We start from the raw sequence: 111,798 nt of genomic DNA on the forward strand, positions 1-111,798 counted from the left end.
ACTGGGAGCCGGCCAAGTACGTGGCGCGCGTGCGCGACCTCAACACCGGCTCGCTGCCGGTGCTGTTCCGCACCAACATGGACGCCGGCCACGGCGGCAAGTCCGGCCGTTTCCGTCGCTACAAGGAAATTTCCGAGTACTACGCCTTCGTCATCGACGAACTGGGCGTGTCCAAGGATCAGGTGCAGTAAGCACGCCAACGCCGAGTCGCAGAAAGAGCCGGGCCATGCCCGGCTCTTTTTTTTGCCTGCCGCCCGGCTGCACAGATGGACGCGCATGCGGTACAACGTCGTGGTGAATCCAACGCCATCCCCGCCACCGCCACGCACGCGCTTTCGCTGGGCCTGGTGGTTGCTGGCCTATGCCAGTCTGGGCCTGGGCATCATCGGCATCTTCGTGCCGGGCCTGCCGACCACGGTGTTCATCCTGATCGCGGCCTACGCCGCATCGCGCGGTTCGGATCGCCTGCACGCCTGGCTGCTGGCGCATGCGCGCTTCGGCCCGATGATCCGCGACTGGCAGGCGCATCGCGCGGTTTCGCGGCGGGCCAAATGGGCTGCGACCTGGACCATGCTGGGCTGCGCCGTGATCCTGCTGGCGATCATGCTGCTCAGTGGCGGCCACCGTGCCTGGATGGTGGCGCTGCCCATTGCCTGCATGGCGATCGTGGCCACCTGGCTGTGGCTGCGGCCCGAGCCCCCGGCATGATCCGCATGATCCGGCGGCGCTGATCGCCGACCAATTCATCCGGCGCTGGCTATACTCGCCGCCATGAACCGATCGCTTCGTCTCGTTGCCGCCAGCCTTGCCGTGATCCTGCTTGCCGCCTGCGGCGCCAAGGGCCCGCTGTTCCTGCCGCCGCAGGAGCCGCCAGTGGAACCCGTGGAGCCGGCCAGCGACGCGCCGGTGGAGGGCGAGACCGATACCGGTGCCGAAACCGGCGTCGAGGCCGATGCGGAGGCCAGCGACGCCGCCAGCGACGCCGCCACGCCGACTGAAGACAAGACCCCGCCGGCCGACAGCAGCACGCCGCCGGTCACGCCGCCTGCTGACACGTCCACCGGCCACCCATGAGCGCACGTGTGTCGGCGAGCGAGCAGCGCCTGCCTTTCAGCAAGATGCATGGCGCGGGCAATGACTTCGTGGTGCTGGACCTGCGCGACGGCACGCCGCCGCCCGCGCCCCGCCTGGCCGCGCGCCTGGCCGATCGCCATACCGGCGTGGGCTGTGATCAAATCCTGACCATCGAGCCGCCGCGCAGCGCCGGCGCCGTGGCGTCCTACCGCATCTGGAATTCCGACGGCTCCAGCTCGCAGCAATGCGGCAATGGCGCGCGCTGTGTCGCCGACTGGCTGGTGCGCGCCGGCGTGGCCAGCGGCGATCGCTTCCGCGTCGACAGCCCGCTGACCACGCATGAGGTGCAGGCCTTGGGCGACCGCCGCTATGCCATTGCGATGGGCGTGCCGGAGTTCCAGCCGGCGCGGATTCCGCTGGCCGGCTTCGCACAGGCGCAGCTGGAATACGACGTGACTCTGAATGAAGATCTGCGCCTGCGTTTTGGCGCGGTGTCGATGGGCAATCCGCATGCGGTCATCGAGGTGCCCGCGGCCGCCAGCGCGCCGGTGCTGCATTACGGTCCGGCCCTGCAGCAATCGGCGAGCTTTCCCGAGTCGGTGAATGTCGGATTTGCCGAGGTCATCGCCCGCGATCACATCCGCCTGCGCGTGTTCGAACGCGGCGTCGGCGAAACCCTCGCCTGCGGCAGCGGCGCCTGCGCCGCGGCGGTGGTGCTGATCAAGCGCGGCCGCATCGATCGCGACGTCACCGTCTCGTTGCCGGGCGGCGATCTGCGTATCCAGTGGCCGGCCGACGATGCGCAGGTGATCATGTCCGGGCCAACGGCATTGGTATTCGAAGGGGAATGGAAGGCATGAACGATCACGAGAAGTTGGGCGCACACGAAGTCGCGGCCTGGTTGCGCCGGCATCCGGCGTTCCTCAAGCAGTTTCCGGACCTGGCGCTGAGCCTGGTGGTGCCACGCGACGACGGCCCGGCCGCGTCGTTGGCCAGCTACCAGCTGGAAGTGCTGCGCGACAAGAACCGCGAACTGTCCAAGCGCCTGAACGATCTGTTCGCCAACGCGCAGGAGAACGAGCGCCTGGCCGTGCGCACCCATCAGCTCACGCTGGCCTTGCTCAAGCAGGACAATGCCGCCGATACGTTGCGCGCCATGGCGGCGTCGCTGGCGGAAGATTTCAATGGCGACCGCGTCAGCATCGTCCTGCTGCGGCCGGTGGCCGGACTGGAAGATGCCGAGTGGCTGCAGGTGATCGACGAGTCCAATGCGCACCTGGTGCCGTTCCGCGATTGCCTGAAGGATGGCGAGCCGATCTGCGGTCGCCTGCAGCCGGAAAAGAACGTGGTGCTGTACGCAGGCCGCGCGGAAGAAGTGCAGTCCTCGGCCTTGCTGCCGCTTCCCGGCGTAGGCCTGGTGGCGGTCGGCAGCCTGGATCCCAACCGCTTCTATCCGGGCATGGGCACGCTGTTCCTGCGCATGATGGGCGAATCCTTGAACACCGCCCTGAAGCGCTTCGAGGCCTGAGCCCGACGACCACACTCGGGCGTGGACACGATGCGAGGCCAGGCGTGAGCGACAGCCAACCCAGTGCGGCGGCCCGCGCCTGTATCGATGGATTCCTGGCCCATCTGCAGGTGGAGCGCCGCATGTCCGCGCACACCCTGGATGCCTACCGGCGCGACCTGATCGCACTGGCCGAGTGGGCGGCCCGGCAGGCGCTGGACGACCTCACCGCCGTACCGGCCGATGCCTTGCGCAGCTTTGTCGCCGCCGAGCATCGGCGCGGCCTGTCACCCAAGAGCCTGCAGCGGCGCTTGTCGGCCTGCCGCAGTTTCTATCAGTGGCTGCTCAAGCACGGACGCGTGATCGCCAACCCGGCCGCGGGCCTCAAGGCACCCAAGGCTGCGCGCAAGTTGCCGCAGGTGCTGGACGCCGACGAAGCCGTGCGGCTGGTGGAAGTGCCCACCGATGTGCCGTTGGGCCTGCGCGATCGCGCCCTGCTGGAACTGTTCTATTCCTCCGGCCTGCGCCTGAGCGAATTGTGCGGCCTGCGCTGGGGCGATCTGGATCTGCTCGATGGCTATGTCACCGTGCTGGGCAAGGGCAGCAAGCAGCGCAAGGTGCCGGTGGGATCGCATGCGCGCAATGCGCTGGCGGCATGGCGGGCGGAGCAGGGCGGCGACAACGCGGCGCAGGTGTTTCCCGGCCGTGGCGGCGCGCCGATTTCGCAGCGCGCCGTGCAGATCCGGCTCAAGCAACTGGCGCAGCGACAAGGCCTGTTCAAGCATGTGCATCCGCATATGCTGCGCCACAGCTTCGCCAGTCACATCCTCGAATCCTCCGGCGATCTGCGCGGCGTGCAGGAGTTGCTCGGCCACGCCGACATCGCCACCACCCAGATCTACACGCATCTGGATTTCCAGCACCTGGCCAAGGTGTACGACGCCGCGCATCCGCGCGCCAAACGCAAACCCCCCAAAAGTCCTGCTTGATCCCCCCGGGGCCGTCCCCACCTCAGGGAGAACACCCCGGAGGCCCCATGGACCCCAGCCAGAATCCCAACGTTTTCCACGCCACCACCATCATTTCGGTGCGCCGCAACGGTCATGTCGCGGTCGCCGGCGATGGCCAGGTGACGCTGGGCCACACCGTCATGAAAGGCAACGCGCGCAAGGTGCGCCGGCTCGGCCGCGATGGCCAGGTGCTGGCCGGTTTTGCCGGCGCCGCCGCCGATGCGTTCACCTTGTTCGAACTGTTTGAAGCCAAGCTGGAAAAGCACGGCCAGTTGCAGCGCGCCGCCGTTGAACTGGCCAAGGATTGGCGCACCGAACGCCGCCTGGGCAAGCTCGAGGCGCTGTTGGCCGTGGCCGACAAGGAGACCTCGCTGATCATCAGCGGTACCGGTGACGTGATCGAACCGGAAGACGGCATCATCGCCATCGGCTCCGGCGGTTCCTACGCATTGAGCGCCGCCCGCGCGCTGCTCGCGCATACCGAACTGGACGCAAAGTCCATCGCGGTGGAAGCGTTGAACATCGCCGGCGACATCTGCATCTACACCAACCGCAACGTCGTGGTCGAAGAGCTGTAAGCCGTCCCGGCTCGCCTTCGTCCTGCCCCCGCATTCACTACCTCCCCCTTGCCCCCATGAATGACACGAACTCTTCCCTGATGACTCCGCGCGAAATCGTGCAGGAGCTGGATCGCCACATCGTCGGCCAGCACAGCGCCAAGCGCGCCGTCGCCATCGCCCTGCGCAATCGCTGGCGGCGTATGCAGTTGCCCGAGTCGCTGCGCAATGAAGTGATGCCCAAGAACATCCTGCTGATCGGCCCCACCGGTGTCGGCAAGACCGAGATCGCACGTCGCCTGGCGACCCTGGCCAACGCGCCGTTCGTGAAGGTCGAGGCGACCCGCTTCACCGAAGTGGGCTACGTCGGCAAGGACGTGGAGCAGATCGTCCGCGATCTGGCCGACACCGCGGTCAAGATGTACCGCGAACAGGCCAAGGTGCGCGTGCGCACGCAGGCCGAGGAGCGCGCCGAGGATCGCCTGCTCGACGCCCTGCTGCCGCGTCGCAGCGCCGGCATCGGCTTTGATCCGGAAGCCGCCCGCCACGAACCTTCGGCGCAGGACAACGAGACCCGGCTCAAATTCCGCAAGATGCTGCGCAACGGCGAACTCGATGATCGCGAAATCGAAGTGGAGTTGTCGGCCAACGTGGGCGTGGACATCATGACCCCGCCCGGCATGGAAGAGATGGGCCAGCAGTTGCGCCAGATGTTCTCCAACCTCGGCGGCGGCAAGACCCACAAGCGCATGGTCACGATCAAGTCGGCGCGTCCGCAGCTGATCGAAGAAGAAGCCGCCAAGCTGGTCAACGAGGACGATATCCGCTCGGCCGCCATCGAAGCCTGTGAGCAGAACGGCATCGTCTTCATCGATGAAATCGACAAGGTGGCCAAGCGCGGCGACAACATCGGCGGCGGCGACGTCAGCCGCGAAGGCGTGCAGCGCGACTTGCTGCCGCTGGTGGAAGGTTCCAACGTCAGCACCAAGTACGGTACGGTCAAGACCGACCACATCCTGTTCATTGCCTCGGGTGCGTTCCACCTGGCCAAGCCCAGCGATCTGATTCCGGAACTGCAGGGCCGCTTTCCGATCCGGGTGGAGTTGTCGGCACTGTCCAAGGACGATTTCATCCGCATCCTGACCGAACCCAAGGCCGCGCTGAGCAAGCAGTACGTGGAGTTGATGAAGACCGAAGGCGTGAGCCTGAGCTTCAGCGATGACGCCATCGATCGCCTCGCCGAGATTGCCGCGCAGGTCAACGAGCGGCAGGAGAACATCGGCGCCCGCCGTTTGCACACGGTGCTGGAGCGCTTGCTGGATTCGTTGAGCTACGAGGCGCCGGATCGTGATGGCCAGACGGTGGCCATCGATCGCGCCTACGTCGATTCGCACCTGGGTGAACTGGTCCAGGATCCGGATCTGAGCCGCTACATCCTGTAAGTGCGCCCATGAATCCCTTCTCCCGCCGGGAGAAGGGCTTATCACCTGCACCCTCCCGAACCGACCAACGGTCGCCTTTGGCTATTGCCATACTGTGCGACACAAAGTAATGTGCGCCAAACGTTACGGGGTGGCACATGGTTGAGCTCAAGGAAAACCCGGGGGCCAAGCTGGAACTGGAGCTGCGTCGCGGCGTGCTGGTGCTGGCGGTGCTGTCCCAGCTGCGCGACTTCCAGTACGGCTACTCGCTGCGCCAGGCGCTGGCCCTGCGCGGCATGCCGATCGAAGAGGGCACGCTCTACCCGTTGCTGCGCCGGCTCGAAAGCCAGGGCCTGCTGGCCTCGGAGTGGCGCATCGAGGAAGGCCCGCCGCGCCGTTATTACCGTCTCAACGACGCCGGTGAGGCGTTGCTCATCGAACTGACTGCGTTCTGGAACGCCCAGGTGGCGACCATGAGCGGTCTTCTTGCGGAGAAAGGTGCATGAACACGAATGCCGTGATCGAATCCTACGTGGCCGATGTGGTGCGACGCCTGCCGGCGCGCGACCGCGCGGAGATCAGCCTGGAGTTGCGCGGTCTGCTGGGTGAAATGCTGGAAGGACGCGCCAGCGAGGCCGGCCGTGCGGCCGATGACGCGATGGTGTTGCAGCTGTTGCGCGAGTTCGGCGCACCTACCGACGTGGCCGCACGCTATCGCGCGCCGGGTACGGTGATCATTCCGGCCGAGCAGACGCGCTCGTTCGTGCTCGTCGCGGTGATCGGCGTGGCGCTGCAATGGGCGCTGACCTTGTCGGACGTCTTCAACGGCGGCTCCTTCGCCGCGTGGTACCTGACCAACGGCCTGGGCGCGTTGTGGTGGCCGGGCTTCATGCTGATCATCGCGATGATCGGCGCGGGCCTGCGCCGCCTCGGCTGGTTCCAGCGATCCTGGCAGCCGCGCATCGTCGATCCCGATCGCGTCAATCGCGGCCTGCTCGGCTTCGGCCTGTTCTGGTACGCCTTTGGCGTGAGCATGATGGTGGCGCTGCCCTGGATCGTCGATCAGCTGCCCGGCCCGGTGGCGCGTGCGCTGGCCATTGATCCGCAGTTCCTGCGCCATCGCGCTTGGCCGGTGCTGGTGCTGTGGCTGGGCGGCTTCGTGGTGTCGCTGCAGGTACTGCGCGCGGGCCGCTGGTCGGTGAACCTGCGACGGCTGGAAATGGCGTTCACCGCCGGCTTCATCGCGTTGATGGGTTGGTGGATCGCCGATGGCCCGATCATGCAGTCCGCCGCCGCGGACAAGACCGCCAAGGCCTGCCTGGCGCTGGTGATCGTGTTGCTGCTGGTGGACATCGCCGCCAAGCTGCATCGCCAGCGCGCGCATCTGAAGGCGCCGCGCATCGTCGGCTGATCACGCCGCGCCAGCATGCTCGTGTACATCGTCGGCACTACGCCTCACCAGCATGTCCAATTCCATCGTCGAGGCTACGCCTCGCCGATGTCCTCATCCCACACCGCGGGATTGGCGCGGATGTAGTCGCCCAGCAGCTGGATGCATTCGCCGTCGTGCAGGTCAATCACCTGCACGCCGGCCTCGCGCAGCCAGTCGATGCCGCCCTGGAAGTTCACCGACTCGCCGACCACCACGGTGCCGATGTTGAACTGCCGTACCAGCCCGCTGCAGTACCAGCATGGCGCCAGCGTGGTCACCATGATCGTGTCCTGGTAGCGGCGTTGCCGGCCGGCCTTGCGGAACGCGTCGGTCTCGCCATGCACCGAGGGATCGTTTTCCTGCACGCGGCGATTGTGGCCGCAGCCGAGCAGGCGACCGTCCTGGTGATACAACGCCGCGCCAATCGGGATGCCGCCTTCGGCCAGGCCCTGGCGCGCCTCGGCCACGGCGGTGGCCAGCAGGGCGCGGTAATCGATGCTCATGAAATTCTCCGCCACAGGGCGCATCATCCTGCCACGGCCGGACGGGGACGCACGGGGCGGGCCACCCATGAACTGGGTGGCGGGTCACGGCGGGCACCGCCCGGATCGGCCAAGATCGCGCCACGAGACGGGGATGTCAGATGCAGAACAGGAGCAAGCGCGCCGGCGGCGTGTTGCGCTGGGCGTACTGCGCGCTGCTGGTCGCGCTGGCCAGCGGGTCAGCGCAGGCGCAATCCAGCCCGGACATTGAACAGGGTCGGCTGTCCCTGCACTGGGGTGATCCGGCGCCCGTGGCGCGTGGCCGGGCGCAAATGGCGCCACGCCTGCGTGCCCAGTTGACCACCGACGATGGTCGTCGCATTCCGATGGAAGCCGGGCTGGCCCGGCGCGCCGCCGCGGATCTGCCGGCGCTGGCCAATCGCCGGGTGGCGGTGTCGTTCAAACGCCTGCCGGTGGCCGGACAACGCCGCCTGCAGCGCGTGCCCGAGGTCATCGTGCCGATCGATGCGGCCACCCTCACCACCCCGCGCAGTGGTTCCGCCGGCCAGGTGATGGCGGCGGCGTCCGTGCTGGGCACGACGCGCTGGGTCACGCTGATGTGTCGGTTCTCCGACATCGCCAGCGAGCAGAAGGACAAGACGTTCTTCAACAACCAGTACGGTGCGGCGGTGGGCCAGCTCGGCCACTACTGGAGCGAGGTGTCGTACGGCAAGATCAACCTCACCGGCAGTTCCGCCGAAGGCTGGTTCGCGCTGCCGAATCCCCGCGCCACCTATGTCACCACCGGCACCGATGGCGAGGACGACGCGGACCTGGATCGCCTGTTCCAGGATTGCGTGGCCGCGGCCGACCCCACCGTCAACTTCAACGGCGTGCAGGGCATCAACATGATGTTCAACGGCGAGCTGGATGGTTTCGCCTGGGGTGGTGGATCCTGCGCCACCTTCGAGGGCGCGCGCCGCTGCACCAGCGTTACCTGGAATCCGCCGTGGTCTTTCAGCAACCTCGCTCCGCTGGCCCATGAGATGGGCCATGGCTACGGCCTGCCGCATTCGGACAACTCCGACGGCGACGACGACACCTATGACAATCCGTGGGACGTGATGAGCGACGGTTGGTACAACGCCACCACCAGCGCCACCTACGGCACGCTGCCCAAGCATATTGCGATGATCCAGCGGGATCGATTGGGCTGGGTGGCTGCCGCGCGCAAGCTGGAACTCAGCTACGGCGCAGGCGGCAGCCGGCAGGTCGAACTGCAGTTCGCCTCGCTGGCCGGCGCCACCGGCGTGCAGATGATCGTGCTGCCGCTGCAGGCCCAGCCGGATCCCGCGCAGACCGTGCGTTACACGCTGGAAGCGCGTCGCCCCATCGGCACTTACGAAGGCAATCTGGCCGGCACCGCGGTGATCATCCACCGCCTGTTCGACGGCACCGCCTACAGCCAGGACACCAGCGTGCCGCCCGGTGATCGCGCCAACAACGAAGGCTCGATGTTCAAGGTCGGCGAAAGCTGGAGTGCGCCTGGCGGCGCCTACCTGCTGCGGGTGGACGCGGCCACCGCCAACGGTTTCCTGCTCACGCTGACCTCGGCGCAGCTGGGCCAGGTGACCGGCGGCAACCTGCCGGCGCGCCGGCTTTCGGCAACGGCGACCCGCGCGGCGTCCGCGCCAGCCTCAACCAGCGACTATCGACGCGCTCCGGCCACACGGCGCCCGCCGATCCGCGCACGCCTGCGCTGATGCGTGTACGCGTTCAGCGCGCGACGTCGGTATCCACGCTGACCACCACCGACATGCCCGGCCGCAAGCGCGCGGCCGCGGCCTGCCCGGGATCGATGGAAATCTTGACCGGGATACGCTGGGCAATCTTCACGTAATTGCCGGTGGCATTGTCCGGCGGCAACACGCTGAACTCCGATCCGGTGGCCGGTGAGATTTCCAGCACGCGGCCATGCAGGCGTTCGCCACCCAGCGCATCCACGCTGAAGCGCACCGGCTGGCCGATGCGTACCGCCGGCATCTGGGTTTCCTTGAAATTGGCCATCACCCACAAGACATCCGGCACCAGCGCCATCAGCTGGGTGCCGTTGGTGACGTAGGCGCCCTGGCGCACGCTGACCTGGCCGAGCTGGCCATCGCGCGGCGCCAGGATGCGCGTGTTGTCGAAATTGATCTGCGCCAGCCGCACCGCGGCCTGCGCTTCGGCCACCGATGCTTCCAGCACGGCATGGTTGACGCCAACGCTGCGCACGCTCTGCTGCGCCAGTTGCAGGCTTGCCCGTGCCTGCTGCAGATCGGCTTCGGCCTGCGCATTGGCGGCGAAGGCGGTATCGCGATCCTGATCCGAAATCAGGTGCTCGCGCGCCAACTGATCCGCACGGCGCAAGGCCGAACCGGTGCGTTGCTTCTGCGCGCCGCTGCTGGCGATGGACGCCTGGCTCTGCACGATCCCCAGCTTGGCGCTGTTCTGCTGTTGCGCCCAGTTGTCCAGGTTGGCCTGCGCGCTCTGCAGTTGCGCCTGCGCCTGATCCAGCTGCTGGCGATAGATGCGGTCATCGATGCTGGCCAGCAGCTGCCCGCGTTTGACGTGCTGGAAATCCTGCACCGGCACCGCCGTGACATAGCCGCTGACCTGCGGACTGATCAGCGTGACCTGGCCACGCACCGTCGCGTTCTCGGTGGTCTGGATGGCGCTGGTGAACGGTGGCAGCTGCCAGGCGTACAGCACGATGCCCACGCCCAGCAACGCCAGCGCCACGAGGCCGAGCAGCCCGAGCCAGCGCCGTTGCCGGCGGCTGCGCTCGCGGGCGCGTTCTTCAGCGTGTGCGGCGGAGAGGTTGGCATTCATTCGGTACTGGCCTGGGCGACGACGGGAGAAGGAGAAGGCGGTGCGGCCGGTGAGCTGAAGCGACGCCAGAGTACGTCGGCGTAGATCCAGACCAGGGTGAAGATGGCCAGCCAGCCGACCATCCAGAAGACATCGTTGTAGGCCAGCACGTTGGCTTCACGGGTCACCGCATTGCCGATCGCGCGCAGTCCCTGGGTATTGCGCAAGGCCGCATCGCCCACGGTGTGTGCATAGGCGCCGCTGCCGGCCTGCATGCGCGCCAGCACCTGCGGATCGAGCAGGCTGACGTTTTCCGCCAACTGGCTGGCGTGGAATTTCTCGCGCACGATCTGGAAACTGCCCAGCAGCGCCGAGCCGAACAGGCCGCCCATGTTCTGCGCCATGCCGAACAGCACCACGAAGCTGATCAGGTTGCCCGGCTGCGACAGGATCGAGCCGATGCCGGTGACCATCGCCGGGCCGATGAAAAACGTGCTGCCGAACGAGAGCAGGAACTGGCTCAGGTACATCTGCTCGGGCCGGGTCAGGTTGTTCGAATGCGCATCCATGAACGCGCCGGTGGCGATGAAGGCCACCGCGATCATCAGGTGCTGGCCGGTGTGTTGCGGGCGGATGGTCAGCGCGCTCACCGCGACGCCGCAGAAACTGCCCAGCAACACCCACAGATACAGGCCGTGCAGCTCGTCATTGTTCAAGCCCAGGTTCTGGAAGAACGCCACCGCGCCCACGCTCTGCTCGGACAGCACGATCCGGATCAGCAGCACCGACAGGCCCAATCGCACCATCAAACCGCTGGCCAACCAGCGGGTATTGATCAGCGGGTTGCGACGATAATGTTCGATCGCCACCGCGCTGATCAGCAGCACGATCGAGCAGGCCAGGGTCACGCCCAGCCACGGCGATTGCGTCCACCACAGATAGCGACCCAACGACAGCACCGCGGCCAGCCCGGCCGAACCCGAGGCGAACAAGGTGAAAGTGACGAAGTCGAGTTTCTCGAAGACCTTGTAGCGATCGCTGGGCGGCAGCTTCAGCACCAGCACGCAGGCCAGCGCCAGGATCGCCAGGCCCAGTTCGAACAGATACAGGCCGCGCCACTCGCCGAACTGCAGCAGTTCGGTGGAGAAGATCCGCGCCAGCGGCAGCGCCAACTGGCTTACCCCCAGGCCGATCACCACCGCCCGCAACCGGTGCTGGGTGGGGAAGGCCTGGATCATGTAGTACAGACCGAGCGTGCTCAGCGCCGCACCGACCAGGCCATGCGCGGCGCGCACGGCAATGGCGGAGCCCAGATCGTTGACGAACAGATGCGCGAACGCGATCAACGCGTACAGCACCAGGAAGATTTCGGTGAACGAGCGCAGCCCGAACTGCTGGCGGAAGCGCACCAGCAGCAGGTTGGCCGAGACATTGGTCATCACGTAGGCCGCAGGCAGCCAGGCCATTTCCCAGGCGTAGGCGCCCAGCGTGCCCTGCAGGTTGAGCAGGTTGGCGGTGACCAGCGCATTGCTCAGGCCGCCGGTGATCGCCACCACCACGCCGACGATGGCGAACTGGATGCGACGACCGGTGGGATGCAGTGGCGTGGATGGCGACCCCGGGAAGGTGGGGCGCTCGTGCGGCAGCCAGTCACGGGGGGCGTAGCGGCTGCTCACGGGCGGGTCGGCATCCTCTGGAAGACGAATGGCGTTGGCACGGGCCATTGTCCCACGCGACCCCGGAGCGCGGCGTCGACGTCAGTGCGATAATCCATCCCATGAGCGAATCCCCCTACGACCGCGGCACCACCCACTTCGGCTTCCGTGACGTTGCCGCCAAGGACAAGCAGAAGCTGGTCGGCGAAGTCTTCACTTCGGTGGCCGGCAGCTATGACCTGATGAACGACCTGATGAGCCTGGGCATCCATCGGGTCTGGAAGCGCTATTTCGTCGGCACCTGCCAGGTCAAGCGCGGCGACCGCGTGCTGGATCTGGCCGGCGGCACCGGCGACATCGCCGCCCTGCTCAAGGAGCGGGTGGGCGAGGCCGGCAGCATCGTGCTGGGCGACATCAATGCCGGCATGCTTTCGGTGGGCCGGGATCGCATGACCAACCGCGGCCTGGTCAACGGGCTGGAGTACGTGCAGTGCAATGCCGAGGCGCTGCCGTTCCCGGATGCCAGCTTCGACCTGGTCACCATTGCCTTTGGCCTGCGCAACGTCACCGACAAGGACGCCGCCCTGCGCGAGATGTACCGCGTGCTCAAGGTCGGCGGGCAGGCGCGCGTGCTGGAATTCTCGGAAGTGCAGCCGGACTGGTTCAAGCCGATCTACGACTTCCACTCCTTCAAGGTGCTGCCGCGCCTGGGCCAGCTGTTCGCCCGCGACGCCGCCAGCTACCAGTACCTGGCCGAGAGCATCCGCAAGCATCCGCCGCAGGCGCAGCTGCGCTCGATGATGGATGAAGCGGGGTTTGCCCGGACCAGCTTCAAGAATCTCAGCGCCGGCATCGTCGCCGTCCACACCGGCTACAAGGTCTAGGCCCCCGGTCACTGCATCCTGCCGGCCACTGCCGGTAAACTGCGCGCATCCCTGTATTCCGGAAGATTCGCCGATGCGTGCCGTACTCCTGACCCTGGCCTGCGCCACCGCCCTCACGGCCGGCTGCTCGCGCGAAAGCGCCCCGGCCCCCGCCGCGCCTGCCGCCCATCCCGCCGCCGCTGCGGCCAAGCCCAGCCGCAGCCACGATGAGAGCTCGTACGCCGAGCCGGACAAGGTGGTCATCAAGGACCTGGCGCTGGACCTGGCGGTGGACTTCGATCAGAAGATCCTCAGCGGCACGGCCACCTACGCGCTGGAGTGGAAAGACAAGGCCGCCAAGCAGCTGCTGCTGGACACCCGCGATCTGGCGGTGGAGAAAGTCGAAGGCCAGGCCGCCTCGGGCGCTTGGGCGCCGCTGAAGTTCGAACTGGCCAGCGCCGACAAGGTCTTTGGCAGCAAGTTGAGCATTGAGGCGCCGGAGCAGAACAAGCTCGTTCGCATCACCTACAAGACCTCGCCCAATGCTTCCGGCCTGCAATGGCTGGATCCGGCGATGACCGAGGGCAAGCAACTGCCCTTCATGTTCAGCCAGTCGCAGGCGATCCACGCGCGCAGCTGGGTGCCGCTGCAGGACACGCCGAGCGTGCGCTTCACCTACAGCGCGCACGTGACCTCGCGCCCGGACGTGATGGTGCTGATGAGCGCCGACAATGATCCGGCCGCACCGCGCGATGGCGACTACAGCTTCAAGATGCCGCAGCCGATTCCGTCCTACCTGCTGGCCATTGCCGCCGGTGATCTGAACTTCAAGTCGATCGGCGATCGCAGCGGCGTGTGGGCCGAGCCGGCCATGGTCGATCGCGCGGCCAAGGAATTCGAAGACACCGAAAAGATGATCGACGTGGCCGAAGCGCTGTACGGCCCGTATCGCTGGGGCCGTTACGACATGCTGGTGCTGCCGCCGTCGTTCCCGTTCGGCGGCATGGAGAATCCGCGCCTGACCTTCGCCACCCCCACCGTGATCACCGGCGACAAGTCGCTGGTTTCGCTGATCGCGCATGAGCTGGCGCACAGCTGGTCGGGCAACCTGGTGACCAACGCCAGCTGGAAGGACATCTGGTTGAACGAAGGCTTCACCACCTACGTGCAGGACCGCATCACCGAGTCCCTGTACGGCAAGGAGATGGCGGAAATGGAGCGCCAGATCGACCAGACCGAACTGCTGGCCGAAGTGAAGGACATGGCGCCGGCCGACCAGGCGCTGGCGCTGCCGCCGCTCAACAACCGCGACCCGGACGAATCCTTGAGCCAGGTGGCCTACGTCAAGGGCGCGTGGTTCCTGAAGTTCCTGGAAGAGCGCTTCGGCCGCGAGACCTTCGATCCCTTCCTGCGCAGCTGGTTCGATGATCACGCCTTCCAGAGCGCGACCACCGATCAGTTTGTCGCCTACATGAAGAAGAACCTGCTGCCCAAGGCGCCCAACGCGGTGACCGAGGCCGAGCTCGATGCCTGGCTCAACGAACCGGGCATTCCCAAGTTCGCCATGAAGGCGCAGTCGCGTGGCTTCTCCAACACCGACACCGCCCGCATCGCCTGGCTGGGCAGCGGCCAGTTGCCGAACGCGCAGGTGACCAATGAGTGGGTGACCCAGCAGTGGGTCAACTTCATCGGCGGCATGGGCGAGAAGCTCAGCGTCGAGCAGCTGGCGCAGTTGGACAAGGCCTATCACTTCACCGGCACCCCCAATGGCGAAATCGCCATGCGCTGGTATCCGCTGACCGTGCGTAGCGGCTATCTCGAAGCACGCCCGGAGATTGCCAAGTTCATCGAGCGCGTCGGCCGTCGCAAGTTGATCATGCCGATCTACGCCGAGCTGGTGAAAACCCCGGATGGCCTGGCCTTCGCCGAAGAAAGCTTCGCCCGCGCCAAGCCGGGTTACCACCCGATCACCACGGCGTCGGTGGAAGCCCTGCTGGCCCGCGCCAAGGCCGGGCAGACCCCGTAAGCCATGGCGGTTCGCCTGACGGGTGTGAAGACGGTCGCCGTGTTGGCGGCCGTTTTCGTTTGCGCGCTGGGGCTGTGGCTGTGGCGCGATCCGATGGGCCTGATCAACGCCGAGTTCGCGCGCCAGCGCTGGATGGCCGGGCTGGAAGCGCACGACATCACCGTGGCCGGGCATCGCATCGCCTATGTGGAGCGGCAGGCGCGGGAGCCGGGCGCCGCCACCGTGGTGATGGTGCATGGCTTCACCGGCAGCAAGGAAAACTGGTATCCGGTGGCCGCGCGCCTGATCGGCCACTACCGGGTAATTGCGCTGGATCTGCCGGGCTGGGGCCAGAGCCAGCGCCTGCCGGGGCAGGATTACGGCTTTGACGCACAGAACCGGCGGCTGCAGGCGTTTCTGCAGGCGATCCGGCAGCCGGGCAGTCCCATCGTGCTGGTGGGTCATTCGATGGGCGGCGGCATTGTCGCCCTGACGTCGGCGGACCAGCCGGCGCTGGTGGCGCGCGTGGGCCTGATCGATGCAGCCGGCGTGCGCTTCCACGACAACGTCTTTGGCGAGGCGGTGTTGGCAGGCAAGAACCCGTTCGCGGTCAGCGACCCCGCGTCCTTGCAGCGCTATCTGGACACGGTGTTTTTCGATCGCGGCAAGCAGCCGTGGATCCCGTGGCCGGCCAGGAACGCGCTGATCGATTTCCGTCGCCGGCAGGCGCCGTTCGAGCAGGCGGTGCTGGATCGCATCGGCCGCAGCCAGGAACGCTTCCTGCCGGGTGAAGCCGCCGCCCATATCGACCAGCCGGCTTTGCTGCTCTGGTGCGACCAGGATCGGGTGATCGATCCCAGCGCGCTGGACCTTTACGGCGCGCGCATGCCGCAAGCGCTTAAAGTGCGTCTTTCCCGATGCGGCCACATGTCGATCATGGAACGACCCGACGACGTGGCGGCCGCCATCGATACCCTGATTCGCCGTGGAGTGGCCCGATGATCCGTTCTTCCCTGTTTGCGCGCCCGCTGATCCTGTCCGTCCTGCTGGCCGGCGTGGTGTCCCTGACCGCCTGTGGCGACCGTGAAGCCGAGCAGCGCGCGGCCGCGCAGGCGCAGGCCGCCGCCAACGAAACCGCCGCCGATGCGCTGGCCAGCAAGTACGACGCGGCCAAGGCCGGCAATGACTGGGACATGGCGCGCATCCACGGCGTGGCCCTGCTGGATCAGTACCCGGAGACCCGCGCGGCCGTGCGCATCAAGCCGGAGCTGGAGGACATCAAGGCCAAGGCCGAAGGCGCGCGCGATCTGCGCCGGCTGCAGGCCCTGTGGGATTACGCGCAGGTCGCCGCCGATGGCGGCACCCAGCGCAGCGCCGCGATCATGGCCAAGGCGCCCGTCGACGTGGACGGCAGCGGTGCCAAGCCGGTGCAGCTGGTGTTCCGCGATCACCCCAAGTGGAAGCGCAGTGGCTACCTGGTGCTGCAGGCCGGTGACTTCCGCTGCGCCGGCGGCTGCAAGGTGCAGGTCAGCGCCGATGGCGGCGCGGCCAGGGCGATGGACGCCTGGCGCCCGGATACGGACGAGGCGATCGCCATGTTCATCACCGATCAGAAGGCGCTGTGGAAACTGGCCGGCGCCAGCAAGACGATCGAGATCGAATTCCCGGTCAAGGCCGGCGGCACCCGCAAAGCGCTGTTCGAGACCGCGGGCCTGGACAGCAAGCAAATGCCGGGTTGGTGACGCTGACGGGAGCGCCCAGCCGCCGCTCCCGCCTGTGGCTTACAGCGAGTAGCCGAACTGCTGCTTGAACTGTTCGTTGAACTCGTCGAAGTCAAAGCGCTGGTTCTGCGTGCCCGGATGCTCGACCTTCAGCGCGCCCATCAGGTTGCCCATGCGGCCGATGGTGATCCAGTCGTAGCCCTTCTCGATGCCGAAGATCAGGCCGGCGCGGAAAGCGTCGCCGCAGCCGGTGGGGTCGGTCACGCGGCGCTCGTGCGCCGGCGGGATTTCCAGGGTCTTGTCCGGGGTGTGGATGTGCGAACCATGCGGGCCGCGGGTGGTGATGTAAGCCTTGACCCGCTTGACGATGTCGTTCTCGCTCCAGCCAGTGCGTTCCTGCAGCAGGTTGGACTCGTAGTCGTTGACCGTCACGTAGTCGGCCAGCTCGATGAAGTGGCGCAGCTCTTCGCCGTTGAACAGCGGCATGGCCTGGCCCGGGTCGAAAATGAACGGGATGCCGAGCTCGGCGAACTCCGCCGCGTTCTGGATCATGCCTTCGCGGCCATCCGGGCTGACGATGCCGAAGCTCGCGCCCGGCACGTCCTTCACATGGTTCTCGTAGCTGCGCATCATCGCGCCGGGGTGGAAGGCGGTGATCTGGTTGTTGTCGTGATCGGTGGTGATGAAGGCCTGCGGGGTGAACAGCTCGTCGATCACCTTGACCTGGCTCAGGTTGATCGCCTGCTCCTGGAACCACTCGCGGTACGGGCCGAAGTCCTGGCCCACCGTGGCCATCGGGATCGGGTCGCCGCCCAGCAGCTTGAGGTTGTAGGCGATGTTGCCGGCGCAGCCGCCGAACTCGCGGCGCATGCGCGGCACCAGGAACGACACGTTCAGGATGTGCACCTTGTCCGGCAGGATGTGGTTCTTGAACTGGTCCGGAAACACCATGATGGTGTCGTAGGCGAGGGAACCACAAATCAGTGCGGACATCGGCAGGCTCGAAATAGGGGCTGGGGCCCCGGTTGGGACCGTCTGGTGACACTGTCTGACTACGTGCTGTGCGCCCGGCTCCGGACGCGCCGCTGCGAAGGTTACCGGCTGCGGCGCGGCCGGGCCAGTCCGGCGCACTCGCCACGGCCTGCCGGTGGTGTGCGCAAATGCGCAGAATTCCCGCATTTCACGAGATTTTTCCTTGCCGGCCACCGGGTGGATTGTTAGGCTAGCCGACTTGTTTTTTTGCCCAAAAAATCGCCAGCCCCGCGCGATTTTCCGCCTCCAGCAGGACACACCCCTCCGATGTTCAAAAAGCTCCGCGGCATGTTCTCCAATGACCTGTCCATCGATCTGGGCACGGCCAACACCCTCATCTACGTACGCGGGCAGGGCATCGTGCTGAACGAACCTTCGGTGGTGGCGGTCCGCCAGGACCGGGCCATTGGCGGCTCGCGCTCGGTCGCCGCGGTCGGCGCGGAGGCCAAGCAGATGCTCGGCCGCACCCCCGGCCACATCACCACCATCCGGCCGATGAAGGACGGCGTGATCGCCGACTTCACCTACACCGAGGCGATGCTCAAGTACTTCATCAAGAAGGTGCACAAGTCGCGCGTGCTGCGTCCGAGCCCGCGCGTGCTGGTCTGCGTGCCGGCCGGCTCCACCCAGGTGGAGCGCCGCGCGATCAAGGAATCGGCCGAGGAAGCCGGCGCCCGCGACGTCTACCTGATCGAAGAACCCATGGCCGCGGCCATCGGCGCCGGCATGCCGGTGACCGAGGCACGTGGCTCGATGGTCATCGACATCGGCGGCGGCACCACCGAAGTGGCGGTGATCTCGCTCAACGGCATCGTCTACTCGCAGTCGGTGCGCATCGGCGGCGACCGCTTCGACGAGTCCATCACCAACTACGTGCGCCGCAACCACGGCATGCTGATTGGCGAAGCCACCGCCGAGCGCATCAAGCTGGAAATCGGCTGCGCCTACCCGCAGCCGGAAGTGCAGGAGATGGAAATCTCCGGCCGCAACCTGGCCGAGGGCGTGCCCAAGGTCATCAAGATCAACTCCAACGAAGTGCTCGAAGCCCTGCACGAGCCGCTCTCGGGCATCGTCAGCGCGGTCAAGCTGGCGCTGGAACAGACCCCGCCGGAACTGTGCGCCGACGTCGCCGAACGCGGCATCGTGCTCACCGGTGGCGGCGCGCTGCTGCGCGATCTGGATCGCCTGATCTCCGAGGAAACCGGCCTGCATGTGCAGGTGGCCGATGACCCGCTCACCTGCGTGGCGCGGGGCGGTGGCCGTGCGCTGGAGCTGGTGGACATGCACGGCAACGAGTTCTTCGCGCCGGAGTGAGGCACGCAACGGGGGACAGCGAACGGGGAATGACGCATTCTGGCGTCGCAAGTCGGCTGTCCTCCGCGTTGTTTGGTTGTAACGTTCCGCATCGGGCCGCGTTTGCCGGCCCGCCTCTTCGTCCCCGCCACTGACCAAGATCCGCCGTGCCTTCCTACGCCGGTCCTCCCGTTGCTACCCGTCCCGGCGAAGTCGTCAGCACCCTGCGACTGCTGGGCTACCTGGCGCTGGCGATCGCCTTGATCGTGCTCGATCACCGCGGCGGCTGGCTGGCCCAGGCGCGCGCGCAGGCCGACGTGGTGACCCAACCGATCTGGTGGCTGGCCGGTTTGCCCGGACGCCTGGGTACACGGGTGAAGGACGATGCGGTTTCGCGCACGCGGCTGATGGACGAAAACCGCCAGCTGCGCAACGAACTGCTGGTGGCCAACGCACGCCTGACCCGCCTGAGCACCGCCGCCGCCGACAACGTGCAGCTGCGCGCCCTGCTGGGCGTGGCCGAGACGCGTGGCCTGGACGTGCAGCTGGCGCCCATCCTGGACATCGATCTGGACCCCAGCCGGCAACGCCTGGTGCTGGACGCCGGCAGTGGCGACGGCGTGCGCATGGGCCAGCCGGTGATCGATGCCGGTGGCCTGATGGGCCAGATCATCCGCGTCACCCCGACCCATTCCACCGTGTTGTTGCTGACCGATCCCGATCACGCCGTGCCGGTGGTGATCGCGCGCAGCGGGGTGCGGCTGATTGCCTATGGCCGCGGTCGCAGCGATCAGCTGGAGCTGGCCGACATCCCGCTCAACAGCGAGGTCAAGGTGGGCGATGTGCTGGTCACCTCCGGTCTGGGCGGGCGTTTCCCCGCCGGCTTTCCGGTCGGCACGGTCACCGCGCTGCGGCCGGATGACAGCCACGCCTTCCTGATTGGCAACCTGCGCCCCGCTGCGCAGCTGGATCGCGGCCGCGATGTGCTGCTGCTTAAGTCGGCACCGCCGTTGCGCATGCCGGTTATCTTGCCGGGAAGCGAAGGCGCGCAGGCAGCAGGCGCTGGCACCGTAACGCCGGCTGTGCAGCCGGCCGCCAGTGCCTCAAGCAACCAGCCGGTTACCCAGCCAAGTACGCAGCCAAGTAGGCAGCCAACGACGCAGCCAAGTAGGCAGCCAACGACGCAGCCTGATGCAGCGTCGCAGCCGCCTGCGTCGCATCCTCCCGCGCAGGAGCCGAGCCGATGAGCCGGATGCGTACGGGCTGGATTTTGCCGGTCAGTTTGTTGCTTGCGTTGCTGCTGGGGCTGATGCCGTTGCCGGAATTCCTGCAGCCGCTGCGGCCGTTCTGGCTGGCGCTGGTGATGGCCTATTGGGTGATCGAAACGCCGGAGCACGCCGGCCTGGGCTTCGCAATGATCATCGGCGTGCTGGCCGATCTGATGTTTGGCAGCGTGCTCGGCGAGCACGCGCTGCGGCTGGTGATCATGGCCTTCATCCTGCAGCGCTTCCGTCTGCGCCTGCGCTTTTTTCCGGTCTCGCAACAGGCACTGGCCATCGGTGGCCTGCTGCTCAACGACTTGATCGTCGACAGCGCGATCCGCTGGATGCTGGGCATGCATGGTTTGCCGCTGGCCACCTGGTGGTCGCCGCTGCTGGGCATGCTGCTGTGGCCGTTGCTGTACGTGCTGATGGACATGCTGCGGCAGTCGCGGCGTGGTTGAGCAGGCATGATCCAGCGCCGCGCCAGCAAGAATCCGCACGCCGAGGCCGAGCAGTTCCGACGCCGCGCCCTGCTGGGGTTTGTGGTGGTGGCGCTGTGCCTGATCGGATTGGGCGGCTGGTACTTCAAGCTGCAGGTGATCGATCACGCCGAGTACGCCACGCGTTCGGAAGCCAACCGCATCAAGCCGCGCCCGGTGGTGCCGGGTCGCGGCGCCATCTATGACCGAAAGGGCCGGCTGCTGGCCGAGAACGTGCCGGCCTTCCGCCTGGACGTGACGCCCGACAAGGCCGGTGAACCGCAGCAGTTGCTGGCGCAGCTGGGCCAGGTGATCGCGCTGGACCCGGAAGACGTGGAGCGCTTCGAGGCCACCCGCAAGGCCACCCGTGGTTTTCGTCCGATCACGCTCAAGCTGCGGGTGAGCGAAGAGGAGATGGCGCGCTTTGCCGTGGATCGCTGGCGCTTTCCCGGCGTGGAGCTGGTGCCATACCTGACCCGTCGTTACCCGTACGGCGATCTGTTCGCGCACACCATCGGCTACGTCGGCCGCATCGACGAGAAGGATCTGGAAACCCTGGGCGAGGGCAACGCCGCGCTCACCCATATCGGCAAGACCGGCCTGGAGCGCTATTACGACGAAGCGCTGCGCGGCAAGGTCGGCTACGAGAAAGTGGAGACGAATGTCGAAGGCCGCGCGCTGCGCGTGGTCGGTCGCGTGCCCGCGCAGGCCGGTACCGATCTGCAGTTGAGCATCGACCTGGATCTGCAGAAAGCCATGGTGGCGGCGTTCGGCGAGAACGAAGGCTCGGCGATCGCGGTGGATCCGCGCACCGGCGAAATCCTGGCCATGGTCAGCCTGCCCAGCTATGACCCCAATCTGTTCGTCAACGGCATCTCCAGCAAGGACTTCAAGGCGCTCAACGAAAATCCGTCGCGGCCGCAGTTCAACCGGCTGGTGCTGGGCGGCGTGGCGCCGGGCTCGACGCTCAAGCCGCTGATTGCCCTGGCGGGGCTGGACAGTGGCCTGCGCCGGCCGGAAGACAAGGTGCTGTCCACCGGCATGTTCTACCTGCCCGGCACGCGGCGCGGCTGGGGCGATTCGCATCGCGGCGGCCATGGCTGGACGGACCTGCGCAAGTCGATCGCGCAGTCGGTCAACACCTACTACTACCGGCTGGCGCTGGACATGGGCATCGAACGCTTCGATGACTACATGACCCGCTACGGCTACGGCCAGCCGACCGGCATCGATCTGACCGGCGAGATCGTCGGCATCCTGCCGTCGCCTGCGTTCAAGATGAAGCAGCGCAAGGAGCGCTGGTATCCGGGCGACACGGTCAACATCAGCATCGGCCAGGGCGACTGGAAGGTCACCCCGCTGCAGCTGGTGCGCGGCATCGCCGGCATCGCCGATGGCCAGCTGCGCCAGCCGCACCTGGTGCGGCAGACCCGCGTGGGTTTCCAGGATGCATGGGCGCCGGTGGTGCCCAAGCCGGCCACGCCGATCAGCCCCAACCCGGCCCATGTGCAAGTGGTCCGCGAAGGCATGATGGGCACCATGCAACCAGGCGGCACCGGCTTTGCGATGGCCCGCGGCGCGCCCTATCTGATGGCCGGCAAGACCGGCACCGCACAGGTGGCCAGTCGCCGCGGCACCGCGGCGGTCAATCCCAAGAGCCTGCCCATGCACTTGCGCCACCGCGCGCTGTTCGTCGGCTTTGCGCCGGCGGAGGCGCCGACGATTGCGGTGGCGGTGGCGGTGGAAGGTGGCGGTTACGGCGGCAGCACGGCCGCGCCGATCGCACGCAAGATCCTGGATGCCTACCTGCTCGGCACCATGCCCGAGGCCGAACCGCTGGAAGGCGCGGGCGGGGTGATCGAGGACGTCGATGGCGGTGGCGCCGTGGCGCCGACCCCGGGTGCGACGGGCGCGCCGAGTGCGGCGCCGGCGACCATGCCAGCGGCAACGTCGGCCGCGCCTGCCGCGCCGACCGCGACCCCGCCAGCCAGGGAACGCACGCCATGAGCGAAATCCTGCGCTGGCTGTTCGACCTGGTCCGCCATGTGCTGCGCACGCTGGACTGGCCGCTGCTGGGTGCCTTGTCGGCGCTGATGGCGATCGGCCTGGCGGTGTTGTACAGCGCCGGCGGCGAAGCCCAGGGCACGCGCCTGGTACTGGCCCAAGGCGCGCGCTTCGCGGTGGGCCTGGCCGCCATGTGGGGACTGTCGCGGATGTCGCCGGTGCGCCTGCGCGGCTGGACGCCCGGCGTGTTCGTGCTCTCGCTGCTGCCCTTGTTGCTGGTGTTGTTCATCGGCACGGGCAAGCACGGCCGGCACTGGATTGATCTGAAGCTGTTCTACCTGCAGCCCTCGGAGCTGCTCAAGATCACCCTGCCGATGATGATGGCCTGGTACCTGCATCGCGAGCCGTTGCCGCCGCGCATCAAGACCGTGGTGATTTCCTGCGTGCTGATCGCCGTGCCCACCGGCCTGATCCTGCTGCAGCCGGATTTCGGCACCGGCATGCTGGTGGCGGCCAGCGGCGTGTTCGCCCTGTTGCTGGCCGGCCTGCCGTGGTGGTGGGTGGGCGTGGGTGTGGGCAGCGTGGCCGCGGCCGCGCCGGTGGCATGGTTCTGGTTCCTGCGGCCGTACCAGAAGGATCGCATCCTCACCTTCCTCAATCCCGAGAACGATCCGCTGGGCACCGGCTGGAACATCATCCAGTCCAAGATCGCCATTGGCGGCGGCGGCATGGCCGGCAAAGGCTGGGGCCAGGGCTCGCAGTCGCACCTGGATTTCCTGCCCGAGCACACCACCGACTTCATCTTCGCGGTGCTGTCCGAGGAGTTCGGCTGGATCGGCGTGGCGGTGGTGCTGTCGTTGTATCTGTTCGTCATCGCGCGCTGCCTGTGGATCGCCATCGAGGCGCGCGATACCTACTCCCGGCTGTTGGCGGGCTCGTTGGGCCTGGCCTTCTTCGTCTACGTGATCGTCAACGGCGGGATGATCTCCGGCCTGTTGCCGGTGGTGGGCGTGCCGATGCCGCTGCTCAGTTATGGCGGCACCTCGGCGGTGTCGCTGCTCGCCGGCCTGGGACTGGTGATGGCGGTGCGTGCGCATCGACCGGTGCATGGCTACTGACACGCTGAATAGCGTTCACCGTTGACGACATGCCACGTGCTACCCTCGCGCCGATGATTCGACGCGTACTTGTCTGCTTGCTCACCCTCGGGTTGGTCGCCTGCGCGACGCCGCCCCAGCCCTCGACTCCCGCGGCTCCCGCCGCCAGCAGCAAACCGAAATCGCCCGCCGGCCAAACGCCGGCCGAAGGCTCGGTGGAGCGCGTGGCGGATCTGCCCGCAGGCGTGCCGCCGCAGGAGGACTTCGCCACCGCGCGCGCCGCCTTCATCCGCGACACCGCCGCGCGATTTTCCATCGACCCGATGTACATCGATGCGGTGCTGGCGCAGGCGCAATTCCGCGACGACGTGATCGCGCTGATGTCGCGCCCGGCCGAGCGGGTCAAGCCGTGGAGCGAGTACCGCCCCAACTTCATCACCACGACCCGCATCGATGGTGGCCGCGCCTTCCTGGCCAGGCATCGCGAGGCGTTGACCCGCGAAGAACAGACCCAGGGCGTGCCGGCCGAGATCATCGTGGCGATCATCGGCGTGGAAACCAGCTACGGCGGCTACATCGGCAAGCACCGCGTGCTGGACGCGCTGTACACGCTGGCCTTCCGCTATCCGCGCAGCGGCAAGCCCGAGCGCGCCGCCTACGAGTACCGCCGCGAGCAGTTCTTCCGCGACGAACTGGCGCAGCTGTTCGCACTGGGTCGCGAAGAGAAGCTCGACATCACCACGCTGATTGGCAGCTACGCCGGCGCCATGGGCATGGGCCAGTTCATGCCGTCCAGCTATCGCGAGTTCGCGGTGGACGGCGATGGCGATGGTCGTCGCGATCTGTACAACAGCGTCGATGACGTTTTCGCCTCGGTGGCCAACTATTTCCGCAAGAAGGGCGGCGAACGGGGCGGCTGGGTGCCCGGTGCGCCGGTGGTGGCGCGCGCCGAACTGCAGCCGGGTTTCGCCGAGTTCAATCCCGACACCTGGACCCCGGACTACACGCTGGCGCAGCTGGCCGAACGCGGCTATCGCCCGCTGGAACCGGTCGCCGCCGACGCCACTGCCACCCTGGTGTCGCTGGAAGGCAGCGCCGGCAAGCAGTACTGGCTGGGTTTCCAGAACTACTACGCGATCACCCGCTACAACAACTCCAAGATGTATGCGATGGCGGTCTATCAGCTGTCCCAGGCCATTGCCGGCCGCGAGATTCCCCCCGCATGAAGTGGCTGCTGCCCGCGCTGCTCACCCTGGTCCTGGCAGCCTGCGGCACGGCGCCGAAGAAATCCGCTCCTCCCGCTGCCGGCGGCGGCCACCACAAGCCCGCTGCCGGTAGCACGGTGGTGCGCGGCGGCGGCAGCCAAAGTACCCGCGACTGCTCGTTCTACGCGCCCGCGCAGGAAGACCCGGGCAAGCGCGGCAACTACACCGCCGGTGGCCTGTATGCGCCGGGCGTCTCCGACACCACGCCCGATCACGTGCCGGATCTGGACTGCATCGCCGAACCGCTGGTGACCAGCGAAGCGCGCTCGCCCGTCGGCAACCGCTCGCCGTACAAAGTGCTCGGCAAGCAGTACAAGGTGATGGACGACGTGCATGGCTATGTCGAGAAAGGCACGGCGTCGTACTACGGCAACAAGTTCCATGGCCGGCTGACCTCCAACCGCGAGGTCTACGACATGTACGCCTACTCGGCCGCGCACAAGACCCTGCCACTGCCCAGCTTCGCGCTGGTGACCAACCTGGACAACGGCGAGTCGGTGATCGTGCGGGTCAATGACCGCGGGCCGTTCCATGACGGCCGGGTGATCGATCTGAGTTATGCCGCCGCCATCCGCCTGGGCATCACCCAGCGCGGCACCGGCCGGGTGGAGGTGCGCGCGCTGACGCCCGAGGACATGCGCAGCGGCGAGCTGGCCAAGCGCCAGGCAGCGGCGCGTACCGGCACCCCGCGCGTGGCCGCGGCGGTGCCTGCGGCAGCGACCACCGTCGCCGCCGCCAACAGCGCGATGGATCGGATGGTCGAGCAGCTGCCCGCCCGCAGCGCCGCGGTGCCGGCCAGCGTGGCCGCGCGTGCGGCGTCGCCACGCTTCCATGTCGATGCGCAGGCCGGCGACACGCCCAGCGCCGATGACTTCGACGCCTGGCTCAAGGCCAACCACGTCAACGTGGCGACCGGCAAACCCGGCGCACCGGATGCGCGTGTGGCCACGGCCAGCGGAGCGGCGACTGCGGTCGCCGCGCCGGCGGTGGTGGCGTCCACGTCGCCGCCGTCCACCCGCACCGCAGCTGCGCCTGCTCCGAACCGCGCGGCAGTGGGCGCCATGCAGCTGCAGGTCGCCAGCTTCGCCAGCCGCGAGAACGCCGACCGCGCGCTGGCGCGGCTGCTGGCCGCCGGCATCGATGACGCCAGCTTGAGCGATGTGCAGAGCAATGGTCGCGTGCTGTGGCGCCTGCGCGTCGGTGCGGCCGATGCGGCGCGCGCCGATGAACTGGCCGGCCGGATCGCCAGCCTCGGTTTTGCCCGTCCGCAACTGGTGCGCGAGTAAGCGTAGATGCGCGGGATTTTTTCCTGCGGATTGCAGTCAAAGCGCCGCTGTCTCCCTAAAATGTCACCCTTTCAATCACCTTCCAGGAACGGGCCGCGCGCCTCGTCAGGAGTACGCAACAGATGAAGTTCCGCCTTGCCTTGGCCGCCCTGGCCACCACCGCGATTGGTGTGGCCATCGCGCAGACCCCGGCGCCGGTTCCCGCGCCGGCCCCTGCGGCTCCGGCCGAGTCGGTCGCCATCCCGCCCGCGCCCAAGCCGGCAGGCACCGCCTACGTGCTGATCGACTACACCACCGGCCAGGTGCTGGCAGGCGAGAACTACCAGCAGCGCGTGGAGCCGGCCAGCATCACCAAGGTGATGACCTCGTACGTGCTCGCCGCTGAGCAGAAGAACGGCAAGATCCGCCCCACCGACCAGGTGATGATGAGCGAACGCGCCTGGCGCGAAGGCGGCGCCGGCACCGATGGCAGCTACAGCGGCTTTGCAGTCAACCAGACCGCGCCGTTGCTGGACATGGAAAAGGGCATGGCCGTGCAGTCGGGCAACGACGCCGCCATCGCCCTGGCCGAGCACGCCGCCGGCAGCCAGGAGGCCTTCGCCTCGCTGATGAACAACTACGCCGCCAAGATCGGCATGAAGGGCTCGCACTTCGTCAACGCCCACGGCCTGTCGGCGCCGGAACACTACTCCACCGCCTACGATCTGGCCCTGCTGGGTCGCGCGCTGATCCACGACTATCCCGAAACCTACGCCTTCAACAAGATCAAGGAATTCACGGTCGGCACGATCACCCAGCCCAACCGCAACCTGTTGTTGTGGCGCGACGCCAGCGTCGACGGCATCAAGACCGGCCACCACTCCGGCGCCGGCTACTGCCTGATGAGTTCGGCCAAGCGCGGCGATCAGCGCCTGGTGGCGGTGGTGATGGGTTCCACCTCGGAAAAACAGCGCGCCGAAGACAGCCTGGCGCTGCTGAACTGGGGTTTCCGCTTCTACGAAACCCATCGTCTGTATGAGCCGGGCAAGGTCATCGCCAGCCAGAAGGTGTGGAAGGGCAAGGCCGACAAGATCCAGCTCGGCGTCGGCGAGCCGATGCTGGTCAGTGTGCCGCGTGGCCGCTATGCCGATCTCAAGCCGAGCATGAATGTGCCCAAGACGCTGGTGGCGCCGATCACCCAGGGCCAGGCTATTGGCGAGGTCAAGGTGACGCTCGATGGCAAGGTCGTCGCGCAGGCGCCGCTGGTGGCGGTCTCCGCAGTGGAAGAAGCCGGCTTCTTCAAGCGTCTGTGGGACGCGTTCTGGATGTGGTGGGAGTCGGACTGATCGCCACGCGATCCTCCTTCAGGATTCATCGGTCCCCCGCGAAAGCGGGGGATTTTTTTTGCCTGGCCGCCACAAAGTTGATGCGAATTCCGTCGCCAGAACGCCTTGATCGGTATTTTTACGGACGTCGCCAAGCAGGATCGGCAGAATCAAGCGGCCACATCTTCACAATCCATCGACGTATCCCAACGTCATCATGTCTGGGCAAAAAGGGCCGCTTCATTTTCGAAATTGCAGACATAAGGAGGGTTGGAATGTTCCTGACCAAGAACAATCAGGCAATGGCACGCACGCTTTGCGTGGCTATCGTCGCCGCAGTGGGCCTGGGTGGCTGCGCCACCTACAAAGACGAGTTCGCGACGATCAATTCACGCCTGGATTCGCTCGACCAGAAGGTCCAGGGCGCAGCCCAGAGCGCTGAATCCGCCAATCAGTCGGCGCAGCAGGCCAACCAACGGCTGGATGCATTGGAAGGCCGCGTCCAGGCGATCGAAGCAGCACCGGCCCGCAAGCCGCGCGGTTGATCGCTCTGCGTAATGGGTGTCGAATGGCGTGAACCCGAGAACCGGTGACCTTGGTTGGCCACCGGTCTCTTTTCCTCACCCCGTCTCAGTTCCAGGGAATCGTCTCATCAAAACTTGCCTATACCCCGCGATCCGGGCCGCATCCGGCGCACTTGCGTTGGCGCTTGCATTAGCCAGCTTCGACGCTACCAGCGCCGAGAGTGACGTTGCGCCACAGCCTTTCAACGTCGACCAGCTTCCGCCCGGGCAAGGTGTGTCCGATACCGTGATCGAGTTGGCGGGCTGGGTTGTCGCCACCAAGGACAACCAGGGCTATCCGTTCGCGATCATGGACAAGGATGCCGCCCAGATCCTGGTGTTCGGCAGCGATGGCCGCCTGCGCGGCGCAACGCCCGGACTGTTTGGTTCGGCGGTCGGTGATCATTCCGCTCCCGGCGTCGCGGGACTCGCACTGCGCGAGATTCCAGGGCGCGATCGCACCACGCCTGCGGGTCGCTTCGTGGGCGGTTACGGCCCATCGACCGACGCCGGCCGCGTGCTGTGGGTCGACTACGATTCCGCGGTGTCCATGCACCCGACCGCTACCGGCGTCCCTGCCGAGCGGCGCGTCGAACGTCTCGCATCGCCTGAGCCGGACGACAACCGTGTCACCCACGGTTGCATCAATGTCCCGCCCGAATTCTACGAGCAGGTCATCCGGCAGACGTTTGAACGCGGCGGCGTGTTCTACATCCTGCCCGACACGGACTCGCTGGCCGAGACCTTTCCGGAGTTCGCGCAAAGTCGCGCGACGGCGCAACACCACGAGGGCGGAAAAGCAGAACGCTCCCCCAAGTGAGGGCGCTGCTCAACCGCGCCGATTCGCGCCTTGCCCCTGCAACACCGCATGGACCTTGGTCGCCAGCTGTTCGATGGTGAAAGGCTTGGGCAGGAACGCCACGCCCGCATCCAGGATGCCGTTGTGCACCACTGCGTTGCGGGTATAGCCGGTGGTGAACAGCACCTTCAGATCCGGACGCATCGCCAGTGCGCGATCGGCCAGTTCGCGGCCGTTGATGTCGGGCATCACGATGTCGGTGAACAACAGATCCACCCGCGGCTGCACCGTCAGTTGCTCCAACGCCTGGTTGGCGTCGGCGGCCTGGATCACCGTGTAACCCAGTTCGCGCAGCGCATCGACTGACATGTGTCGGACGGCGGCTTCGTCCTCCACCACCAGGATGATCTGCTCCAGGCTGCCGGTTGGCGTCGCCTGGAATACGCGTTGGCTGGCTTCGCTCTGCGACTGGGCGTGATGGCGCGGCAGGTACACCTTGACCGTGGTGCCCTGGCCAATCTCCGAATAAATCTTGACGTGGCCACCGGACTGTTTGACGAAGCCATAGACCTGGCTCAAACCCAGGCCCGTGCCCTTGCCCACGCCCTTGGTGGTGTAGAAGGGATCGAAGGCGCGTTCGATGACATCGGCCGACATCCCGATGCCGGTATCGCTGACGCAGATCAGCACGTACTGGCCTTCTTCCACTTCGTCATGCGACTGCGCGTAGCGATCATCCAGATCCGCGTTGGCGGTTTCGATGGTCAGCTTGCCGCCGCTGGGCATGGCGTCGCGTGCGTTCACCGCCAGATTGACCAGCGCATGCTCCAGCTGCGCGGCATCGGCGAAGGCTTGCCACAAGCCGCCGGCCAGCACGGTTTCCACGCGCACCTGCTCGCCGATGGTCCGGCGCAGCATTTCGGACATGCCGCTGACCAGTTTGTTGGCGTCCACCGCCAACGGCACCAGCGGCTGCTGGCGTGAGAAAGCGAGCAGGCGCGCGGTCAGCACCGAGGCGCGCTGCGCACCTTGCACGGCGTTCTCCAGATTGCTGGCCAGCTTGGGATGCTCGTTGCCGGTCAGGCGCCGCTTGGCCATGTCGAGCGAGCCGATGATGATCGCCAGCATGTTGTTGAAGTCGTGGGCGATGCCGCCGGTCAGCTGGCCCAGTGATTCCATCTTCTGCAACTGGCGCACTTGCCCCTGCGCTTCACTGCGTCGCCGTCCTTCGCTCTCCAGCGCCAGCGTGCGTTCGGCGACGCGCTGTTCCAGCGCCTCGTTGAGTTCGCGCAACTTGGCATCGCTGTGCAGCTGGCCTTCGTAGGCGGTGAACATGCCATGCACCAGCGCGATGATCAGCGCCGCCGTGGACCAGTAGAATGCCATTGCGATCCAACCGTCCGGCCAGTTCAGGCGCAAGGCATCCGACGGCGGTATGAAGAAGTACTGGCACAGCAGACCCGACAGCAGCGCGGCCAGCAAACCCGGCCCCAGACCACCCAGAAACACGGTGATCAGTACGGCTGCCAGCGAGACCAGGAAAGGCGAACCTTCCAGCGCGTCGCCGACGTGGAAACGCGCCCATACCGCCAGCACCGTCAGACTCAGCGCAAGCAGATAGCCACGCCAACGCTTGGAGCGGAACGCCATTGCCGCATTCAGTATGCGCATCCTGTTCCCCTGGCCGACGCTCGTCGCGCCGCCTTTGTAATGCGGATTCCAACCTTGATCGCGCCCTGCGTCAAACCCTGCATGAAAGGGCGACTGGCTTCACATCCTGCAAACATCCGCCGCGCTTACTGTAGCGGGCAGGGGTAACGCTAACGTACGCCGGCGCCCACATCCACATTGGAGGGGGACATGGAAACGCTGCTCGCTGGAAAACGCGTCCTGGTGGTCGAGGATGAAAGCCTGGTGGCCGAGTTGGTGGCGGATATCGCCGATGACATGTCGGCCGAACGCGTCGGCATCGTCGCCACGGTCGGCCAGGCGCTGAAGAGCATCGCGACCGAGCCCTGGGATCTGGCGATACTGGATTTCAACCTGCAAGGCACGCCTTCATGGCCGGTGGCCGAAGCGCTGCGCGATCGCGGCATTCCCTATTTGATGGTCAGCGGCTACGGCCAGGATCTGATTGTCGATCCCGGCACGCCCCTGCTGGCCAAGCCGTACAGCGTGGCGGACTTCGTGGCGGCGATCCGTCTGGTCTGCCACGCCACCCCGTCCAGCCACAACGTGGCGGGCGCCACGGGTAGTGGCACCCTTGCCGGCTCGGGCGCCCCACCCGTTACGCCACGGCTGCGCTGAACTAGTCGGCGGCCAGCCGTGTGCCGCGCTCGCCGCGTTGCAGCGGGTCGATGCGCAGACTCTGCAAGCGACACACGTCGACATCCTTGTAGACGACGGCGCGGCCATTGCGGAATTGCATCTGGAGATCGAACCGGCAACCGGGCTCGCGCACGGCCAGGGTGAAGCTGTCGCCGCCGCCCTGCACGGGCGAGGCCAATGGCCAATCGCGGAAATCCTGATCGACCTGAGTGGGCTTGACCGCAATGGCGGTCAGGCTGTCATGGGCGCGGTTGACGACTTGCAGGTAGCGGGTCTTGTCGGCTTCGCCGGCCGAGGTGGTCGCCGTCACAGCGAGCAGGGTGCAGGTCAGCAGCACAGGGGAAAGGCGCATGGTCTTGCTCCAGGAGTGAGGTGGGTGACGGCGGAAAGCACACCGTCGGCCCGCATCTCGCGCCCCTGGCCCAGGGCCGGCAACGCATTCGGGACGAATCGTCGCCATGGCGGGGTGAATCGTAATAGCCGCACGCGGCGCTTTGCCCGGGCCCGGCCGACGCATACGATGCCTGCGACTCCCACCGGCAGGACCCCATGAAGATTCGCTTGGGCCAACATCAGATCGGGCTGTGGCCGTACCTGGGCTTGTGGTCCATCGTGGTGATCGTCTTCGCCATCCAGAGTCTGATGGACGACGCCGTCAGTGATCGCACGGTCTGGCGGGTCACCGATTACCTGCGCTGGTCGATGATCCAGTGGTACACCTGGGCCGCGCTGGCGCCGCTGGTGTTCCGCCTGGCCGAACGTGATCCGCTGCAGGCACCGTTCCGCTGGTCCGCGCTGTTGCGGCAGGCGCGCAACAGCCTGGGCGTGACCTTGTTGGCGGTGATGATTGGCGCGTTCGTTTCCACCTTCCTGCAGAGTGACTCCTTCTTCAACCAACTGGGCCAGTTCATCGGCAAGCACTTTGCCATTGGCCTGCTGACGTACTGGGCGCTGCTGGCCATCCACCACTTCCTGCACCATCAGGCCGAGAGAACCCGCCGCGAACTGGAGGCCAGCCGGCTGGCCAGCGAACTGGCGCAATCCCGGCTGCAGGTGTTGAAGACCCAGCTGCAACCGCACTTCCTGTTCAACACGCTGCATGCGGTCATCACCCTGCTCGATGAGGACACGCTGTCGGCCGAAGACATGCTGCTGCGCCTGAGCGAGTTGCTGCGTGCGTTCCTGGAAGACTACGACGGCCAGGAGATCAGCCTGCGTCGCGAGCTGGAACTGCTCGATCTGTACCTCGGCATCCAGCGCAGGCGCTTCACCGATCGGCTGAGCACGCACATCTACGTGGCGCCCGACACGCTGGAGTGCGCCGTGCCCAGCCTGTTGCTGCAACCGCTGGTGGAGAACGCGATCCGCCATGGCATCGGCGCGCATGCCGGCAGTGATCGGGTGGAGGTTGAAAGTCGCCGCGATGGCGATCACCTGTTGCTGGAAGTGCGCAACTACAACAGCACGCTGGCGTCCTCCGGCAATGGCGGCCATGGCATCGGCCTGTCCAACAGCCGCCTGCGCCTGCGTGAGCTGTATGGCGAACAGGCCGAGTTGCGGTTGGACCTGATCTATCCGCAGGGCGTGGCCTGCCGGGTGCGCCTGCCGCTGCGCATCGTGGAAGCCACGCACGCGGACGCCGACAGCGGCGACATCGGCGATGCACCGGAGCATGTGCCCGCATGAGCCTGTCGGTGCTGGTGGTCGACGACGAACCGATTGCGCGCCGCGCGGTGGTGCGGCTGCTGCGCGACGATGTCGACATCGGCGACATCGAGGAGCGGGGCGATGGCGCCGCTGCGGTGATGGCGATTCGCGAGCAATCCCCGGATCTGGTGTTCCTGGATATCCAGATGCCGGTGATGACCGGCCTGGACGTATTGGCCAGCATCGGCGCCAGGCAGATGCCGGCGACCATCTTCGTCACCGCCTACGAGCAGTACGCCGTGCGCGCGTTCGAGGCCAATGCGGTCGACTACCTGGTCAAGCCTTTCAGTCGTGAACGCTTCGCCGACACGCTGGATCGGGCCAAGGCGCGTCTACGCCTGGCGCGCGGCGGCGGCAGCGTCTCCGCCGAACAGCTGCTGCAGACCCTGGAAAGCCTGCGCCAGCGCGACAACTGGCTCGAACGCATCCCGGTGCGCAGTGATGAAGCCGTGCTGCTGATCGATGTCGACGACATCGTCTGGATTCGCGCCAATGGCAACACGGTGCAGATCCACCTCAACGGCGCCACCCACGAATTGCGCGAGACCCTGGCCAGCCTGGCCGTACGTTTGAACCCGCGCCACTTCGTGCGCATCCATCGTTCGGCGGTGATTAACCTGCGCCGGGTCAAGACCATCCATCCCTGGTTCAACGGCCACCACGTGGTCACCCTCGATACCGGCCAGCAGCTGCGCATGAGCCGCTATCAGCACGAAGCCTTCCTGAAGCTGGTCGGCAACCGCAAGGAAGATTAGCCCAGGCTGGCGGCGATGGTGGCCACCGCCACGATGGCGAGCACGAGGCCCACGATGTTGATCCGCGCCAGCTTTTCGCGGAAGGCGACTACGCCCACCAGCGTTCCCAACACCACCACGCCAAGATTCATCGTCGCGAAGACCACGGCGGGATTGTCCGGCAAGGCGCGATGGGCCTTGATGTAGAACAGGATGTTGGCGAAGTTGCTGGCGCCCACCAGCAAGCCAAACAGTAGTGCGCCGCGATCCAGCCGCAACGTGCCGCGCACGCGCGTGACGATCAGCACGCCCAGCATGATCACCAGCGCACCGCTGAAGGCCACGAACAACGACGCCGCGAACGGCGTGCCAGCGGCCGCGATGTGCTTGAGCAGGATGTCCACGCCCGCATAGCCGAACAGCACGGCCAGCGGCAAGCCCCAGGCGCGGCGTTGCTCGCCTGCGGATTCGCCGCGCGAACGACTGACGATCGCCGGAATCGCCAGCACGCCCAGTCCCAGTCCGAACAGTTTCATCGCGTCGGCGGATTCGCCGAACCAGGCGAACGCAGCCAGCAGTGACACCACCAGCGACAAGCGCTGCGCGACATCGGTGCGGACGATGCCCGCGGCTTTCACCGACGCCGCCATCGCCAGGAAGATGGTGGGCAGCAGCACCGCCAGCAGCAGCAGCGCGGGCCACGGCGTGCCGGCTTCATGCAGTCGCTGCAGCGGTGGATCCAGCCACCACGCGCACAGCAGCACCGCGATCACATAGTTCCAGAACAGGATCGCCGGCATCGCCAGCCCGCGCCGTTGGGCGAGTTTGAGCAGCACCGACACCAGCACGCTGCACAGCACACTCAGGATCAGGAAGGGCATGTCGAAAGTCATGGAAAGGCCACGCCATTATCGCCGCATGCCTGTCATCTGGCGGGGTGATCCTCGCAGCCGACGCGGATTCTGGCCGGATCCTGCGACGACCCGCGTTCGATCCGATGCCCTTTTCACACCCGCGCGCCCCTCGTGGGGACGGGGTTTCCGTCAAGAACCAAGGATAGATTGCATGTTCAAGCGCTCGACCTCGCACTCCCTCTTGCTGGCTCCCGTCGCCCTGTTGCTGTGCGCCGCCAGCGCCTCGGCGATCGCCGCCAATGCGCAGGAAACCCGCCAGCAGCAAGCCGCGGCCATTCCCAAGTGCGCCAAGCCACTGGGCACCATCGCGGTGCTGGAGCCGGAAGACGGCGTCAACTGGTGGAGCGGCCAGCAGTTGCCGGCGCCGTCGAAGTTGATCAAGGTGTTCGTCAACAAATCGCGCTGCTTCACCCTCGTTGATCGTGGCGCTGGCCTGAGCGCCGCGCAGGGCGAACGTGATCTGGCCGCCAGCGGCGAGCTGCGCAATCGCTCCAATCTCGGCAAGGGCCAGATGAAGGCAGCCGACTACGTGTTGGTACCGGACCTGATTTCGTCCAACAACAACGCCGGCGGCAATGCCGTGAGCGGTCTGCTCGGTGGTTTGATCGGCGGCAACGCCGGCCAGATCGTGGGCGGCCTGAACTTCAAGAAGAAGACCGCCGACGTGGTGCTCACCGTGACCGACGTGCGCTCGTCCGAGCAGGTGGCGATGGCCGAAGGCAGCGCCAAGAAGACCGACGTGGGCTGGGGCGCGAGCGCGGGCCTGTTCACCGGCAATGACTACGGCGCCGGTGGCGCATCGGGTTATGCCAATACGGAAATCGGCCAGGTGATCACCCTGGCTTACCTGCAGGCCTATACGGATCTGGTCGGCCAACTCGGCGGCCTGTCCGGCAATGCCGCTGCCAGCAATGCCGAGCAGGCCGTGGAGATGACCAAGCCTGGTCGGTTGTTCGCCAATGCCAAGGGCACCGGCAGCGCCGTGCGCGATCTGGACTCGGGCATGCTGCTGTATCCCACCGGCAACAAGGAAGGAATGATGTGGGAAGTGGAAGACGAGCTGGGCAACAAGGGTTGGGTGTCGTCCAGCCTGGTCAAGCTCGCGCGCTGAACCAAGCGTACTGGTGTTATCGAAGGCCGCGGACAAACCGCGGCCTTTCTTGTTTGTGCCTTTGCCGGTGCAGCGTCGGAGCCCACCGTGCTGCGCGGCTCATCTGGTTCCTCTGCGGAATTTCTAGGAGACTTCCGATTCCTCTCTGGCCTTTCATTCCGGATCAATAGGGTGTCGATGAGATGTATACGCAGTAGATTTATATCTATCAGCCAGGTACTGCGACACATCTAAGAAAGGACCGAGCTCTTCGCCCGGTCATGGCTGGCATGCACTCAATCGGCTTCCCGTGGACCCCCTAGGAGAGACCATGCAAAGCCAGTCACAGATGCGCCGCTCAGCCACCACCACCCACAGCACCCGCGTGAATCCGGGTTGGCTCCGATGGCAGCGCACAATGGTCGCGCAGGGTTTGCTTGTCCTTTTCGCATTCTGGGTGATGGGATCGGCGCATGCGGCCTACAGATGCAATACGCGGACGCCAGCCGACATCGACCTGCCGTTCGCGAAAACGATTTCTGTCCCACCCGGCTTGAAGGCCGGCAGCGCCATCACTGCCTGGACCGCGGTCGACAGCATCGAGAAGGCTTATGTTTGCGCGACCCGTGAGCGTGATCGCATCGGCGTCTACAACGTCGGCATCAACCTGTCCCCATCAGGCTACACCTATGGAACCAACCCGCAGTACACCGTGTGGAAGACCAATCTGACCGGTGTAGGCGTCGCCGTGCGGACCTGGACCTACCTGCGCTGGATCGTCGGCGTGCAGGGAGGGTGCAGCGACGGTTGGCGTGGCCCCACCAATCTGACCACCACGGCCATTGTCACCGGCTCGGGCGTAGGCAGCGCCAGCGGCGCCTCTGCGAGCTGTGGCGGCACCCTGATCCAGTCGGCGGGCTGGGGCGGCAAGTCCGAGGCCATACTGGTGAAAATCGGCGATGTCAGTCCAGGCAGCTTCAAGCGGACACAAATCTATGCAATGCGTATTGGCGGCAGTGGTGACAGCTGGTACGGAGCCGGCACCTACGACCGCAAGTACTATCTGGGCAGCACCAGCTTCACGCGGCCGACATGCAGTACGCCGGACGTCACGGTCGACATGGGCAAGCATTCCAATGGTTCGTTTGCCGGCGTGGGTTCGACATTGGCGCCGGTGAAATTCACCGTCAGCATCAACAGCTGTCCCACTGGTTACAGCAAAGTCAGCTATCTTTTCAGTTCCCTGCAAGCCGTTGACAATGACATGGGCCTGCTGAAGATGACGTCCACATCCTCGGCCAAAGGCATCGGACTGAAGCTGATGCGAAGTGACGGTTCGGCTCTGAAAATGCAAGCCTGGAACAAGCTTGACGACTATCAGTCAAGCAAAGGGGGCGACTCGAAGATCACCCTGCGGGCAGCTTTGTACCGCACAGGCGAGGTAAGTCCAGGAAACTTCAGTTCAGAAGTGCTGCTGACCATGGGCTACGAATAGCCGCAGGTACGGCGGCAGCGCCGATGCCGAGTTGACCATCGCGATGAGCTATCAATAGTTCGATGCCGGACTTTTCCTACAGTCGGGTGCGGGAAAATCCGAGTGCAGGCCCAGTCGAGCTGCTCCAACCTATGTGCGACCCGCGTTGGGGTCGAGCCCGCAAAACCCGGGCAGCACGAGGATGGAAGATGGCGAAACGCTGGACGACCTGGATGGCAATCTTGCCGATGACTGTGCTCGTGCCGACGGCACGGGCCGACTGCACGGGCGACGCCGTCATCACGACCATCGCGCTGCCGGAGTCACTGGCGATCTCCCGCGACAACGGCTGGTCCCGGGGCACGGTGCTTTGGCAAAGTGGCTGGGTCGGGACGGGAGCCGCCACCATCACGCAATGCAATAGCGCCAGCGAGCAACGCAGCTGGGGTTACGCAAGCAGCATCACGCGCGCGCCACTGGCTTCGACGTATGCGACCTCCCCGGCCGGCGTGGGCGTGCAGGTGGCCTGGCTCGATTCGACGCAGGCATCGCCCACTTTCGGCGCGCCGCCATCGCGCGTCCTTGCCTGGCCGAGGGTCACGCAGAAGCTGCCGACAGGAAGTAGTCATACCGTCCCTGCGCGCTATGCGATCCGCCTGGTGAAGACCGGCGAGATAGCTACTGGTGAATTCTCGTTTGCTGCACCCTTGGCGACGATCGACTACGGCGGCATCAAGGCGACCGAACTGCACGTCACCGGCACCACTCAGCTCAAGCTGCGATCGTGCAGCACGCCAGACGTCACTGTTGCGTTGGGATCCCATGCTGCGTCCGCGCTGAGCAACACCGGTGACACGACCAAGGCGGTAGGTTTTGACTTGCGCCTGCTCGACTGCCCCGCCGGCCTGAGCGGCATCAGTTACCAGTTCTCCTCATGGGAAGCGCAAGCCGAAACGGGTGTGGTGGCCGCGCAAGCGCTGCAATCGACGGCCACCGGGGTTGGCGTTCTGATCAGCTGGCGCGATGGCACGCCGCTGCAATTGCTGAAGACGTTCAACAGCGTCCATGACGCGGCTGGCGCGCCTGTGGCCGATGTCAAAGCCGGCGGCGAGTTTGTCGTGCCGCTGCAAGCCTCGCTGTATCGCATGCCCGGCCAGTCGCTGCGTGCAGGAGACGTGGTGGCCGAAATGGAGTTCCGGATCTGGTACGAATAGGGTGCGGCGCGCCTTTCACGCCGCACCCTGCTTTTGGGTGCGCCTACAGCACGCCCGGGATACGGGTCTGCAAGGCTTCCCTTTCCAGCGCGCAGGCGGCGGCATCGGGCGGTGCGGCCGTGCGTTGCGCCGCAATCTCCGCCGCCGCTGCCTTCATGTCGGCCTGGAACACCGGATCGGCATGCAGCTTGGCGACTGCGCCGGCCGCCACGGCGCGTCCTTCCAGGATGTCACTCTGCCAGTGCGCATTGCAGATCAACCGGCTCTCGCCGAACGAGCGTCCACGCGCGAGCAGGGCATCGCTGGCCTCCGGCGCCAGTTCGGTCAGCAACAGCGCCCAGGTCCAGCCGATGGCGGTGTGCCCGGACGGGTAAGAGCCGTCCTTGCGCAGCGACGCCTCGTCCTTGGGGAAGCAGGTGGATTCGTTGTAGTGCACGAACGGGCGGATGCGCTGGTAGTGATTTTTCGCCGCATAGGTCGCCAGCCCACCGTCGATCATCGAACGCTGCAGCAGCAGATACAGGCGCGGGGTGCTCTGCTGGCTGATGCTGACGCCGAGCGCGCAGGAGAAAACGCCGCTGGTATGCGGAAACGACAAATCCGCATCGGATACCGCCAATGCATAGCGCGGCGTTCCTTTCAGTTTCTGCGAGGCGCGGCTGACCGCCTGGTCGTTGGCAAACGCAGGCGTGCCCTCTGCGGGCGGCGCGGGCAGCAGCACCAGGCTGTCGGGAAGATTCCGCCCCAGATAGCCGGCCGGAATGCCCGGGCGCAGTTCCGGCACCGGTGCCGGCGCCGTGATTGTGGTGGCAGGCGCACTGTCGGCGGAACGAGCCGCGGGTGGCGATGCGCAGGCACCCAAGGCGATGGTCACCGCCACGGACAAACAGGGCAGCGCGGACAGTGGCAAGGGGCGAGGCGAACGTGATGTTGACATGGCGGATCCTCCGTCCCATCAGTATTGCGCATGCACGCGCCTTCGCCTTCGGTAGAACTACTGACGAAGGCGCGATGTCGATAACGGCATTCGGACGTTTCCTATGTTGGCGCGCGTCGCTGCGCTGACAGGATGCCGCTCGGGCGGCATCGCCGCCGTGTCTTTCCACTCCGATCCCAAGGAAACGCATGTCGATGCGCGCCACCGTCGTGTTGCCGATAGTCCTGAGTCTGTGCCTGGCCAGTTGCGCACCCGAGCGCGGCCCCACGCCGGGCACCGAACCTCCGATGCCGGAGCGGATGCCGGTGGAAGTGGCACCGCCCACCGAGAGCTCGCGCGCCATGCTCGAAAAGTTCTACACCCAGCACCTGCGCAATCGCGACTCCGGCGTACCGGACGAGTATCTGCTGGATGGCTATCGCCCCTACATCTCGCAACGGCTGACAGCGCAGCTGGAGCGTGCCCGCCAGGTACGTGACCAGGCCATCGTGGCCCATCCGGACGAAAAACCGCCGTTTGTCGAGGGCGACTTTTTCAGCAGCCTGTTCGAAGGACCGACCGGTTTCGAGATCGGCATGCCCGTCCGCCTGAATGACGAGAACCAGCGAGTGCCGATAGTGTTTTCCAACGTCATCCCTGGCCAGCAGCCGGTGCGCTGGACCGACTACGCCGTCATGGTCCACGAAGAAAGCGGCTGGAAGCTGGATGACGTCGAATACGGTGGCCAGTGGGAATTCGCCACCCGCGGGCGCCTCAGCGAGATGCTGAAGCCCTAGCTGTCGCTCACCGCCACTGCACGATCCACGCTCTTCTGCCTGCTGGCTTTGGCCGTGGCCAGGGGCACGCGTATCGTGCAGTGCAGGCGATGCGGGCCCAGTTCGTAAGTTGTCTGCCCACCCAGATTGTGCGGAATGCCGCGCTCGATCAGCTGGCGTCCATAGCCACCACCGAGCTGGCTCGCGTCGGACGTGTCGATGTCTTCTTCCAGCCAGTCGATGCTCAGCATCGGTTCGTCCGCATCGCCTTCGATGCGCCATTGCACGTTGAGCCGGCCACGCCCTTCCGACAGGGCGCCATACTTGCGCGAATTGGTGGTCAGCTCGTGAATGGCCAGCGCCAGGATCTGGATGGCGGAACGCCGCAGCGGCACATCCGGCCCTTCCAGGGTGATGCGCTCCGGATTGGCGTGCCCGGCCACCGCACCCAGTTCCATCGCCAGGAGGTTGCCCAGGGTGATGGCTTCCGCCTCCGGCTGTGACAGCAGGCCCTGCGCGCGCGAAAGCGCCGCCAGGCGATCTTCGAGCACGCCGCTGAAGGCCTGCAGATCATCGGTCTCCTTGGCGGTCTGACGTGCGATGGATTGCACGACCGCCAGCAGATTGCGGGTGCGATGTTGCAGCTCGGCGACCATCAGCTGCTGCTCGCCTTGCAGGCGCCGCAGGTCATGCACTTCCGTGGACGTGCCCAGCCACTCGATGATGACGCCGGTGTCATCCACCACCGGCATGGCTTTGGTGTTGAACCAGCGATAGGCGCCTTCGCCGGAATTGAAGATCCGGTGCTCGATATGGAACGCGCTCTTGTCTTCCGCCTGCTGCCAGGCGAGCAGCGTGGCCTCGCGATCATCCGGATGCAGGGCGGTGAGCCAGTTCTGGCCCAGCGTGTTGACCTCGCTCAGCCCCGTGTACGCGGCCCACTGCGGGCTGGACCAGGTCCAATGACCATCATCCACCGCACGCCACACCAGTTGCGGAATGCCTTCCATCAAACTGCGCAGACGGCTATCGCTCTCGCGCAGGGCGCGCTCGGCACGGGTGAGCGGGGTGACGTCCATGAAGGTGACCACGGCGCCGCCAATGAAATTGTCCACGCTCCGGTACGGCAGCACACGCACGATGTAACGCATGCCGGTGGTCGGATTCTCGATTTCCCGGTCGATGGTCGACAGCGTGCGGATGACCTTGCGCACATCGTCCTGCAGTTCGTCGTAGTTAACCCGCGATTTGATGTGCCCCAGCGGGCGATGGATGTCCGATTCCACCAGCGGGAAGATATCCGCCACCGCCGGGGTGAAATTGGTGATGCGCAGCTCGTTGTCGAGGAAGATGGTCGCAATCTGCGTGCTTTCCAGCAGGTTCTTCAGATCGCTGTTGGCATGGGCCAGCTCCTGCACCCGATGGGCGAGCTCGCCATTGACCGTGGTGACTTCCTCGTTGACGGACTGCAGCTCTTCCTTGGAGGTTTCCAGTTCCTCGTTGGCGCTCTGCAGCTCCTCGTTGAGGGACTGGTATTCCTCGTTGGAGGACTTGAGCTCCTCGTTGGCGCTTTCCAGCTCCTCGATCATGGCCTGCAGGCGTTCGCGGGTGACGCGAAGTTCGGCATCCAGTGAGCGTACGTGATCGTCGTGCGCGGCCGAGGCGCCGAGGGCCATCGTGCCGGAGGCCGGAATCTTGGGCCCGTCCTTGAACAGCACCACGAACCCGCGTGGGGCGCTGCCACTGTCGATGGCAGGCTCGATGATCAGGTCGATCGTGTTCTGCTGCGCGGGATCGCTGATGGTCAGTCCTTCCACGTGGACCTGGCGATTCTCGGTCGCCGCGCGATTGAGCGCGCCCCGCAGATCCAGCCGCAGATCGCGGTGGACCAGATTGAGCAGGTTCAGGCTGGGCGTGCCGCCGCCTGGATGGATGTAGCGGCCGGCCTGCGCGGAGAAGTGCAGCACATCAAACTGATCGTCGACGATGGCGTAGGCGGGCGCATAGCGCTCGGCAATGCCCTCACCCTGGCGGACCAGGTTCTGGTTGGCACTCTGCGGACGTGGCACGGTCGGGATGGTGGGGCTGTGGCTGACCACATGCGCAAAGGTGAAGCCGGCATGCAGACGGGTATCCACGTCCAGCTTCTGGAAGATGCGGAAGGTGCGCTCCACCGGTGCGAACAGCTTGGCGTGCCGCGACACGTTCTCGGAATTACCCAGGAACAGGTAACCGTGCGGACGCAGGGCGAAGTGAAACAGCGGGATGATCCGGTTCTGCAGGTCCGCATCCAGATAGATCAGCAGATTGCGGCAGGACACCATGTCCAGGCGCGAGAAGGGCGGATCCTTGACGATGCTGTGCTGGGAAAACACGCACATCTCGCGCAGTTCCTTGGAGACGCTGTAGGTTTCGCCCTCCTTGACGAACCAGCGCGCCAGCCGATCCTGCGGCACTTCCTCGGCGATGCTCTGCGGATAGCGGCCGACACGCGCCACGGCCAATGCGCGACCATCGATGTCACTGGCAAACAGCTGGATGTGCGGTGGCGCGTCCATCGTATTGGCGTATTCCCGCAGCAACATGGCCAGCGAGTAGGCCTCTTCACCCGTGGAGCAGCCCAGCACCCAGACCCGCAGGTGATCACTGCGACCCTTGCCCTGGAACAGCTTGGGGATGACGTGCGATTCGAGGAAGTCGAACTCGCGGCGGTCGCGGAAGAACTGGGTGACCCCAATCAGCAGATCATTGAACAGTTGTTGTGCCTCATCCGGGCTGGAACGCAGCACGTCGATGTAGGCCGTCATGCTGGCCACCTGCACGACCTGCATGCGTCGCTGCACGCGGCGCATGAAGGTGGCTCGCTTGTAGCCGTGGAAATCGTGACCGGTGTTGTTGCGCAGCAGATCCGCGATCTGGCTCAGTTTGTCCAGGCTGGCCTTGGCGGCGGCCTCGCTGGCCAGCGCTTCGCCCATCCGGTTGTAGTGGACGATGTGCTGTTCGATGCGACTGCTGATCTCCGTGAGCGGCAGGAGGTAGTCCGCGACCGCGGCCGGAATATTGGCGTTCTTCAGCTCGCTGGAACTGAGGTCAGCGCGTCCGCTGGCCAGGGTCAGGCCACCGGATTCCTTGATGGCGGTCAAGCCCAGCACGCCGTCGCCATCGGTCTCGCCCAGGATCAGGCCGATGGTGTTGCCATCCTGGTCCTGCGCCATGGACAGCATGAAGGTATCGATGACGCCACGCTCGCTGTGCTCGTCCAGCTTGCGCATGCGCAACTGGCCTTCTTCCAGGGTAAACAGCATGCCCGCCGTCGGCAGATAGACCGTCGCGGGTTCCAGCCGCTGGCCATCGACCGGTACCACCAGTTTGTGTGCGTCCCTGCCCAGCGCGTCGCGGAGTTGCTGCTCATCCAGGGCGTCGCGGTCGCGCAGCGCCAACACCACGCACAGCTCGCGCAGTGGCGCCAGTATGGTCAGTGCCTTTGCAATGCCAGCGGTGTCGCCGCCGGAAGCGCCCAGCCCCACGACGAAGAACGGCACTGCAGTGTCGGCCACGGCATCGTTGTCGGCAGCAGCAGGAGTCTGTTCGTCTTCGGTCATGGTATCGGTGGCGGGAGGAGTGGCTCCCGCGGTCGTGGTCGTCAAGCCGGCATCATAATGAATATTCCGCGGGCGGAAGGGCTGCCGGATCCGGCGACGTGCCGGCCTCGGGCAAGTGCACCATGGAGGCCATCACCGCTTCCCGCAGCACGTCGGTGTAGCGGCGATACTCCCTGGCGCGGATATCGTAGGCATCGGCAATGGCGACCCGGCCGGCATCGCGGTTCTCGACCGCCAGCCGCGCGACCAGCTCGGCGCGTTCGCCCATCAGCCGGAATGCCACGCGCATCGCTTCGTCCACCGCGCCCTCCTGTTGCTGGGCCAGCACATCGGCGTTCATCGCATGGCCGACCTGACAGCGGAAGCGCAGCGGCCGGCTCTCGCGGATGGCCGACATCACGCCGCCGCAACTCGGGCAACTCAGCGGCACCGGATCAGCGATCGAGCGCATCACCTGGCTGTCTGCACGTTCGCCCGCGGCAATGGCCACTTCCAGGCGGATGTCGGCGGGCGCGGGTCGCGGCCAACCGGCCGGCTCGCGGGTGAGATCGGACAACACATCGCCCAGCCGGGCAGCGGGCGCAGTGACGTCGACGTTGGTGGCACGCAGCGCATTGGTGGGCATCTCGTCGGCAATGGCGTCGCTGGGGTCCTGCACCACCGCGACGCCGCCGCAACGCTTGATCGCCTCCATGCCGGCGGCGCCATCACTGAGCATGCCGGACAGGATCACGCCAATCACGCGCGGTCCATAGGCGACCGCGGCGGACCGGAACAAGGCGTCGATGGCCGGGCGCGCCAGGTTTTCGCGCGGACCGTTGCCCAGGCGGATGCGCCCTTCCTCGACGATCAGATGGCGATCCGGCACGGCCAGATAGACGTTGCCCGGTTCGATCGGCATGCCGTCTTCCGCCTGCTGCACCGGCAGCTGGCTGACCGAAGCCGCCACCATCGACAGGATGCCGGTGCCGCGCGCAGGTACGTGCATGGCGATGAACACCGCGGCGGGAAATCCGGCCGGCAGATGGCCCAGCAGCACCTTCAGCGGCGCCGTGGCGCCGGAAGAGCCGCCGATGACGACGATGTCGCGATTGGTCGTTCCCTCGAACATGACCTGCCCCCGCGGCAGATTCGCCCGTGGCTGATACTTCACGCCTTGTCGCGTAGCGCTGCCGTGAAGGAGGCGTGTGTCTGTTGTTGGGTTCGTTGGCGCCGCCCTACAATGAACGCCTCGCCTTTTTGGCGCAGCCCTGTCCAAGCTTGTCGCTGCATGCGCAAGATCATCCACATCGACATGGACGCGTTCTACGCGTCGGTCGAACAACGCGACGATCCCGCCTTGCGTGGCAAGCCGGTGGTGGTGGCCTGGCGTGGCGCCCGATCGGTGGTATGCGCCGCTTCCTACGAAGCACGCACCTTCGGCGTGCGATCGGCGATGCCGGCCATCCGCGCCGAGCGCCTGTGTCCGCAGGCGATCTTCGTGCCGCCCGATTTCGTCCGTTACAAGGCCGTGTCGCGGCAGGTGCGCGAGATTTTCCTGCGCCAGACCGACCTGGTGGAGCCGTTGTCGCTGGACGAGGCGTATCTGGACGTCACCCAGCCCAAGACCGGCCTGCCATCGGCCACCGCCATTGCCGAGCAGATCCGAGCGCAGATTCGCGCTGAAACCTCACTCACCGCCTCGGCCGGGATCGCACCCAACAAGTTCCTCGCCAAGATTGCCTCGGACTGGAACAAGCCCGACGGCCAATTCGTCATCCGGCCAGCGCAGGTGGAAGCCTTCCTGACCTCCTTGCCGGTGGAGCGCATTCCGGGCGTGGGCAAGGTCATGCAGGGAAAACTGCTGGCGCTCGACATCCGCACGGTCGGCGAACTGCGTCTGTGGTCGCAAGCCGAACTCGAAGCGCGGTTCGGCAGTTTCGGTGGCAGTCTCTACCGTCGCGCCCGCGGCATCGACGAGCGTCCGGTGGAGCCGGATCAACCGGTGCAGTCGATTTCGGCGGAAGACACCTTTGCCACCGACCTGCCGCTGTCCGGGCTGGACGAGGCGATTCGCCGACTGGCCGACAAGACCTGGACCGCCACGCGCAAGACCGATCGCGTGGGCCGCACCGTGGTGCTCAAATTGAAAACGGCACAGTTCCGGCTGCTCACGCGTAGTTTCACCCCGGAAGCGCCACCGTCTTCGCTGGAGGAACTGACGGCCATCGCGCTGGCGTTGAAAGATCGCGTCGACCTGCCCGCCGACACGCTGTATCGCCTGGTGGGCGTGGGCCTGGGCGGATTCCGTGAGCGCGGCGATGGCGTCAGCCAGCCAGGCTTGTTCGATGAGCCGTTGTCGACCGGGCTTGCCGAGGACGGCGCCGAAATCGCAGACGATTGATCGGGGCGGCGTGTGTTGCGCAATGGCGTGGCGAGTTAACAGAAGAAGAAAGGCCCGGCATAGCCGGGCATTTCCTGTTGCGGTGAACGATCAGCGCTTGGGCTGGTAACGCACGCTGAGGCCGTATTCGCGGCCGGGCTGGTTGTACCAGGCGACCGTTTCGTAGTGGCGATCAAAGACGTTGTCGGCCTTGGCCTGCAAGGTCCAGGAATCATTGATCGCGTATTCCAGGCGCAGATCGGTGGTGGCAAAACCGCTCAGGCGAACCGTGTTGGCCAGGTTGTCATAGCGGTAGCCGGCGCCATTGACCGACAAGCCGACCCGTACGTCGCCAAAGGCGCGATCGATATCGAAGCGGCCGGTGTTCTGCGCACGGCGCGGCAGCAGCTTGTCTTCGTTCGCGTCGTTGGAGCGATTGCGCGGATCGGTGTGGCTGAGCTGCGCGGACAGATCCCAGCCGGCCAGGGTGACGTCGACCGTGAACTCGGCGCCGCGGATGCGCGCTTCGTCCACCTGCACCATCTTGAACGTCTCGCCGCTGTAGGTGATCAGATCTTCGATGCGCGTGTCATAAGCATCGAAGGACCAGCGCCAATCGCGGCCGTACTGGGCGATGCCCAGGTTGAGGCTGCGCGACTTTTCCGGCTCCAGCGTGTCAGTGCCACTCCACGGGTCGTACAGATCGCTGAACGTGGGCGCCTTGAAGCCAGTGCCGTACGTGGCGCTGAGTTTGAGGCCGTGCGAAAGGTCCATGCCCCAGCCGACGCTGCCGGTGGTGTGGTTGCCGAACTGCTCGTTGTCGTCGTTGCGTGCGCTGGCCTGCAGACGATGCGCGCCAAAGCTGCCCTGGTACTCGACGAAACCGGCCACGTTGCGGCGGCTGTCCACGTCATATCCGGACGTGCTGTCCATATGGTCGATGTACCAGTCGGCGCCCACGCTCAGCAGCTGGCCGGCGCCAAGGCCGATGTCGGCCTGCGCCGACGCAGTATCGCGGTGGGTCTTGTTGCTGCCGAAGACTTCCATGCCGAACGAGGGCGGTCCGACGTTGTCGGCTTCATTGTCGCTACGGCCGGCGTTGAACGTCAGCGCAAACGTCTCCGACGGCGCATAGCGCAGCTTGGTGCTCAACACCTGCTGCACGCTGTCGGTGTGGTTGTAGTAGCCGTCGTAGTTGGTCGCGCCTTCGGCACGCAGCGCACTGGCCTCCCAGCTCAGCGTGTCGGTCAGCTTGTAGCCGCCGCGCAGGCTGAGCGACGCGTTGCGGTAGCCATCCCGATCCGGCTCGTCGGCGTAGCAACCCTGGAACAGCGTGGCCGAGCCGCGGCAGGCATTGATGCCATCCGTGCGCTGGTACGCCGCATCGACACCAAACCAGCCACGCTCACCACCACCGCCAAAGCCGGCGCTGCTCTGGCGCAGGCCGTTGCTGCCGCCACCGACCTGGAAGTACGGCGTGTAGGCGCCCTCGTTGCGGCGGGTGAAGATCTGGATCACGCCGCCAATGGCTTCCGAGCCGTACAGGCTGGAGTTGGGGCCGCGCATGATTTCGATGCGATCAACCTGCGCCAGCGGCAGATCCGGGATGGCCGCGGCGGCGAAGTCGGCCGAGTTCACGCGCACGCCATCGATCAGGATCAACGTGTGACTGGAGTTGGTGCCGCGCAAGAACAGCGAGGTCTGCTTGCCCAGTCCACCGCTGTTGGTCAGGTTGACGCCAGCGCGGCCGCGCAGCAGATCCTGCAGCGAATTGGCCTGGCTGCGATCGATGTCGGCGCGATCGATCACCTGCACCGGCACCAGGCTGTTTTCCAGCGAGACGGCGGTGCGGGTGCCGGTGACGACGACGTCATCCAGTTCGGTGGTGTTGTCCTGCGCAAAGGCCAGGACGGGCAAGGCCAGGGTGATGGCCAGGCTGATGAGGCGAAGTTGTGGCATTGAGGCGGTGCTCCGTGCGCCGCGCGCTCCCGCGCGACTGTGGTCGGGGAGGTTGCGCAACGGCGGGAACAACAGCGGACGGGCCAGGCGGAGAATGCAGAATGCGCGCGGCGGGCCGCCGCAACGCCCACCGCGTCGCAACCAGTCATCTTCCAGGCCGGTCTCCGGACTCGCGAGCGCGAAGGGTCTCTTCGCCGCCCAGACGCCTTCCCGTGCATGCACAGTGGCTGCTTGTCTGGACTTGTCTCGCTTACCGTTGCGGGGGCAGCGCCGGAATGGCTCGGCATATCGAGTGATACGCGATGCTTCACCGGCTTCCCGTTTCAACGCAGGGACAAAACGTCCGTGCGTCACCCGAAAGCCGGCGCAGTCTAGCAGAACCGCGCGCCTGCCCGGGCCGTGGGCTGGCTAGAATGCCTTCCCCCTTGCCGCAGGAACCACCGTGTCTTTCGATTGGATCGCCGACAGCCCGCCCTTGCCCTCCGCCGAACACCGCGAGCGCGCTGTCGCGCGGCAGGCGCGCCTGACCAAGCCGGCCGGATCCCTGGGCCGGATGGAAAGCGTGGCCATCGAGTTGGCGGCGCTGCAACGCCGCGACCGGCCTGGCGCACGGCAGGTGCCCGTGCTGATATTCGCCGGCGATCATGGCGTGGCCGCACAAGCCATCTCGGCTTACCCGCAGGAAGTGACCGTGCAGATGCTGCATAACTTCGCCAGTGGTGGCGCCGCGATTGCGGTGTTGGCGCGCGAGCTGGAGTTGTCGCTGCAGGTGATTGATGCCGGCTCGGTGGCCACGCACGCGATTGCTGGCGTGATCACCGACAAGCCTTGCCTGGGCACGCGCGATATCAGTCGCGAGGCGGCAATGAGCGAGGGCGAACTGGCCCATGCGCTGTCGGCGGGACGACGCGCGCTGGCCACTTGCGTAGAGCCCGATCTGGTGGTGCTGGGCGAGATGGGCATCGGCAATACCACGGCCGCCAGCGCCCTGGCGTGTGCCCTGACCGGCTTGTCGCCTGCGCAGCTGGTGGGCGCCGGCACCGGTCTGGACGCAGCCCGCATTGCCCACAAGCGCAGCGTGGTGGAGCAGGCGCTGGCCTTGCATGGTCCGGCACTGGCTGATCCGCAGGCGCCGGCGTGGGAAGCCCTGCGCCGCCTTGGCGGGCTGGAAATCGCAGCGATGGCGGGCGCGATGATCGCGGCCGCTCAGCGCGGCGTGCCGGTGCTGGTCGATGGCTTCATCGTTTCCGTGGCGGCCTTGGCCGCGATCACACTGCAACCGCAGCTGCGACCGTGGTTGTTGTTCTCGCATCAATCGGCCGAACTCGGCCACGCCCATGTGCTGGCAGCACTGCAGGCGCAGGCGCTGCTGCAGCTGGATCTGCGCCTGGGCGAGGGCAGTGGTGCGGCATTGGCGGTGCCGCTGCTGCGGCTGGCTTGCGCGCTCCACAACGACATGGCGACCTTTGAAGATGCGGCCGTATACAATCGCGGTGATGCCGGGTGATTGTCGATCTGGTCCGCCATGGCGACACCGGCAGGCGCGGCCATTTTGATGGTCGCCATGATCCGCCGCTGTTGGCCGATGCCTGCGCTGCGTGGCCTGCTGCGCCGCAGGTGGCATGGAGCCAAATCGTCAGTTCGCCGCTGCAACGCGCGCGCCAGACGGCGCAGGCCTGGCTAGGCGCTGCCGCACCACCTCTGCTGATTTCGCAAGACTGGAGCGAATGGCATTTCGGCGAGTGGGAGGGCCTGTCGCAGGAACAAATCGCGGCAAGCGAAGCGGGGCGCGCGGCGCTGGCCGCGTTCCAGCGCGACCCGGTCAGGTTTCCACCACCAAACGCCGAGCCCTGGCCGCTGTTCCAGGCGCGGGTGGAACGCGCGCTGCGGGCGCTGGCGACGCGGGATGATGCGGCACGGGTGCTGGTGGTCAGTCATGCCGGGCCGATTCGGCTGGCGATTTCGCTGGCCTGCGGCTTGCCCCTTTCAGCGCTCTGGGCCATGCGCATCGAGTACGGCACGCGCGTGCGCCTGCGCATCGGCCTGGACGGCAGCGACCGGTTGTGGGGCGAACTGATTGAACTGAGGCAAACATGCGACTGAGAGGATTGATCCTGGCGGTGCAATTCCTGACCCGTCTGCCGACGCCGCAGCTGCGCGATTTCCGCGCGGAGGAACTCAGCCGCACCGCCGTCTGGTTTCCCCTGGTCGGCATCATCATCGGCGCCTTGTTGCTGCTGCCGATGGCGCTGCTCGATGCGCGCCCGTGGTTGGCTGCGCTGCTGTGTCTGCTGCTGTGGGTATGGGTGACCGGCGCTCTGCATCTGGACGGCCTGGGAGATGTGGCCGATGCGCTGGGTGCGGCGCATCGTCGACCCGAACGTTTTCTGGAAGTGCTCAAAGACCCGCACATGGGAGTGTTCGGCACGGTCGCGGTGGTGCTGCAACTGATCACCAAGCTGGTTCTGCTGGCCGAGCTGGCCAGGTCACCCTGGTGGCTGGGTCTGTTGTTGCTGCCTGCGTGGGCGCGTTGGGCCACGACCCTGCTGTGGAGCCGCTTCCTGCCACCATTGCATCCGGGCATGGCCGAACAGTTTGGCTGGCACCGCAGTCGCGGCGCGATCTGGGACTTGATGTGGGGCGTGCTGCTGATCGGCGTCAGCGCCTGGCTGGCGCCGCCTCTGTTGATCACGCTGCTGCTGGCGCCGCTGGTGGCCTGGTTCTGGAAGCGCAAGCTCGGTGGCATCTCAGGCGATTGCCTGGGCGCGAGCACCGAAGTGATTGAAAGTCTGTTGTTGCTGGCGCTGGTGCTGGCCCCTGCCAGCGCACGGCTGTTCTGAGCTACGGCTCAGTCGTCGTGATCGCCGCCGGTGTAATCGAACAGGTTCATCGACGGCACCATGTGCTCATCTTCCTGCACCTGGGTGGTCGTCACCGGGGCGGCCACGGGCCGGTCGCGCGGCGCCGGCAACAGCGCAGCGGCCGCGTCGTAGGCCACCAGCAATTCGCCACGGCGGGCTTCGGGCAATTGCTGCCAATGGCAGTCGAGCAACGCGCCTTCCAGCGCATACAGCAGGTTCAAACTGGGGCGGAAGCCCGCGCGCTTGACCCGCACAAACGCTTCCACCGAACCAACCGCCACCAGATCTTCCTGCGTGCGCAGACCCACCTGACGCAACCACGCGGCCGACTTGGGGCCGATATTCCGCAACTTGCTGGTACTCACGTCAACGACTCCACAAAGACGGCGGCGATGGATTCAAGGCCGCGCTGGTCTTCTTCATCGAAGCGCGCCAGTTTGGGACTGTCCAGGTCCAATACACCGACCAGTTGTCCGTTCGTGCTCAGCGGGACGACGAGTTCCGAACGCGAGGCGCTGTCGCAGGCGATATGACCGGGAAACGCGTCGACATCCTCCACCCGCTGCGTCTGCAGCGTGCGGGCGGCAGCGCCGCACACGCCCTTGTCCAGCGGAATGCGCACGCAGGCCGGCAGACCCTGGAACGGACCCACCACCAGTTCGGTACCGTCGAAAAAGTAGAAGCCGGCCCAGTTCAGATCCGGCAGCGAGTGGTACACCAGCGCTGCCAGGTTGGCGGCATTGGCGATGCGATCCGGTTCGCCGGCCAGCAGCGCGCGGGCCTGGGCGGTCAACTGGGCGTATTGTTCCGGCTTGCTGCCGGTGAGCATCTGGCTGGTAAAGGACATAGCGGGATTCTAATCCGTGGTCCGTAAGGCCACGGTTTTCGCGTATTCGTTGGGGATTCGGGGAGATAACGGCATGACCGGGCAAAACAGGACGGAAGTGGTCTGGCGCGGCAGTGACAGCACCCGCCTGGAAGCGTTCGTGGACGCGGCATTTGCCTTTGCCGTGACGCTGCTGGTCATCTCGGGCGACCACCTGCCCGAAAGCCTGGATGACCTGCTGCGTGCGCTGAAAAACCTGCCGGCGTTCGCCGCCAGCTTCGCCATGGTGGCCATGTTCTGGTCCGCGCATGTCCGTTGGGCCAGGCAATACCGGATGGAGGGATTTCCGGCCACCCTGCTCAGTCTGCTGCTGGTGTTCCTGGTGCTGGTGTACGTGTATCCGTTGCGGCTGTTGTTCGGCACCTTCTTCAGCTGGGTGACCGGCGGTTGGGTGCCCATGCCACTGAGCGACGTACGCGGCGCGGGCGACATCCTGTTGATGTTCCTCGCCTATGGCGTGGCGTTTGCCTCCATGTCCGCCTGCATCGGTGGTCTCTACCTGTTGGCGTGGCGCGCCCGCCATCGGATGGGTTGGGACATCGAATCCGCCGCGGCCGCTGCGGGGCAGGTGGCCAGCCACGTCTACTTCGTGCTGGTGGCACTGCTGTCGATCCTGATTGTCGCGTTGCTGCCGAAGACGGCAGCTCCTTGGCAGGTTGCCTTGCCGGGTTGCGTGTACTTCCTGCTGTCCTTTACCGGCTGGATCTATACGATCGGTCATCGGCGCGCCGGTCGCGTCCTGCAATCGGAATCGCATGCGTAGCTTCTTTGTTACTGGTACGGATACCGGTGTGGGCAAGACCCGGGTCAGTTGTGTCCTGTTGCATGCCCTGCGTCAGCGCGGCTTGCGCGCGGTGGGAATGAAGCCATTGGCCAGTGGCAGCGAGCCCTCGGCGGATGACTGGCGCAACGACGATGCCCTGCAATTGCTCGCTGCCAGCGAACCCAAGCCCGCCTATGCGGACTTGAACCCCTACGCCCTGCCAGCCCCGTTGGCGCCGGAAATCGCGGCCCGCGAGGCAGGCGTCATCATCGAGACGGCGCGCATGCGTCAGGCCTTCGAGCGCCTGCAGGCGATGGCCGATACGGTGGTGGTGGAAGGTGTCGGTGGCTGGGCGGCGCCCCTGGCGCCCGACCTGGACCAGTTGGATCTGGTGCGTGAGTTCCGCCTGCCCGTGGTACTCGTCGTCGGGATGCGCCTGGGTTGTCTGAATCACGCGCGCCTGACGGCTCGAGCGATAGCGGCCGATGGCATTGAACTCATGGGCTGGATTGCCAACGAAGTCGACCCCGAGATGCAAAGGCGGGACGAAAACTTCGAATTGCTATGCGGCCGGATGGAGGCCCCGTGCTGGGGTCGGCTGCCATATCAGAGGGAGGGCAATCCTGCCGAATCGGCTAGCAGGATCAGATTGGACTGAGCGGCCTCAGGCTGCTTGCGACAAGCCCAGAATCGGCAAGCGGAATTCGTGCTCACGCAGGCGCGATTCGAGCAGGCTGCCGGCGAGATCCAAGCAACTGCCGCAGCTGGCCCCACATCCCGTACGCATCGTCAGCTCGGCCACGGTGCGGACACCAGAGGCGGCGGCTTCATGAATCTGGCGGTCAGTGACCCCGTTGCAGATGCAGACGTACACGGCGGGTGGGTGGGTGTGTCGGGCTGGATTGGCCCGGACCCATTTCACCCCGGATGAGAATGATTGTCAATTGTCGATCACTTGTTTGCATTGGTCCCGTTTAGCGGCGCCCGGCTACGCCGGGGACGCCCATGGTTGGGCTCGCCACGGTCCAGGCGTTTGGGCGCCACGGCCAGCGTATCGACGACGCTCCGGGCATAGGACGACAAATGACCCAGCGCACGGGCATATACACCGCGCTTGAACATCACCACATGCTCCAGCGGATACCAGAAATCGACCCACCGCCAATGGTCGAACTCGGGCGTGTCCGTCAGATCCAGGCGCAGGTGGTCCTCCGCACCGACCAGGCGCAGCAGGAACCAGACCTGTTTCTGGCCAATACAGACCTGACGTTCGTGGTGGCGGATGGCGCGGGCCGGCAACCGGTAGCGCAGCCAGCCAGGTGTTGCGCCCAAAACTTCCACATGTTCGGGCAACAGGCCGGTTTCTTCGCGCAACTCACGGTACATGGCCTCGACCGGGGTCTCGTCCGTGTTCATGCCGCCCTGCGGGAACTGCCAACCGTCCCGGCGCACGCGACGTGCCCAGAACACCCGGCCGTCCGGGCGCATCAGTACGATGCCGACATTAGGTCGGTAACCGTCCGGATCGATCACGATGCGGACTCCTGAATATCTACTGCTTCCGACTCTGCCATGCTGCGCCCGTGGGGACAAGTCGGGCCCGGCCGATTGACAGACTTCGCGCGAGCAGGAAAAATGTGCGGTTCCTGTCTGGCTATGTAGCTCAGCCGGTTAGAGCACAGCACTCATAATGCTGGGGTCGGTGGTTCGAGTCCACCCATAGCCACCAAACAGTCAGGAAGACCCCGCGGAAGCGGGGTTTTTCATTTCCGCGGTGCGCTTCGAAGCGGGATGGTCAACGTTGCGGCTTCAATACGAAGCCATGCTTGCGAAAGATGCCCGCAAATTCCTTGCTGCGCTTTCCGAAGTAGAAGAATGCCTGGCCGCGGGTGTTGCCCGAGACGTGCTTCATGTCGGCATTCCAGAAACTGATTCGGTGATGGGTGAAGCACAGAGCCGCACACCGACCGACCAGTGCATTGAACCAACGCGTGTCAGTGGCGTTGTTCACAAGCACGATGCCTTCTTCGATATGGCCGAGCGTCAGCTGGTCGATGAATCGATTGACCGCGCGCGTGCACAGTCCGGCCGAATAGGGCGGATTCATGAATACCCGCACGGGCTTGGTGCGCTGCCATTCGTGGTCGAAGGCCGAGTTTTCCAGCGTAAAGATGCGCGTGGCGCGCACGATCTTGTTGGCAGCAACCGAAGTGAAAGGATCAAGCTCGATTTCGCCAAGCACAGCGCGCACCGAATCCAGATACTCCGGCGGGGTAAACCACGAATCGGAATCGCGCGGCTGACTGGTGGGTACGCGACCGATGTATCCGAGGCGTTTGGCCGAAGCGCGATTCGCCCGCGCCAGCGGCACCACTTTGCTGCGCTCATTGCCATCCACAGGCGGCTATCCCCTTGTTGCATTCGACCAGGCGCACCAGCGACGCGGGCGCGTGGCGGGCACTTTAGCCTGCCGCAGGATCGCGCTCAAGAATCGCCTTCACCATCGCGGATCTCGTACCACATGCCATTGAGGATCGCGAACGTGGCCGCCAGGCCGACGCCGAGTATCCAGCTGAAGTACCACATCGCTTCACCTCTCAGTAAGCATTTGGATTCTTGCTCTTGCCCAGATGATCGGCACCCACCTTGCCGCGCAGCACGCGGAAGACCCAGGCGGTGTAAAGCAGGATCAGGGGAAGAAAAATGGCGGTGGCCACCAGCATGACGAACAGGGTCATGTGGCTGGACGAGGCGTCCCACACGGTCAGGCTGGAACCTGGCTGGACGGAGGAGGGAAGCAGGAAGGGGAAGGTGGTGAACCCCACCGTGAGAATGACGCAGGTGATGGCCAGCGCCGAACCCAGAAATGCCAATCCCGATCGGCCGACGCGCAAGCACGCCGAACTCGTCAGCAAGCCCGCCACGCTCAATGCCGGCAGCAGCCATAACGCCGGCCAGCGCGCGTAGTTCGCCATCCACAAGCCAGGTCCACTGACCACCACCTTGTTCAAAGGATTGGACGGACCCGCGGGGTCGACCGCGACCTGCAGCGCATAGCCGTTGATCCCGGTGGCGAGCCAGAGCCCGCCCACAACGAACAGAGCCGCTGCCACGACGGCAGACCAACCGCCCAGTCGACGCGCACGGGCGGAAATGTCGCCGTCGGTCTTGATAGCCAGCATCCCCGCACCATGGGCTACCAGGAGGGTGACACTGACCAGCCCACACAGCAGGGCGAACGGCGTCAACAAGGCAAAGAATCCGCCACTGTAGTGCGGTCGCAGAATCTCGTCGAAGTGAAATGGCACACCCAGCAACACGTTGCCCATGGCCACGCCAAACACCAACGCAGGAACGAGGCCACTGACGAAGAGCGCCCAATCCCACGCAGAGCGCCAACGCGCATCGGGTACCTTGCTGCGGAACTTGAAGCCCACAGGCCGCAGTATCAACGCGACCAGGATCAGGTACATCGCCAGGTAGAACCCTGAAAAGCTGACCGCGTACAGGGGTGGCCACGCGGCGAAGACGGCACCGCCGCCCAGGATCAGCCAGACCTGGTTGCCTTCCCACACCGGCCCAATCACGTTGAGCACGATCCGCCGCTCTTCGTCACTGCGTGCCACTGCCGGCAACAGCGTGGCCACGCCAAGATCGAAGCCGTCCATGACGGCGAAGCCGATCAGCAATATCCCCAGCAAGAGCCACCAGATCAGGCGCAGGGTGGGGTAGTCGAGTGGAATGGTATCCATGGGCGGGTTCCCGGGTCAGGCCGTGGAGGCGGCCGGCGCCGCGTCGTCTTCGGACTGGGATTCAGACATGCCTTCCGGTCCCTTCACGATGACTTTGCGCATCAACCAGACGTCGATGATCGCCAAGGTGGTGTAGACGATGACGAAGCCCGCGAGCGAGATCAGGATCTGGTGGAGCTTCAATCCGGATGCCGCGAAGAATGTCGGCAGGACACCGTCGATGATCCACGGTTGCCGGCCGTACTCGGCGATCAGCCATCCGGCTTCGATCGCAAGCCAGGGAAGCGGCAAGCTGTAGAAGGCCAGCTTCAGGAACCAGCGGCGTCTCTCAAGCTGTTGCGTGCTCGCTAGCCAGAACGCAAAGGCAAAGAACACGATGAAGTAGAAGCCCACGCCAACCATCAGGCGGAAACTCCAGAACAGCGGCGCGACATGGGGAATCGTGTCCATGGAAGCCTGGATGATCTGCGCGTCGGTGGCGCTGGTGATGTCTTCCCGGTAGCGCTTGAGCAGCAACGCATAGCCCAGATCATGCCAAGTTGACTCGAACACCCGGCGGGCCGTTGCGTCCTCCCGGTTCGCTCGCAGTTTCTGCAACGCGTCGTAAGCCACCAGGCCATTGCGGATGCGCTGTTCCGCACGCTCAACCAACTCCTGGATGCCCGGCATTTCCTTGTTGAAGGAACGCGTCCCGATGATGCCCATCACGTACGGGACATGGACCGCGTAGTGGTTGACGCGCTCGGCCTGGTCCGGGATCGCAAAGATGTTGAACCCGGCCGGCGCCGGTTCGGTCTCCCACATGGCTTCGATGGCGGCCAGTTTCATCTTCTGGTTCTCGCCGGCTACATAGCCGCTTTCGTCACCCAGCACCACCACCGACAACGCCCCGGCCAGACCAAAGCTGGCGGCCACCGCCATCGAGCGCTTGGAAAAGGCCACATTGCGGCCCCGCAACAGGTACCAGGCACTGATGGCGGTCACGAAGACCGCCCCCGTCACATAGCCGGCGCTGACGGTGTGGACGAACTTGGCCTGCGCCACCGGGTTGAAGATGACCGCCATAAAGTCGGTCACTTCCATCCGCATTGTTTCCGGATTAAACGTAGCGCCGACCGGGTATTGCATCCAACCATTGGCGATGAGGATCCACAGGGCCGAGAAGTTCGAGCCCAATGCGACCAGCCAGGTCACCATGAGGTGCTGTACTTTGGACAGCCGGTTCCAGCCGAAGAAAAACAGGCCGATGAAGGTGGCTTCCAGGAAGAAGGCCATCAAGCCTTCAATCGCCAATGGCGCACCGAAGATATCGCCCACATAGTGGCTGTAGTAGGACCAGTTCATGCCGAACTGGAATTCCATGACAATGCCGGTGGCCACGCCCATGGCGAAGTTGATGCCGAACAGGATGCCCCAGAACAACGTCATCCTTCGCCAGATGTCGCGCCCCGTCATGACATAAACACTCTCCATGATGGCGATCATGAAGGACAGGCCCAGCGTCAACGGCACGAACAGAAAGTGGTACATGGCGGTCAGCGCGAATTGCAAGCGTGACAGCTCGACAACAGTCATATCCGGCATGGCGTTGATTCGGCAGCGGAGTACGGGAGTGATTCTAGTCTCAGATGGCGGCGGCATGGGGCGACATTCGGTCGCATACCGGATATCGGCTCCCGCCAGCGATCATCTAGCCTCCCGGGGTGGCTCAGGCGACGGCGAGATTGATTGAAATCAATGCGTCCGGGGTCTGTGGCTGTGAAGAATGTGACATCGATGGAGGAGGCCGCATGCTAGGGGTCCAAAGCACATATAACGACAAGGTGGTGCGTCAGTTCGCGGTCATGACCGTGGTCTGGGGCATCGTGGGCATGGCCGTGGGCGTGCTGATTGCCGCCCAGCTCTACTGGCCTGCATTGAACTTCGACCTGCCCTGGCTGAGCTACGGCCGGCTGCGGCCACTGCACACCAACGCGGTCATCTTCGCGTTCGGGGGCAGCGCGCTGTTTGCGACCAGCTTGCATGTGGTCCAACGCACCTGCCATGTGAGGTTGCTCTCGGACAAGCTGGCGGCCTTCGTGTTCTGGGGATGGCAGCTCGTCATCCTGGCAGCCGCCATCACCCTGCCTCTGGGACTCACCCAGGGTAAGGAGTATGCCGAGCTGGAGTGGCCCATCGACCTGCTGATCACGGTCGTCTGGGTGGCCTACGCGGTGCTGTTCTTCGGCACCATCGCCAAGCGCAAGGTCAAGCACATCTACGTCGCCAACTGGTTCTACGGCTCGTTCATCATCGCCGTGGCCCTGCTACATATCGTCAACAATCTTGCGATTCCGGTGGGCCTGACCAAGTCCTATCCGGTCTACAGCGGCGCTGTCGATGCCATGGTCCAGTGGTGGTACGGACACAACGCGGTGGGCTTTTTCCTCACTGCCGGCTTCCTGGGCATGATGTATTACTTCGTGCCCAAGCAGGCCGGTCGCCCGGTCTATTCGTACCGCCTCTCCATCGTCCACTTCTGGGCGCTGATTGCGGTCTACATGTGGGCCGGTCCCCATCACCTGCACTACACCGCGCTGCCCGACTGGGCGCAGTCGCTGGGCATGGTGTTCTCGTTGATCCTGCTGGCCCCGTCCTGGGGTGGCGCACTCAACGGCGTGCTGACCCTGTCGGGCGTCTGGCACAAGCTGCGCACTGACCCGATCCTCAAGTTCCTGATCGTGGCCATCTCGTTCTACATGATCGCGACTTTCGAAGGACCGATGATGTCGATCAAGACGGTCAATTCGCTGAGCCATTACACCGACTGGACCGTGGGTCATGTACACGCGGGCGCATTGGGCTGGGTGGCGATGATTTCGGTGGGTTCCATCTACGCGCTGCTGCCGCGCCTGCTGGGCCGCGAGCAGATGTATTCGGTCAAGGCCATCGATCTGCACTTCTGGCTGCACACCTTGGGCGTGGTGTTCTACATCGCCTCCATGTGGATTGCCGGCGTCATGCAGGGAATGATGTGGCGGGCCACCAACGACGACGGCACGCTGACCTACAGCTTCGTCGAGGCGCTGAACTTCACGTATCCCTTCTACCTGATTCGCCTCGGCGGCGGCCTGCTGGTCCTGGGCGGCATGGGCGTGATGGCCTGGAATACGTGGAAGACCTTCGCCACCGCGCCTTCGACCGCGCCGCAGGAGATCCTGCCGGTCGATGTTTCCGAAGCGCGCGCCTGAGGACAAGACCGACATGAGCAACAGCAATTCCCACGAGAAAATCGAGAAGAATGTCGGCCTGATGGCGGTGCTGATCGCCGTCGCAGTGTCCTTCGGCGGACTGGCGGAAATTGTTCCGCTGATGTTCCAGGCCGAGGCCATCAAGCCGCTGGAAGGGGTGAAGCCTTACCCGGCGCTGGAACTGGCCGGACGCGATATCTATGTCCGCGAAGGTTGCTACAACTGCCATTCGCAGATGGTCCGTACGCTGCGCTTCGAGAGCGAGCGCTATGGCCACTACTCGCTGGCCGGCGAGTCGGTCTACGACCGGCCCTTCCAATGGGGCAGCAAGCGCACCGGCCCTGATCTGGCACGCGTCGGCGGACGCTACTCGGATGACTGGCATCGCGTGCATCTGATCAACCCGCGCGACGTGGTGCCGGAATCGAACATGCCTTCGTTCCCCTGGCTCGAGCACGCCAAGGTGGACGGAGAAGCCACGGCCGACCGCATGGCTGCCCTGCAGAAGCTGGGTGACCCGTACAGCGATGAGGAAATCGACGAGGCGGCCGAGGCGGTGAAAGACAAGACCGAGCTGGATGCGGTCGTGGCCTATCTGCAAGGGCTGGGCAAGCACGCCCCGCGAGGAGGTTGAGATGGTTTCCGGAATAGTGACTGGCGTCCTGCTGCTGCTCTTCATTGGCGGCTGGATCTGGGCCTGGAATCCGCGTCGCAAGGCCGACTTCGACGCTGCCGCGGCGCTGCCGCTGGAAGATGAAGACATGGAGAAGAAAGCATGAATGCCGGCTGGTCCTGGTACGTTGTCGGCCTGGTGGTGTTGAACATCATTGGTTGTGTATGGCTGTTGTGGTGGACCGCGCGCCGTCGTCCGGGTGATCCCGCGCCGGAAGAAACCAGCCACGTCTGGGATGGCGACCTGACCGAATACAACAAGCCGTTGCCGCGGTGGTGGATCAACCTGTTCTACCTGACCATCGTTTTCGGCATTGGCTACTTCGTCTGGTACGGGGGGCTGGGTGGATTCCAGGGCATGGGCAAGTGGTCGTCCGCGTCCGAGCACGCCGACAAGAAGAAGGTGGAAGACGCCAAGCTCGAAACCACCTTCAAACCCTATGCCGACCAGCCCATCGACGCGCTGGCGCAGAACCCCAAGGCGCTGGCGCTGGGTCGTTCGATCTTCAACAACACCTGCGCCACCTGCCATGGCTCCTCGGGACAGGGCGCCATCGGCTATCCGAACCTCAGTGACGATATCTGGCACTGGGGTGGCAGCCCGGAACGCGTTCTGGAAACCGTGCTGGATGGCCGTGACGGTGTCATGCCCGAGTGGGGCACGGCGCTGGAAGGCATGGGTGGCCCCAATGCGGTGGACTACACGGTCGCCTACGTCAGAACGCTGGGTCACCCGGACATGCTGCAGAACAACTTCATGGCCGCACAGGGCAAGAAGCTGTATGAAGGCGTCTGCACGGCCTGTCACGGCGTGGACGGCAAGGGCAACCAGGAGTTGGGCGCGCCGGACCTGACCGACAACTACTGGTTGTACGGTGACAGTACCGAGTCGCTCACCCGTACCATCCGCAACGGCCGTCACGGCACCATGCCCGCTCATCGGGAACTGCTGGGCGAAACCCGTAGCCGCCTGGTGGCAGCCTATGTCTGGTCGTTGTCTCACAAGCCCGGCAATGCGAAGGTAGCGGCAACATCCGCTCCCTCCGCAGGCCAGCCGTGACCGATTTCAGCGAACCGCGCTTTGATCATCCGCCCCGACCGCTCGCACAGCGGATCGGGGCTGTTCTTTGGCCCAGCTTTTTCGCCGCCGGTGTCGCGACGATGGTGTTCTTCGCCTTCATCGACCCACTGCAGTTGCGCGATGCCACCTTCCCGAATTGGGCCATGACCCGCGAGCTCGGCTACACGCTGGGCTTTTTCATGTTCTGGCTGGCCACATGTTCTTCCAGCTTGTTCACCTGGATTCTGTTGCGTCCTTCCAGTCGCTTCAATCGCGCATTGCCGCCGGACTGAGTCGCACGGGGCGCGTGCGACAAAACGTCCCTCGCCAATGCAAGGTCCGGAAGGGAGACTTTGTTTCATAGGTCACGATGCCACGCCGCCCAATCCGGCGAAGCCACTGCCATGACGACTTGCCAGAAATCCCTCACCGTCCATCCCCGACTGCCCAGGAAGAAGGCGCCATGAGTCGCCGCATCCCCATCGACGTTGTCGACGAACAGGGCAATTCCCTCTACATCAGTGAGCGCAAGGTCTATCCGCGCGATGTGGCGGGTCGACTGAACCGACTGCGGGTCGCGGCGGTGTTCTGGCTGCTGGGGATGTTCTACCTGTTCCCCTGGTTGCGTTGGGACGGCAGGCAGGCGGTGCTGTTCGATCTTCCGGCGCGCAAGTTCTACGTGTTTGGCCTGTCATTCTGGCCGCAGGACTTCCTGTTCCTGGCCTTGCTGCTGATCATCGCGGCGATGGCGCTGTTCTTTTTCACTGCCCTGGCAGGACGCCTGTTCTGTGGCTACGCGTGCCCGCAGACAGTGTGGACCGAAGTGTTCCTGTGGATGGAGCGCTGGACCGAAGGCGACCGTCATCAACGCATGAAGCTGGACGCCGGTCCATGGACGCGTGAGAAAATCCTGCGCAAGGGCAGCAAGCACCTGCTGTGGCTGGTGTTTGCGCTGTGGACCGGTTTCACCTTCGTCGGATTCTTCACCCCCATTCGCGACCTGACCCTGCGTGCGCCGTGGGGCTGGGGCGGCTGGGAGACGTTCTGGGTGCTGTTCTACGCACTGGCCACCTGGGGCAATGCCGGCTTCCTGCGCGAGCAGGTGTGCAAGTACATGTGCCCGTACGCGCGCTTCCAGAGCGCCATGTTTGATCGCAATACCTTGATCATCGCGTATGACCCGATGCGCGGGGAGCCGCGTGGCCCGCGCAAGCGCGGCATGGGCAGCGTGCTTGAGCGCGCGCGCGGCCTGCTGGAAAAGGCAGTGGCTTATGACTACGTTTTCCGGGCGCACCAGCATCCGACCGCTGCCGACAATCGCCTGCAGGCACGCGGCACGATCACTTTCGCGGGTGCCGGCGCCCACGCCGAACCCTTGCCGAAGTTCGCGCCCGAGCAATTGGGCGACTGCATCGACTGCACCATCTGCGTACAGGTCTGCCCTACCGGCATCGATATCCGCAACGGGCTGCAGTACGAGTGCATCGCTTGTGGCGCGTGCATCGACGCCTGCGACGACGTGATGGGCAAGATGGGCTACCCCACCGGCCTGATTCGCTATTCGACCCAGAACGCCATCGATGGCAAGAACACGCGGGTCATGCGTCCGCGCGTCTGGATTTATGGCGGCATCCTGCTGGCCCTCGTATCCAGTTGGGCGTGGGGCGTTACCCATCGCAGCGATCTGATCGTCGAAGTCCTGCGTGATCGCAACGCGTTGTACCGAGAAGCCGGCGATGGAAGCATCGAGAATGGCTACACGCTCAAAGTGATCAACAAGGACCAGCAGGCGCACAGCTACCGGATAACCCTGGCAGGCGCACCCGCGGGCATGGCCTTGGCCAATGACCTGCAGCAGGTGGAGGTGGATGCCGAACAGGTGCTCTCGCTGCCGGTCGTGGTGAGCGCCCCGGCGGGAACCACGGGCCGGCGACCGCTGAGCTTTCATGTGGAGCGCATTGATGGGCAATCCAGCAAGCAAGTGGACAGCAGTTTCTTCGGACCGAGCCCATGACTGACAAACGTCCCTTTTGGCGCGAACCCATGGTGTGGCTGGTGGCCGGGCTGCCGTTCGCTTCCATTGTGGCCAGCATCATCCTGATCACCGTCGCCGTGCGGACCGGTGGCGCTGACACCGTCACGGATGACGTCAAGCGCGTCGCCCAGATCCAGACCGTAGATCTAGGTCCGGATCAGCGCGCTGCGGAAGGCAAACTCAGTGTTGTGATGCGGGTGGACGAAAAGGGAATCGAGGTCATCCCGGTGACAGGTACCTTCAACCGCACGGAAAAACTGCAGCTCAGTCTCCTGCACCCTTCACAGGCGGAGCAGGACCGGCAGCTCGCACTCCCTCCCGGTGGCCTGGGCTGGCGCCTTGATGGCATCGAGGTGGATCCTTCGCACGACTGGAAACTGGAACTGGCCAGCGCGCAAGACCATTGGCGCATCAAGGGACGCCTACCCAAGCACGAGTTGGCCGCTCGCCTTGCACCCGCGCTGAAGGATGCGCCGACGCCGTGAGTGCGGCGGAAGACGCCTGTTTCCACTGTGGCGAACTGCTGCCTGCGCAGCCTGTTCGACAAAGCATTGCCGGCGCGGCACAGGCCTTCTGCTGCCATGGCTGCGCCGCCGCGGCCGCCTGGATCCGCGATTCGGATCTGGGCGGCTACTACCGCTTGCGCAGTGCCGCCGCCACCCGCGTGGACATGGAGCCGGTGGATCTTGGCATCTGGGATCGCGAAGACCTCCAGGCAGAACACAGCCACCTCATCAACGGCGGGCGGGAGATCATCCTGCTCACCGACGGCATGCGTTGCGCCGCCTGCGCCTGGTTGATTGATCGTGCGCTCGCCCGCGAGCCGGGTGTGATCGACAGTACCGCCAATGCCGTCACCGGTCGCATCCGGATCGCCTGGGATCCCACCCGGACGTTGCTGTCCTCGCTACTGCAACGCTTGGTGATGCTGGGATATCGGCCGTACCTGGCGGGCGGGGAAGCGAGCGAACGCGCGCGGCTGCGCGATCGAAAGCGCTGGCTGTTGCGGCTCGGCATCGCGGGACTGGGCGCCCTGCAGGCCATGATGTTTGCCGAAGCGCTGTACCTGGATGTCAACAACACCATGCCGGCGCCCACGCGGGATTTCTTTCGTTGGCTGACCTTCCTGGTGTCGTCGCCGGTGGTCTTCTACTCCGGCTGGCCTTTCCTTGCCGGTGCCTGGCGCGAGCTGCGCCAGCGTCACCTGGGCATGGATACGCTGATTGCCGGGTCCACTTTGCTGGCCTACTTCGCCAGCCTGGTGGAAACCATCCGTGGGGGCACGCACGTCTGGTACGACGCGGCCGTGATGTTTGTCTTCCTGTTGCTGGCGGCGCGCATGCTCGAGCAGCGTGCGCGCAACATCGCCACCGCCCAGGTGGATGCCCTGGCGCGCGCGCGCCCTGCCTTTGCCAATCGCGAACGGGCGGACGGCAGCCGTGAAAGTGTCCCCGTGGGGCAGCTGGAAGTGGGCGACGTGGTGCGGATTGCCGCCGGCGAGAGCGTGCCCGCCGACGGCGTGTTGCTGGATGCCGATGCGCACTTTGAAGAAGCCCTGCTGACCGGCGAATCCCGTCCCGTGCACAAGGCCATCGGCGCCGCGGTCTACGCAGGTACGCTGTGCCGCGAACAGCCGGCACGCCTGCGGGTGACCAATGTCGGCGCCGCCACCCGGCTCTCGCAGCTGGCTCGGTTGGTGGAAAGGGCACAATCGCATCGCCCGCCCATCGCCCGCATGGCCGATCGCCTGGGAAGCCGCTTCGTCGTGGCGTTGCTGCTGGCCTCCTGTCTCGTTTACCTGGGCTGGCGCATCTACGAGCCCGAGCGCGCCTTCGAAGTGTCGCTCGCGTTGCTGGTCATCAGTTGCCCCTGTGCCTTGTCGCTCTCGGTGCCGACGGCACTGGCCGCCGCCCACGGCACGCTGGCGCGGCTGGGCGTGTTGGCCACGCGCGCAGACGCGCTGGACACGCTCGCGCGTGCCACCGACCTGGTGTTCGACAAGACGGGGACGTTGAGCGACGCGGAGTCCTTGCAGCTGGAGGTGTCGACCTTCGCGGAAATGACCCCGCAGCGAGCTCGCGACCTGGCCGCGCAGCTTCAACGTGACAGTGGCCATGTGCTGGCTGGGGCATTCGCTCGACGCCTGGAGGCAGAGGCTGCCACCGGCGTGGAGACGTTCGCAGGCCAGGGTGTGCAAGGTTGGATTGACGGGCAGCAATGGAAGCTGGGGCAGGCCGGCTTCGCGTTTGGTGGGACCGATGATGGCGGCATCTGGCTGGGTGACGGTGAGCGCGGACTGGCCCGTTTCAGCCTGACCGAACAACCGCGCCCGGATGCAGCACAGGCAGTGGCAGCGTTGCGCGATCGCGGCTTGGCCATCCACCTGGCCAGCGGCGACGGGCAGGCGGCAGTCGAGCGCTTTGCCGCAGCGCTGGGCATCACTCAGCCACGGGCGCGGCAGACACCGGAAGACAAGCTCGCCTTCGTTCAACAGTTGCAACGCCAGGGACAGGTGGTGGTGATGGTGGGCGACGGCCTCAACGATGCGCCGGTGCTGGCCGGCGCAGACGTCTCGGTCGCCATGTCGCAGGGCGCGCCCTTGGCGCAGCGCGCGGCGGATCTGGTGATGACCGGCAGCTCGCTGTTGCGCCTGGCGCAGACCCGTGATCTGGCCCTGCGCACGCAGCAGGTGATCCGACAGAATCTGGCATGGGCCTTGGCCTATAACGTGCTGGCGCTGCCGTTGGCTGCGGCGGGCCTGGTGACGCCCTGGCTGGCCGCACTGGGAATGGCGTTATCCTCGCTGCTGGTCACTTTGAATGCGCTGCGCCTGACGCGCGTGGCAGGGAGCGCGGCCAATCCATGAGCATCCTCTTGATGTTGATTCCGATCAGCCTGGTCTTGCTAGGACTGGCGATCGCCGCGTTCGTTTGGGCGGTGCGGCGCGGTCAGTTCGACGATCTGGATACGCCGGCGCTGGATATCCTCGACGACGAACCCAAGCCGGGCCCGCCCCAGTCGGAACAAAGCAAGGAATCCACCGATGCCGATTGACGGGCTGACGTTGTTCGCAGCCTGGCTGAGTGGACTTTTGGGTGGCGTGCACTGCGCCGCGATGTGTGGCGGGATCGCTACCGGGCTTTCCGCGGTCAGCGGGCGCAGCGGCTGGGGGCCGGCGCTGCAGGTGAATCTGGGTCGCGTGAGCGGCTACGTGCTTGCCGGCGCCATTGTCGGCGCTTTTGGCGGTGGCCTGTTGCATCTGTTCCGCTCGGACGTTCTGGCGCTGGTGCTGCGCATGGCGGTGGGCGCCGTCCTCGTGATCGTGGCCTTGCGTCTGTTGGATCGGCGCGGGCGTTTCAACCTGCTGGCCAAGCCCGCGGCGCGTTTCTGGCGAGTGCTGCAACCCCTGCAGTCGCGCCTGCTGCCCGCGGATCGGCCGGCCAGTCGTTTTGCGCTGGGCATGCTGTGGGGTTGGCTGCCCTGCGGTCTGAGCATGACCCTGCTGACCGCAGCGTGGTTGCAGGCCAACCCGCGTGATTCCGCGCTGACCATGCTGGCGTTCGGGCTTGGGACGTTGCCGATGATGGTGCCGCTCACGTGGTCCGGTGCGCGGATGGGCCGCTGGTTGCAGCGCCCGGGTTGGCGCGTGGCTGCGGCAACGTTGGTGCTGACGGCGGGCATCCTGACCTTGGCCGCGCCATGGCTGATGCAAGTGCCCGCCTTGCACGGGGTGTTGAGCGCCCTGGGCTGCCGAAGCCTGCCTGCATGAGTGCAGAGCGTGGCCCGTCGACCGACGCTGCCGCAAGGCGTGCGGTCATCGATCGACTGGATCAGTTCACTGCATCGGCACGAACCAGCCTGTGGAAAGCACGCGCCGGCCTGCTGGTGGCGGGCGCCCTGTTGATTCCGCAAGCCTGGCTGATCAGTCAGGCCATGCAGCAAGTCTTCGTTGAACATCAGCCCGTGCTGCAGATACGCGGCGTGCTGGTAGCTTTGCTCGCGGTCGGGTTGCTGCGTGTGCTGGCTTCAGCCGTGGCGCGATGGAGCGCCGACAGCGCCGTGGAATGCGTGCGCCACTCGCTGCGTGCGACGCTGCTGCCACGCTTGGTCGCGCGCGGCCCGCGCTGGCTGCGTCGGCAGAGCAGTGGTGAGCTTGTCGAAGCGGTCACCGGCCATGTCGATGCACTGGAAGGCCATGTCGGCGGTTACCTGCCCGTGCGCTTCGAGGTGATGGTGGTGCCGGTCCTCATCCTGGCGGCCGTGTTCTGGGTGGACCGCGTGGTGGGCATGATCTTGTTGCTGACCTTGCCCCTGGCGCCGGTCTTCATGATGCTGGTGGGATGGGGCGCCGAAGCAGCCAGTCGACGTCAGCTACGTGTCATGGCCAGGCTCGGCGGACATTTCGCCGACCGCCTGCGCACGCTGGGGGTGATCCGCATCTATGGCCGCGCGGAAGCGGAGCTGGAGGGCATCGCCCAGGCGGCCGACGGTCTGCGCGAAAGCAGTTTGAAGGTATTGCGCATTGCCTTTCTTTCGTCGGCGGTGCTGGAGTTCTTCGCCTCCATCAGCGTAGCGATGATTGCGCTCTACCTGGGGCTGAGTTATCTGGGCATGATCGATTGGCGTTCCACCCCGTTGACGCTGTCGGTGGGCGTGTTCTGCCTGCTGCTTGCCCCAGAGTTCTATGCGCCGCTGCGTCGATTGGCGGCTCACTACCATGATCGCGCGGCTGCGCTGGCTTCTGCCGCGGAGCTGGGTGAACTGCTCGATCAGGACGCGCCGTCTTTGCCCGTGCATGCCAGCATGGCTCTGCCGTCTGGCTTGGCCCCCGCTGTTTCCCTGGAGTCGATCGCGTTGCGACCGTCGCCGTCGTCCGAGCCGGTGGTTCGCGACCTGAGCCTGCACCTGCAGCCGGGTGAGCATGTGGCGCTGACGGGCGCCAGCGGCACCGGCAAGACAACCTTGCTGGAAGCCGTGGCCGGATGGATGCCCGTGGATGAGGGACGGATCGCTTTCAGTCGAACCCCCAGGATTGGTTACGCATCTCAGCGCCCCTTCCTGTTCCAGGGAAGCCTGGCCGACAACCTGCGGCTGGCGGCGCCCGAGGCCACCGACGACGATGTCCTGGTCGCTGCGGAAGCCGCGCAAGTGATGCGTTTTGCCGCGCGATGGCCCGATGGCCTGCAGACCCGCGTGGGTGAACGAGGCTTTGGCTTGTCAGGCGGCGAAGCGCGTCGCGTGGCCCTGGCGCGGCTGTTCCTGCGCAAGCCGGATGTGCTGCTGCTCGATGAACCCACCGCCTTCCTGGATCCGGCCACCGAGCAGGCCGTGCTGGATGCACTGCTGGATTTCGCTCAGGGACGCACGCTCATCATGGCGACCCACAGTCGTGCGGTGCTGTCGCGGTTCGCACGCGTGGTGGATCTGTCGCGCTGGCGTGTCGGCGAGGTTCGAACATGAGCGAGCCGCGCGATGATCTGACCAGCGTCTTTCGGCGTCATCGGCATGGCGTGCTGCTGACGCTCTCGTTGATTCTGCTCACCTTGCTGGCGGGCATCGGCCTGCTGGGGCTGGCGGGTCACTTCCTGGTGGCGGCGGCGCTGGCCGGCGCCGTGGCGACGGGCTTCAATCTGTTCGGCCCCTCCGCCGGCATCCGTGCGCTGACCTTCGTGCGCATCCTGTCGCGCTATGGCGAACGGCTGCTGGGGCACAGCGTCACGCTCGCGTTGGCACGTGATCTGCGCGTGTGGTTTTTCCGCCGGACGCTGCCGCTGGCGCCGCTGCAGTTGGGACGCTACCGCACCGGCGAGTTGCTGGCGCGGCTGATGGGCGACATCGAATCCGTCGACGGGCACGTGGTGCGTGCGGTCGGGCCGTTATGGGCCCTGGGCACCGCGTGTGTCGTGGCCGTGATCGTGGCCACGTGCGTGTTGCCGATGGCGGGTGCGCTGCTGGCCTTGGCGCTGGCGACCGCTGCGCTGCTGGCGCCGTGGATTCAACAACGCGTATCGCAGCACCTGGAGTTCCGCCGTGCCGAACTGCGCGCGCAGATGCGCTACACGATCCTGGAAGGCCTGGAGGGCGCCGGGGATCTGTTTGCCTTCGACACCGTGGCTGCCTGGCAGGCGCGCGCGCATGAGTCCAGCGCGGCGTTGGCCGCATGCGAACTCGAGCGCAAGCGCAGACTTGCATGGGGGGGCATCGTGCACGGCCTGGCTGCAGCGATGGCGTTGCCGCTGATGGCCTGGGTACTGCTGGAGGCAGTCAACCGTTCAGCGCTGGGCGCACCCGCGGCCGCGGGTCTGTTCTTCATGACGGTTGCGATGCTCGAAGCAGCCGCCGGCGCCAGCCTGGCGTGGCAGGCGTGGCAGGCCAGCCGTGCTTCCATGGATCGCCTGCAGGAGGTTGTCGCGCTGACACCGCAGCTGCAGGCGGGGAGTGAAGTGCCGCCGCCTGCTGGCCTGCTTGAACTCGAGAACATCAGCCTCCGATGGACGGGCCAGCCCAGGCCGGTGCTGACGGATGTGTCACTGCGGCTGGCGCCAGGTCAGCGGATTGCCTTGCGCGGAGACAGTGGCGCTGGCAAGTCTTCGCTGATGAGCCTGTTGTTGCGCCTGCATGGGCCGGATACGGGTCATATCCGCTATGCCGGAACCGCCTTGCATCAATTCACCAGCGCAGCCTGGCACCGCCAACTGGGTTGGCTGCCGCAGGAAGCACCAATCTTCGCCGGCAGCGTGCGCGACAACCTGCGCATGGGTGATCCACTCGCCGACGACGAGCGCCTGTGGTGGGCCTTGGAACAGGTCCATCTGGCTGCGTTGATTCGTGGCTGGTCACAGGGCCTGTCGGGATGGATAGGCGAGGGCGGTTCAACCCTTTCGGCGGGTCAGGCACGGCGTCTGGCCCTGGCGCGTGTGCTGCTGCGGGATGCGCCCTTGTGGTTGCTGGACGAACCCACCGAAGGCCTGGACCCTGACACGGCCGATGCGGTGATGCGCAATGTGGCGATTGCCGCGCAGGAGCGTGCGCTGTTGATCATCACGCACGGCGAACTGCCGCCTGGAACGGTGCAGCAGAGCTGGCGATTGATTGACGGCTGCCTCTGGCGGGACGATGCCGGCGATTAGGCCGGCATTTCGGCCAGTGCGGCCAGTCGCTTGCGATCTTTCAGCGCGACCCGGTGCGGGTCTTCCGTGGCGATCAAGCCGTCCTGGCGCAGCCGGGTGAAGCTGCGGCTGACGGTTTCCACGGTCAGGCCCAGGTAGTCCGCGATATCGGTCCGCGGCATGGGCAGGATCACTTCATCGCCGCCATGGCCTTGCCGACGTCGCCGGCCATCCATGTCCAGCAGGAAGGACGCCAGACGCTCCAGCGGCGTCATGCGCGCCAGCGACATCAGGTTGGCGCGGGTATTGTCCAGTTCGACGCAGGCGCGTTCCAACAGCTCGCGTTCCAGCTCCGGGTGGCGGCTGCAGAGCGAGCGCATGTCCTGCATCGAGAACGCACACAGGCTGCTGTCCGTCACCGCTTCGATGGAATGGCGGTAATGCGAGGCTCCGCTGAATCCGATGAAATCGCCCGGCATCAGGAACCCGGCCACCAGCCGCCGACCATCTGCCAGCAAGCGGATCCGGCGCAGCGCGCCCGAAGTGACGGTAAAGACCTCGCGGCGGGCATCGCCTTCACGGGCGAGCACCTCGCCTGCGCGCAACGGGATGTCGCCGGCCAGCGCTTCCAGCGTCCGTGCCTGTTCCACCGGCAGGGCCGCGCAGACGGCCAGATGCCGGACCAGGCAACCACCGCAGCCGGTGTCCTCGGCCACGGCGCCGCTACCGGCGCGAGGCGTCGGTACCAGGGTAGGACCGTTCGGGCGGAGTACGCGCAGGCTCATGGGCGAGACGGCGTGGGGAGAAGGCAGACATGATACCGCTGGTCAGGGGGTCTTCATGGATGCGGCAGCTTGTCGCAGCCCGGCCTGACGGGCTTCTGGCCGGCAAACGTGACACGGATGGCCAGGATCGGGTACAGTGCGCGCCGTTCGCCAACGGCCGTTCGTTTCCCAACAGGCCCGCCGACGCAGCAACCGCCCCGCGGTCGCGTCCGCTCCACCCCCGACTTCTTTCGTTGAGCAAACACGGATTCGCTATGTTGGCGACCTCCGTCATCCCACCTCGCAGCGCGGTTTCAGGGAACGCTTCGGGTTATTCGATGCCTTCGATCCGTCTGGATGCAGATCTTGTATCCGGTCAGCGCCGGCTTCGACCTTTGGAGTCGTTACCCATGTCGTTTGAATCCCTCGGCCTTGCGCCGGCCCTGCTGCGTGCGTTGCAGGAGCAGGACTACACCCAGCCCACCCCGATCCAGGCCCAAGCCATTCCGCTGGCCCTGGACGGCCACGATCTGCTCGCTGGCGCCCAGACCGGCACCGGCAAGACCGCCGCGTTCGGTCTGCCGCTGCTGCAGTACCTGATCAACAGCCCGCAGGAAGTGGCTCCGCGCGGTGGCCGCAAGCCGCGCGCGCTGGTGCTGACCCCCACCCGCGAGCTGGCGGTGCAGGTGCATGACAGCCTGCGCGGCTACGGCAAGTACGTGCGCGTGCCCAGCACCACCATCTACGGTGGCGTGGGCATGAACAACCAGCTCGACGCCCTGCGTCGTGGCGTGGACCTGGTCATCGCCTGCCCGGGCCGCCTGATTGACCATATCGAGCGCCGCAGCGTGGATTTGTCCGGCATCGAAATCCTGGTGCTGGACGAAGCCGACCGCATGCTCGACATGGGCTTCCTGCCGTCGATCAAGCGCATCCTGGCCAAGCTGCCCAAGCAGAACCGCCAGACCCTGCTGTTCTCCGCCACCTTTGCCGAACCGATTCGCGCACTGGCGATGGAGTTCATGCGCAATCCGCAACACGTGCAGGTGACCCCGAGCAACACGGTGGCCGACACCATTACCCACCGCGTGCATCCGGTTGACGGTGGTCGCAAGCGCGACCTGCTGTTGCATCTGTTGGCCGCTGACAGCCGCGTGCAGACGCTGGTGTTCGGCCGCACCAAGCATGGTTGCGACAAGCTCGCCATGTTCCTGGAAAAGAGCGGCGTCAAGGCCGCGGCGATCCACGGCAACAAGTCGCAGGGCGCACGCTTGCGCGCGCTGGGCGACTTCAAGGCCGGCCGCGTCAATGTGCTGGTGGCCACCGATATCGCGGCACGCGGCATTGACATCGATCAGCTGCCGCGCGTGATCAACTTTGAGTTGCCGATGGTCCCCGAGGACTACGTGCACCGCATCGGCCGCACCGGCCGAGCCGGTTCGCAGGGCGAAGCGATCTCGCTGGTCGCGCAGGACGATGCCAAGCTGCTGCGCCAGATCAACCGCATGCTGGGTCGTGATCTGGATCTGAAGGAAGTGCCGGGCTTCATCCCGCAGGTGCCGATTCGCTGGGGCAATTCGCATGCCGGCAGCGACGAGCGTCCGGGTGGCCAGAAGGCGCCGCGCAAGCAGGGTCGTCGTCCGCATCCGGCGGCGCCGCGCCACGCCCATGCGGGTCCCAAGAAGCACGGTGGTGGGCAGTCGCGCCAGGACGGCGGCCGTGGCCGCGGTGGTCAGCGCCAGCGTCCTTCGGCGTAAGGCAGCACCGCTCCGGATCTGACGCGATGAGTGTGGACAGCAGGGCTTCCGCCCCTGCTGTCGCCGCCCGCTACATTCACGGCATGTGCGTCAGAGGCCGTGGGCATCGCCGCGAGCGTTCCCTGCACGTTTCCGTTTGCGGCAGCCATAGCCAACTTGGACAATAGCGCCATGGATATCTTCAAAATCTTCACCCTGGAAGCCGCACACCGCTTGCCCAACGTGCCGGAAGGGCACAAGTGCGCGCGCCTGCACGGACATTCGTTCCGGGTGGAACTGCATGTGTCCGGCGATCTGGACCCGCATACCGGCTGGGTGATGGACTTTGCCGACGTCAAAGCCGCCTTCAAGCCCATCTACGACCGCCTGGACCACCATTACCTCAACGACATTCCCGGTCTGGAAAACCCGACCAGCGAGCGTCTGTCGATGTGGATCTGGGAGCAGCTCAAGCCGGCGCTGCCCAATCTGAGCGAAGTCGTGGTCCACGAGACCTGCACCGCCGGTAGCCGCTATCGCGGGTGAGGGCGTTGCCGTCCTCCCGCCATGGCAGTTGATGCCAAAGCGGGTGGCGGAGCGCGGGCTGGATCGCGATCTGAGGACCACACACAGGCGCGATGACTCACTGACGAAACTCGTCCGGCGCTCGCGCGGTCGCCTGCTGGCTCGCCTAAGCCTCTGATTCTTAACGAGCGCATACCGTTCGTCGGATTTCCATACGGTCGTTATTGCACTGCAACAATGTGAGGGTTATGCTGCGCCGCAACAAGTAGGCAATCCCCTTTGGAGCACGCCATGACCCAGTTCAACGAGCAGTTCAGCACCTTCACGCACCAGTTCGCCGCCGCAGCTTCGCGCGCCAACCGCCTGGCGCTGGAAAGCGCCGAGACCGTCTTCGGCGTGCAGCTCAAGACCTTCGAAAAGAACGTCGACGCCACCACCGCCTTCTTCGGCGAGCTGGCTGAAGTCAGCGACGTCGAGAGCTACAAGACCCTGTGGCCGAAGGGCCTGCAGGTGGCCAAAGACAACGCCGAGCGCCTCGTCGCCGCCAGCCAGGAAGTGTTTGGCCTGAGCCTGAAGACCGGTGAAGCCTTTGGCCAGTTGGTGAAGACCCAGTTCGAAACCGCTACCGACAACGTCCAGGCCACCGTGGCCAAGGCGACCAAGGCAGCCAAGGCCAAGTAATCGGCCCTGCAAGAACAAGCAACACCCAGATTTGCGCGACCCTCCCTCCCAATCGCGCAAACCGGCCCGGCCAGCTCCCTCCCGCTGCCGGGCCTTTTTTATGCCTGTCTTTCATCGCCGGCCGATCGTGGCCCGGCTCGCCATCTAAAAGATGATCACGATTCGCGTTACGTCATGGGCAAGCGCAAGGCAGTAGCATGCCGCCGTCCCACGTCAACGGAGTACGGCCATGAAAGGCGACCCCAAGGTCATCGAGTTCCTCAACAAGGCGCTCTACAACGAACTGATCGCCATCAACCAGTACTTCCTGCACGCCAAGATGCTGAAGAACTGGGGCCTGAAGGAACTGGCCGAGCATGAGTACAAGGAATCGATCGACGAGATGAAGCACGCCGACAAGTTGGCCGAGCGCATCCTGTTCCTCGATGGCCTGCCCAACTTCCAGTCGTTGGGTAAATTGCGCATCGGCGAGAATCCGCGCGAACTGCTGCAATGCGATCTGTCACTGGAGTACGACGGCCTGCCGGTGCTGCGTGACGCCATCAAGTACTGCGAAGACACCGGCGACTATGTCAGCCGCCAGCTGTTCGCCGACATCCTGGATTCGGAAGAAGAGCACATCGACTGGCTGGAAACGCAGCTGGCGCTGATCGAACGGATTGGCGAACCCAACTACTTGTTGACCAAGCTCGAAGACTGAGTCGATCCGGTATTGGGCATCATGGGCTTGCCGAGCTGCTGCGCGGCATAGCCCAGCAGCGCCATGCGTGCGCGCGCGTATTCGGCGATGACCAGGGCCACGGCCACCGCCGGCCGATCCAGCTTCATCGCCCGCGCTCCCAGCTCCACACGCTTGGCGGCGGCCGACAGCGCCATCGCGCCGACATTGGCGCTGGATGACTTCAACGTATGCGCGGCCTCGCGCATGGCTTCCAGATCCGGTGCGGCCGCGCCCTTCTCCAACGCGGTAATCAGGCGCGGCGCATCCTCAAGGAACAGGCTGATGATGCGCGCGGTTTCATCGCCGGCGATCTCCCGCAACTCCTCCAGCATGCTGTGATCCAGCACCGGGAACGTCGGCACGGCCGGTCGGGCCGGTAGGGCGTCGGCCTCGGCAGGCGCGTTGGCAGCGGGTTGTTGAGCGGCAGCAGGCGGGGTCGGGCGCAGGCGAAGTTTCATTCGTTCGGGCAGCCATCGCTGCAGGCAGGCTTCCAGTTGATCGCGGGCCACCGGCTTGGCCAGATAGTCATCCATGCCCGCGTCGAGGCAGCGCTGGCGATCGCCGGCCATGGCATTGGCCGTCATGGCCACGATGGGCAGGCGATGCGCCGTGCGCACTTCGAGTTCGTGTTCGCGCCAGCGGCGGGTGGCCCCATAGCCATCCAGCACCGGCATCTGGCAATCCATGAAGACCAGGTCGAAGTGCTCGTTGGTCATGCGCTTCAACGCGAGCTCGCCATTGCCTTCGGATTCGCTGCGAAAGCCCAGCGATGAGAGCATCTTCTGCGCCACCAGCAGGTTGACCGGGTTGTCTTCCACCAGCAGCAGCCGCGCATCGCCGGCCTCCAGTCCTGCTTCAGCCATCGCAGCCTCCGTGCTGACGTCACCTGCGCCCAGACCCACGCCGCCGCTGGCCGGCGGATCAAAAATATCCGCCATCTCCACCGGCTGCACGCTGCCCTCGCTGCTGTCCGGCACGTCGCCAAACAAGGCGGCGCGCAAATCGGTGTCAGGCGCCTGGCGCGACAACAAGGTGCTGCCGGCGCGCAATTCCTCGGGCACCGCATCGTCGCCGTACAGCCAGATCAGGCGGATGTCGTCACCAGTGGGTCGCCGCGCCAACGTGCGATGCAGGGCGCGCGCGGTGCTGCGGATGCCGGTGAGATCGGCCAGCACCGCCACGAAGTCGTCGTTGCGTGAGTCGCTGGCGATGCGCAGGCGTTCCAGCGCTTCCTGGGTGGTTTCCACCGCGGTGATGTGGGTGCCCCAGTTGGTCAGCAGCATCGACAGGCGCTGGCGCAGGCGTGCGTCCGGCGAGACCACCAGCACGCGACCCTGGTTGAAGGCGTGGGTATCGCGCAGCTTCAGATCACCCACGACCTTGGTGAGCGGAACTTCAAACCAGAATGTGGAGCCGCGCCCGGGTTCGGACATCACGTCGATGCGTCCACCCATCAATTCCACGATGCGCTTGCAGATGGCCAGTCCCAGGCCGGTGCCGCCGTACAGGCGCGTCGTGGAGGCATCGGCCTGGGTGAACGAGCGGAACAGACGCGCTTGCGCATCGGCGGAAATACCGATGCCGGTATCGCGTACTTCAAAGCGCAACAGGTGCTGACCCGACGTCTCGCCCAGCCGGCGAACCACCAGGGTGATGGTGCCGCGTTCGGTGAACTTGATTGCATTGCCGATCAGGTTGCTCAACACCTGCCGCAAGCGCACCGGATCGCCGCGCACCGGCAGCCGCACGGCCGGGTCCAGTTGCAGGGTCAGGCGCAGGCCCTTGTTCTCGGCCGGTCGCTGCATCAGTTGCAGCACGCCGTCGAGCAGCTCGCGCAGGTTGAAGGCAGTGATCTCCAGCTCCAGCTTGTTCGCTTCCAGCTTGGAGTAGTCCAGGATGTCATCGACGATGCGCAGCAACTGGTGCGAGGAAGCGCTGGCGGTATTGAGCATCTCGCGATGCTCCGGTGCCAGCGGCGCACGCGCCAGCATGTCCAGCATGGGCACAATGCCGTTGAGCGGGGTGCGGATTTCGTGGCTCATCGTGGCGAGGAATTCGCCCTTGGCCAACACCGCGGACTCGGCGGCCTGCTTGGCCTGCAGCAGTTCCTGTTCGAGCCGGTCATGCCGGTGCAGGTCGCGCTGCAGGGCATTGCGCTCGGATTCGGCGATGGAGGTGCGCGCTTCGGCGCCCTGCAGTTGGCGGTGCGCGGCGCGCGTGTTGATGGCGGCGAACAGCGCGCAGACCACGCTGACGGCCGCCGCAATGATCGCGAGCGTCCACCATGGGCCGGCCACGCCGGCATAGGGCAACGCCAGGGCGACGAGCGCCACCATGCCGGTGGCCAACGCCAGCCAAGGGGCGACCGGTGCAGGCCCCTGCGCGGGCATGGCTTACAGCACCGCGTTGTGGAAATCGAACCCCAGCTCGCTGCCGACGGCTTGCACCAGGTTGCCCTGGATGAAGTCGACGCCGCCCATCCACATGGCAGCGGCCGCTTGCGGATCTTCGATCTGCTGTCCGATGACCTGCAGTCCGGCTCGATGCGCTTGATCGATGACGCTGCGAAGTTCGTCGCGCAGCGTGGGATCGGTGTGTGCGCTGGCATAACGGCTGGCCACGCGCAGATAGCTCAGGGGCAGCTGGGTGAGCAGGGCGTCGGCTTCGCGACCGGGTTCGAACTGGCTCAGGCAGAACTGCACGCCGGCCGGCATCAGCTGGTTGCAGAAGTCGCGCAAGGTGACGGTGTGGATCAGGGCATCGGCCATGCGCAGGTCGATGACCAGCGAGGTGCCCTCGATGCCGCGCTCGGCCAGCGTCTGCAGCAACCACTGTCCATGTGATTCGCGCGCCAGCGTACGCGGCGACTGCGAGACGAACAGGCGCAACGATGGCCCCTTCGCCTGGCGTTCTGCCAGCACGAACAAGGCATGCTCCAGCACCCAGTGATCGATCTGGGCAATGCCGCCGGCCGACTCGGCCGCCGGGATGACCTGTGAGGCGGGCAGCAGCGAGCCGTCGGCCTGGCGCATCCGCAGCAGCACCTGGTATTGCGCCTGATCGCTGCCGGCCACTGCCACGATCGGCTGGTATGCCAGCTCGAACTGGCCGTCCTCCAGCGAGATGCGCGGGGCGTCCTCGGCGACCTGGGCCGGTGCATAGGCAGCCAGATTGTTGCCACGCAAGCGCGCCTGCAGCACCGCGCGCTCGGTCGCCTCCAGTGCGCTGCCGGCGTCGGCAAAGCCGGGCGACAGCGGTGTGTAGCCGATGGAGGCACGCAGGTTGAGGGTTTCGTTGTCGCGCACGTCGAAGGAATTGCCGGTCAGTCCGTCGCGCAGGCGCTCGGCCTGCGCTTCCAGTCCGCCTTCATCCACACCGGTGGATAGGCACAGGAAGCTGTTGTCGTTCAGTCGGGCGACCGGGTGCGGCGCGGACACGTCGGCCAGGCGACGCCCGGCCTGGTTCATCAGCTGCTCGAACACCGCGTAGCCATAGCGTTCGCGCAGGCTGAGCGCGCTGCCGATTTCGACGAAGAACAAACCGCCGCCCACCTTGTCCTGCAAGGTCGCGCCCAGCTGCTGCAGCAGGTAGGTGCGGGTCGGCAGGCCGGTGTCGGTATTGAGGGTGGCGCGCGGCGCCGGCGACTGCCGTTGGCGCGCGCGCTGGATGCGGTTGGACACCGCCGCGATCAGGTGGCGCGGACGAATCGGCTTGTTGAGGAAATCGTCGGCGCCGCTTTCCAGCACTTCGAACTGGCGCTCCGGATCCGGATCGCCGGTCAGGAACACGATCGGCAGGTGCAGGTATTCGGGTTGCTGGCGAATCAGCAAGGTCAGGCTCATGCCGTCCTTGCCGGGCATGTGCAGATCCATCAGCACCAGATCCGGGTGGAAGCGCTGGATGGCCTCGAGCACGCCGTCGGGCTGCATCTGCACTTCGGCCTGCATGCCGGCGCCATGCAGCACGCTCTGGGCAAACAGCGCCTGGCCGCGATCATCTTCGACAATCAGGATGCGATACGGCGTCTCGGCCGACTGCGAGCCGGGGCCGGCATGGCCAACCGTGGCCGGCGCGGTCGGCGCGGCGGTCGGGGTTGGCTTGGAAGCGCTCATCGCGGTGGTTCCTCCTGGGTGTGTTGCTGCCGTCGGCGCATCGGCCGTCCAGCGTCGCCAATAGTGTGGTGGCGGCGTCTCGGCCCGCAGGCGGGAGCGCGACGGCTCGTCCTGGCGGCGGGATGTGGCGTCGTTGGCTGACATCAGGCTTCCCCAAGCTTGAGTCGCATTATGCGATGAACATCGCGCACGGGGGCAAGCACTGAGCGGCCTTCCGGTTGGCGACTAAATGGACGGTACATCGGTATTAGACGGCTTGAACAGATTTTTCAGGCCACGGCTGACGCGCCGCCAGACCCACCACACCAGCAAGGCCAGGATCAGCGAGATGCCCACCACCACGATCAGGGCGACCCAGGGGTGCGCATAGGCCAGGGCCAGCCCCCCCACGACCACGGCATCCTCGGTAATCGAGGCGGTCCAGTTGCTGACCGGTTCCGGCGAGGTGTTCATCAGCGCGCGTGATCCGCTTTTCAGCACGTGGCTGGTCAGTGCGATGCCGGCACCCGCGGCCAGCGCGCCGCCGCCCAGGTGACCGTCCGGCGACAAGGTGGCGGCGGCCAGGAAGGCCCCGGCCGGCACCCGCGCCAGGGTCTGCAGCAGATCCCAGCCCGAGTCCACGCCGGGAATCTTGTCGGCGAAGAATTCCGCCACAGCCAGGGCGCCCGAGGTGCCCAGCACCCACCAGGATTGGGTCACCTGCAGCGCAGGAGGGAGCTCGATCCAGCCCAAAGCGCCTGCCAGACCCAGGCCAAAAACGGTCAGATAGACGCGAATTCCGGCCATCCATGCCAACAGGATCCCAATTACGAACAAATGTGCGTCGGACATCCCGGCTCTTCCCTTTAAACTCGACGACCCTGTCGCGTCATCGAGTATAGGCCCTGGTCCAGGCACCTGCCTGAGCCGGGCCCACTGCCACGCCATGCCTCCACGTCGTCCCTTCCCGCGTTACCGGATTGTGGTCGAGCGCTCCCCTGGACGCGCCCGCTTCTGGCTGTGTCTGCTGGCGGTGGCCTGGGTGGCTTCGCTGGCGGGCGCATGGATCTGGGCCAGCCAGACCGCGGCACCGCGACTGACCGCGACCGTGGCGTTGCTCGATGCGGCCCGCGACCAGATTGATGGGCAGGCCCGCCAGCTGCGCACCCTGAATCAGCGTGAGACCACACTGGGGGTGTCCGATCGCATCAGCCGCAACGCCAACCAGGAGCTGCAGGCCTCGCTGGCCCAGCGTGACGAAGAGATCGCTGGCTTGCGCGCCGACGTGGCGTTCTATGAGCGCCTGGTCGGCGCCACCGCACCGCGGCGTGGCTTGAACGTCCACCAGGCCGACTTCAACCTGCTGCCCGGCGGCACCTGGCAGTACCAGATCACCCTGACCCAGACGCTCAATCGCGGCGCCATCAGCCAGGGGCAGATGCGTTTCGCCGTGGAAGGCGTGCGCGCCGGCCAGCTGGCCACGGTCGCTTGGGATGAGTTGCACCAGCATCAGGGTTCGCCGGGGCAGACCTATTCGTTCCGCTATTTCCAACAGCTCGACGGCAGCGTGATGTTGCCGCCCGACTTCACCCCGCAACGCGTGCGGGTGCAGTTGAGCGGTGACGATGCGGCGGTGGAGCAGGCATTTGACTGGAAGCTCGCCACTTCCGCAGGAGGCAAGTAATCGTGTTCAAGCACAAAGCCCATCGTGATGGCCAGGCCATCGATACCTTGATCGGCCCGCAGGTCACCCTGCAGGGTGATTTGTATTTCAGCGGCGGCCTGTATGTGGAAGGCCGCATCCTGGGCAAGGTGCTCGCACTGGAAGGCGAGCGCGCCACCCTGACCGTGGCCGAGCAGGGCCGCATCGAGGGCGAAGTGCGTGCGCCCGTGGTCATCGTCAACGGCCAGCTCACCGGTGACGTGTATGCCAGCGAGCGGGTTGAACTGGCCTCGCGCGCCCGCGTGCAGGGCAATATTTTCTATCAGGTGGTGGAGATGAGCGCCGGCGCCCAGCTGACCGGCCGCCTGGTCCATGCCGAGCTGGTCGAACAGGGCGCCGTGGCGGGCCACGAGTCGGCACAGCACGCCCAGGAACACGGACAGGCACTGGCCGGCGCCTGAACAAAACAGGCCTCGGGCGGGCGGCACGCTGCCCGCTGACGACGGCCGCGCTATGCTCGCTTTCATGAGCGAGTTCACGGTTTTGAAGCCGCCGGGTCCGGCGAGCGGCAGACTCTGGTTCTACGTCGCCGTGGCGGGGCTGGGGCTGTGCCTGGCGTTTGGCGGCTGGGGGCTATGGAAAGTGCTGACCGATCACGGCGGGGGCGCCGATGCGGAGCGTGGCCAGGCCCAACGCGTGGCCCAGCTGGAACAGCAGGTGGCCACGCTCTCGCGTTCGGATCAGATCACCCGCAACGCCAACCGCGATCTGCAGACCACCCTGGCCGAGCGCGACGAGGAAATTGCCGGCCTGCGCGCCGATGTCGCGTTCTACGAGCGCTTCGTGGGCGCTACGGGCCAGCGCCGCGGCTTGGCGGTGCATGAGCTGAAGGTGCAGCCGCAAGCCGGGCAGGCCTGGCATTTCACCGCCACCGTCACCCAGAACCTCAACCGTGGCGCCGTCAACGTGGGCCGTCTGCAGGTGTCGGTGGAAGGCACGCGAGCGGGCAAGCTGCAGCGCTTGAACTGGGCCGAATTGCGCCAGCAGGCCAATGCGCCCGGCATCGCGTATTCCTTCAAATATTTCCAGCAGATCGAAGGCGACCTGATGCTACCCGAGGATTTCCAGCCTCTGCGCGTCATTGCGCAGTTGCAGCCGCAGGGTGGCAGCAGCGTCGAGCAGTCGTTCACCTGGGCCGCGGCGACCGGCAAGGACGGCGCGGGCGCCGCATCCGGCCTGAACTGAGCGGCGACGATGGCCGGCTTTCACGTCCTCCGGCTTGAAGTGAGTCTGCTCAGGCCCCATCCTGTTCACCATGGATACGCTGCTCACCCTGCCCTCCGCGCCTGACTACCAGTCGCTGGAGCGACCGCTCAATTTCAGTCATCACGCCGCCGCCAAGGTGCGCGAACTGATCCAGGAAGAGGGCAACGACAGCCTCGCCCTGCGCGTCTACATCCAGGGTGGCGGTTGCTCGGGCTTCCAGTACGGCTTCGAGTTCGATGAGAACCGCGCCGAGGACGACTTGGCGGTGGACACCGATGGCGTGACCCTGCTGGTGGATCCGCTCAGCCTGCAGTACCTGATGGGCGCGGAAGTGGACTACAGCGAAAGCCTGCAGGGCGCCCAGTTCGTCATCCGCAATCCCAATGCCAAGACCACCTGCGGCTGCGGTAGCAGTTTCAGCGTTTAAGCCCGCGGCCTGCGAGCGCCGCCGCCCGTATGGCACCATCGAACCACGCACCCTCCGACGCCGGGATATCCGGATTCGCCTTCGCCGGTGATCCACTGGATCGTGCCGATGCCTTGCGCAACGACGCCGACGCCCTGTTCCGGCTCTGGCCGCAGGCGCGCGTGATCGTGCTCGACCGGCAGGCCGAAGCGTTTGCCGATGAAGCAGGGCAGCTGGCGGTCATCCACGGCCACACCCTGGGCGGTGGCCCGGGCACGGCGATTTTCCTCGGCCTGCGCGACGAACAAGCCTGGTTTGGCGTGGAAGCCGATACCGTCGCGCTCGACCTTCCGCATCGCTGCGACCTGCGCAAGGCCGCCGCCCAGTGGCCGGACTTCGAAGCCGGCGTGTTCGCGCTGGCGCGCGCGATGTTCCACTGGCGTTCGCGCAACCGTCATTGCGGCCTGTGCGGCGGCGAAATCGAATTCCGTCGCGCCGGCTACCAGGGCCATTGCCTGCAATGCGCGGCCGAGCACTACCCGCGCGTGGACCCGGCGGTCATCGTGGCGGTGAGCGATGGTGAGCGCTTGTTGCTGGGTCGCCAGCGCAGCTGGCCGGCCGGACGCTATTCGGTGCTGGCGGGCTTTGTCGAACCCGGCGAGACGCTGGAGCAGACGGTGGCCCGCGAAGTGCTGGAAGAAGCCGGCGTGCGTGTGCGCAGCAGCCGCTATCTGGGCGCGCAGCCCTGGCCGTTTCCCGGATCGCTGATGCTGGGCTTCAGCGCGTTGGCCGAACCGGACCCGCCGCGCGTGGACGATGAACTGGAAGACGCGCGTTGGTTCACCCATCAGGAAATCGGTGACGCCCTGCAACGCCAGGACGGCAGCACCGGCTTGTGGCTGTCACCGCGCATTTCGATAGCCCGCTCACTGATTGAGCACTGGTACCGGCAGACGGGCCACGGCAGGCTCTAGAATCGGACCCGGGAGGATGTACGCATGTCGATAACCCTGGTCGCGGTGGTAATTGCCCTGGTACTTGGCCATGTGGCGCCGGTGCTGGTGGCGTCGCTGCGCCAATTCCACTGGTTTGCCCATTGGCTGCATTGGCTGGACGAACGTTTTCCAGGCGATGGCTTCTGGCGCAGCCGCTACGGCATCGCGTTGGCGGTGCTGCCGCCGTTGCTGGTGGTGGGCTTGTTCCAGTGGGTCCTGCATGAGCCCTTGCTGGGTCTGGTCGGCTTGCTGTTTTCGATCCTGGTGCTGGTCTATGCGTGGGGTCCGCGCGATCTGGACGTGGATGTGGAAGCGATCATCGATGCCCACGAACCCGCGCAGCGCGCCGCCGCCATCGCCCGCCTGTGGCCGGCAGGCGACACGCCTGCTGCTGATGGCCCGGCACTGGTGGAAGCCGTCTTCCGCAATGCCTTGCGGCGCTGGTTCGGCGTGCTGTTCTGGTTCCTGCTGCTGGGCCCGATGGGTGCCTTGCTCTATCGGCTGATCGCGTTGACCGCCGAAGGCGAGTTCCAGCGGCAACTGCCGCACGACACCCGCGAAGGTGCACGCGCGCTGCTGTCGGTGCTGGAGTGGCCGGTGGCGCAGCTGATCACGCTGGCCATGGCGCTGGTGGGCAATTTCGACACGGTCTTTCATGCCTGGCGCGACGCGCATGGCAACACGTTGCAATTGCGTACGGCCTTCCTCGGCCAGGCGGCGCGGGCCAGCGTCCGCTGCGAACTGGCGGAAGAAGCCGAGGACTATGCCGAAGAAGGCATGGTGCAGGCGATGCGCGAACTGCCCGAACTGCGCGATGCGATGAGCCTGGTCTGGCGCATCCTGCTGCTGTGGATGGCGGTGCTGGCGGTGTTCGTGATTGGCGGCTGGGTCAGCTGACCGGCCGCGCGGCGATCACGCCGGTGCGAGCAGGGTGAACGGATACCACGGCAGATTGCGGGCAATCCAGTAGGCCGGTATCAGCACCAGCCATACACGCGGCTCCATCACCCAACGCATCAGCGGCGCCAGCATGCGCGGTTGCCAACCGCGACCATGGGCGATCATCAAGGGCAGCAGCGGCAGCACCAGCATGGCCAGCGGATTGAGCGAAAACGCGCGCAGCACATCGCCATGGACCAGCGCATGCATGGCGCGGGTCAAACCGCAGCCCACGCAGAAGTAGCCGGTAAACGTGCGGAACAGACAGGGCAGGAACGGATTGCCGGCGACATTGGGATCGAATGTCCACAACATGCCGACACCGGCGAGGATCGCCATCGCGATCCCCGCCAGCCACAGCATCTGCATCGGTCGCAGGGTCAGCGTCATGCGGGTTTACTGGACCTGCTGCATCCGCTCGACGAATTCCATGTATTCCTGCACGCCGCCGGTGGCCACCATGAAGATGTTGATCAGCAGGCCGATGATGGCCAGCGCGGTCGCAACCCAGCACCAGGTCTTGGCCGCATCGGAAGCGCGACGGGCGCCGGCGACATCACCCTGCGCCAGCTTGGTATTGACCTGCGAGGAATAGACGATCGCCACGATGCCAAGGAAACCCAGCGGGCAGCACAGGCACACGGCCAGCACGGTCGAGATGATCGACCACGCCAGGTAATTCGGAATCTGCACGGGTGTTTCATTGGGCAACGGGGGGACGGCGCTCATTGGAGTCTCTCCTGACAGGACATGGCGGTGGGTTGATCGGCGCTAGTCTACCTATTCAGTCGCGCGCCCAACATCGGGGCGAGCCCGGGCCGGGCGGGATCAGGCATCACTGCCGCGCAGGCCGCGCACGACCACTTCCAGTGCTTCGGCGCTGACCTGGGGATCGGTCACTGGCGGCGCCGCCATCACCTCGACGTGGGCGCGGAAGCGGCGTGGCACTCGCATGCGGCCCAGTCGTGTGTCGCGCCGGCTCCACATGCTGCTCCACATGCCTTTCAGGGCCATCGGCACCACCGGCACCGGACGACGCTCCAGGATGCGCTCCACGCCCGACTTGAACGGCGCTATCTCGCCATCGCGGGTCAAGGCGCCTTCCGGAAAGATGCCGACGATTTCGCCCTCGGCCAGTGCGCGATCAATTTCGTCGAACGCGCGCTTCATCAGTTCGGGATCTTCGCGCGCACCGGCAATCGGAATGGCCTTGGCGGTGCGGAAAATCCAGCTCATCACCGGGATGCGGAAGATCTTGTAGTACATGACAAAGCGCACCGGCCGCGGGATGCTGGCTGCGAGTATCAACGCATCCATGTAGCTGACGTGGTTGCACACCAGCAGGGCGGCTCCTTCGTCGGGCACGTTCTTCTCGATGCCGTGCAGGCGCAGGCGATACAGCGAGCGCACCAGCACCCAGCTCAGGAAGCGCATCAGGAATTCCGGCACCAGCAGGAAGATCCAGATCGCCACCAGCGCGTTGGCCACGGCCAGCGCCAGGAACACCTGCGGAATGCTCAGCCCCGGCAGCGGCACATGCACGCCGCCCAAGGTCACCCCCGGCATCTGCAGCGCAATGCCCAGGATCGCCGCCAGCACGATGAAGCCGGCATTCTGGATGTTCATGCCGGCGATCACGCGTGACAGCTCGTTCCTGGGCGTGCGGCTTTGAATCAGGGCAAACAGCGGCACCACGAAGAAGCCGGTAAACAAGCCGATGCCCACCAGATCGATGATGATGCGCAGGCTGCCGGCCTGCTGCACGAATTGCGTGACCGAGAGGCCGCTGACAGGCGCCAGGCCGGTGCGGGCGAAATACAGATCGAGCAGGAAGCCGGTCATGCCGAACGCGCCCAACGGCACCAGGCCGATCTCGACCGTGCGCGCCGAGAGTTTTTCGCACAGCAGCGAACCTACGCCGGTGCCGATGGAGAACAAGGCCAAGGCAAAGATGTACAGCGTCTCGCTGCCGCCCAGGTTGACGGTGGCGTAGGTGGGCAACTGCGCGGTCAGCACGGTGCCGACAAACCAGAACCAGGACACCCCCAGCACGCTGTTGCGCACGGCAACCTGCTTCTTGGCCAGGCGCAGCACCGCCAGCGATTCGGGGATGGGGTTGAGGCGGATCTTCAGGTCCGGCGCGGCCGCCTCGACCGGCGGGATGCGTCGCGACACCACGTTGCCGGCAATGGCCAGCAGGATGATCGACACCGCGGCTACCTGCGGCCCTTGCGCGCCGGCGAGCTTGAAGATCAGGCCACCGAAGATCATGCCGATCAGGATCGACAGCGAGGTGCCCATCTCGACCAGGCCGTTGCCACCGGTCAACTCTTCCGGCTTGAGCACCGAAGGCAGGATCGAATACTTCACCGGACCGAACAAGGTGGACTGCAAACCGGTGGAGAACAGCGCCACCAGCAGGATCGGCATGCTCTGCATCAGGAAGCCGATCGCGGCCACCGACATGATCACGATCTCCATGGTGGTGGTGATCCGGATCAGTCGTGACTTCTCCAGCTTCTCGGCAATCTGGCCGGCGGTGGCGGAGAACAGGAAGTACGGCAGGATGAACAACGCCGGCGCCAGGTTGGTGTACAGCGTCTTGTCCTGCGCACTGACCCCCATGAAGAACAGCAGGCCGATGATGGCCTGCCGATACACGTTGTCGTTGAAAGCGCCCAGCGACTGGACCAGGAAGAACGGCAGGAAGCGCCGCTGCTTGAGCAATCCAAACTGACTGTGGCCGGCCATGCGCCCTCCGTGGGTTGGGCGCAGACTAGCAGAAGCCTGTTGCCGTCTGGCAATCAGCCCTGTTCGCGCGCGATGGCGCGCCAGCCGATGTCATGGCGATGGAATTCGCCTTCCCAGTGGATCTGTTCCAACGCCTGGTAGGCACGCCGCTGGGCGTCGCCGACGCTGTCGCCCAGCGCGGCCACGCACAGCACGCGGCCGCCACTGGTGAGCACGCGGCCGTCATCGCCCAGGCGCGTGCCGGCATGGAACACCTTGGTGTCGTCGGCCTGCGCCGCGTCCAGGCCATCAATGGCGTCGCCGGCCTGCGGCGTGTCTGGATAATGGGCCGCGGCCATCACCACGCCCAATGAGGGACGCGGATCCCAGTCGGCCTGCACGCCGTCCAGGCGACCATCGATCGCGGCCTGCACCAGATCCACCAGATCCGACTGCAGGCGCAGCATCACCGGCTGGGTTTCCGGATCACCAAAGCGCACATTGAATTCGATGACCTTGGGCGCGCCCTGTTCGTCGATCATCAAGCCGGCATAGAGGAAGCCGGTGAACGGCACGCCGTCGGCGATCATGCCGCGCACGGTGGGTTCCACCACCTCGCGCATGACCCGCGCATGCACTTCCGCGGTCACCACCGGCGCGGGCGAGTACGCGCCCATGCCGCCGGTGTTGGGACCGGTGTCGCCATCGCCCACGCGCTTGTGATCCTGCGAGGTGGCCATCGGCAATGCCGTGCGTCCATCGACCATGCTGATGAAGCTGGCTTCCTCGCCTTCCAGGAATTCCTCGATCACCACCCGCGCACCTGCCGCGCCAAACGCATTGCCGGCCAGCATGTCGTGGATGGCGGCTTCGGCTTCGGCCAGCGTCATCGCCACGATCACACCCTTGCCTGCGGCCAGGCCATCGGCCTTGACCACGATCGGCGCGCCTTTCTCACGCACGTAGGCCAGCGCCGGCACCGTCTCGGTGAATACAGCGTAGTAGGCGGTGGGGATGCCATGCCGGGCCAGGAAGTCCTTGGCGAATGCCTTGCTGCCTTCCAGCTGCGCGGCAGCAGCGGTGGGTCCGAAGATGCGCAGGCCTTCGGCGCGGAAACGATCGACCACACCGGCCACCAGCGGCGCTTCGGGACCGACCACGGTCAAGGCCACACCTTCATCGCGCACCAGTTGCACCAGGCGATCGATCTCCGTGGCGCCCACCGCCACGTTGCGGCATTTGCCCTCGCGCGCGGTACCGGCATTGCCCGGCGCCACCAGCACTTCGTCCACCTGCGGCGACTGCGCGATCTTCCAGGCCAGGGCATGTTCGCGACCACCTGCACCAATCACCAGAACCTTCATTGCTGCTGCTCCATCCTGTTCGGGATCCGCATCGCGGATCGGGATATTGAATACGTCACTCGGCTTCCGCTTCGGCTTTCAGCCGTGCCCTGGCCACGCGTGCATAGGCCGAATCCAGTTCGCTGCCCACATACAGCCGGCCACTGCGCAGCGCGGCCACGCCGGTGGTGCCGGAACCGTTGAAGGGATCGAAGATGCGATCGCCCGGCCGGGTCGAGGCCTCGATGCAGCGCAGCAGCAACTCCACCGGCTTCTGGGTCGGGTGGCGGCCGTGGCTCTTTTCCTGCTTGGCGGGAGCGGTGAAACGCCAGACCGATTTCATCTGCTTGCCGCCGTTGTCGGCTTTCATCCTGGCGTAGTCGAACACGTGCCGGCTCTTTTCATTGCGGGCCGCCCAGATCACCGTCTCGGTGGAATGGGTGAACGTACGGCAGGCCAGGTTGGGCGGCGGATTGGGTTTTTCCCAGGTGATGTCGTTGAGCAGCTTCATGCCCAGCTGCTGCATCGCGAAACCCACCGAATGGATCACATGGTGCGTGCCGGACACCCACAGCGTGCCATCGGGCTTGAGTGCGCGCTGGCAGCGCTGCAGCCATTCCAGGTTGAATTCGTGGTTGAGCTGCGGACTGCGGCTCTTGTCCCAGTCGCCCTTGTCCACCTTGACCATCCGGCCATTCTGGCAAGTGATGCCGCCATTGGAGAGGAAGTACGGCGGATCGGCGAAGATCATGTCGAAGCTGCCCTGCGGATGCACGGCATTGAGGCGATCCAGCAGCTCCAGGCAGTTGGCCTGGTACAGCACCGCGCGCCCCTGCGGGTCGGCGTATGCGAGCTTGTTGGGCGAGGTCTTGCTGGCCGCGAACGCGCCAAGCCCCAGCGGATCCGCCGGGGCCGGTGCGCCGGGACGCCGCGCCTGCGCCACGTCAGTGCCGGAAGTGGCGTACGCCGGTGAACACCATCGCCAGGCCATGTTCGTCGGCCGCAGCGATCACTTCGCTGTCACGCATCGAACCGCCCGGCTGGATCACCGCGGCAATGCCGGCTTGCGCGGCCGCATCGATGCCATCGCGGAACGGGAAGAACGCGTCGCTGGCCATCACCGAACCGGGCACGGCCAGCTTGGCTTCATCGGCCTTGAGTCCGGCGATTTTGGCGCTGACCACGCGGCTCATCTGGCCGGCGCCGATGCCGACCGTGCGGTTGTCCTTGGCGTAGACAATGGCGTTGGACTTGACGTACTTGGCCACCTGCCAGGCGAACAGCAGGTCGCGCAGTTCGCTCTCGCTGGGCGAGCGCTTGCTGACGACCTTGAGTTCGTCACGCGTGACCATGCGGTTGTCGGCGGTCTGCATCAACAGGCCGGAGCCCACGCGCTTGACGTCGATCAGGTTGGCGCCTTCGCCGGCCGGAATCACCAGCACGCGCACGTTGGCCTTCTTCCTTGCGTAATCCAGCGCGCCCTCTTCGTAGGCCGGCGCAATCAGCACCTCCACGAACTGGCGGTCGAGGATGACCTTCGCGGTCGCCGCATCCAGGGTGCGGTTGAACGCGATGATGCCGCCAAACGCCGACGTTGCATCGGTGGCGTAGGCCAACTCATACGCATCGCCGCAGGCCGCACCGACGGCCACGCCGCAGGGATTGGCATGTTTGACGATCACGCAGGCCGGGGCCTGGAACTGGCGCACGCATTCCCACGCCGCGTCGGCATCGGCGATGTTGTTGTAGCTCAGTTCCTTGCCTTGCAGCTGGCGGAAAGTGGCCAGCGTGCCCGGCACCGGATACAGATCGCGATAGAACGCCGCCTGCTGGTGCGGGTTTTCGCCGTAGCGCAGGTCCATCAGCTTGATGAAGCTGCCATTGGCCTGCTGCGGAAACACGCTGCGCTCGACCGCGCCGGCGTCATCGACCCGGGTGATGGCCGACAGCGTGTCGCTGATGCAGGCGTCGTACTGGGCGACGCGATTGAACGCCGATACCGCCAGCGCGAAACGGGTGCGCGCGGACAGCGTGCCGTCGTTGTCTTCCAGTTCGGCCAGCAGCTCGCCGTACTGCGCGGGATCCGTGGCAACGGCCACGTAAGCAAAATTCTTGGCCGCCGCGCGCAGCATCGCCGGGCCGCCGATGTCGATGTTCTCGACAATGTCGTCGAAACCCGCCGCCGGATTGGCAGCGACTTTCTCGAACGGATAGAGGTTCAACACCAGCAGATCGATCGCCACGATTCCCTGCTGCGCCATCACCTCGTCATCGACGCCACGCCGACCCAGCAGGCCGCCGTGTACCTTGGGATGCAGGGTCTTGACCCGCCCATCCATGATTTCCGGAAAGCCGGTGAGCTCGGAGACATCGCGTACCGGCAAACCCGCTTCGCGCAGGGCTTTGGCGGTTCCGCCGGTGGACAGCAGCTCAATCTGGCGGGCAGCCAGGGCCTGGGCCAGTTCGATGAGGCCGGTCTTGTCGGAAACGGACAGCAGTGCCCGGCGAACGGGCAGGCGTTGATCAGTCATGGGGGGCATTGCGACGGGAGGACCGCGGAATTATAGCCCGCCGGCTCCCCGCCCCATGGCTCAGGCCAGGCCGTAATCCTTGAGCTTCTTGCGCAGGGTGGCGCGATGGATGCCCAGCATGGCCGCGGCGCGGCTCTGGTTGCCTTCGCAGTGATTCAGGATTTCCACGAACAAGGGAATTTCCATCTCGCGCAGGACGATTTCATAGACATCGTCGGCGTCGCAGCCATCCAGATCCCGCAGGTAGCGGCGCACCGAAAGTGCGACATGCTCGCGCAGCGGAGGCCGCGCAGCCCGTGGAGTGTCTTGGCGAGTGGCAGCAGCGTTCACGCGATTCCCCGAGTCCGAACCAGCCCGCCCTGAGGTTGTGGTTCTTCAGCGGGGGGACGAGTCTAGCGCCAGTCGCGGGCGAGTGCACCCACATTCGCAAGGAAATTTGCTTTCAACGGAAGTCGAACGAAAAAGCAACAACATTGGCGCTGGGTTCGCGGATGTCCACCGACACCTGGGCGCTTTGGCCTGGCGCCAGCTCGGTCATGGCGATACTGCCGCGCAGGTACTCGGCAGGCGTAATGGCGCGTGCACCCAGGTCGCGACCGTCGGCGTCCTTGAGGGTCAACAACAGTATCGGCCACGGTTGCGACCAGCGCGCGTCGTTGCGAAAGGTGGCACGTGCCTGCAGGACGCCGGCGACAGACGGCAGCGGCCGCACATCACGGTCCAGCATCACGAAGGCCTGCGGCTCGCGCCATGCCGGCATGCTGCAACCCAACATCTGGCAGATCGACGTCAGCAAGGGTCGCCATGCCGCATCGGTGGCCAGCCGTGCACGATCGGCCAGCAGCATCTGCAGGAGCAGACTCAGCAACAACACGATCACTGCGGCCCATTGCCACGCGGACGTTCCGCGATGCATCTGGGCGGTAGTGCTGCGCCCACGCAGGAACGCGGGCGCGCGTGGACCGCGTGCGGAAGCAGACTGTTTTGCAGGCGCAGGCGCAGGCGCAGGCGCAGGCGCAGGCGCAGAAGCGGGAGGAGCAGTCGCGATCTGAGTTTCGACCGCTGTCACTGCGATTTCCACGACTTCAGCATCGGCGCTGTTTTCAGCATCGGCATGGGCGCCAGCATCAGCATTCGAATCGACAATCGCGCGAGCAGCGGCCTCTGATTCCGCATCGGCATGTGCACCTGCAATATCAGCATCAGCATCAGCATCGGCGACATCAGCACCGGTTGCTGCCGCGACCGGTTGCGCGGTCGTCGTGTCCGTCGCAGTCATTTCCTGACCTTCCCTGGACACGGGGGCTGCAGCTTCTTCGCCTCGCTCCGTTGACGCTTCTTCGCGGCGCAGCAAACTGACGAAGCTCTGGCCGGCCACGACATTGCGCGCGGGCTCGGCGTCAGCCGCCTCCGCAGGCGATGCCGCATCACTGCCCGGGTTCAACACCGCCGAGCAGCGCGGACAACGCGCAGGCGCGGCTTGCGTGCGCGGATCGATGGCGACCAGATAGCGGCATTGCGGGCAGGCGATGAACATGGGCCTATTCAAGCATGCTGGCCCGGAGCCGAGAAGGCGGCAACGACGTTCGTGCGGGGTGTCAGCGGCGACGCCCGTCGATGCGCATCCAGTCGTCCTGGCGGGTGGCGGTCAAATCGTCGAACCAGGCGGCATAGCGTTGCAGCAATTCGCCTTCCTGGCCGTGCAGGATGCCCGACAGGGCAATCCGTCCACCGGGCGCCACCCGTGATGCCAGAAGATCGGCCAGGGCATCCAGCGCTGAGGCCAGGATGTTGGCCACCACCACCGGGTACTGCCGCACCGGTTCGTCCTGCGGCAGATGCACGCTCATGCGCGTATCCAGCCCGTTGCGCTGCGCATTGTCGTGGGTGGCAATCAGCGCCTGCGGATCGTTGTCCACGCCCACGGCCTGCGCCGCACCCAGCTTCAACGCGGCCAGGGCGAGGATGCCGGAGCCACAACCGAAATCCAGCACCGTCTGATCTTGCAGGTCGCCCTGCGCGGCCAGCCCGTCCAGCCACGCCAGGCACAGGGCGGTGGTGGGGTGCGTACCGGATCCGAACGCCAGCCCCGGGTCCAGCCGGATCACCGCCGCGTCATCGCGCTGCGCGGCTTCGGGCAGTTCGTGGTTCCAGGGCACGATGAACGTGCGCGCGCCAAACTGCATGGGCTGGAACTGATCCAGCCACGCACGCTCCCAGTCTTCGTCGGCCACTTCGCGCATCTCCACGCGCGACCAGTCCAGACCCTCGTCCGCCGCGCCCAAGGCCAACAGCAGCAACGCGCCGGCGGTGTCGCCGTCGAACAACGCGGTCAGGCGCATCTCACCCCACAACGGGGTTTCGCCCACGCCGGGCTCGAAGATCGCCTGTTCGTCGGGCTCGTCCGCGTGCGCGTCGGTGAGCGTTACCGACAGGGCGCCCACGCTGTCCAGCGCACGTTCGTAGCGGGGCTGCTGGGTGAGGGTGCAGGGAACGGTGAGCTCGAGGAAGGGCACGATGCGGGGGTCCTGGGACGATGGAACGGGGGGCGCGAACGGGCGCCAGTTTATGCGATCGGCCGCACCGGGCCGGTGCAGGGCGCGCTCAGGTGCGTGCTACACCGCTCACGTGACCCGGGCCGCAGTTCGTCGGTTTTACATTGAAGCCTGGCGTGGGCGTCCGGATAATCCGCGCATGTCCCGCACCTGGCTCATCACTGTGGCGTGCGCCTGCGTGCTTGGCACGGCGGGCGCGTGGTGGTGGTTGAGTGGTGACGAACCTGCCGGCGAGCCCGCGCAGGACCAGGTGGCGCTCGCGGCCCGACTCGACCAGGCCAGCGTCGCCGATCTGCCAGGAACCGAGCCACGTCCTTCGCGTCCGCAGGCGTTCCGGCCGCGCGCGGATTTTGAAACCGCGCCGGATCTGTTCGTGTATGCACAGCGCGTGTCCGCGCTGGCGCGCGCCGGCGATGCCGATGCGCAGTGGATGCTCAGTCGGGTGTACGACTATTGCGCGGGCTTTGCCGCCAATCCCACGGCTTATGGCAATGACACCCGCGCCATTGCCGCGCTGGATGTCTCCACCGCCCCGGCCATGGCGGCAGCGCGTGAGCGCGTGAGCCAGCGCTGCGCGCGCTTCCTGCCTTCTGATGGCCTGAGTCGCGACGTGATCCAGGAAACCCGCATGCGCGCCGCGTTGGCGGGCAGCCTGCCGGCCGAAGCGGCATTGATGGCCGATGGCTCGCCCTTGTCGGAGGACGAGGGTTATCGCGGTGATCTGGTCCGGCGGGTGCAGCAGTCCAATGATCCGCAGGCGTTCTTTGCGCTGTCGAGCGCGATGGGCCTGGCGGCGAGTGGTTCGGAAAGCGAACTGGGCGCCGTCTCCGGCACCTGGTTGGCCGAGATCGCCTGGCAGATGGCGGCGTGCCGGCTGGGATTGGATTGTGGTCCGCGCGGAAACCTGATGACCAGCTACTGCGCCCATGGCGGTATCTGTTCGAAAGACCCGCTGCTGGATTTTCCGGCGTTCGTGGTCGATGCCGGCGTGCCGCGCCAGGGCGAGGCGGAATTGAATGACATGGTCAACAGTCTGGTCGTTGGCCGCAGGAGCAGCGAATGAAGCGCAACAAATGGCGGGTCAGCGCCCGACTGGGCATCTGGTTGATCGTGGCAAGCACCTATGCGGCTGCCGGCACCACGGTCGTCATCAATGCGCTGGATGCGCCGTATCGCCAGCTGCGGCAACCTGCGGCCGGGGTGCATGCCAGCGCCGAGGACCGCGCCATGGCGGCGGCCAAACTGGCCGCGGTCTACCGCGCGCGCAGTGGTGCCCCGTTCTCGGCGCTGCCGGTGGGCACGACCCTGGAAGTGCGCTGGCCGGACGGCTCGCGCGAAACCCTGCGCGTGGTGGACCCACGCTCGCCGTCGGGCATGCAGGTCGAAGGCGCAGCATCGGGCAAACACTGATCCTTGCTGCCAGGCGCAAACGACAAGGGTCGGATTCCTGCGAATCCGACCCTTTATTTTTCCGCATGCGGCGTTCGATCAGACCAGCGCGATCGACTTGTTCTTGCGTTCGGCCAGGCGCTTTTCCAGATAGTGGATGTTCTGGCCACCGGCCTGGAAACCCTGGTCGCGCATGATCCGCTGCTGCAGCGGGATGTTGGTCTTGATGCCGTCCACCACCATTTCGCTCAGCGCCACGCGCATGCGCGCAATCGCGGTCTCGCGATCCGGGCCGTGCACGATCAGTTTGCCGATCATGGAATCGTAGTTCGGCGGCACGCGATAGCCTTCGTAGATATGCGTGTCCACGCGCACGCCCGGGCCACCCGGCGGATGGAAATGCTGGATCAGGCCCGGATGCGGCATGAAGGTTTCCGGATCCTCGGCATTGATGCGGCACTCGATCGCATGGCCGCGCATCACGATGTCTTCCTGCTTGATCGACAGCGGGCGACCGGCGGCGATGCGCAGCTGCTCGCAGACCAGGTCGATGCCGGTGATGCGCTCGGTGACCGGGTGCTCCACCTGGATGCGGGTGTTCATTTCGATGAAGTAGAAGCGACCGTTCTCGTACAGGAACTCGAACGTGCCAGCGCCGCGATAGCCGATGCGCAGGCAGGCCTCGACGCAGACCTTGCCGATCTCGGCGCGCTGGGCTTCGGTGATCCCCGGTGCAGGCGCTTCTTCCACCACTTTCTGGTGGCGACGCTGCATCGAGCAGTCGCGCTCGCCCAGATGGATGGCATTGCCCTGGCCGTCGGCCAGCACCTGGATTTCCACATGGCGTGGATTCTCCAGGAACTTCTCCATGTACACCTGATCATTGCCGAAGGCCGCCTTGGCTTCGGACTTGGTGGTGGCGATGGAGTTGCTCAGTGCGGCTTCGGCGTGGACCACGCGCATGCCGCGACCGCCGCCGCCACCGGCGGCCTTGATGATGACCGGGTAGCCGATCTCGCGCGCCACCTTGGTGTTGGCGACGATGTCGTCACCCAGCGGACCACCGGAACCCGGCACGCAGGGCACGCCCGCGGCCTTCATCGCGCGGATGGCTTCGACCTTGTCGCCCATCAGGCGGATGGTGTCGGCCTTGGGCCCGATGAAGATGAAGCCGGACTGCTCCACGCGCTCGGCGAAGTCCGCGTTCTCGCTGAGGAAGCCGTAACCCGGATGGATCGCCTGGGCGTCGGTGACCTCCGCGGCAGCGATGATCGCCGGCACGTTGAGGTAACTGTCGGTGGAAGGCGCCGGGCCGATGCAGACCGACTCATCGGCCATGGCCACATGCTTGAGATTGCGATCGACCGTGGAATGCACGGCGACCGTACGAATGCCCAGGGTGTGGCACGCGCGCAGGATACGCAGCGCGATTTCACCCCGATTGGCGATGACGACTTTGTCTAGCATCGGCGGACCTTCAGCTGATCACGAACAGCGGCTGGTCGAATTCCACCGGCTGGCCGCTTTCGGCCAATACGGCCTGGACGGTGCCGGAAACGTCGGCCTCGATGGGGTTGAACATCTTCATGGCTTCGATGATCGCCAAGGTGTCGCCGGCCTTGACGGTCTGGCCCACGGTGACGAACGCCGGCTTGTCCGGCGAGGGCGAGGTGTAGAACGTGCCGACCATCGGCGCGCGCATCACATGGCCGTCGGGCAGGTTGCTGGCCGGCTTGGCGGTGCCGCCGGTCGAGGCGTCAGTGGGCGAACTCATCGGCATGGGCGCGGCGGGGCGGGCTTCGACCTGCAGCGGTGCGGGTGCGGCCGCGGCGGCGACATAGCCGCCCTTGGGCACGCGCGCCAGGCGCACGGACTCTTCGCCTTCCTTGATCTCGATTTCGGCGAGGTTCGACTCTTCCAGCAGGTCGATGAGTTTCTTGATTTTGCGCAGATCCATAGAGGCCTCTTTGTTGAACGTGCTTGTATTGGATGTGTCCCGGCGCGGGCGGCCGGCAGGTGGGTCAGGCGGACAACCGCGTCAGCGCGGCGTCCAGTGCATAGCGATAGCTGTCGGCGCCAAACCCGCAGACCACGCCCACCGCCAGATCGCTGAAGTAGCTGTGGTGGCGGAACGGCTCGCGGCTGTGCGGGTTGGACAGGTGGATTTCGATGAAGGGCAGGGCCACTGCCGCCAAAGCGTCGCGCAGGGCGACCGAGGTATGGGTGAAGGCGGCCGGGTTGATCAGCACGAAGCCGGTGCCGTCGGCGCGGGCGGCCTGCACCCGGTTGACCAGTTCGTGCTCGCCATTGGACTGGAAGCTCTCCAGTTCATGGCCGGCCTGGCGGGCCTGCTCCACCAGCCCGGCGTCGATGTCAGCCAGGGTCGTGCGGCCATAGACCTCCGGCTCGCGGGTGCCGAGCAGATTGAGGTTGGGGCCATGCAGGACCAGCAGCTTTGCCATCGAGCGCTCCAGCGGAAGGCCGGCAGTCTGCGCGAAGCGGGCGATGCTGTCCATATCGCCGAAGTTGCTAGCGTTTTAATCAACTGTTTGAAAATTGCCGGCCGGCCCGCCGTTGTGCGCTCTTGAGGCCCTCAGCGCTTGCCAGTTTTCTTGCGGGGCGCTGCAGGTGCAGCTGCTGTGGGTGTGGCAGCTGGCTTCTTCAGCCGCAGGGCGGCCGGGCTGGCCGCCGCCGCCTCGTCGCCGTGCAGGGTCATCAGCGATTCCATCAACTGCTCATCGGCGCTGGAGCACACACCCAGCAGCAGGACTTCGTCGCAGCCCTCGGCGGCGATGTAGGCATGGCCCATGTTGGAGTCGATATAGACGGCCTGGCCCACTTCCAGGATCACCGGGTCGTAGAACTCGGTGTGGACCTCGGCGCGGCCTTCCAGCACGTGGATGTACTCCTCGCCGGAGTGGTGCACCAGGTTGCCGAATTCCTCGATGCTCTTGGCGCGCACCCGGGTCAGCACTGGAATCATGCGCTTACGCCGAAGTTCCGGGCACAGGTAGTAATACTCGTAGTTGGGCGTGTTGACCCGGATCGCGTCCTCGATGCGGCCGATGCTGCGGCGCGCGGTCACCGGCGCCTCGGCCACTTCGTCCTCTTCGGCAAACAGCTCGGACATGCGCAGGTTCAGGCGCTGGCTCAGCTGCAACAGCTTGTCGTAGGTCAGGGTCAGGCGGTCGTGTTCCACCTTGGACAGGGTGGACAGCGGAATGCCTGATTGCTCGCTCATTTCCTTGAGCGTCCAGCCTTTGCGGGTGCGCAAAGAACGCAGCAGGCCGCCGATGGTGGGGTGTGGCGATGTCATTGCTTGCTGACTCCTTGCCCGGGGGCAAACTGCATGCGCGTCCTGATTGGGAGCATCATCGCCTGACCCGGCCTGACTCGGGAAGAGTGGGCCGGACGCTTCGTTCCTGCTCGCCGGCAGTGGCATGCGCCTGGCGGGCGATCCGGGATGCATGCCACGGAGTGAGAAAAGGGCGTTGACAATTCTCTGATTAGGACAAAGTATAGCCGAATCAGGATTGCCAGGCTTCCTGGCGTCATTCCATTCAATGCTTCAACAGAGAGGGGAGAGCCCTGTCGATGCGTTCGATTTCTTCGTTCCTGGCCGGTTTGCTGGCCGTTCTGGTGGTTGCGCCCGCTGCGGCCCAACAGACTGTTCCCGCGCCGATGCAGGCGCCGACCGCGAGCGTGCCGCCCGCGCCTGAGACCAGCGCGGCGGCCGCGCCCGCGGCCGACGGCAATGCGGCCCTGACCCGCGCCGATGCCGAAGCCTGGCTCGACGGGCTGATGCCGTACGCGATCGGTCGCGGCAACATCCCGGGCGCCGTCGTGGTCATCGTCAAGGATGGCCAGGTGTTGCTGCAGAAGGGCTACGGCTATGCCGACCTGGAAAAGCGCACGCCGGTGGATCCGGCCACCACGCTGTTCCGTCCCGGCTCGGTGTCCAAGCTGTTCACCTGGACTGCGGTGATGCAGCTGGTCGAACAGGGCAAGCTGGATTTGGATGCCGACGTCAACCAGTACCTCGACTTCAAGATTCCGCCGCGCAAGGACAAGCCAGTCACGCTGCGCCAGGTGCTGACCCATACCACCGGCATGGAAGAGTACGTGCGCGGCCTGATCACCGCCGATCCGAGCGACGCGGTGACGCTGGAGAACTACATCAAGAGCTGGGTGCCCACCCGCATCTTCGATGCAGGCACCACGCCGGCGTATTCCAACTACGCCACCACGCTGGCCGGTTACATCGTGCAGCGCGTGTCGGGCCAGCCGTTCGATGACTACATCGAAAAGCACATCTTCCAGCCGTTGGACATGCAGCACGCCAGCTTCCGCCAGCCGCTGCCGGCTGCGCTGTTGCCGCACATGTCCAAGGGCTACAAGGTGGGCGTGGACAAGCCGCAGGGCTTTGAAATCGTCAATCCCGCGCCGGCCGGCAGCCTGTCCGCGAGCGGCCAGGACATGGGCCAGTTCATGATCGCGCACCTGCAGAACGGCGCGTTCGGTTCCAACCGCATCCTGCGCGAAGACACCGCCAAGCAGATGCACGAGACTGCGCTGACCATCCTGCCGCCGCTCAACCGCATGCTGCTGGGTTTCTACGAAACCAACGTCAATGGCCACCGCTCGATCACCCACGCCGGTGACACCCAGTGGTTCCATAGCCAGCTGAGCCTGTTCCCGGACGACAACATCGGCATCTTCGTATCGATGAACAGTTCCGGCACCGAAGGCGTGGCCGGCAAGATTCGCAGCACGCTGTTCAAGGGTTTCGCCGATCGCTACCTGCCCGGCCCGAACCATGAAGGCAGCGTCGACGCCGCCACCGCCAAGCTGCACGCGCAGCAGATGGTCGGCGTGTACGACAACAGCCGCCGCTCCGACGATACCTTCGTCACCCTGTCCAACCTGGCCGGGCAGATGAAGGTCGGCTTGAACGACAAGGGCGAACTGCTGATTCCGGCGCTGACCGATCTCAATGGCCAGCCCACCCAGTGGGTCGAGATTGCGCCGTACGTGTGGCGTGACGTCAACGGCTCCGATCGTCTGGCCGCCAAGTTCGAGAACGGCCGCATCGTGCGCTTCAGCGTGGACCCGTTCTCGCCCTTCATGATGTTCGAGCCGGTGCCGGCGTCGAAGTCGGGCAGCTGGCTGGTGCCGGCGTTCATCGCCTCGGTGGTGGCGCTGTTGCTGACCGTGCTGGCCTGGCCGGTGTCGGCGCTGGTGCGCCGCCACTACGGCAAGGCGTACGCGCTGTCGGGCAGCGATGCCCAGGCCCACCGCGTGATCCGCTGGACCGCGCTGGCGGTGCTGGCGGTGCTTATTGGCTACATCGTGTTGCTGGTGATGATGTTCAGCAACTACGACCTGCTGTCGCCGCGCAACAACGTCTGGGTGCACCTGCTGCGCGTGCTCTGCCTGATCACCTTCCCGCTGGGCGCGCTGATCGGCCTGTGGAATGCCTGGAGCGTGCTGCGCAGCCGTCGCCGCAAGTGGGCCAAGTTCTGGGCCATCGTGCTGGCCGTGTCCTTCCTGGTCCTGCTGTGGGTGGGCATCGCCTTCCACATGCTCGGCTACAGCGCCAACTACTGAGTCAACGGCGGCACCGTCTCGGCGGTGCCGCCGTCTTTTTCCACCTGCATTGCCCTGGAGCCGGACATGCCTTCCGTTCCTTCCGCGCGCCTGCGTCTTGGCCTGCACAACGAGCCGCTGCCGCTGACCCACCCGTTCCGCATCTCCGGCTACGTGTTCAACGCCATGCCGGCCACCGTGGTGAACCTGCACGATGGGCGGTATGAAGGTCGCGGCGAAGGCGCCGGCGTCTACTACCTGCACGACACCCCGGAACAGATGCTGGCGACGCTGGAATCGCATCGCGAGGTGATTGAAGCCGGCATCAGTCGCGCCGAACTGCGGCAGCTGTTGCCTGCGGGCGGCGCACGCAATGCCCTGGATGGCGCGCTGTGGGAGCTGGAATCGCAACGCACCGGCGTGCCGGTGTGGGCGCTGGCCGGACTGCCCGCCACGCGGCCACTGTTGACCACCTTCACGGTGGGCGCCGATGCGCCCGATGTCGCCGCACGCGCCGCCGTCGCCTATACGCAGGCGCGCGCGATCAAGATCAAGCTCAGCGGTGATCTGGATGAGGACATTGCACGCGTGCGCGCTGTACGCAGCGCTCGCGCCGATGTCTGGATTGGCGTGGATGCCAACCAGGGTTACGTGCCGGCGACGCTGGAGCGGCTGCTGCCGGCCTTGGTCGACAACCGCGTCTCCTTGCTCGAGCAACCGGTCGCGCGCGGCAGCGAAGCGCAGCTCGACGGTATCGACCACATCGTGCCGATTGCCGCGGACGAGAGCGTGCAGGGCTTCGATGAACTGGAAGCGCTGGTGGGGCGCTTCGATGTCGCCAACATCAAGCTGGACAAGTGCGGCGGCCTCACCGAAGGGCTGCTGATGGCGCGGCGCGCACGCGAACTGGGCCTGCAGGTGATGGTGGGCAACATGGCCGGCACCAGCCTGGCGATGGCGCCGGCGTTCGTGGTGGGCCAGCTGTGCGACGTGGTGGATCTTGATGGTCCTTTGTTCCTGGTCAGCGATCACACGCCGGGCGTGGTCTATCGCGACGGCTACATCACCTGCGGCGACGATGTCTGGGGCGCCGGCCGGGTGATCCGCGCATGAGCAGCGTCCAGGACAAGACCTGGTTCGGCCAGCCACGTGGCCTGACCATCCTGTTCCTGACCAACATGTGGGAGTTGTTTTCCTACTACGGCATGCGCGCGCTGCTGGTCTACTACATGACCAAGCAGTTGATGTTCGCGCAGGAGAAGGCGTCCTTCATCTACGGCACCTACACCGCGATGGCCTACTTCACGCCGATCGTCGGTGGTGTCATCGCCGATCGCTGGCTGGGCAAGCGACGCGCGGTGATCCTGGGCGGCAGCATCATGGCGCTGGGCCATTTCCTGATGGCCTTCGAACCGCTGTTCTACCTGGCGCTGGCCACCATCGCGCTGGGCAATGGTCTGTTCCTGCCCAGCCTGCCCAGCCAGATCAATGATCTGTATCGCGCCGACGATCCGCGTCGTGGCCGCGCCTACAACGTCTACTACGTGGGCTTGAACCTGGGCGGTTTCCTGGCACCGCTGGTGTGCGGCACGCTCGGTGAGGTCTATGGCTGGCATTACGGATTCGGTGCGGCCGGCATCGGCATGTTCGTGGGCCTGATGATCTACGTGGCCGGGCACAAGTATCTGCCGCAGGAGGCGCAGCGCAGCGCGCCCGTGCAGCCTTCGGAGGGCCCGGCTTCGTCGGGTCGCCTGTGGTTGCTGCTGCTTGGCGTCGGCATTGCCGCCACCATTTTCCGCGGTGCTTACGAACAGATTGGCAACACCCTGCCGTTGTGGATCGACAGCGGGGTGGATCGCAGCCTGGGTTCGTTCGTCATCCCGATGACCTGGTTCCAGTCGCTCAATCCGCTGCTGGTGATCAGCATGACGCCGTTCCTGCTGTGGTTCTGGCGGCTTCGCGCGGGGCAGGGCAAGGAGACGCGACCGGCGATCAAGATGGCCATTGGCGCGCTGATTGTCGCCGCGGCGTACCTGATGCTGGCGGTGGTCACTGCGACCCTGGGCGATCAACGCGCCACATGGCCGTGGCTGCTCGCTTTCTTCATCGTGCTGACCTTTGGCGAGTTGTACATCCTGCCGACCGGGCTGGGCCTGTTCGCACGCCTGGCGCCGGCACGACTGGGCGCGACCACGGTGGCATCGTGGTTCCTGGCGATCTTCAGCGGCAGTTTGCTGGCGGGCGCGGTCGGCACGCTGTGGAGCAGCGCCAGCCATGCCGGGTTTTTCGTATTGCTCGCCGCACTGGCGGTCGTGGCGGCCGGATTGCTCTGGCTGCTCGACAAGCCGATTCGCCAACGGATCTGATGCCGGGCTTGCGTAGACGACTCTGACCCCTGTTTTTCCGTTCTGGAGACTGCCCATGTCGCGACTTTCCGTTTCCCTGCTGTCTCTCGCGCTTGCGGTGTGCACCGGCCAGGCCAGCGCACAGGCAGCAGCGCCTGCCGATTACGACCTGATCATCCGCAACGGCGTGGTCTACGACGGCAGCGGCGCCGACCCGCAACGCGTGGACGTGGCCATCCGCGGGGATCGCGTGGTGGCCTGGTTGCCCGCCGGCAATCACGCCACCAGCCAACAGAGCGTGGACGCGCAGGGCCGGGCGGTGGCGCCGGGTTTCATCAACGTATTGAGCTGGGCCAACGAATCGTTGATCGCCGATGGCCGCGGCATCAGCGACACCAGGCAGGGCGTCACCCTGGAGATCTTCGGCGAAGGCTGGTCGATGGGTCCGTTCAACGATCGCATGAAGGCCGACGCGGTCAAGCAGCAGGCCGACATCAAGTACCCGATCACCTGGACCACCCTGGGCGAATACCTGGAGCATCTGCAGCAGCGCGGCGTCACCCCGAACGTGGCGTCCTTCGTGGGCGCCACCACGGTGCGCATCCACGAGCTGGGCGAGGACGACGTCAAGCCCACGCCGGCGCAACTGGCGCGCATGCAGGATCTGGTGCGGCAGGCGATGGCCGAAGGCGCACTGGGCGTGGGTGGTTCGTTGATCTATCCACCGGCCGCGTTTGCCGACAGTGCGGAGTTGACCGCGCTGGCCCAGGCCGCGGCCGAATCCGGCGGCGGCTACATCGCGCACATGCGCAGCGAAGCCGATCGCTTCCTGGAAGCGGTGGACGAAACCATCGCCATTGGTCGCGCCACCGGCCAGCGTGCCGAGGCTTATCACCTGAAGGCGGCCGGCGAGAAGAACTGGCCGAAGATGGCGCAGGCCATCGCCCGCATCCAGGCCGCGCGCGATCAAGGCGTGCTGGCCAGCGCCGACATGTACGCCTACACCGCCGGCGGCACCGGCTTGACCGCGGGCCTGCCACCGTGGGTGCAGGCCCGCGGCCACGACGCCATGGTCGCGCGGCTGAAGGATCCGGCAGTACGCAAGCGGGTGATCGCGGAGATGAAGGATCCCGACGCCGACTGGGAGAACATCCGCCTGCTCACCGGCTCCAATGATCGCGTGCTGCTGATTGCCTTCAAGAACCCGGCGCTGAAGCCACTCATCGGCAAGACCCTGACCGAGATCGCGCGCCTGCGTGGGACCTCGCCGGAAGAAACCGTGCTGGACCTGATCATCGAAGACGGCTCGGAAATCGGCACCGCCTATTTCCTGATGAGCGAAGAGAACGTCGAGCTGGGCCTGAAGCAACCGTGGATCAGCCTGGGCTCGGATGCCGAGTCCGCCGGCATGGGCGGCGTCTTCCTCAACTACAGCACGCATCCGCGCGCCTACGGCAACTTCGCCCGTTTCCTGGGGCACTACGTGCGTGATCGCCAGTTGATGTCGCTGCAGGAGGGCATCCATCGCCTCACCGGCCTGCCCGCGACCAACTGGAAGCTCACCGATCGCGGTTGCCTCAAAGCGGGTTGCTTTGCGGACGTGGTGATTTTCGATCCCGCCGCGATCATCGACCACGCCACCTATGCGCAACCGCGCCAATACGCCACCGGCGTCAGCGATGTCTTCGTCAACGGCGTGCAGGTACTGCGTGCCGGCGAACACACCGGCGCCACGCCGGGGCAGGTGGTGCGCGGTCCGGGTTGGCGCGGCCCGGCCACGCGCCCGGCCACTCCCTAGTTCAGGGGCGGAACCGGGCCGCTGCGGGGGCGGCGGCCCGGTTTTCCGATTGAGTTGACAATTCTCCAATCAGGCTCAATAGTCCCTAATCAGGATAGTAAGCCCTTCTTGCCGCGGTGGCCCAGCCGCCCGGTCTTCCAGTTGCCAGTCGCCGTTTTCAGCTCGGGGAGAGATATGAACGCGTTCACGACCACCCGTCCGTCCCATCGCAATCCGTTGTGCCTGGCCATCGCCTCGGCGCTGGTCCTGTTTGCCGGCGCCGCCTCCGCGCAATCCGCCTCGACCGACGCTGCTGCGGCTGCCGACACGGCCGTGGCGCAGGACGGCAGCACGCCGCCGACCAGCAAGCCCGACGGCGCCACCACCGAATTCAAGGCGGTCATCGTCACTGCCAACAAGCGGCCCGAAGACGTCCGCAACGTCGCCTCCTCGATCTCGGTGGTCAGCGACGAGCAGCTGGAAAACATCAACGCCGGCCAGCTCACCGACTACGCCAACTACGTGCCGGGCCTGCAGGCCGCGTCCGATGGCACGCCGGGGCAGACGCGCGTGAGCCTGCGCGGCATCGCGCCGCTGTCTTCCGGCGCCACGGTCGGTACCTACATCGACGAAACCCCGGTCGGTTCCAGTGGCCTGTACCAGGCCGCCACCATTCTCATGCTCGACCTGCTGCCCTACGACATCGATCACCTGGAAGTGCTGCGCGGCCCGCAGGGCACGCTCTACGGCGCTGGCTCGATGGGTGGCCTGCTCAAGTACGTGACCCGCGCGCCGGATCCTTCCAGCACCGAATTCCGTATTGGCGGCGGCGTGTCCAGCGTCTCCCACGGCGAGAACGGCAGCAACGTGCGCTTCGGCGCCAATGTGCCGCTGATTGACGACAAGCTGGCGGTGCGGGTGAGCTACGCACGCAACAACCTGCCGGGCTACATCGACAATCCGGTCAATGGCGAGGAAGACATCAATGACGCCACCCAGACCAGCGCGCGCGCCGCGCTGCTGTACCAGGGCGATGCCTTCACCCTCAAGCTGACCGCGTTGCAGCAGAAGATCGACAGCGACAACAACGCCACCGTGTCGATTGATCCGGCCACCTACCAGCCCATCGGCGGCGACCTGACCCACTACGTATACGTGGACTCGCCGTTCAAGAAGGACGTGGACTACTACGCCGCCACGCTGGACTGGGATCTGGGCTGGGGCGACTTCACCTCGGCCACCGGCTATTCGAAGATCGACACCATGCGCCGGCAGGACACCACCATCGACTACGGCAATGTCGGTGCGGCGTACTTCGGTCTGGATCGCGGCAGTTCGTACTTCGACACCACGCTCGACTTCAAACAGCTGACCCAGGAATTCCGCCTGGCCTCCAAGTCCGGTGGCAAGCTGGAATGGCTGGTCGGCACCTTCTACAGCAAGGAAGAGGGCAACAACCGCCAGTTCGCCGCGCTCAACCAGATGGACGGCACGCCCTTCCCGCCGCCGTATGACGCGGCGGTCAGTGACCTGGCCACCCTGGCGCTGCCGACCGACTTCAAGGAAATCGCGGTCTTCGCCAATGCCTCGTGGCAGTTCACCGATCGCTTCAAGCTCGGCGCCGGCGTGCGCTACGCCGAGAACGATCAGAACTTCGTGCAGGACGTGACGTCCGGCATCCTGCTGCCCATCGCGCGCACGCCCAACAGCTCCAGCGAGAACGTGTTCACCTGGAGCCTCACCCCGCAGTTCCAGATCAGCAAGGACACCCTGCTGTACGCCAAGGTCGCCACCGGCTACCAGCCGGGCGGCCCCAACGTGAAGTTGCCGGGCGTGCCGGACCAGGTCGATTCGTCCACCCTGATCAGTTACGAAGCCGGCTTGAAGACGATGTTCGCCGACAATCGCGTGCAGTTCGATCTGTCGGTGTTCCGTCTGGACTGGGAAGACATCCAGGTGGCCGCGAGCTTTGGCGGCAATACCGGCCTGGTCAACGGCGGCACAGCGCGCAGCCAGGGCATCGAGTTCAGCTCGCTGTTCCGTCCCACCACCAACCTGCAACTGGGCTTCAACGCGGCGTACATCGACGCGGAGTTGAGCGACAACTTCCCGACCATGGTGATTCCGCAAGGGCCGTACATCGTCGAGCTGACCACCGGCCTGTCCGGTGACAGCATGCCCTACACGCCCAAGCTGCAGTACTCGCTCACCGCCGATTATTTCTTCCCGCTCGGCAAGAGCGATTGGGAAGGCCACATCGGCGGCGGTTACCGCTGGATTGATGACCGGGTCAACACCACCACCCAGGTGCAGGACATCCTCGATGCCGAATCCGGCGGTTTGCTGGATCGCACGGTGACCGCGCCCTTGCGCATGGACAGCTACCACTCGCTGGATCTGTATGCCGGCGTGGAAAATGCGCACTGGTCGATTCGCGCCTACGTCAAGAACGCCACCGACGAGCGCGCCTACACCACCATCACCGATCATCCGGATCAGGTCACCGGCGAAATGGTGGAACTGGTGGCCGCGCCGATCCAGCCGCGTACCTTCGGCCTTGAGTTTGACTACCGCTTCTGAGCGAGGTCGCCGTGTCCTATCTGACCCATCGCTCGCCCGCCCCTGCCGATCCGGCAGGGCGGGCAGGCGCTCCTTCCGCGCCTGCCGGTGAGCTGCACAGCATGAGCCAGTCCTTCCTGCGCACCGATGCGCTGCCCGCGCTGCCCGGGCCGTATCTTCTGTTCCTGGGCGACGTGCACGAAGCCGGTTATGCCAAGACCGCGTTTGGCCTGCGTGACTGGGCGCCCGAGCGTTGCGTGGGCGAGTTCGCCTGCGCCGGCGCCACCGTCACCACCGGACTGCCCTTCCTCACCCCGGCGCAGGCGGTGGCGGCGGGTGCGCGATCCATCGTGATTGGTGTGGCCAACATCGGCGGGCAGATTCCCGAGGCCTGGATCACTTCGTTGTTGCAGGCGATGGAAGCAGGTCTGGATGTCATCAGCGGCATGCACATGCGCCTCGGCGAACTCGTCGCGTTGCGCGATGCCGCCGCCGCGCTGGGGCGACAGCTGATCGACGTGCGGCAGCCGCCGGCCGGCATCCCCATCGCCAGCGGCCACCGCCGCACCGGCAAGCGCCTGCTGACCCTGGGCACCGACTGCGCGCTGGGCAAGAAGTACACCGCGCTGGCGTTGACGCGTGCATTTGCGCAACGTGGCCACGCGGTCGATTTCCGTGCGACCGGCCAGACCGGCATCCTCATTGCTGGCCGCGGCATGCCAATGGATGCGGTGATTTCCGACTTCGCCGCAGGCGCGGCCGAACTGGTTTCGCCGGATGCCGATCCGACGCACTGGGACATCATCGAAGGCCAGGGTTCGCTGTTCCATCCGGCCTATGCCGGCGTCTCGCTGGCGCTGCTGCATGGCAGCCAGCCGGACGTGGTGGTGATCTGCCATCAACCGGGACGCGAGCGCGTGCTCGGCCATCCGCAGTACGCGCTGCCCAGCATCGAGGAAACGATCGCCCTGACCCTGCAGCTGGGCCGTCGCACCAATGCGGGTATTCGCTGCGGCGGCGTTGCCTTGAACACCGCGCACCTGGACGCCACCGCAGCCGAGGCCCTGCTGCGCAGCGAGAGCCAGCGCCTGGGCTGCGCAGTCGCCGATCCCATGCGCCCGGGGCCGGCCTTCGATCAGCTGGTGGACGCCTGCCTGGTCTGATCCCCCAGCACACATTCCCCTGCAATACCGCCTGCCGCTGATTGCGGCGGACTGACAGAAGGACCGAAGCATGAGCCGACTCTCCCCGTCCTTGCGCCCGCTGGCATTGGCCCTGCTGTGCAGCATTCCCGCACTGGCGTTGGCCGACCCGCCCAAGAATCTCGACGCACGCGTGGCCCAGGTGATGCAGGAGCAGGGCGTGCCCGGCATGGCGGTGGCGATCGTCGAGAACGGCCACGTGGTCCACGCCAAGGGCTACGGCGTGCGTCGCCTCGGCGGCACGGAGGCGGTGGACGCGGATACGATTTTCCCGATTGGCTCCACCAGCAAGGCGATGACCGTGGCGGCGCTGGCGGTGCTGGTGGATGAGAAGAAGATCGACTGGGACGATCGCGTCATCGATCACCTGCCCGGCTTCCAGATGTACGACGCCTGGGTCACCCGCGAGCTGACCATCCGCGATCTGCTGGTGCACCGCAGCGGCCTGGGCCTGGGCGCGGGCGATCTGATGTTCGTGCCGCGTTCCTCGCTCAGCCGCGCCGAATCGGTGCGCCGGCTGCGCTACCTCAAGCCGGCCACCAGCTTCCGCAGCGGCTATGCCTACGACAACGTGCTGTACATGGTGGCCGGTGCGGTGATCGAAGCGGTGAGCGGGCAGACCTGGGAAGCGTACATCCGCGATCATGTGTTCGAGCCGGCCGGCATGCGCGTCACCACCTCCGATGAAGTCGATCAGTTCGCCACCGCCAACCGCGCCCAGCCACATGCGCGCATGGATGGTGGCCTGCGTGGCGTCGGCCGCCAGGAAGTGCTGGACGAACGCGCCAGCCTCGGTCGCAATGCCGCACCGGCGGGCGGCGTGGCCTCCAGCGCCAATGACATGGCGCGTTGGTTGGAGATCCAGCTGGCGCACGGAGCGTTGCCCGAAGGGCAGGGCAAGCGCCTGTACAGCGAAACGGCCGCGCGCGAGATGTGGACGCCGCAGGTCAACATGCCGATCAGCCAGTACCCGGCGCCGATTGCCGAAGCCACCCCGCAGTTTTCCAGCTATGCCCTGGGCTGGGACGTGGAGGACTACCGTGGTCTGAAGATCATCTCGCACGGCGGCGCGGTCCTCGGCGCGCAGACCATGGTGGTGCTGATCCCGGATCGCAACATCGGCTTCTCGTTGAACATCAACTCCGAGGACGGCGTGGTGCTGCGCGGTCTGATGTTCGAGTTGCTGGATCACTACCTCGATCAGCCGCAACGCGACTGGGTCGGCGACTTCAGCAAGTTCCGCCAGGCGCGGGAATTGCTCAAGGTCAGCGCCAAGCCGGTGGCATCGCGACCGACGCTGCCGTTGGGCGGCTACGCCGGTCGCTATGCCGATCCGTGGTACGGCCCGATCAGCATCCATCAGGAGGGCAAGCGCCTGCGTTTGAACTTCGAGCAGACGCCCAACATGCAGGGCACGCTGGAGCACTGGCAGTACGACACCTTCGTGGTGCGCTGGGACGATCGCACTTCGGAGCCGGCGTACATGACCTTCCGCCTGGACGAGCAGGGTAAGGTGGACGACATCCGCATGAAGGCGGTCTCGCCGATTGCCGATTTCAGCTGGGACTACCACGACCTGCATTTCACCCCGCAGGCCGCGGGCGCGGCGGGCGGGCAGCCATGAAGTCGCTGGATTTCGATCTCGGCGAGGACATCGACCAACTGCGCGACAGCGTGCAGCGCTTCGCCGCCAGCGTCATCGCACCACTGGCCGCGCAGGCCGATCGCGACAATGCCTTCCCGGCCGGCCTGTGGCCGCAACTGGGTGAGCTGGGCCTGCTCGGCTTGACTGTGGAAGAGCAATACGGCGGCGCCAACCTGGGCTATCTGGCGCACGTGGTGGCGATGGAGGAGATTTCGCGCGCCTGTTCGGCGATTGGCTTGTCGTATGGCGCGCACTCCAACCTGTGCGTCAACCAACTGCGCAAGAATGGCAACGCCGAGCAGAAGCAGCGCTACCTGCCCAAGCTGGTCAGCGGCGAACACGTCGGCGCGCTGGCGATGAGCGAGAGTGGCGCGGGCTCGGATGTGGTCGGCATGAAACTGCGTGCCGAGCGACGCGGCGATCGCTACGTGCTCAATGGCCATAAGATGTGGATCACCAACGGGCCCGATGCCGACACGCTGATTGTCTACGCCAAGACCGATGCCGATGCCGGCTCGCGCGGCATCACCGCCTTCATCGTCGAAAAGGGCTTTGCCGGCTTCAGCACGGCACAGAAGCTGGACAAGCTCGGCATGCGCGGGTCCAACACCTGCGAACTGGTGTTCGAGGACTGCGAAGTGCCGGAAGAAAACGTGCTGGGCACGGTGGGTCGCGGCGTGGCGGTGCTGATGTCCGGGCTGGATTACGAGCGCGTGGTGCTCTCGGGCGGACCGCTGGGCATTATGGCCGCCTGCCTGGATGTCGTGGTGCCTTATGTGCGCGAGCGCAGGCAGTTTGGCCAGGCCATTGGCGAGTTCGGCCTGATGCAGGCCAAGCTGGCCGACATGTACGTCGGCTTCAACGCCTGCCGCGCCTATGTGTATGCGGTGGCGCGCGCCTGCGATCGCAACGGCGCCACCCGCAAGGATGCCGCAGGCGCCATCCTGTATGCCGCGGAAAAGGCCAGCTGGATTGCCGGCCAGGCCATCCAGTCACTCGGTGGCAATGGCTACATGAACGAGTACGCGCCCGGGCGCTTGTGGCGTGATGCCAAGCTGTACGAGATCGGCGCCGGTACCTCGGAGATCCGACGCATGTTGATTGGACGCGAGCTGTTTGCCGAAGCGGCTTGAGCGTGGTCGCGTTCTGCGCGTTGAAGCTCAATGCGCGGCGTGCGCCCAATCGTCGATTTCGCCTTCCACGAAGGGCCCGATCTTCTGCTTGAGGATGCGGCCATCGGCGCCGACCAGCACGGTGTAGGGCAATACGCCCTTGGCGTTGCCCAACCACACGCTCGCATCCGCCGGGCCGGGCGTATCCAGCACGATGGGATAGCGCACCGGCACCTTGTCCAGGAATTCGCGCACACCTTCGGGCGTATCCAGCGCTAGCCCGACCACCTGCACGCCATGTTCGCCCTGCGCCTGCGCAAAACGATCCAGTTCCGGCATTTCCTTGATGCAGGGTCCGCACCAGCTGGCCCACACATTGATCAGCAGGGGACGCCCCTGGAACGCCGTCTTCAGATCCACCGGCTTGCCCTGGAGATCCGGAAGCCGGATCGCCGGCATCGCCTCACCCGGTTGCGCGGGAACTACACCCGCCGGCGGTTTGGCCGCCGTGGCACTGGCCGCGGCCTGCAACGCGCGCTGGCCTGCATCACTGCGCAACAGCGGACCGCCTTCGTACCAGTAACTTGCGGCCAGCCCCAACGCGCCGGCGACCACCACCACCCACAACACACGCACGCGAGGACTCATCGGCGCGCGGCCCGCTGCAAGGCGTCGGCCACCATCGACTGGCTCAGCACGGTCGGCAGCACTTCGCCTTCACCGCCACCGCGCGGATACACCACGTACAGCGGCACGCCGACGGCGTCGTGCTGTTCCAGGAAGGTGGTGATGCTGGCGTCGACATTGGTCCAGTCGCCTTGCATGAAGACCC

At 65.7% G+C, this 111,798-nt stretch carries 106 protein-coding genes, 1 tRNA gene, 2 pseudogenes and 1 riboswitch (2 of these 110 running past the window's edge); of the genes and pseudogenes, 71 read left to right on the forward strand and 38 right to left on the reverse strand.

Features of this window, described 5'->3' with window-relative positions; genetic code table 11:
- The 10 genes from B5X78_RS10870 to B5X78_RS10915 form a co-directional block, all read left to right on the forward strand.
- A protein-coding gene (locus tag B5X78_RS10870; protein WP_425478720.1) for a S9 family peptidase crosses the window boundary here: on the forward strand, window positions 1-191 show its final stretch. The gene continues 1,939 nt to the left of window position 1, outside the view; 191 of the gene's 2,130 nt are visible here — the last part of the coding sequence; its start codon lies beyond the left edge, outside the window; its stop codon occupies window positions 189-191.
- An 85-nt stretch (window positions 192-276) separates the two neighbouring features.
- Window positions 277-708, forward strand: a complete 432-nt coding sequence (locus tag B5X78_RS10875) for a YbaN family protein (protein ID WP_079724567.1) — start codon at window positions 277-279, stop codon at window positions 706-708.
- A 63-nt stretch (window positions 709-771) separates the two neighbouring features.
- Entirely contained in the window at window positions 772-1,074 is a 303-nt protein-coding gene (gene lptM, locus B5X78_RS10880; RefSeq protein ID WP_079724568.1) for an LPS translocon maturation chaperone LptM, read from the forward strand.
- Complete coding sequence (dapF, locus tag B5X78_RS10885; RefSeq protein WP_079724569.1) at window positions 1,071-1,934, forward strand: diaminopimelate epimerase; 864 nt, start codon at window positions 1,071-1,073, stop codon at window positions 1,932-1,934. The genes lptM and dapF overlap by 4 nt, the downstream gene beginning before the upstream one ends.
- The gene (locus B5X78_RS10890) at window positions 1,922-2,602 is read left to right on the forward strand and encodes a DUF484 family protein (protein ID WP_425478721.1); all 681 of its coding nucleotides are present in this window, start codon (window positions 1,922-1,924) and stop codon (window positions 2,600-2,602) included. Before dapF ends, B5X78_RS10890 begins: the two co-directional genes overlap by 13 nt.
- Before the next feature lie 44 nt (window positions 2,603-2,646).
- Window positions 2,647-3,570 carry a tyrosine recombinase XerC gene (xerC, locus tag B5X78_RS10895; RefSeq protein WP_176140845.1) on the forward strand — a complete coding sequence of 308 codons (924 nt, stop codon included), beginning with the start codon at window positions 2,647-2,649 and terminating at the stop codon, window positions 3,568-3,570.
- A gap of 47 nt (window positions 3,571-3,617) precedes the next feature.
- Window positions 3,618-4,169, forward strand: coding sequence for an ATP-dependent protease subunit HslV (gene hslV, locus B5X78_RS10900; RefSeq protein ID WP_079724570.1), 552 nt, complete (start codon window positions 3,618-3,620; stop codon window positions 4,167-4,169).
- A gap of 56 nt (window positions 4,170-4,225) precedes the next feature.
- On the forward strand, window positions 4,226-5,590 hold the full coding sequence (gene hslU / locus B5X78_RS10905) for an ATP-dependent protease ATPase subunit HslU (protein WP_079724571.1): 1,365 nt from the start codon (window positions 4,226-4,228) through the stop codon (window positions 5,588-5,590).
- A 137-nt stretch (window positions 5,591-5,727) separates the two neighbouring features.
- Window positions 5,728-6,075 carry a PadR family transcriptional regulator gene (locus B5X78_RS10910; protein ID WP_079724572.1) on the forward strand — a complete coding sequence of 116 codons (348 nt, stop codon included), beginning with the start codon at window positions 5,728-5,730 and terminating at the stop codon, window positions 6,073-6,075.
- Window positions 6,072-6,980 (forward strand): hypothetical protein, encoded by a 909-nt coding sequence (locus B5X78_RS10915; RefSeq protein ID WP_079724573.1) that lies wholly within the window; start codon window positions 6,072-6,074, stop codon window positions 6,978-6,980. The genes B5X78_RS10910 and B5X78_RS10915 overlap by 4 nt, the downstream gene beginning before the upstream one ends.
- 74 nt (window positions 6,981-7,054) lie before the next feature.
- On the opposite strand, the gene B5X78_RS10920 is transcribed toward B5X78_RS10915, so the two are convergent.
- The gene (locus B5X78_RS10920; protein WP_079724574.1) at window positions 7,055-7,504 is read right to left on the reverse strand and encodes a nucleoside deaminase; all 450 of its coding nucleotides are present in this window, start codon (window positions 7,502-7,504) and stop codon (window positions 7,055-7,057) included.
- A gap of 140 nt (window positions 7,505-7,644) precedes the next feature.
- On the opposite strand from B5X78_RS10920, the gene B5X78_RS10925 reads away from it, so the two are divergent.
- Window positions 7,645-9,246 (forward strand): metallopeptidase domain-containing protein, encoded by a 1,602-nt coding sequence (locus tag B5X78_RS10925; RefSeq protein ID WP_079724575.1) that lies wholly within the window; start codon window positions 7,645-7,647, stop codon window positions 9,244-9,246.
- Window positions 9,247-9,259: 13 nt separating this feature from the next.
- Here B5X78_RS10925 and B5X78_RS10930 read toward each other — a convergent pair whose 3' ends face one another.
- Together B5X78_RS10930 and B5X78_RS10935 are read right to left on the reverse strand one after the other, a co-directional pair.
- Entirely contained in the window at window positions 9,260-10,354 is a 1,095-nt protein-coding gene (locus B5X78_RS10930) for an HlyD family secretion protein (protein WP_079724576.1), read from the reverse strand.
- The gene (locus B5X78_RS10935) at window positions 10,351-12,009 is read right to left on the reverse strand and encodes an MFS transporter (protein ID WP_229730706.1); all 1,659 of its coding nucleotides are present in this window, start codon (window positions 12,007-12,009) and stop codon (window positions 10,351-10,353) included. Before B5X78_RS10935 ends, B5X78_RS10930 begins: the two co-directional genes overlap by 4 nt.
- Before the next feature lie 101 nt (window positions 12,010-12,110).
- Between B5X78_RS10935 and ubiE the strand changes: the two genes are divergently transcribed.
- The 4 genes from ubiE to B5X78_RS10955 all read left to right on the forward strand — a co-directional run bounded on the left by ubiE (window position 12,111) and on the right by B5X78_RS10955 (window position 16,598).
- Window positions 12,111-12,872: a bifunctional demethylmenaquinone methyltransferase/2-methoxy-6-polyprenyl-1,4-benzoquinol methylase UbiE gene (gene ubiE / locus B5X78_RS10940; protein WP_079724578.1), complete on the forward strand. Its 762-nt coding sequence runs from the start codon at window positions 12,111-12,113 to the stop codon at window positions 12,870-12,872.
- Between the two features lie 73 nt (window positions 12,873-12,945).
- Window positions 12,946-14,877, forward strand: coding sequence for a M1 family metallopeptidase (locus tag B5X78_RS10945; RefSeq protein WP_079724579.1), 1,932 nt, complete (start codon window positions 12,946-12,948; stop codon window positions 14,875-14,877).
- Between the two features lie 3 nt (window positions 14,878-14,880).
- Window positions 14,881-15,858 (forward strand): alpha/beta fold hydrolase, encoded by a 978-nt coding sequence (locus B5X78_RS10950; RefSeq protein ID WP_079724580.1) that lies wholly within the window; start codon window positions 14,881-14,883, stop codon window positions 15,856-15,858.
- Entirely contained in the window at window positions 15,855-16,598 is a 744-nt protein-coding gene (locus B5X78_RS10955; protein WP_079724581.1) for a hypothetical protein, read from the forward strand. The genes B5X78_RS10950 and B5X78_RS10955 overlap by 4 nt, the downstream gene beginning before the upstream one ends.
- A gap of 39 nt (window positions 16,599-16,637) precedes the next feature.
- Here B5X78_RS10955 and B5X78_RS10960 read toward each other — a convergent pair whose 3' ends face one another.
- Complete coding sequence (locus B5X78_RS10960; protein WP_079724582.1) at window positions 16,638-17,570, reverse strand: carbohydrate kinase family protein; 933 nt, start codon at window positions 17,568-17,570, stop codon at window positions 16,638-16,640.
- 306 nt (window positions 17,571-17,876) lie between these two features.
- On the opposite strand from B5X78_RS10960, the gene B5X78_RS10965 reads away from it, so the two are divergent.
- The 10 genes from B5X78_RS10965 (at window position 17,877) to B5X78_RS11010 (ending at window position 28,982) form a co-directional block, all read left to right on the forward strand.
- Entirely contained in the window at window positions 17,877-18,923 is a 1,047-nt protein-coding gene (locus B5X78_RS10965) for a rod shape-determining protein (protein WP_079724583.1), read from the forward strand.
- 146 nt (window positions 18,924-19,069) lie between these two features.
- On the forward strand, window positions 19,070-20,149 hold the full coding sequence (gene mreC / locus B5X78_RS10970) for a rod shape-determining protein MreC (protein ID WP_079724584.1): 1,080 nt from the start codon (window positions 19,070-19,072) through the stop codon (window positions 20,147-20,149).
- Entirely contained in the window at window positions 20,146-20,625 is a 480-nt protein-coding gene (gene mreD / locus B5X78_RS10975; RefSeq protein ID WP_079724585.1) for a rod shape-determining protein MreD, read from the forward strand. Before mreC ends, mreD begins: the two co-directional genes overlap by 4 nt.
- A gap of 6 nt (window positions 20,626-20,631) precedes the next feature.
- Entirely contained in the window at window positions 20,632-22,650 is a 2,019-nt protein-coding gene (gene mrdA / locus B5X78_RS10980; RefSeq protein ID WP_079724586.1) for a penicillin-binding protein 2, read from the forward strand.
- On the forward strand, window positions 22,647-23,765 hold the full coding sequence (gene rodA, locus B5X78_RS10985; protein ID WP_079724587.1) for a rod shape-determining protein RodA: 1,119 nt from the start codon (window positions 22,647-22,649) through the stop codon (window positions 23,763-23,765). Before mrdA ends, rodA begins: the two co-directional genes overlap by 4 nt.
- Before the next feature lie 53 nt (window positions 23,766-23,818).
- Window positions 23,819-24,970 (forward strand): lytic murein transglycosylase B, encoded by a 1,152-nt coding sequence (mltB, locus tag B5X78_RS10990; RefSeq protein ID WP_079724588.1) that lies wholly within the window; start codon window positions 23,819-23,821, stop codon window positions 24,968-24,970.
- Window positions 24,967-26,295: a septal ring lytic transglycosylase RlpA family protein gene (locus B5X78_RS10995; protein ID WP_079724589.1), complete on the forward strand. Its 1,329-nt coding sequence runs from the start codon at window positions 24,967-24,969 to the stop codon at window positions 26,293-26,295. The genes mltB and B5X78_RS10995 overlap by 4 nt, the downstream gene beginning before the upstream one ends.
- 122 nt (window positions 26,296-26,417) lie before the next feature.
- On the forward strand, window positions 26,418-27,620 hold the full coding sequence (locus B5X78_RS11000; RefSeq protein ID WP_079724590.1) for a D-alanyl-D-alanine carboxypeptidase family protein: 1,203 nt from the start codon (window positions 26,418-26,420) through the stop codon (window positions 27,618-27,620).
- Between the two features lie 254 nt (window positions 27,621-27,874).
- Window positions 27,875-28,144 carry a hypothetical protein gene (locus tag B5X78_RS11005; RefSeq protein WP_079724591.1) on the forward strand — a complete coding sequence of 90 codons (270 nt, stop codon included), beginning with the start codon at window positions 27,875-27,877 and terminating at the stop codon, window positions 28,142-28,144.
- A 157-nt stretch (window positions 28,145-28,301) separates the two neighbouring features.
- Window positions 28,302-28,982: a L,D-transpeptidase gene (locus B5X78_RS11010; protein WP_079724592.1), complete on the forward strand. Its 681-nt coding sequence runs from the start codon at window positions 28,302-28,304 to the stop codon at window positions 28,980-28,982.
- Window positions 28,983-28,991: 9 nt separating this feature from the next.
- On the opposite strand, the gene B5X78_RS11015 is transcribed toward B5X78_RS11010, so the two are convergent.
- Window positions 28,992-30,632, reverse strand: coding sequence for an ATP-binding protein (locus B5X78_RS11015; protein ID WP_079724593.1), 1,641 nt, complete (start codon window positions 30,630-30,632; stop codon window positions 28,992-28,994).
- Window positions 30,633-30,821: 189 nt separating this feature from the next.
- On the opposite strand from B5X78_RS11015, the gene B5X78_RS11020 reads away from it, so the two are divergent.
- Window positions 30,822-31,268: a response regulator gene (locus B5X78_RS11020; RefSeq protein ID WP_079724594.1), complete on the forward strand. Its 447-nt coding sequence runs from the start codon at window positions 30,822-30,824 to the stop codon at window positions 31,266-31,268.
- Window position 31,269: 1 nt separating this feature from the next.
- Here B5X78_RS11020 and B5X78_RS11025 read toward each other — a convergent pair whose 3' ends face one another.
- A complete protein-coding gene (locus tag B5X78_RS11025) occupies window positions 31,270-31,641 on the reverse strand; it encodes a hypothetical protein (RefSeq protein ID WP_139381533.1) in 372 nt (123 codons plus the stop codon).
- Window positions 31,642-31,838: 197 nt separating this feature from the next.
- Between B5X78_RS11025 and B5X78_RS11030 the strand changes: the two genes are divergently transcribed.
- On the forward strand, window positions 31,839-32,975 hold the full coding sequence (locus B5X78_RS11030; RefSeq protein ID WP_079724596.1) for a sensor histidine kinase: 1,137 nt from the start codon (window positions 31,839-31,841) through the stop codon (window positions 32,973-32,975).
- Window positions 32,972-33,751 (forward strand): LytR/AlgR family response regulator transcription factor, encoded by a 780-nt coding sequence (locus tag B5X78_RS11035; RefSeq protein ID WP_079724597.1) that lies wholly within the window; start codon window positions 32,972-32,974, stop codon window positions 33,749-33,751. The genes B5X78_RS11030 and B5X78_RS11035 overlap by 4 nt, the downstream gene beginning before the upstream one ends.
- Here the strand turns inward: B5X78_RS11035 and B5X78_RS11040 are convergent.
- On the reverse strand, window positions 33,748-34,623 hold the full coding sequence (locus B5X78_RS11040; RefSeq protein WP_229730707.1) for an EamA family transporter: 876 nt from the start codon (window positions 34,621-34,623) through the stop codon (window positions 33,748-33,750). The two genes, B5X78_RS11035 and B5X78_RS11040, sit on opposite strands and share 4 nt — an antisense overlap.
- 172 nt (window positions 34,624-34,795) lie before the next feature.
- Here B5X78_RS11040 and B5X78_RS11045 point away from each other — a divergent pair, with 172 nt between their 5' ends.
- The 3 genes from B5X78_RS11045 (at window position 34,796) to B5X78_RS11055 (ending at window position 38,422) form a co-directional block, all read left to right on the forward strand.
- Window positions 34,796-35,755 carry a CsgG/HfaB family protein gene (locus B5X78_RS11045; RefSeq protein ID WP_079724598.1) on the forward strand — a complete coding sequence of 320 codons (960 nt, stop codon included), beginning with the start codon at window positions 34,796-34,798 and terminating at the stop codon, window positions 35,753-35,755.
- Between the two features lie 310 nt (window positions 35,756-36,065).
- Window positions 36,066-37,229, forward strand: coding sequence for a fimbrial protein (locus tag B5X78_RS11050; protein ID WP_079724599.1), 1,164 nt, complete (start codon window positions 36,066-36,068; stop codon window positions 37,227-37,229).
- A 188-nt stretch (window positions 37,230-37,417) separates the two neighbouring features.
- Window positions 37,418-38,422, forward strand: coding sequence for a fimbrial protein (locus B5X78_RS11055; RefSeq protein ID WP_176140846.1), 1,005 nt, complete (start codon window positions 37,418-37,420; stop codon window positions 38,420-38,422).
- A 43-nt stretch (window positions 38,423-38,465) separates the two neighbouring features.
- Here the strand turns inward: B5X78_RS11055 and B5X78_RS11060 are convergent, their stop codons facing one another.
- On the reverse strand, window positions 38,466-39,359 hold the full coding sequence (locus B5X78_RS11060; protein ID WP_079724601.1) for an acid phosphatase: 894 nt from the start codon (window positions 39,357-39,359) through the stop codon (window positions 38,466-38,468).
- A 194-nt stretch (window positions 39,360-39,553) separates the two neighbouring features.
- Here B5X78_RS11060 and B5X78_RS11065 point away from each other — a divergent pair, with 194 nt between their 5' ends.
- On the forward strand, window positions 39,554-40,135 hold the full coding sequence (locus B5X78_RS11065) for a YqhG/Tai3 family protein (RefSeq protein ID WP_139381534.1): 582 nt from the start codon (window positions 39,554-39,556) through the stop codon (window positions 40,133-40,135).
- On the opposite strand, the gene B5X78_RS11070 is transcribed toward B5X78_RS11065, so the two are convergent.
- The gene (locus B5X78_RS11070) at window positions 40,132-43,716 is read right to left on the reverse strand and encodes a CheR family methyltransferase (protein WP_079724603.1); all 3,585 of its coding nucleotides are present in this window, start codon (window positions 43,714-43,716) and stop codon (window positions 40,132-40,134) included. The genes B5X78_RS11065 and B5X78_RS11070 overlap by 4 nt on opposite strands.
- Window positions 43,717-43,768: 52 nt before the next feature.
- Window positions 43,769-44,827: a chemotaxis protein CheB gene (locus B5X78_RS11075; protein WP_079724604.1), complete on the reverse strand. Its 1,059-nt coding sequence runs from the start codon at window positions 44,825-44,827 to the stop codon at window positions 43,769-43,771.
- A gap of 159 nt (window positions 44,828-44,986) precedes the next feature.
- Here B5X78_RS11075 and dinB point away from each other — a divergent pair, with 159 nt between their 5' ends.
- Window positions 44,987-46,099, forward strand: a complete 1,113-nt coding sequence (gene dinB, locus B5X78_RS11080) for a DNA polymerase IV (RefSeq protein ID WP_079724605.1) — start codon at window positions 44,987-44,989, stop codon at window positions 46,097-46,099.
- A 90-nt stretch (window positions 46,100-46,189) separates the two neighbouring features.
- On the opposite strand, the gene btuB is transcribed toward dinB, so the two are convergent.
- Entirely contained in the window at window positions 46,190-48,037 is a 1,848-nt protein-coding gene (gene btuB, locus B5X78_RS11085) for a TonB-dependent vitamin B12 receptor (RefSeq protein ID WP_079726144.1), read from the reverse strand.
- A gap of 138 nt (window positions 48,038-48,175) precedes the next feature.
- Window positions 48,176-48,410, reverse strand: a riboswitch (cobalamin riboswitch).
- 69 nt (window positions 48,411-48,479) lie between these two features.
- Between btuB and cobT the strand changes: the two genes are divergently transcribed.
- Genes cobT through cobS form a run of 3 tightly spaced genes read left to right on the forward strand, consistent with a single transcriptional unit; the run spans window position 48,480 to window position 50,877 of the window.
- Window positions 48,480-49,544: a nicotinate-nucleotide--dimethylbenzimidazole phosphoribosyltransferase gene (gene cobT, locus B5X78_RS11090; RefSeq protein ID WP_079724606.1), complete on the forward strand. Its 1,065-nt coding sequence runs from the start codon at window positions 48,480-48,482 to the stop codon at window positions 49,542-49,544.
- Entirely contained in the window at window positions 49,541-50,140 is a 600-nt protein-coding gene (locus B5X78_RS11095; RefSeq protein WP_079724607.1) for a histidine phosphatase family protein, read from the forward strand. Before cobT ends, B5X78_RS11095 begins: the two co-directional genes overlap by 4 nt.
- On the forward strand, window positions 50,131-50,877 hold the full coding sequence (gene cobS, locus B5X78_RS11100) for an adenosylcobinamide-GDP ribazoletransferase (RefSeq protein WP_079724608.1): 747 nt from the start codon (window positions 50,131-50,133) through the stop codon (window positions 50,875-50,877). The genes B5X78_RS11095 and cobS overlap by 10 nt, the downstream gene beginning before the upstream one ends.
- An 8-nt stretch (window positions 50,878-50,885) precedes the next feature.
- Here cobS and B5X78_RS11105 read toward each other — a convergent pair whose 3' ends face one another.
- On the reverse strand, window positions 50,886-51,263 hold the full coding sequence (locus B5X78_RS11105; RefSeq protein ID WP_079724609.1) for a TfoX/Sxy family protein: 378 nt from the start codon (window positions 51,261-51,263) through the stop codon (window positions 50,886-50,888).
- A complete protein-coding gene (locus tag B5X78_RS11110; protein ID WP_079724610.1) occupies window positions 51,260-51,745 on the reverse strand; it encodes a GAF domain-containing protein in 486 nt (161 codons plus the stop codon). The genes B5X78_RS11105 and B5X78_RS11110 overlap by 4 nt, the downstream gene beginning before the upstream one ends.
- A 73-nt stretch (window positions 51,746-51,818) precedes the next feature.
- On the opposite strand from B5X78_RS11110, the gene B5X78_RS11115 reads away from it, so the two are divergent.
- Both B5X78_RS11115 and bioD read left to right on the forward strand, forming a co-directional pair.
- Complete coding sequence (locus B5X78_RS11115) at window positions 51,819-52,547, forward strand: TMEM175 family protein (protein ID WP_079724611.1); 729 nt, start codon at window positions 51,819-51,821, stop codon at window positions 52,545-52,547.
- Window positions 52,540-53,205, forward strand: a complete 666-nt coding sequence (gene bioD / locus B5X78_RS11120; protein ID WP_079724612.1) for a dethiobiotin synthase — start codon at window positions 52,540-52,542, stop codon at window positions 53,203-53,205. The genes B5X78_RS11115 and bioD overlap by 8 nt, the downstream gene beginning before the upstream one ends.
- A 6-nt stretch (window positions 53,206-53,211) precedes the next feature.
- Here bioD and B5X78_RS11125 read toward each other — a convergent pair whose 3' ends face one another.
- Complete coding sequence (locus tag B5X78_RS11125; RefSeq protein WP_079724613.1) at window positions 53,212-53,421, reverse strand: (2Fe-2S)-binding protein; 210 nt, start codon at window positions 53,419-53,421, stop codon at window positions 53,212-53,214.
- A gap of 184 nt (window positions 53,422-53,605) precedes the next feature.
- A pseudogene (locus B5X78_RS11130) lies at window positions 53,606-54,080 on the reverse strand (RNA pyrophosphohydrolase); the annotation flags it as partial.
- A gap of 119 nt (window positions 54,081-54,199) precedes the next feature.
- Here B5X78_RS11130 and B5X78_RS11135 point away from each other — a divergent pair.
- Window positions 54,200-54,276: transfer RNA gene (locus B5X78_RS11135), tRNA-Met, on the forward strand.
- 66 nt (window positions 54,277-54,342) lie between these two features.
- Here the strand turns inward: B5X78_RS11135 and B5X78_RS11140 are convergent.
- From B5X78_RS11140 to B5X78_RS11155, 4 genes are all read right to left on the reverse strand, one after another.
- Window positions 54,343-54,945, reverse strand: coding sequence for a DNA N-6-adenine-methyltransferase (locus tag B5X78_RS11140; RefSeq protein ID WP_079724615.1), 603 nt, complete (start codon window positions 54,943-54,945; stop codon window positions 54,343-54,345).
- 86 nt (window positions 54,946-55,031) lie between these two features.
- Window positions 55,032-55,133, reverse strand: a complete 102-nt coding sequence (gene cydX / locus B5X78_RS11145) for a cytochrome bd-I oxidase subunit CydX (RefSeq protein ID WP_079724616.1) — start codon at window positions 55,131-55,133, stop codon at window positions 55,032-55,034.
- An 11-nt stretch (window positions 55,134-55,144) separates the two neighbouring features.
- Window positions 55,145-56,299: a cytochrome d ubiquinol oxidase subunit II gene (cydB, locus tag B5X78_RS11150; protein WP_079724617.1), complete on the reverse strand. Its 1,155-nt coding sequence runs from the start codon at window positions 56,297-56,299 to the stop codon at window positions 55,145-55,147.
- Between the two features lie 15 nt (window positions 56,300-56,314).
- On the reverse strand, window positions 56,315-57,883 hold the full coding sequence (locus tag B5X78_RS11155; protein ID WP_079724618.1) for a cytochrome ubiquinol oxidase subunit I: 1,569 nt from the start codon (window positions 57,881-57,883) through the stop codon (window positions 56,315-56,317).
- A gap of 206 nt (window positions 57,884-58,089) precedes the next feature.
- On the opposite strand from B5X78_RS11155, the gene ccoN reads away from it, so the two are divergent.
- The 12 genes from ccoN to cydC all read left to right on the forward strand — a co-directional run bounded on the left by ccoN (window position 58,090) and on the right by cydC (window position 70,426).
- Complete coding sequence (gene ccoN / locus B5X78_RS11160) at window positions 58,090-59,529, forward strand: cytochrome-c oxidase, cbb3-type subunit I (protein WP_079724619.1); 1,440 nt, start codon at window positions 58,090-58,092, stop codon at window positions 59,527-59,529.
- Between the two features lie 13 nt (window positions 59,530-59,542).
- Complete coding sequence (ccoO, locus tag B5X78_RS11165) at window positions 59,543-60,163, forward strand: cytochrome-c oxidase, cbb3-type subunit II (RefSeq protein ID WP_079726145.1); 621 nt, start codon at window positions 59,543-59,545, stop codon at window positions 60,161-60,163.
- Window position 60,164: 1 nt separating this feature from the next.
- The gene (locus B5X78_RS11170; RefSeq protein ID WP_079724620.1) at window positions 60,165-60,308 is read left to right on the forward strand and encodes a cbb3-type cytochrome oxidase subunit 3; all 144 of its coding nucleotides are present in this window, start codon (window positions 60,165-60,167) and stop codon (window positions 60,306-60,308) included.
- Window positions 60,305-61,261, forward strand: coding sequence for a cytochrome-c oxidase, cbb3-type subunit III (gene ccoP, locus B5X78_RS11175; protein ID WP_079724621.1), 957 nt, complete (start codon window positions 60,305-60,307; stop codon window positions 61,259-61,261). The genes B5X78_RS11170 and ccoP overlap by 4 nt, the downstream gene beginning before the upstream one ends.
- The gene (locus B5X78_RS11180) at window positions 61,258-61,554 is read left to right on the forward strand and encodes a hypothetical protein (protein WP_079724622.1); all 297 of its coding nucleotides are present in this window, start codon (window positions 61,258-61,260) and stop codon (window positions 61,552-61,554) included. Before ccoP ends, B5X78_RS11180 begins: the two co-directional genes overlap by 4 nt.
- A gap of 170 nt (window positions 61,555-61,724) precedes the next feature.
- Complete coding sequence (locus B5X78_RS11185; protein WP_079724623.1) at window positions 61,725-63,275, forward strand: 4Fe-4S dicluster domain-containing protein; 1,551 nt, start codon at window positions 61,725-61,727, stop codon at window positions 63,273-63,275.
- Window positions 63,272-63,781, forward strand: a complete 510-nt coding sequence (locus tag B5X78_RS11190; RefSeq protein ID WP_079724624.1) for a FixH family protein — start codon at window positions 63,272-63,274, stop codon at window positions 63,779-63,781. The genes B5X78_RS11185 and B5X78_RS11190 overlap by 4 nt, the downstream gene beginning before the upstream one ends.
- Complete coding sequence (locus B5X78_RS11195; RefSeq protein WP_079724625.1) at window positions 63,778-66,162, forward strand: heavy metal translocating P-type ATPase; 2,385 nt, start codon at window positions 63,778-63,780, stop codon at window positions 66,160-66,162. The genes B5X78_RS11190 and B5X78_RS11195 overlap by 4 nt, the downstream gene beginning before the upstream one ends.
- Window positions 66,159-66,350, forward strand: a complete 192-nt coding sequence (ccoS, locus tag B5X78_RS11200; RefSeq protein ID WP_079724626.1) for a cbb3-type cytochrome oxidase assembly protein CcoS — start codon at window positions 66,159-66,161, stop codon at window positions 66,348-66,350. The genes B5X78_RS11195 and ccoS overlap by 4 nt, the downstream gene beginning before the upstream one ends.
- Window positions 66,340-67,065 carry a sulfite exporter TauE/SafE family protein gene (locus B5X78_RS11205; RefSeq protein WP_079724627.1) on the forward strand — a complete coding sequence of 242 codons (726 nt, stop codon included), beginning with the start codon at window positions 66,340-66,342 and terminating at the stop codon, window positions 67,063-67,065. The genes ccoS and B5X78_RS11205 overlap by 11 nt, the downstream gene beginning before the upstream one ends.
- Window positions 67,062-68,756: a thiol reductant ABC exporter subunit CydD gene (gene cydD / locus B5X78_RS11210; RefSeq protein WP_139381535.1), complete on the forward strand. Its 1,695-nt coding sequence runs from the start codon at window positions 67,062-67,064 to the stop codon at window positions 68,754-68,756. The genes B5X78_RS11205 and cydD overlap by 4 nt, the downstream gene beginning before the upstream one ends.
- A complete protein-coding gene (cydC, locus tag B5X78_RS11215; protein ID WP_079724629.1) occupies window positions 68,753-70,426 on the forward strand; it encodes a thiol reductant ABC exporter subunit CydC in 1,674 nt (557 codons plus the stop codon). The genes cydD and cydC overlap by 4 nt, the downstream gene beginning before the upstream one ends.
- On the opposite strand, the gene B5X78_RS11220 is transcribed toward cydC, so the two are convergent.
- Window positions 70,423-71,190, reverse strand: coding sequence for a Crp/Fnr family transcriptional regulator (locus B5X78_RS11220; RefSeq protein WP_079724630.1), 768 nt, complete (start codon window positions 71,188-71,190; stop codon window positions 70,423-70,425). The two genes, cydC and B5X78_RS11220, sit on opposite strands and share 4 nt — an antisense overlap.
- Window positions 71,191-71,579: 389 nt before the next feature.
- On the opposite strand from B5X78_RS11220, the gene B5X78_RS11225 reads away from it, so the two are divergent.
- From B5X78_RS11225 to bfr, 4 genes are all read left to right on the forward strand, one after another.
- On the forward strand, window positions 71,580-72,926 hold the full coding sequence (locus tag B5X78_RS11225; protein WP_079724631.1) for a DEAD/DEAH box helicase: 1,347 nt from the start codon (window positions 71,580-71,582) through the stop codon (window positions 72,924-72,926).
- 171 nt (window positions 72,927-73,097) lie between these two features.
- A complete protein-coding gene (gene queD / locus B5X78_RS11230; protein WP_079724632.1) occupies window positions 73,098-73,451 on the forward strand; it encodes a 6-carboxytetrahydropterin synthase QueD in 354 nt (117 codons plus the stop codon).
- A gap of 270 nt (window positions 73,452-73,721) precedes the next feature.
- Complete coding sequence (locus tag B5X78_RS11235; RefSeq protein ID WP_079724633.1) at window positions 73,722-74,111, forward strand: phasin family protein; 390 nt, start codon at window positions 73,722-73,724, stop codon at window positions 74,109-74,111.
- A gap of 229 nt (window positions 74,112-74,340) precedes the next feature.
- Complete coding sequence (gene bfr, locus B5X78_RS11240; RefSeq protein ID WP_079724634.1) at window positions 74,341-74,811, forward strand: bacterioferritin; 471 nt, start codon at window positions 74,341-74,343, stop codon at window positions 74,809-74,811.
- Here bfr and B5X78_RS11245 read toward each other — a convergent pair.
- From B5X78_RS11245 to B5X78_RS11255, 3 genes are all read right to left on the reverse strand, one after another.
- Complete coding sequence (locus B5X78_RS11245; protein WP_425478742.1) at window positions 74,784-77,186, reverse strand: hybrid sensor histidine kinase/response regulator; 2,403 nt, start codon at window positions 77,184-77,186, stop codon at window positions 74,784-74,786. The genes bfr and B5X78_RS11245 overlap by 28 nt on opposite strands.
- Window positions 77,187-77,225: 39 nt before the next feature.
- The gene (locus tag B5X78_RS11250; protein ID WP_079724636.1) at window positions 77,226-79,088 is read right to left on the reverse strand and encodes an EAL domain-containing protein; all 1,863 of its coding nucleotides are present in this window, start codon (window positions 79,086-79,088) and stop codon (window positions 77,226-77,228) included.
- Window positions 79,089-79,169: 81 nt separating this feature from the next.
- Window positions 79,170-79,775: a DUF4126 domain-containing protein gene (locus tag B5X78_RS11255; RefSeq protein ID WP_079724637.1), complete on the reverse strand. Its 606-nt coding sequence runs from the start codon at window positions 79,773-79,775 to the stop codon at window positions 79,170-79,172.
- A 94-nt stretch (window positions 79,776-79,869) separates the two neighbouring features.
- On the opposite strand from B5X78_RS11255, the gene B5X78_RS11260 reads away from it, so the two are divergent.
- The 6 genes from B5X78_RS11260 to B5X78_RS11285 all read left to right on the forward strand — a co-directional run bounded on the left by B5X78_RS11260 (window position 79,870) and on the right by B5X78_RS11285 (window position 84,150).
- Window positions 79,870-80,607, forward strand: coding sequence for a DUF6776 family protein (locus B5X78_RS11260; RefSeq protein ID WP_079724638.1), 738 nt, complete (start codon window positions 79,870-79,872; stop codon window positions 80,605-80,607).
- A 2-nt stretch (window positions 80,608-80,609) separates the two neighbouring features.
- The gene (locus tag B5X78_RS11265; RefSeq protein WP_079724639.1) at window positions 80,610-81,047 is read left to right on the forward strand and encodes a bactofilin family protein; all 438 of its coding nucleotides are present in this window, start codon (window positions 80,610-80,612) and stop codon (window positions 81,045-81,047) included.
- A 64-nt stretch (window positions 81,048-81,111) separates the two neighbouring features.
- Window positions 81,112-81,831: a DUF6776 family protein gene (locus B5X78_RS11270; RefSeq protein WP_229730709.1), complete on the forward strand. Its 720-nt coding sequence runs from the start codon at window positions 81,112-81,114 to the stop codon at window positions 81,829-81,831.
- Window positions 81,832-81,901: 70 nt separating this feature from the next.
- A complete protein-coding gene (gene erpA, locus B5X78_RS11275) occupies window positions 81,902-82,279 on the forward strand; it encodes an iron-sulfur cluster insertion protein ErpA (RefSeq protein ID WP_079724641.1) in 378 nt (125 codons plus the stop codon).
- A gap of 29 nt (window positions 82,280-82,308) precedes the next feature.
- Entirely contained in the window at window positions 82,309-83,232 is a 924-nt protein-coding gene (nudC, locus tag B5X78_RS11280) for an NAD(+) diphosphatase (RefSeq protein ID WP_079724642.1), read from the forward strand.
- A gap of 24 nt (window positions 83,233-83,256) precedes the next feature.
- A complete protein-coding gene (locus B5X78_RS11285) occupies window positions 83,257-84,150 on the forward strand; it encodes a cobalamin biosynthesis protein (RefSeq protein ID WP_079724643.1) in 894 nt (297 codons plus the stop codon).
- Window positions 84,151-84,165: 15 nt separating this feature from the next.
- On the opposite strand, the gene B5X78_RS11290 is transcribed toward B5X78_RS11285, so the two are convergent.
- The 9 genes from B5X78_RS11290 to prmA all read right to left on the reverse strand — a co-directional run bounded on the left by B5X78_RS11290 (window position 84,166) and on the right by prmA (window position 93,312).
- On the reverse strand, window positions 84,166-84,576 hold the full coding sequence (locus B5X78_RS11290; protein ID WP_425478743.1) for a DUF2752 domain-containing protein: 411 nt from the start codon (window positions 84,574-84,576) through the stop codon (window positions 84,166-84,168).
- Between the two features lie 12 nt (window positions 84,577-84,588).
- Window positions 84,589-84,921 (reverse strand): CD225/dispanin family protein, encoded by a 333-nt coding sequence (locus B5X78_RS11295; protein ID WP_079724645.1) that lies wholly within the window; start codon window positions 84,919-84,921, stop codon window positions 84,589-84,591.
- Between the two features lie 99 nt (window positions 84,922-85,020).
- Window positions 85,021-86,943 (reverse strand): MFS transporter, encoded by a 1,923-nt coding sequence (locus B5X78_RS11300; protein ID WP_079724646.1) that lies wholly within the window; start codon window positions 86,941-86,943, stop codon window positions 85,021-85,023.
- 53 nt (window positions 86,944-86,996) lie between these two features.
- The gene (gene purD, locus B5X78_RS11305; protein ID WP_079724647.1) at window positions 86,997-88,286 is read right to left on the reverse strand and encodes a phosphoribosylamine--glycine ligase; all 1,290 of its coding nucleotides are present in this window, start codon (window positions 88,284-88,286) and stop codon (window positions 86,997-86,999) included.
- Between the two features lie 55 nt (window positions 88,287-88,341).
- On the reverse strand, window positions 88,342-89,256 hold the full coding sequence (locus B5X78_RS11310) for a DNA-methyltransferase (protein WP_217698674.1): 915 nt from the start codon (window positions 89,254-89,256) through the stop codon (window positions 88,342-88,344).
- A complete protein-coding gene (gene purH, locus B5X78_RS11315; RefSeq protein WP_079724648.1) occupies window positions 89,210-90,796 on the reverse strand; it encodes a bifunctional phosphoribosylaminoimidazolecarboxamide formyltransferase/IMP cyclohydrolase in 1,587 nt (528 codons plus the stop codon). Before purH ends, B5X78_RS11310 begins: the two co-directional genes overlap by 47 nt.
- Before the next feature lie 60 nt (window positions 90,797-90,856).
- Window positions 90,857-91,126 carry a DNA-binding transcriptional regulator Fis gene (gene fis, locus B5X78_RS11320; protein WP_079724649.1) on the reverse strand — a complete coding sequence of 90 codons (270 nt, stop codon included), beginning with the start codon at window positions 91,124-91,126 and terminating at the stop codon, window positions 90,857-90,859.
- A 112-nt stretch (window positions 91,127-91,238) separates the two neighbouring features.
- Entirely contained in the window at window positions 91,239-92,240 is a 1,002-nt protein-coding gene (locus tag B5X78_RS11325) for a DUF3426 domain-containing protein (protein WP_229730710.1), read from the reverse strand.
- 154 nt (window positions 92,241-92,394) lie between these two features.
- Window positions 92,395-93,312, reverse strand: coding sequence for a 50S ribosomal protein L11 methyltransferase (gene prmA / locus B5X78_RS11330; RefSeq protein ID WP_079724650.1), 918 nt, complete (start codon window positions 93,310-93,312; stop codon window positions 92,395-92,397).
- 178 nt (window positions 93,313-93,490) lie between these two features.
- Between prmA and B5X78_RS11335 the strand changes: the two genes are divergently transcribed.
- Window positions 93,491-94,414, forward strand: a complete 924-nt coding sequence (locus B5X78_RS11335; protein WP_229730711.1) for a hypothetical protein — start codon at window positions 93,491-93,493, stop codon at window positions 94,412-94,414.
- Window positions 94,411-94,761 (forward strand): hypothetical protein, encoded by a 351-nt coding sequence (locus tag B5X78_RS11340; protein WP_079724651.1) that lies wholly within the window; start codon window positions 94,411-94,413, stop codon window positions 94,759-94,761. The genes B5X78_RS11335 and B5X78_RS11340 overlap by 4 nt, the downstream gene beginning before the upstream one ends.
- A 78-nt stretch (window positions 94,762-94,839) precedes the next feature.
- Here the strand turns inward: B5X78_RS11340 and accC are convergent, their stop codons facing one another.
- From accC to B5X78_RS11360, 4 genes are all read right to left on the reverse strand, one after another.
- Window positions 94,840-96,207, reverse strand: a complete 1,368-nt coding sequence (gene accC, locus B5X78_RS11345; RefSeq protein WP_079724652.1) for an acetyl-CoA carboxylase biotin carboxylase subunit — start codon at window positions 96,205-96,207, stop codon at window positions 94,840-94,842.
- A gap of 10 nt (window positions 96,208-96,217) precedes the next feature.
- Window positions 96,218-96,697, reverse strand: a complete 480-nt coding sequence (gene accB, locus B5X78_RS11350; RefSeq protein WP_079724653.1) for an acetyl-CoA carboxylase biotin carboxyl carrier protein — start codon at window positions 96,695-96,697, stop codon at window positions 96,218-96,220.
- Between the two features lie 64 nt (window positions 96,698-96,761).
- Window positions 96,762-97,202, reverse strand: a complete 441-nt coding sequence (gene aroQ / locus B5X78_RS11355) for a type II 3-dehydroquinate dehydratase (RefSeq protein ID WP_079726149.1) — start codon at window positions 97,200-97,202, stop codon at window positions 96,762-96,764.
- Between the two features lie 131 nt (window positions 97,203-97,333).
- Window positions 97,334-98,056 (reverse strand): helix-turn-helix domain-containing protein, encoded by a 723-nt coding sequence (locus B5X78_RS11360; RefSeq protein ID WP_079724654.1) that lies wholly within the window; start codon window positions 98,054-98,056, stop codon window positions 97,334-97,336.
- 485 nt (window positions 98,057-98,541) lie between these two features.
- On the opposite strand from B5X78_RS11360, the pseudogene B5X78_RS18905 reads away from it, so the two are divergent.
- The 8 genes and pseudogenes from B5X78_RS18905 to B5X78_RS11400 all read left to right on the forward strand — a co-directional run.
- Window positions 98,542-99,477, forward strand: a pseudogene (locus tag B5X78_RS18905) (serine hydrolase domain-containing protein); the annotation flags it as partial.
- A gap of 936 nt (window positions 99,478-100,413) precedes the next feature.
- Window positions 100,414-101,439, forward strand: coding sequence for a dipeptide epimerase (locus B5X78_RS11370; protein ID WP_079724656.1), 1,026 nt, complete (start codon window positions 100,414-100,416; stop codon window positions 101,437-101,439).
- The gene (locus B5X78_RS11375) at window positions 101,436-102,692 is read left to right on the forward strand and encodes a peptide MFS transporter (protein ID WP_079724657.1); all 1,257 of its coding nucleotides are present in this window, start codon (window positions 101,436-101,438) and stop codon (window positions 102,690-102,692) included. The genes B5X78_RS11370 and B5X78_RS11375 overlap by 4 nt, the downstream gene beginning before the upstream one ends.
- Before the next feature lie 55 nt (window positions 102,693-102,747).
- Window positions 102,748-104,469, forward strand: coding sequence for an N-acyl-D-amino-acid deacylase family protein (locus B5X78_RS11380; protein ID WP_079724658.1), 1,722 nt, complete (start codon window positions 102,748-102,750; stop codon window positions 104,467-104,469).
- A 174-nt stretch (window positions 104,470-104,643) separates the two neighbouring features.
- A complete protein-coding gene (locus B5X78_RS11385) occupies window positions 104,644-107,028 on the forward strand; it encodes a TonB-dependent receptor (protein WP_079724659.1) in 2,385 nt (794 codons plus the stop codon).
- Between the two features lie 101 nt (window positions 107,029-107,129).
- On the forward strand, window positions 107,130-108,170 hold the full coding sequence (locus B5X78_RS11390; RefSeq protein WP_079724660.1) for an N-acetyltransferase DgcN family protein: 1,041 nt from the start codon (window positions 107,130-107,132) through the stop codon (window positions 108,168-108,170).
- 70 nt (window positions 108,171-108,240) lie between these two features.
- Complete coding sequence (locus B5X78_RS11395; RefSeq protein ID WP_079724661.1) at window positions 108,241-109,833, forward strand: serine hydrolase; 1,593 nt, start codon at window positions 108,241-108,243, stop codon at window positions 109,831-109,833.
- Window positions 109,830-110,987, forward strand: coding sequence for an isovaleryl-CoA dehydrogenase (locus B5X78_RS11400; RefSeq protein WP_079724662.1), 1,158 nt, complete (start codon window positions 109,830-109,832; stop codon window positions 110,985-110,987). The genes B5X78_RS11395 and B5X78_RS11400 overlap by 4 nt, the downstream gene beginning before the upstream one ends.
- Before the next feature lie 27 nt (window positions 110,988-111,014).
- On the opposite strand, the gene B5X78_RS11405 is transcribed toward B5X78_RS11400, so the two are convergent.
- Complete coding sequence (locus B5X78_RS11405; RefSeq protein WP_079724663.1) at window positions 111,015-111,614, reverse strand: TlpA family protein disulfide reductase; 600 nt, start codon at window positions 111,612-111,614, stop codon at window positions 111,015-111,017.
- A protein-coding gene (locus B5X78_RS11410; protein ID WP_079724664.1) for a protein-disulfide reductase DsbD family protein crosses the window boundary here: on the reverse strand, window positions 111,611-111,798 show its final stretch. The gene runs 2,149 nt beyond the window's last position; only the last 188 of its 2,337 coding nucleotides appear in the window; the start codon falls outside the window, past its right edge — the gene reads right to left on this strand; the stop codon is at window positions 111,611-111,613. The genes B5X78_RS11405 and B5X78_RS11410 overlap by 4 nt, the downstream gene beginning before the upstream one ends.

The sequence above is a fragment of the Pseudoxanthomonas indica genome, from assembly GCF_900167565.1.
In the GTDB taxonomy this organism is placed as follows: Bacteria; Pseudomonadota; Gammaproteobacteria; order Xanthomonadales; family Xanthomonadaceae; genus Pseudoxanthomonas_A; species Pseudoxanthomonas_A indica.

What these genes read in the sequence shown, in the direction of transcription:
- B5X78_RS10875 (WP_079724567.1), top strand. Translation starts at nt 277, where the DNA reads ATGCGGTACAACGTCGTGGTGAATCCAACGCCATCCCCGCCACCGCCA.
- lptM (WP_079724568.1), top strand. Translation starts at nt 772, where the DNA reads ATGAACCGATCGCTTCGTCTCGTTGCCGCCAGCCTTGCCGTGATCCTG.
- dapF (WP_079724569.1), top strand. Translation starts at nt 1,071, where the DNA reads ATGAGCGCACGTGTGTCGGCGAGCGAGCAGCGCCTGCCTTTCAGCAAG.
- B5X78_RS10890 (WP_425478721.1), top strand. Translation starts at nt 1,922, where the DNA reads ATGGAAGGCATGAACGATCACGAGAAGTTGGGCGCACACGAAGTCGCG.
- hslV (WP_079724570.1), top strand. Translation starts at nt 3,618, where the DNA reads ATGGACCCCAGCCAGAATCCCAACGTTTTCCACGCCACCACCATCATT.
- hslU (WP_079724571.1), top strand. Translation starts at nt 4,226, where the DNA reads ATGAATGACACGAACTCTTCCCTGATGACTCCGCGCGAAATCGTGCAG.
- B5X78_RS10910 (WP_079724572.1), top strand. Translation starts at nt 5,728, where the DNA reads ATGGTTGAGCTCAAGGAAAACCCGGGGGCCAAGCTGGAACTGGAGCTG.
- B5X78_RS10915 (WP_079724573.1), top strand. Translation starts at nt 6,072, where the DNA reads ATGAACACGAATGCCGTGATCGAATCCTACGTGGCCGATGTGGTGCGA.
- B5X78_RS10920 (WP_079724574.1), bottom strand. Translation starts at nt 7,504, where the DNA reads ATGAGCATCGATTACCGCGCCCTGCTGGCCACCGCCGTGGCCGAGGCG.
- B5X78_RS10925 (WP_079724575.1), top strand. Translation starts at nt 7,645, where the DNA reads ATGCAGAACAGGAGCAAGCGCGCCGGCGGCGTGTTGCGCTGGGCGTAC.
- B5X78_RS10930 (WP_079724576.1), bottom strand. Translation starts at nt 10,354, where the DNA reads ATGAATGCCAACCTCTCCGCCGCACACGCTGAAGAACGCGCCCGCGAG.
- ubiE (WP_079724578.1), top strand. Translation starts at nt 12,111, where the DNA reads ATGAGCGAATCCCCCTACGACCGCGGCACCACCCACTTCGGCTTCCGT.
- B5X78_RS10945 (WP_079724579.1), top strand. Translation starts at nt 12,946, where the DNA reads ATGCGTGCCGTACTCCTGACCCTGGCCTGCGCCACCGCCCTCACGGCC.
- B5X78_RS10950 (WP_079724580.1), top strand. Translation starts at nt 14,881, where the DNA reads ATGGCGGTTCGCCTGACGGGTGTGAAGACGGTCGCCGTGTTGGCGGCC.
- B5X78_RS10955 (WP_079724581.1), top strand. Translation starts at nt 15,855, where the DNA reads ATGATCCGTTCTTCCCTGTTTGCGCGCCCGCTGATCCTGTCCGTCCTG.
- B5X78_RS10960 (WP_079724582.1), bottom strand. Translation starts at nt 17,570, where the DNA reads ATGTCCGCACTGATTTGTGGTTCCCTCGCCTACGACACCATCATGGTG.
- B5X78_RS10965 (WP_079724583.1), top strand. Translation starts at nt 17,877, where the DNA reads ATGTTCAAAAAGCTCCGCGGCATGTTCTCCAATGACCTGTCCATCGAT.
- mreD (WP_079724585.1), top strand. Translation starts at nt 20,146, where the DNA reads ATGAGCCGGATGCGTACGGGCTGGATTTTGCCGGTCAGTTTGTTGCTT.
- mrdA (WP_079724586.1), top strand. Translation starts at nt 20,632, where the DNA reads ATGATCCAGCGCCGCGCCAGCAAGAATCCGCACGCCGAGGCCGAGCAG.
- rodA (WP_079724587.1), top strand. Translation starts at nt 22,647, where the DNA reads ATGAGCGAAATCCTGCGCTGGCTGTTCGACCTGGTCCGCCATGTGCTG.
- mltB (WP_079724588.1), top strand. Translation starts at nt 23,819, where the DNA reads ATGATTCGACGCGTACTTGTCTGCTTGCTCACCCTCGGGTTGGTCGCC.
- B5X78_RS10995 (WP_079724589.1), top strand. Translation starts at nt 24,967, where the DNA reads ATGAAGTGGCTGCTGCCCGCGCTGCTCACCCTGGTCCTGGCAGCCTGC.
- B5X78_RS11000 (WP_079724590.1), top strand. Translation starts at nt 26,418, where the DNA reads ATGAAGTTCCGCCTTGCCTTGGCCGCCCTGGCCACCACCGCGATTGGT.
- B5X78_RS11005 (WP_079724591.1), top strand. Translation starts at nt 27,875, where the DNA reads ATGTTCCTGACCAAGAACAATCAGGCAATGGCACGCACGCTTTGCGTG.
- B5X78_RS11015 (WP_079724593.1), bottom strand. Translation starts at nt 30,632, where the DNA reads ATGCGCATACTGAATGCGGCAATGGCGTTCCGCTCCAAGCGTTGGCGT.
- B5X78_RS11020 (WP_079724594.1), top strand. Translation starts at nt 30,822, where the DNA reads ATGGAAACGCTGCTCGCTGGAAAACGCGTCCTGGTGGTCGAGGATGAA.
- B5X78_RS11025 (WP_139381533.1), bottom strand. Translation starts at nt 31,641, where the DNA reads ATGCGCCTTTCCCCTGTGCTGCTGACCTGCACCCTGCTCGCTGTGACG.
- B5X78_RS11030 (WP_079724596.1), top strand. Translation starts at nt 31,839, where the DNA reads ATGAAGATTCGCTTGGGCCAACATCAGATCGGGCTGTGGCCGTACCTG.
- B5X78_RS11035 (WP_079724597.1), top strand. Translation starts at nt 32,972, where the DNA reads ATGAGCCTGTCGGTGCTGGTGGTCGACGACGAACCGATTGCGCGCCGC.
- B5X78_RS11040 (WP_229730707.1), bottom strand. Translation starts at nt 34,623, where the DNA reads ATGACTTTCGACATGCCCTTCCTGATCCTGAGTGTGCTGTGCAGCGTG.
- B5X78_RS11045 (WP_079724598.1), top strand. Translation starts at nt 34,796, where the DNA reads ATGTTCAAGCGCTCGACCTCGCACTCCCTCTTGCTGGCTCCCGTCGCC.
- B5X78_RS11050 (WP_079724599.1), top strand. Translation starts at nt 36,066, where the DNA reads ATGCAAAGCCAGTCACAGATGCGCCGCTCAGCCACCACCACCCACAGC.
- B5X78_RS11055 (WP_176140846.1), top strand. Translation starts at nt 37,418, where the DNA reads ATGGCGAAACGCTGGACGACCTGGATGGCAATCTTGCCGATGACTGTG.
- B5X78_RS11060 (WP_079724601.1), bottom strand. Translation starts at nt 39,359, where the DNA reads ATGTCAACATCACGTTCGCCTCGCCCCTTGCCACTGTCCGCGCTGCCC.
- B5X78_RS11065 (WP_139381534.1), top strand. Translation starts at nt 39,554, where the DNA reads ATGCGCGCCACCGTCGTGTTGCCGATAGTCCTGAGTCTGTGCCTGGCC.
- B5X78_RS11070 (WP_079724603.1), bottom strand. Translation starts at nt 43,716, where the DNA reads ATGACCGAAGACGAACAGACTCCTGCTGCTGCCGACAACGATGCCGTG.
- B5X78_RS11075 (WP_079724604.1), bottom strand. Translation starts at nt 44,827, where the DNA reads ATGTTCGAGGGAACGACCAATCGCGACATCGTCGTCATCGGCGGCTCT.
- dinB (WP_079724605.1), top strand. Translation starts at nt 44,987, where the DNA reads ATGCGCAAGATCATCCACATCGACATGGACGCGTTCTACGCGTCGGTC.
- btuB (WP_079726144.1), bottom strand. Translation starts at nt 48,037, where the DNA reads ATGCCACAACTTCGCCTCATCAGCCTGGCCATCACCCTGGCCTTGCCC.
- cobS (WP_079724608.1), top strand. Translation starts at nt 50,131, where the DNA reads ATGCGACTGAGAGGATTGATCCTGGCGGTGCAATTCCTGACCCGTCTG.
- B5X78_RS11110 (WP_079724610.1), bottom strand. Translation starts at nt 51,745, where the DNA reads ATGTCCTTTACCAGCCAGATGCTCACCGGCAGCAAGCCGGAACAATAC.
- B5X78_RS11115 (WP_079724611.1), top strand. Translation starts at nt 51,819, where the DNA reads ATGACCGGGCAAAACAGGACGGAAGTGGTCTGGCGCGGCAGTGACAGC.
- bioD (WP_079724612.1), top strand. Translation starts at nt 52,540, where the DNA reads ATGCGTAGCTTCTTTGTTACTGGTACGGATACCGGTGTGGGCAAGACC.
- cydX (WP_079724616.1), bottom strand. Translation starts at nt 55,133, where the DNA reads ATGTGGTACTTCAGCTGGATACTCGGCGTCGGCCTGGCGGCCACGTTC.
- cydB (WP_079724617.1), bottom strand. Translation starts at nt 56,299, where the DNA reads ATGGATACCATTCCACTCGACTACCCCACCCTGCGCCTGATCTGGTGG.
- B5X78_RS11155 (WP_079724618.1), bottom strand. Translation starts at nt 57,883, where the DNA reads ATGCCGGATATGACTGTTGTCGAGCTGTCACGCTTGCAATTCGCGCTG.
- ccoN (WP_079724619.1), top strand. Translation starts at nt 58,090, where the DNA reads ATGCTAGGGGTCCAAAGCACATATAACGACAAGGTGGTGCGTCAGTTC.
- ccoO (WP_079726145.1), top strand. Translation starts at nt 59,543, where the DNA reads ATGAGCAACAGCAATTCCCACGAGAAAATCGAGAAGAATGTCGGCCTG.
- B5X78_RS11170 (WP_079724620.1), top strand. Translation starts at nt 60,165, where the DNA reads ATGGTTTCCGGAATAGTGACTGGCGTCCTGCTGCTGCTCTTCATTGGC.
- ccoP (WP_079724621.1), top strand. Translation starts at nt 60,305, where the DNA reads ATGAATGCCGGCTGGTCCTGGTACGTTGTCGGCCTGGTGGTGTTGAAC.
- B5X78_RS11185 (WP_079724623.1), top strand. Translation starts at nt 61,725, where the DNA reads ATGAGTCGCCGCATCCCCATCGACGTTGTCGACGAACAGGGCAATTCC.
- B5X78_RS11190 (WP_079724624.1), top strand. Translation starts at nt 63,272, where the DNA reads ATGACTGACAAACGTCCCTTTTGGCGCGAACCCATGGTGTGGCTGGTG.
- ccoS (WP_079724626.1), top strand. Translation starts at nt 66,159, where the DNA reads ATGAGCATCCTCTTGATGTTGATTCCGATCAGCCTGGTCTTGCTAGGA.
- B5X78_RS11205 (WP_079724627.1), top strand. Translation starts at nt 66,340, where the DNA reads ATGCCGATTGACGGGCTGACGTTGTTCGCAGCCTGGCTGAGTGGACTT.
- cydD (WP_139381535.1), top strand. Translation starts at nt 67,062, where the DNA reads ATGAGTGCAGAGCGTGGCCCGTCGACCGACGCTGCCGCAAGGCGTGCG.
- cydC (WP_079724629.1), top strand. Translation starts at nt 68,753, where the DNA reads ATGAGCGAGCCGCGCGATGATCTGACCAGCGTCTTTCGGCGTCATCGG.
- B5X78_RS11220 (WP_079724630.1), bottom strand. Translation starts at nt 71,190, where the DNA reads ATGAGCCTGCGCGTACTCCGCCCGAACGGTCCTACCCTGGTACCGACG.
- B5X78_RS11225 (WP_079724631.1), top strand. Translation starts at nt 71,580, where the DNA reads ATGTCGTTTGAATCCCTCGGCCTTGCGCCGGCCCTGCTGCGTGCGTTG.
- queD (WP_079724632.1), top strand. Translation starts at nt 73,098, where the DNA reads ATGGATATCTTCAAAATCTTCACCCTGGAAGCCGCACACCGCTTGCCC.
- B5X78_RS11235 (WP_079724633.1), top strand. Translation starts at nt 73,722, where the DNA reads ATGACCCAGTTCAACGAGCAGTTCAGCACCTTCACGCACCAGTTCGCC.
- bfr (WP_079724634.1), top strand. Translation starts at nt 74,341, where the DNA reads ATGAAAGGCGACCCCAAGGTCATCGAGTTCCTCAACAAGGCGCTCTAC.
- B5X78_RS11250 (WP_079724636.1), bottom strand. Translation starts at nt 79,088, where the DNA reads ATGTCAGCCAACGACGCCACATCCCGCCGCCAGGACGAGCCGTCGCGC.
- B5X78_RS11255 (WP_079724637.1), bottom strand. Translation starts at nt 79,775, where the DNA reads ATGTCCGACGCACATTTGTTCGTAATTGGGATCCTGTTGGCATGGATG.
- B5X78_RS11260 (WP_079724638.1), top strand. Translation starts at nt 79,870, where the DNA reads ATGCCTCCACGTCGTCCCTTCCCGCGTTACCGGATTGTGGTCGAGCGC.
- B5X78_RS11270 (WP_229730709.1), top strand. Translation starts at nt 81,112, where the DNA reads ATGAGCGAGTTCACGGTTTTGAAGCCGCCGGGTCCGGCGAGCGGCAGA.
- erpA (WP_079724641.1), top strand. Translation starts at nt 81,902, where the DNA reads ATGGATACGCTGCTCACCCTGCCCTCCGCGCCTGACTACCAGTCGCTG.
- nudC (WP_079724642.1), top strand. Translation starts at nt 82,309, where the DNA reads ATGGCACCATCGAACCACGCACCCTCCGACGCCGGGATATCCGGATTC.
- B5X78_RS11285 (WP_079724643.1), top strand. Translation starts at nt 83,257, where the DNA reads ATGTCGATAACCCTGGTCGCGGTGGTAATTGCCCTGGTACTTGGCCAT.
- B5X78_RS11295 (WP_079724645.1), bottom strand. Translation starts at nt 84,921, where the DNA reads ATGAGCGCCGTCCCCCCGTTGCCCAATGAAACACCCGTGCAGATTCCG.
- B5X78_RS11300 (WP_079724646.1), bottom strand. Translation starts at nt 86,943, where the DNA reads ATGGCCGGCCACAGTCAGTTTGGATTGCTCAAGCAGCGGCGCTTCCTG.
- purD (WP_079724647.1), bottom strand. Translation starts at nt 88,286, where the DNA reads ATGAAGGTTCTGGTGATTGGTGCAGGTGGTCGCGAACATGCCCTGGCC.
- B5X78_RS11310 (WP_217698674.1), bottom strand. Translation starts at nt 89,256, where the DNA reads ATGGCCTGGCGATGGTGTTCACCGGCGTACGCCACTTCCGGCACTGAC.
- purH (WP_079724648.1), bottom strand. Translation starts at nt 90,796, where the DNA reads ATGACTGATCAACGCCTGCCCGTTCGCCGGGCACTGCTGTCCGTTTCC.
- B5X78_RS11335 (WP_229730711.1), top strand. Translation starts at nt 93,491, where the DNA reads ATGTCCCGCACCTGGCTCATCACTGTGGCGTGCGCCTGCGTGCTTGGC.
- B5X78_RS11340 (WP_079724651.1), top strand. Translation starts at nt 94,411, where the DNA reads ATGAAGCGCAACAAATGGCGGGTCAGCGCCCGACTGGGCATCTGGTTG.
- accC (WP_079724652.1), bottom strand. Translation starts at nt 96,207, where the DNA reads ATGCTAGACAAAGTCGTCATCGCCAATCGGGGTGAAATCGCGCTGCGT.
- accB (WP_079724653.1), bottom strand. Translation starts at nt 96,697, where the DNA reads ATGGATCTGCGCAAAATCAAGAAACTCATCGACCTGCTGGAAGAGTCG.
- aroQ (WP_079726149.1), bottom strand. Translation starts at nt 97,202, where the DNA reads ATGGCAAAGCTGCTGGTCCTGCATGGCCCCAACCTCAATCTGCTCGGC.
- B5X78_RS11360 (WP_079724654.1), bottom strand. Translation starts at nt 98,056, where the DNA reads ATGACATCGCCACACCCCACCATCGGCGGCCTGCTGCGTTCTTTGCGC.
- B5X78_RS11370 (WP_079724656.1), top strand. Translation starts at nt 100,414, where the DNA reads ATGCCTTCCGTTCCTTCCGCGCGCCTGCGTCTTGGCCTGCACAACGAG.
- B5X78_RS11375 (WP_079724657.1), top strand. Translation starts at nt 101,436, where the DNA reads ATGAGCAGCGTCCAGGACAAGACCTGGTTCGGCCAGCCACGTGGCCTG.
- B5X78_RS11380 (WP_079724658.1), top strand. Translation starts at nt 102,748, where the DNA reads ATGTCGCGACTTTCCGTTTCCCTGCTGTCTCTCGCGCTTGCGGTGTGC.
- B5X78_RS11385 (WP_079724659.1), top strand. Translation starts at nt 104,644, where the DNA reads ATGAACGCGTTCACGACCACCCGTCCGTCCCATCGCAATCCGTTGTGC.
- B5X78_RS11390 (WP_079724660.1), top strand. Translation starts at nt 107,130, where the DNA reads ATGAGCCAGTCCTTCCTGCGCACCGATGCGCTGCCCGCGCTGCCCGGG.
- B5X78_RS11395 (WP_079724661.1), top strand. Translation starts at nt 108,241, where the DNA reads ATGAGCCGACTCTCCCCGTCCTTGCGCCCGCTGGCATTGGCCCTGCTG.
- B5X78_RS11400 (WP_079724662.1), top strand. Translation starts at nt 109,830, where the DNA reads ATGAAGTCGCTGGATTTCGATCTCGGCGAGGACATCGACCAACTGCGC.
- B5X78_RS11405 (WP_079724663.1), bottom strand. Translation starts at nt 111,614, where the DNA reads ATGAGTCCTCGCGTGCGTGTGTTGTGGGTGGTGGTGGTCGCCGGCGCG.